The 115,343-nt window shown below is 47.2% G+C and carries 81 protein-coding genes (2 of these 81 cut by a window edge); 34 read left to right on the top strand and 47 right to left on the bottom strand.

The window, feature by feature from the left end:
* The 7 genes in view from OI18_RS13740 to OI18_RS13710 are tightly spaced (at most 32 nt apart) and all read right to left on the bottom strand, a layout consistent with a single transcriptional unit that may run on beyond the window.
* Positions 1-1,354, bottom strand: the 5' portion of a protein-coding gene (locus OI18_RS13740) for a DUF5009 domain-containing protein (RefSeq protein WP_039140623.1). Its footprint begins 44 nt before the window's first position; only the first 1,354 of its 1,398 coding nucleotides appear in the window; it begins with the start codon at positions 1,352-1,354; its stop codon lies off the left edge, out of view.
* Positions 1,355-1,360: 6 nt separating this feature from the next.
* On the bottom strand, positions 1,361-2,758 hold the full coding sequence (locus OI18_RS13735) for a family 10 glycosylhydrolase (RefSeq protein ID WP_160290237.1): 1,398 nt from the start codon (positions 2,756-2,758) through the stop codon (positions 1,361-1,363).
* Between the two features lie 21 nt (positions 2,759-2,779).
* Complete coding sequence (locus OI18_RS13730) at positions 2,780-4,453, bottom strand: DUF5018 domain-containing protein (protein WP_039140620.1); 1,674 nt, start codon at positions 4,451-4,453, stop codon at positions 2,780-2,782.
* Positions 4,454-4,485: 32 nt separating this feature from the next.
* Complete coding sequence (locus OI18_RS13725; protein ID WP_039140619.1) at positions 4,486-6,192, bottom strand: RagB/SusD family nutrient uptake outer membrane protein; 1,707 nt, start codon at positions 6,190-6,192, stop codon at positions 4,486-4,488.
* A gap of 11 nt (positions 6,193-6,203) precedes the next feature.
* Positions 6,204-9,401, bottom strand: coding sequence for a SusC/RagA family TonB-linked outer membrane protein (locus OI18_RS13720; protein ID WP_052273214.1), 3,198 nt, complete (start codon positions 9,399-9,401; stop codon positions 6,204-6,206).
* 16 nt (positions 9,402-9,417) lie between these two features.
* On the bottom strand, positions 9,418-11,286 hold the full coding sequence (locus tag OI18_RS13715) for an FAD-dependent oxidoreductase (protein WP_052273213.1): 1,869 nt from the start codon (positions 11,284-11,286) through the stop codon (positions 9,418-9,420).
* 9 nt (positions 11,287-11,295) lie between these two features.
* Positions 11,296-12,504, bottom strand: coding sequence for a n-acyl-d-glucosamine 2-epimerase (locus OI18_RS13710; protein ID WP_052273212.1), 1,209 nt, complete (start codon positions 12,502-12,504; stop codon positions 11,296-11,298).
* 251 nt (positions 12,505-12,755) lie between these two features.
* Between OI18_RS13710 and OI18_RS13705 the strand changes: the two genes are divergently transcribed.
* The gene (locus OI18_RS13705; RefSeq protein ID WP_052273211.1) at positions 12,756-13,988 is read left to right on the top strand and encodes an ROK family transcriptional regulator; all 1,233 of its coding nucleotides are present in this window, start codon (positions 12,756-12,758) and stop codon (positions 13,986-13,988) included.
* 3 nt (positions 13,989-13,991) lie between these two features.
* On the opposite strand, the gene OI18_RS13700 is transcribed toward OI18_RS13705, so the two are convergent.
* Entirely contained in the window at positions 13,992-14,177 is a 186-nt protein-coding gene (locus tag OI18_RS13700) for a hypothetical protein (RefSeq protein ID WP_039140615.1), read from the bottom strand.
* A 238-nt stretch (positions 14,178-14,415) separates the two neighbouring features.
* On the opposite strand from OI18_RS13700, the gene OI18_RS13695 reads away from it, so the two are divergent.
* The gene (locus tag OI18_RS13695; RefSeq protein ID WP_039140614.1) at positions 14,416-14,760 is read left to right on the top strand and encodes a hypothetical protein; all 345 of its coding nucleotides are present in this window, start codon (positions 14,416-14,418) and stop codon (positions 14,758-14,760) included.
* On the opposite strand, the gene OI18_RS13690 is transcribed toward OI18_RS13695, so the two are convergent.
* The 4 genes from OI18_RS13690 to OI18_RS13675 all read right to left on the bottom strand — a co-directional run bounded on the left by OI18_RS13690 (position 14,757) and on the right by OI18_RS13675 (position 17,333).
* Positions 14,757-15,167 carry a cupin domain-containing protein gene (locus OI18_RS13690; RefSeq protein WP_039140612.1) on the bottom strand — a complete coding sequence of 137 codons (411 nt, stop codon included), beginning with the start codon at positions 15,165-15,167 and terminating at the stop codon, positions 14,757-14,759. The two genes, OI18_RS13695 and OI18_RS13690, sit on opposite strands and share 4 nt — an antisense overlap.
* A gap of 76 nt (positions 15,168-15,243) precedes the next feature.
* Positions 15,244-16,482: an RNA polymerase sigma factor gene (locus OI18_RS13685; RefSeq protein WP_039140610.1), complete on the bottom strand. Its 1,239-nt coding sequence runs from the start codon at positions 16,480-16,482 to the stop codon at positions 15,244-15,246.
* Positions 16,483-16,490: 8 nt separating this feature from the next.
* Positions 16,491-16,829, bottom strand: coding sequence for a YciI family protein (locus tag OI18_RS13680; RefSeq protein ID WP_039140608.1), 339 nt, complete (start codon positions 16,827-16,829; stop codon positions 16,491-16,493).
* Between the two features lie 36 nt (positions 16,830-16,865).
* Positions 16,866-17,333 (bottom strand): carboxymuconolactone decarboxylase family protein, encoded by a 468-nt coding sequence (locus OI18_RS13675; RefSeq protein WP_039140607.1) that lies wholly within the window; start codon positions 17,331-17,333, stop codon positions 16,866-16,868.
* 186 nt (positions 17,334-17,519) lie between these two features.
* Between OI18_RS13675 and OI18_RS13670 the strand changes: the two genes are divergently transcribed.
* From OI18_RS13670 to OI18_RS13645, 6 genes are all read left to right on the top strand, one after another.
* Positions 17,520-18,056, top strand: a complete 537-nt coding sequence (locus OI18_RS13670; RefSeq protein ID WP_039140605.1) for an RNA polymerase sigma-70 factor — start codon at positions 17,520-17,522, stop codon at positions 18,054-18,056.
* Between the two features lie 99 nt (positions 18,057-18,155).
* Complete coding sequence (locus OI18_RS13665; protein ID WP_039140604.1) at positions 18,156-19,364, top strand: FecR family protein; 1,209 nt, start codon at positions 18,156-18,158, stop codon at positions 19,362-19,364.
* A 155-nt stretch (positions 19,365-19,519) separates the two neighbouring features.
* Complete coding sequence (locus tag OI18_RS13660) at positions 19,520-22,900, top strand: TonB-dependent receptor (protein ID WP_039140941.1); 3,381 nt, start codon at positions 19,520-19,522, stop codon at positions 22,898-22,900.
* A 20-nt stretch (positions 22,901-22,920) separates the two neighbouring features.
* On the top strand, positions 22,921-24,567 hold the full coding sequence (locus OI18_RS13655; protein WP_039140602.1) for a RagB/SusD family nutrient uptake outer membrane protein: 1,647 nt from the start codon (positions 22,921-22,923) through the stop codon (positions 24,565-24,567).
* Between the two features lie 32 nt (positions 24,568-24,599).
* Positions 24,600-26,405, top strand: a complete 1,806-nt coding sequence (locus OI18_RS13650; protein WP_082037972.1) for a DUF4091 domain-containing protein — start codon at positions 24,600-24,602, stop codon at positions 26,403-26,405.
* Between the two features lie 17 nt (positions 26,406-26,422).
* On the top strand, positions 26,423-28,228 hold the full coding sequence (locus tag OI18_RS13645) for a DUF5107 domain-containing protein (RefSeq protein WP_039140600.1): 1,806 nt from the start codon (positions 26,423-26,425) through the stop codon (positions 28,226-28,228).
* 75 nt (positions 28,229-28,303) lie between these two features.
* On the opposite strand, the gene prfH is transcribed toward OI18_RS13645, so the two are convergent.
* The 4 genes from prfH to OI18_RS13625 all read right to left on the bottom strand — a co-directional run bounded on the left by prfH (position 28,304) and on the right by OI18_RS13625 (position 32,180).
* On the bottom strand, positions 28,304-28,921 hold the full coding sequence (prfH, locus tag OI18_RS13640) for a peptide chain release factor H (protein WP_039140599.1): 618 nt from the start codon (positions 28,919-28,921) through the stop codon (positions 28,304-28,306).
* Between the two features lie 3 nt (positions 28,922-28,924).
* The gene (locus tag OI18_RS13635; RefSeq protein ID WP_039140597.1) at positions 28,925-30,331 is read right to left on the bottom strand and encodes an RtcB family protein; all 1,407 of its coding nucleotides are present in this window, start codon (positions 30,329-30,331) and stop codon (positions 28,925-28,927) included.
* Between the two features lie 314 nt (positions 30,332-30,645).
* Positions 30,646-31,668, bottom strand: coding sequence for a DUF481 domain-containing protein (locus OI18_RS13630; RefSeq protein WP_039140595.1), 1,023 nt, complete (start codon positions 31,666-31,668; stop codon positions 30,646-30,648).
* Positions 31,668-32,180: a RidA family protein gene (locus tag OI18_RS13625; RefSeq protein WP_039140593.1), complete on the bottom strand. Its 513-nt coding sequence runs from the start codon at positions 32,178-32,180 to the stop codon at positions 31,668-31,670. Before OI18_RS13625 ends, OI18_RS13630 begins: the two co-directional genes overlap by 1 nt.
* Positions 32,181-32,234: 54 nt before the next feature.
* Here OI18_RS13625 and OI18_RS13620 point away from each other — a divergent pair, with 54 nt between their 5' ends.
* Positions 32,235-32,708 (top strand): group II truncated hemoglobin, encoded by a 474-nt coding sequence (locus OI18_RS13620; protein WP_039140591.1) that lies wholly within the window; start codon positions 32,235-32,237, stop codon positions 32,706-32,708.
* Positions 32,709-32,759: 51 nt separating this feature from the next.
* Here OI18_RS13620 and OI18_RS13615 read toward each other — a convergent pair whose 3' ends face one another.
* On the bottom strand, positions 32,760-33,197 hold the full coding sequence (locus OI18_RS13615; protein WP_039140588.1) for an SWIB/MDM2 domain-containing protein: 438 nt from the start codon (positions 33,195-33,197) through the stop codon (positions 32,760-32,762).
* A gap of 204 nt (positions 33,198-33,401) precedes the next feature.
* Between OI18_RS13615 and OI18_RS13610 the strand changes: the two genes are divergently transcribed.
* Positions 33,402-34,535, top strand: a complete 1,134-nt coding sequence (locus OI18_RS13610; RefSeq protein ID WP_039140585.1) for an NAD(P)/FAD-dependent oxidoreductase — start codon at positions 33,402-33,404, stop codon at positions 34,533-34,535.
* 19 nt (positions 34,536-34,554) lie between these two features.
* On the opposite strand, the gene OI18_RS13605 is transcribed toward OI18_RS13610, so the two are convergent.
* From OI18_RS13605 to OI18_RS13595, 3 genes are all read right to left on the bottom strand, one after another.
* Entirely contained in the window at positions 34,555-35,751 is a 1,197-nt protein-coding gene (locus OI18_RS13605) for a cytochrome-c peroxidase (RefSeq protein WP_039140583.1), read from the bottom strand.
* Positions 35,752-35,760: 9 nt separating this feature from the next.
* The gene (locus tag OI18_RS13600) at positions 35,761-37,089 is read right to left on the bottom strand and encodes an alpha-L-fucosidase (protein ID WP_039140582.1); all 1,329 of its coding nucleotides are present in this window, start codon (positions 37,087-37,089) and stop codon (positions 35,761-35,763) included.
* Between the two features lie 103 nt (positions 37,090-37,192).
* Positions 37,193-38,065, bottom strand: a complete 873-nt coding sequence (locus OI18_RS13595; RefSeq protein ID WP_160290236.1) for a helix-turn-helix domain-containing protein — start codon at positions 38,063-38,065, stop codon at positions 37,193-37,195.
* Between the two features lie 167 nt (positions 38,066-38,232).
* On the opposite strand from OI18_RS13595, the gene OI18_RS13590 reads away from it, so the two are divergent.
* The 4 genes from OI18_RS13590 to OI18_RS13575 all read left to right on the top strand — a co-directional run bounded on the left by OI18_RS13590 (position 38,233) and on the right by OI18_RS13575 (position 45,012).
* The gene (locus OI18_RS13590; RefSeq protein ID WP_082037971.1) at positions 38,233-41,418 is read left to right on the top strand and encodes a sigma 54-interacting transcriptional regulator; all 3,186 of its coding nucleotides are present in this window, start codon (positions 38,233-38,235) and stop codon (positions 41,416-41,418) included.
* The gene (locus OI18_RS13585; protein ID WP_039140580.1) at positions 41,415-42,809 is read left to right on the top strand and encodes a sigma-54-dependent transcriptional regulator; all 1,395 of its coding nucleotides are present in this window, start codon (positions 41,415-41,417) and stop codon (positions 42,807-42,809) included. The genes OI18_RS13590 and OI18_RS13585 overlap by 4 nt, the downstream gene beginning before the upstream one ends.
* 278 nt (positions 42,810-43,087) lie before the next feature.
* Positions 43,088-44,548, top strand: a complete 1,461-nt coding sequence (locus OI18_RS23830) for a sensor histidine kinase (protein WP_160290235.1) — start codon at positions 43,088-43,090, stop codon at positions 44,546-44,548.
* On the top strand, positions 44,545-45,012 hold the full coding sequence (locus OI18_RS13575) for a hypothetical protein (RefSeq protein ID WP_039140578.1): 468 nt from the start codon (positions 44,545-44,547) through the stop codon (positions 45,010-45,012). The genes OI18_RS23830 and OI18_RS13575 overlap by 4 nt, the downstream gene beginning before the upstream one ends.
* A 20-nt stretch (positions 45,013-45,032) precedes the next feature.
* Here the strand turns inward: OI18_RS13575 and OI18_RS13570 are convergent, their stop codons facing one another.
* From OI18_RS13570 to OI18_RS13550, 5 genes are all read right to left on the bottom strand, one after another.
* Positions 45,033-45,650, bottom strand: coding sequence for a cysteine hydrolase family protein (locus OI18_RS13570; protein WP_039140577.1), 618 nt, complete (start codon positions 45,648-45,650; stop codon positions 45,033-45,035).
* Between the two features lie 83 nt (positions 45,651-45,733).
* Positions 45,734-47,062 (bottom strand): alpha-L-fucosidase, encoded by a 1,329-nt coding sequence (locus OI18_RS13565; protein WP_039140575.1) that lies wholly within the window; start codon positions 47,060-47,062, stop codon positions 45,734-45,736.
* 367 nt (positions 47,063-47,429) lie between these two features.
* Complete coding sequence (locus tag OI18_RS13560) at positions 47,430-48,338, bottom strand: CorA family divalent cation transporter (RefSeq protein ID WP_052273207.1); 909 nt, start codon at positions 48,336-48,338, stop codon at positions 47,430-47,432.
* 12 nt (positions 48,339-48,350) lie between these two features.
* Complete coding sequence (locus OI18_RS13555; RefSeq protein WP_039140573.1) at positions 48,351-49,514, bottom strand: AraC family transcriptional regulator; 1,164 nt, start codon at positions 49,512-49,514, stop codon at positions 48,351-48,353.
* Positions 49,489-50,343 carry an ROK family protein gene (locus OI18_RS13550; protein WP_039140570.1) on the bottom strand — a complete coding sequence of 285 codons (855 nt, stop codon included), beginning with the start codon at positions 50,341-50,343 and terminating at the stop codon, positions 49,489-49,491. Before OI18_RS13550 ends, OI18_RS13555 begins: the two co-directional genes overlap by 26 nt.
* Positions 50,344-50,567: 224 nt before the next feature.
* On the opposite strand from OI18_RS13550, the gene OI18_RS13545 reads away from it, so the two are divergent.
* From OI18_RS13545 to OI18_RS13535, 3 genes are all read left to right on the top strand, one after another.
* Positions 50,568-53,627, top strand: coding sequence for a SusC/RagA family TonB-linked outer membrane protein (locus OI18_RS13545; protein ID WP_082037970.1), 3,060 nt, complete (start codon positions 50,568-50,570; stop codon positions 53,625-53,627).
* A gap of 16 nt (positions 53,628-53,643) precedes the next feature.
* Positions 53,644-55,092, top strand: coding sequence for a RagB/SusD family nutrient uptake outer membrane protein (locus OI18_RS13540; protein ID WP_039140569.1), 1,449 nt, complete (start codon positions 53,644-53,646; stop codon positions 55,090-55,092).
* Positions 55,093-55,180: 88 nt separating this feature from the next.
* Complete coding sequence (locus OI18_RS13535; RefSeq protein WP_039140567.1) at positions 55,181-55,603, top strand: hypothetical protein; 423 nt, start codon at positions 55,181-55,183, stop codon at positions 55,601-55,603.
* Here OI18_RS13535 and OI18_RS13530 read toward each other — a convergent pair.
* Positions 55,592-59,095 (bottom strand): VCBS repeat-containing protein, encoded by a 3,504-nt coding sequence (locus OI18_RS13530; RefSeq protein ID WP_160290234.1) that lies wholly within the window; start codon positions 59,093-59,095, stop codon positions 55,592-55,594. The two genes, OI18_RS13535 and OI18_RS13530, sit on opposite strands and share 12 nt — an antisense overlap.
* A gap of 144 nt (positions 59,096-59,239) precedes the next feature.
* Between OI18_RS13530 and OI18_RS13525 the strand changes: the two genes are divergently transcribed.
* A complete protein-coding gene (locus OI18_RS13525; RefSeq protein WP_039140565.1) occupies positions 59,240-60,880 on the top strand; it encodes an MGH1-like glycoside hydrolase domain-containing protein in 1,641 nt (546 codons plus the stop codon).
* Between the two features lie 15 nt (positions 60,881-60,895).
* On the opposite strand, the gene OI18_RS13520 is transcribed toward OI18_RS13525, so the two are convergent.
* From OI18_RS13520 to OI18_RS13450, 15 genes are all read right to left on the bottom strand, one after another.
* Positions 60,896-61,546, bottom strand: coding sequence for a carbonic anhydrase (locus tag OI18_RS13520; protein ID WP_039140564.1), 651 nt, complete (start codon positions 61,544-61,546; stop codon positions 60,896-60,898).
* A 102-nt stretch (positions 61,547-61,648) separates the two neighbouring features.
* Positions 61,649-64,195 carry a TonB-dependent receptor gene (locus tag OI18_RS13515; RefSeq protein WP_039140925.1) on the bottom strand — a complete coding sequence of 849 codons (2,547 nt, stop codon included), beginning with the start codon at positions 64,193-64,195 and terminating at the stop codon, positions 61,649-61,651.
* A gap of 256 nt (positions 64,196-64,451) precedes the next feature.
* Positions 64,452-64,805, bottom strand: a complete 354-nt coding sequence (locus OI18_RS13510; RefSeq protein WP_039140561.1) for a carboxypeptidase-like regulatory domain-containing protein — start codon at positions 64,803-64,805, stop codon at positions 64,452-64,454.
* 73 nt (positions 64,806-64,878) lie between these two features.
* Positions 64,879-65,757, bottom strand: a complete 879-nt coding sequence (locus OI18_RS13505; RefSeq protein WP_052273205.1) for a lysylphosphatidylglycerol synthase transmembrane domain-containing protein — start codon at positions 65,755-65,757, stop codon at positions 64,879-64,881.
* Positions 65,754-66,698: a glycosyltransferase family 2 protein gene (locus OI18_RS13500; protein ID WP_039140921.1), complete on the bottom strand. Its 945-nt coding sequence runs from the start codon at positions 66,696-66,698 to the stop codon at positions 65,754-65,756. The genes OI18_RS13505 and OI18_RS13500 overlap by 4 nt, the downstream gene beginning before the upstream one ends.
* The gene (locus OI18_RS13495) at positions 66,664-68,280 is read right to left on the bottom strand and encodes an ArnT family glycosyltransferase (protein ID WP_039140559.1); all 1,617 of its coding nucleotides are present in this window, start codon (positions 68,278-68,280) and stop codon (positions 66,664-66,666) included. The genes OI18_RS13500 and OI18_RS13495 overlap by 35 nt, the downstream gene beginning before the upstream one ends.
* Before the next feature lie 21 nt (positions 68,281-68,301).
* Positions 68,302-69,285, bottom strand: a complete 984-nt coding sequence (locus OI18_RS13490; protein WP_205410045.1) for a GDP-mannose 4,6-dehydratase — start codon at positions 69,283-69,285, stop codon at positions 68,302-68,304.
* 42 nt (positions 69,286-69,327) lie between these two features.
* Positions 69,328-71,433, bottom strand: a complete 2,106-nt coding sequence (locus OI18_RS13485; RefSeq protein WP_039140556.1) for an LTA synthase family protein — start codon at positions 71,431-71,433, stop codon at positions 69,328-69,330.
* A 32-nt stretch (positions 71,434-71,465) separates the two neighbouring features.
* Positions 71,466-72,755, bottom strand: coding sequence for a sensor histidine kinase (locus tag OI18_RS13480; RefSeq protein ID WP_082037968.1), 1,290 nt, complete (start codon positions 72,753-72,755; stop codon positions 71,466-71,468).
* Entirely contained in the window at positions 72,755-73,429 is a 675-nt protein-coding gene (locus OI18_RS13475; protein WP_039140552.1) for a response regulator transcription factor, read from the bottom strand. Before OI18_RS13475 ends, OI18_RS13480 begins: the two co-directional genes overlap by 1 nt.
* A 65-nt stretch (positions 73,430-73,494) precedes the next feature.
* Entirely contained in the window at positions 73,495-75,480 is a 1,986-nt protein-coding gene (locus OI18_RS24705; RefSeq protein ID WP_072039012.1) for a 5'-nucleotidase, lipoprotein e(P4) family, read from the bottom strand.
* Positions 75,481-75,503: 23 nt separating this feature from the next.
* Positions 75,504-77,312 (bottom strand): RagB/SusD family nutrient uptake outer membrane protein, encoded by a 1,809-nt coding sequence (locus OI18_RS13465; protein ID WP_039140550.1) that lies wholly within the window; start codon positions 77,310-77,312, stop codon positions 75,504-75,506.
* A gap of 16 nt (positions 77,313-77,328) precedes the next feature.
* On the bottom strand, positions 77,329-80,592 hold the full coding sequence (locus OI18_RS13460) for a SusC/RagA family TonB-linked outer membrane protein (RefSeq protein WP_039140547.1): 3,264 nt from the start codon (positions 80,590-80,592) through the stop codon (positions 77,329-77,331).
* 81 nt (positions 80,593-80,673) lie between these two features.
* Positions 80,674-81,729, bottom strand: coding sequence for a FecR family protein (locus tag OI18_RS23825; RefSeq protein WP_052273204.1), 1,056 nt, complete (start codon positions 81,727-81,729; stop codon positions 80,674-80,676).
* Positions 81,730-81,797: 68 nt separating this feature from the next.
* Complete coding sequence (locus OI18_RS13450) at positions 81,798-82,316, bottom strand: sigma-70 family RNA polymerase sigma factor (RefSeq protein WP_039140545.1); 519 nt, start codon at positions 82,314-82,316, stop codon at positions 81,798-81,800.
* Positions 82,317-82,733: 417 nt separating this feature from the next.
* Between OI18_RS13450 and OI18_RS13445 the strand changes: the two genes are divergently transcribed.
* The 4 genes from OI18_RS13445 to OI18_RS13430 all read left to right on the top strand — a co-directional run bounded on the left by OI18_RS13445 (position 82,734) and on the right by OI18_RS13430 (position 89,127).
* Positions 82,734-84,092 carry a vanadium-dependent haloperoxidase gene (locus OI18_RS13445; protein ID WP_152616824.1) on the top strand — a complete coding sequence of 453 codons (1,359 nt, stop codon included), beginning with the start codon at positions 82,734-82,736 and terminating at the stop codon, positions 84,090-84,092.
* 207 nt (positions 84,093-84,299) lie between these two features.
* Positions 84,300-85,142, top strand: a complete 843-nt coding sequence (locus OI18_RS13440; protein WP_039140541.1) for a hypothetical protein — start codon at positions 84,300-84,302, stop codon at positions 85,140-85,142.
* 12 nt (positions 85,143-85,154) lie between these two features.
* Positions 85,155-87,596, top strand: a complete 2,442-nt coding sequence (locus OI18_RS13435) for a mechanosensitive ion channel family protein (protein ID WP_052273203.1) — start codon at positions 85,155-85,157, stop codon at positions 87,594-87,596.
* Between the two features lie 16 nt (positions 87,597-87,612).
* Positions 87,613-89,127 carry a sulfatase family protein gene (locus tag OI18_RS13430; RefSeq protein WP_039140539.1) on the top strand — a complete coding sequence of 505 codons (1,515 nt, stop codon included), beginning with the start codon at positions 87,613-87,615 and terminating at the stop codon, positions 89,125-89,127.
* On the opposite strand, the gene OI18_RS13425 is transcribed toward OI18_RS13430, so the two are convergent.
* The 3 genes from OI18_RS13425 to OI18_RS13415 all read right to left on the bottom strand — a co-directional run bounded on the left by OI18_RS13425 (position 89,124) and on the right by OI18_RS13415 (position 93,197).
* Entirely contained in the window at positions 89,124-91,322 is a 2,199-nt protein-coding gene (locus OI18_RS13425; RefSeq protein ID WP_052273202.1) for a glycoside hydrolase family 95 protein, read from the bottom strand. The two genes, OI18_RS13430 and OI18_RS13425, sit on opposite strands and share 4 nt — an antisense overlap.
* A 100-nt stretch (positions 91,323-91,422) precedes the next feature.
* A complete protein-coding gene (locus OI18_RS13420) occupies positions 91,423-92,193 on the bottom strand; it encodes a DUF2490 domain-containing protein (protein ID WP_039140536.1) in 771 nt (256 codons plus the stop codon).
* 5 nt (positions 92,194-92,198) lie between these two features.
* Positions 92,199-93,197, bottom strand: coding sequence for an NAD-dependent epimerase/dehydratase family protein (locus OI18_RS13415; RefSeq protein WP_039140534.1), 999 nt, complete (start codon positions 93,195-93,197; stop codon positions 92,199-92,201).
* A gap of 179 nt (positions 93,198-93,376) precedes the next feature.
* Between OI18_RS13415 and OI18_RS13410 the strand changes: the two genes are divergently transcribed.
* The 5 genes from OI18_RS13410 to OI18_RS13385 all read left to right on the top strand — a co-directional run bounded on the left by OI18_RS13410 (position 93,377) and on the right by OI18_RS13385 (position 101,166).
* The gene (locus OI18_RS13410) at positions 93,377-94,432 is read left to right on the top strand and encodes a hypothetical protein (protein WP_039140908.1); all 1,056 of its coding nucleotides are present in this window, start codon (positions 93,377-93,379) and stop codon (positions 94,430-94,432) included.
* A 10-nt stretch (positions 94,433-94,442) separates the two neighbouring features.
* Positions 94,443-95,909 (top strand): MBOAT family O-acyltransferase, encoded by a 1,467-nt coding sequence (locus OI18_RS13405; RefSeq protein ID WP_039140532.1) that lies wholly within the window; start codon positions 94,443-94,445, stop codon positions 95,907-95,909.
* Positions 95,910-96,953: 1,044 nt separating this feature from the next.
* On the top strand, positions 96,954-97,733 hold the full coding sequence (locus OI18_RS13400) for an MBL fold metallo-hydrolase (RefSeq protein ID WP_039140531.1): 780 nt from the start codon (positions 96,954-96,956) through the stop codon (positions 97,731-97,733).
* A gap of 248 nt (positions 97,734-97,981) precedes the next feature.
* Complete coding sequence (locus OI18_RS13390; protein WP_039140527.1) at positions 97,982-100,345, top strand: ABC transporter permease; 2,364 nt, start codon at positions 97,982-97,984, stop codon at positions 100,343-100,345.
* A gap of 32 nt (positions 100,346-100,377) precedes the next feature.
* A complete protein-coding gene (locus OI18_RS13385; protein ID WP_039140525.1) occupies positions 100,378-101,166 on the top strand; it encodes an endonuclease/exonuclease/phosphatase family protein in 789 nt (262 codons plus the stop codon).
* On the opposite strand, the gene OI18_RS13380 is transcribed toward OI18_RS13385, so the two are convergent.
* Both OI18_RS13380 and OI18_RS13375 read right to left on the bottom strand, forming a co-directional pair.
* A complete protein-coding gene (locus OI18_RS13380) occupies positions 101,163-102,179 on the bottom strand; it encodes a zinc-binding alcohol dehydrogenase family protein (RefSeq protein WP_039140523.1) in 1,017 nt (338 codons plus the stop codon). The two genes, OI18_RS13385 and OI18_RS13380, sit on opposite strands and share 4 nt — an antisense overlap.
* Positions 102,180-102,188: 9 nt before the next feature.
* On the bottom strand, positions 102,189-102,950 hold the full coding sequence (locus tag OI18_RS13375; RefSeq protein WP_039140522.1) for an SDR family NAD(P)-dependent oxidoreductase: 762 nt from the start codon (positions 102,948-102,950) through the stop codon (positions 102,189-102,191).
* Between the two features lie 84 nt (positions 102,951-103,034).
* Between OI18_RS13375 and OI18_RS13370 the strand changes: the two genes are divergently transcribed.
* The gene (locus tag OI18_RS13370; protein WP_039140520.1) at positions 103,035-104,372 is read left to right on the top strand and encodes a serine hydrolase domain-containing protein; all 1,338 of its coding nucleotides are present in this window, start codon (positions 103,035-103,037) and stop codon (positions 104,370-104,372) included.
* Between the two features lie 18 nt (positions 104,373-104,390).
* Here OI18_RS13370 and OI18_RS13365 read toward each other — a convergent pair whose 3' ends face one another.
* Entirely contained in the window at positions 104,391-105,143 is a 753-nt protein-coding gene (locus tag OI18_RS13365) for an MBL fold metallo-hydrolase (protein ID WP_039140518.1), read from the bottom strand.
* Positions 105,144-105,471: 328 nt separating this feature from the next.
* Here OI18_RS13365 and OI18_RS13360 point away from each other — a divergent pair, with 328 nt between their 5' ends.
* The 6 genes from OI18_RS13360 to OI18_RS13335 form a co-directional block, all read left to right on the top strand.
* Positions 105,472-108,510, top strand: coding sequence for a SusC/RagA family TonB-linked outer membrane protein (locus tag OI18_RS13360; protein ID WP_039140516.1), 3,039 nt, complete (start codon positions 105,472-105,474; stop codon positions 108,508-108,510).
* Positions 108,511-108,540: 30 nt separating this feature from the next.
* A complete protein-coding gene (locus OI18_RS13355; RefSeq protein WP_039140515.1) occupies positions 108,541-110,214 on the top strand; it encodes a RagB/SusD family nutrient uptake outer membrane protein in 1,674 nt (557 codons plus the stop codon).
* Positions 110,215-110,293: 79 nt separating this feature from the next.
* Positions 110,294-111,727 (top strand): hypothetical protein, encoded by a 1,434-nt coding sequence (locus tag OI18_RS13350; protein ID WP_152616822.1) that lies wholly within the window; start codon positions 110,294-110,296, stop codon positions 111,725-111,727.
* Positions 111,728-111,730: 3 nt separating this feature from the next.
* Positions 111,731-112,741, top strand: a complete 1,011-nt coding sequence (locus OI18_RS13345) for a GntR family transcriptional regulator (RefSeq protein WP_039140513.1) — start codon at positions 111,731-111,733, stop codon at positions 112,739-112,741.
* A 68-nt stretch (positions 112,742-112,809) separates the two neighbouring features.
* Positions 112,810-114,408 carry a solute:sodium symporter family transporter gene (locus tag OI18_RS13340; RefSeq protein ID WP_039140511.1) on the top strand — a complete coding sequence of 533 codons (1,599 nt, stop codon included), beginning with the start codon at positions 112,810-112,812 and terminating at the stop codon, positions 114,406-114,408.
* Between the two features lie 251 nt (positions 114,409-114,659).
* A protein-coding gene (locus OI18_RS13335; protein ID WP_052273198.1) for a TonB-dependent receptor crosses the window boundary here: on the top strand, positions 114,660-115,343 show its 5' portion. 1,704 nt of this gene lie beyond the right edge of the window; 684 of the gene's 2,388 nt are visible here — the first part of the coding sequence; the start codon lies at positions 114,660-114,662; the stop codon falls past the right edge of the window.

Below are 115,343 nucleotides of genomic sequence, written 5' to 3'. Positions count from 1 at the left end.
TCAGCGAAACAATTCCTGTAAACAACACTCCTCTCGCTATGCCGGTCCACATACCCGTTTCCATCTGCGTAAAGATGCTGATCAGCCCTGTGGCATGTAAGATTGGAAGCAGCAGGAGATTTCCTGCAACATACGCTACCATTGGATTCCGGCCGTTGAGGGCGAGATAATTTACCACACTGTCTCCCCTTTTCACCAGCTGGATGCCATAAAAAACGATGAGCATGAAAAATGCAAGTCCGGCGGTTACGAAATAATAACTGTACGTAGAAGGATCTTTTTTAATACCACCTTCCCAGGCATTAAAAAAAAGGCCAAGCAAAAGACTATAGGTTCCGGCGATAAAAAAAAGCCTGATAAGTTTCATCTGTTCTACTCCTGCTTTCACGATGCCCAGGTAAATACCAGCTGACAATACAAGCGTAACAACCAGGGCGGGAAAGTTGTGTTGCGCAAACAGCAATACTGTATTTGCAACCACCATCAGTAAAGCAAGTGCAGTTACCAGTACAAGCCAGCTTTGCTTTTCGGCAGCAACGGGCTCAACCTTATTATTCCCTGCAATCCATTCCCCGGCGATGGTACCGGGAATAATGATGAACAAATATTTCAGGTAATAGAACTTATACAACGCAGGCATCGGTGACCAGTTGAACAGTACTTCGTTCCAGGTGCCGGGTTGTGAAGCACCGAGGAAGACAGCCATAATAAAAGGCACGATGCCTATTCTAAGCCAGGTGTTGTGACGGGTGAGCCACCAGGTGATGGTACCAAACAATGCCATATTCGCCAGCACGAGGAGAATTATGTCGATCCTCGTCCAGGAGAATCCATTCCCGTCTTTGAACGGCAGGAAGAACAACATGAGCAATGCGATGGTGAAGGCTGCAAACCTGCCGGGAAGAAAATATTTCCTGTTCCGCTCGTCTGCCGGCTCGAAAAACTGGAAAAACAAAAGCACAAACGCGGCTATGGATAACAGGTAGTGCGTGAGTTGAGGTGCGCCGGACAACATAGCCGACCGCATGTGAACGGTGAACAGGGCAAAGAAAGCCAGTAAGACGAACCTTCTTCCTGCTATGTAGAACACCGGTAAAAACCCGCTGCCGGAGTTGACTTTTTTTTGGAGCGACAGCGGAATGGCTGCGCCCATGCTGAAAAGAAAGAATGGGAACACAAGGTCGACCCAACTGATACCGGGTAAAGCCGGGTCGAACTTGTGGTATGGTGGTGGCACCTGCGCATGGTACATCCAGCTAGGCAGGATGCCGAAGGCAATGCTGCTGCTGAGGACCATCGCCAGGATGGAAAATCCCCGGAGTGCATCCAGGCTGATATTGCGTTGTTGTGCCACTTTTGTTTATTGTTTGAGCCCTTCCCTTAATGCATTCCAAAGCGGTTGCTTGAGCCTGTTATATTGCGGCGCATAAACGTGTACCACATCAAACAGCATGATGCCACCGGAAGTATTGTTCAGAATATATTTCATGGCTTCTGAAATGCGTTGCTGGCTTGGCCAGTCCACATTTCCCAGATCGATACTACCGTACAATGGCATTTTGTTTTTCGTCACATACTTAATGCCGTTGAGCGAACCTTCGATGCTCCACCAATGATAAGTCAGGTTTGCTGTTGCGGGGTTTTCCGACAACCTGATCTGGGTAAAATAGTTCCCGGTCATCAGGAATTCCAGTTCTTCCGCATAGCCCGTTTCTTTATAACCCGGGTAGGCCCAGTCGAACCGGACCGCCTGGTCATTGAACGGATCATATTCATTGCTCGCCCAGTTCACGCCTACTGAGTAATAGGTTGTGTACCATGCGCCAACGTATACACCGAATTTCACGGATGGCTTCGTAGCCTTTACAGCAGCTCTTGCCTTCTCAACAAAATCATGGATCACGGATGCCCTGTAGAGCAGCCACTTTCCATAATACTTCCCGGTCGAATTAGGTATTACCCTGTCGCCGCTCATAGTCCAGGTATTAACTATGTCCTTAGGGAAGTTCATCGTTGCCGCCGCGTTATCATTGTACTTTGCTTTGAGGAAATCAATGAACTGGCTTTTGCTGTAATCAGAAAAGTCAGCATCGATATCGGTATAGCGGCAATAGTCGAGTACCAAACCATCGATTTCGTACTTCTGTACGATCTCTTTGATGATGTTCAAAGCCCGCTCCTGCACTGCAGGTTGGGCTGGGTTCACAAATGCATTCCTGCCGGTTTCCGAAACCTTCACCCGGTTACCGTTCACATCACAGACAACGGACTCGTACTGTGCGAAGTTTGGATCGTCGAATACAGTACCGAAGCGGCGACCGCCGTCGCCCTCAACCATTGTAACGATAGACGCATACACCTTGAAATTCCGTTTGCGGCTTTCCTGGATCATATAGGAAACATAGTCCACGCCTTCCGGCAGGCTTTTTCCGTCAAGAGACGTGAGCTGCTTCGCGATATTGCTCGGGTACATGGTAAAGCCGGAGCTTCCCTTCACATCGATCACCAAACCTGTTACGCCAACTTCTTTCAGCGAGTCGAGAACAGCTTTGATCTGCGTGGTATCGTTCAGCCTTCCGTAAGTACCGAAAACGTTTGACCGTGCATCTACCCAGGCAACAACGTTGCGGCCAGGCTTATTCGAAGTCGTGTCGATCGGTGGAGTCACCGGCGGGTCAACATCCGGACCGGAGGATTTGCTGCAAGCAGCAAATCCTATAAGTCCGGCAACCAAAAACCCACAAAATAACCTGTTCATCATCATGAATATTTTAATTGATTACTTGGCGTAGTTCGTAAACTCATGCGCTGCGACGCCTCCGTTGGTAAGGAGCGTGTACACCTGCATGCGTTCGCCGTTGTTTGAATAACCAACTGCGATGTCAGCCGTACCGTTTCCATTGGTGGTTCCTGTCTGCACACCTGAATTGAAGATGTTGAAATCAGGATAGGCAGGGTTACTGGGCGCCATACCAAGGTTTGAAGGAGACGTAACATCATAAAGGCTGGTCTGCACTTTGTTCAGGCTGTAGGTATCGATATATTTTACAATCGCGAGGTACTTCGCACCATTGAAGCTTGCATAGGCAGTAGGCATGTTGAAAACTACCGGCCAGCCGAGTGTAAGGGCGGCAGACCTTTCATTTGTTGCGCCGTTAACATAAGCAACTTCGAACTGGTAATTGATGAAATAATCGCCATTAGCTGCTGCCGATACAGGCTGAGCTTCAGCATAGTAGCCCATTTTCGTAGCCGCTCCGCCTGCAAGTGATTTATACACCACAACTTCAGGTGTATTACTAACGAGTGTACCACCCACAATGCGCCATCTCATGATTACATCTGATTGCCCGGCAGGTGCAGTGATCACCGCATCACCATTTATATCGCCATAAACGTTTACCCTTCTTCCCACACCACCGTCACCTGTGATACCGGCGGGGTTGTTGTTTACCCATTCAATGAGCTTAACCGGCGCAGCATCCAGTGCGTCATTATACCGATACACGATGAAGCTGGCATTCTTAGGCGCCCAGGAAGCAGCGAGGAGGTGGCCTTCATTATCATTTACGACCTGGAAGGAAAGTCCACTGAATGGATACTTCATGTCCTGCAGGTAGGTTCCCGTAAAGCGATTGAAGACGCTGTATTTGGAAGGGTTCGTCCTGCGCGTAAGAATAAGGTGATCACCGCTTACTGCGAGACATACTTCCATATTATCGGTGAAGCCGAGTTCGCTGGCAGATTTGTTCCACAGGCTGCGGTTGATACCAGCACCATAAGTCAGCTTAATCGGCTCCTTGGCTTTCAGCGTATAGGTTTTCGCAACTCCGTCAACACCGGTAACGATGAAGGGGACGTCTGACGAAAGATCAATCGAACTTCCGTAAGCAATATTAGCGGTAGAGTGACGGTTAATGGCATATGTGAATGTGGCGTTAGACACGTCTGTACCGGGAAGAATATAGAACAGGATCTCATTCTCCTGGATCACCGCTTCCACCATTTCATTCGTACCGTTGTTATTGAACTCGATAGCAGCAGCACTGACAGTAGTGTTACCCACTTTCCTTCCCACCACCACGTAATTGGCAACAGATCCGTCGCCGGCAGTTATGCTAAGCGGAACCGGGTTGCGAAGATCCATCGGCGAACCCAGTGCGGGTGAGATGATCGCATCGGATGGAATTGTTGCGCGCAGGATGATCTGGCTAAGATCAACCTCGTTGTCGGAGTCCTGTGGCGAGAACCAGGGAATATCGAAATAGATGGTGTCTTTTGCTGCGCTGTACCGGGCATCGAAAAGTCTTTCCCTTCCTTTATCCGGTGTGGTAGCATAGATATCGCTCATTTCGTTCTGCGATTTGCGGATCACAGGGTCTGCCTTGCGACAGGAGCTGATGGTTGTTGCAGCTGTTGCTGCTATGAAAATGAAAGAAAATATTTTTTTCATTACGTTAGTTTTTGCTGTGAGTTAAAGCAGGATCACCAGCCCTGGATTTGGGTGAGGGCCGTATTGTTCTGCAGTTCACTTACATAAATAGGCATGTAATACAATGCAGGCGTAAACTTCCGGTCGAGGTTATCGGCACTGATCACTTCGTAGTTGAACCCGGAACCTGCAGGAGTCACTTTATGCCCGGTGAAGCGAACGTCATTCAGGACAGTATGTGCTTTTCTCCAGCGGCGGAGGTCCCAGTAACGGTGACCTTCAAACGCAAGTTCAACGATCCGCTCATGTTCGATGGCATTCATCATCTGTGTTGCGTTGGCGGGATTAACATCAGGAAGGCCAACACGGTCGCGTACCATATTCAGGGAAGTGGCAGCAGCACCGAGGTCATTAAGTTTTGCCTTTGCTTCAGCGTGGATCAGCAGGATCTCTGCATAGCGCAGCTCGATCCAGCTTTGGGTGCTCTTATACACCATGAAATCATTAACCAGGGGATTCAGCATTTTGCGCGTATAATAACCCGTAACAGTTTTACGTGGCTCAGGCGTAGATCCGTATTCAACGAGTCCTTCCACGGAGTTTGTGGGCTGGGTGTTGATGGTACGTCCTTTCCAGCTTGCACCATTGTAAAGGATGGTAGCGTAGAAACGCGGTTCGCGATCTGTGTAAGGATTTGCTGCCATTGTTCCATTTGACCAGGAGAAAGCAGTTCCGTCTTTCATTTCGAATTCGTCTACGAGCTCTGCAGTTGGAACTCCATATACCATTGGCTGACCAGGTGCATCGCCGGGAGGCGTAAATCCGAAATCATACTGGTGTGTGATCTGCGGCGCAACGAAATCAAGCTTGAAGATGGCTTCGCGGGTTGACTTGTTGGTGAAGATATTGGCAAAGTTGGCTTCAAGTGCATAGTAGCCTTCGTTCGCCAGCGCGATCACCTGTTCCGCGGCAGTGGCTGCATTCTGGTAGTAGGTAGTAGCGCTGCCTGCTGACACACCGGTTAACGGATCCTGGTTGAATTGTTTCTTATCATACTCCGCAATTGATGCCGCGTACAACCAGGTACGTGAGAGCATACCGAGGGCAGCACCTTTTGTTGCCCTGCCAGTGTGGGCTGCATCCCATTCTTTTGGAAGATTGTCAGCCGCAAATTGGAAGTCAGCCGCTACAAATTTCCAGCAATCCTCTTCGCTTGCACGGGGATTGTTCTTATTGGAATACTGGTCGAGGTTTTCCATCAGCACCACGCTGCCGTGAAGCTTAACGAGCCAGAAATACACATAACCACGGATGAAGCGCGCTTCTGCTTCGTACTGGGTCTTTGCAACGGCGTCAACCTTGCCGTATTTCGCGAGACCGTCAAGGAATTCATTGATCCTGCGGATCCGCGCATACCCGGCCTGCCAGTAGTTGAGCATTGGTCCTGCTGCATTCACACGTGAAGCATCAGTAGCCAGGATGTTCACTGTTCCGTTACCGGCAACAGTTGAAGTATATTTCATGATATCGGTCAGCGCGTCCGTTGCGTTATCGTAACCGATCGGGAACTGGCCGAACTGGAAAGTTCTGAATTCATTGTACATGCCATTGATGTACAGTTCCATATTCGCGGGATTGCTCCAAACTGCTTCTTCAGTATAGCGGTCGGTTGGTTCGATATCGATCTTGCAACCCTGGGCCGCCATCACAATCCCTGCGAGAATTACTGTTTTCTGTATAGTTGATAATAACTTGGTCATTGCTCTGTTTTTTAGAAGGTAACATTAACACCACCTGACATCATGCGCTGTTGCGGATAAAAGCCGTTGTTTACGTTCGGCATTTCCGGGTCGAGATATTTCAGCTTATCCCATGTGAACAGGTTGTATCCTGAAACATATACGCGGAGGTTCTGGATCTTGACTGTATTTAACAGTTTTGATGGAACGTTATATCCCAGCTGCACTGCTTTCAGACGCACATAAGAGCCATCACGGATCCAACCGGAGTTGATGTGCGCGTTGTGAGCAGACAACTGTGATTTATATGCGGTGAGCCTTGGAAATTCTGCATTCGGGTTGTCAGGAGTCCATGCATTCTCCACGAGGAAATAGGGAGAGTTACCATAACCATAGAAAGTTTTGGTGAACGGCGTGTTATCATCAACACCTGAAGTTCCGCTTGAACCTTCGTATGTACCTGCGAGGCTAACGCTGCTCAGGGCAGCGCCCTGGAAGAATACAGAGAAATCGAAATTTCCATAGTTGAGATCAATGTTGAGACCATACATCAGTTCGGGGATATTGCTGCGACCGATGGAAACAAAATCATCGGTACGGGTGATACGTCCGTCGCCATTGATGTCTTTATAACGGAAGAAACCGGGTGCTACTACCCCACCACTTGGTGAAGGTGCGTTAGCAGCTTCCTCCCAGGTCTGGTACATGCCTTCTGCAACAAAACCATATTTCTCGCCATAGCTTTGCCCCACCCTGCGCATCCATGCTGGTAGTCCCTCGCTTTCATCTACACGAATGTACTTGTTCTTTGCCCAGTTCAGGTTACCGGTTACACCATATTGTAATTTGCCGATCTTATTGCGGTGACGGATCTGCAGGTCGAAACCGCGGTTATCCATGATGCCAGTATTGACAGTGGCAGGAAAATATCCGCCAATGGTCATTGGATAGAGTCCACTTACACCGCCCAAAATATCGGTAGTAACCTTATAGAACCATTCGAAATCAACAGCTATCAATCCTTTGAGGAAAACAGACTCAAAGCCGATATTGGTAATTGTCGCCGTTTCCCAGTCCAGGTTAGTATTCGGTGGTGCCGAGGTATACAGCGCCGAAACCGGTTTGCCCCCGATGACCATTACCGGGTCAGCTGTAAGTGCATATGTCTGCAAGTATTGGAAACTTCCTATTTGGTCGTTTCCAGTTTGTCCATATGAACCTTTGATCTTCAGGAAATCAACCGTATTGCTGAGACCATCGAAGAAGTCTTCCTTACTTACTATCCAACCTGCACCTACGGCAGGGAAAAGCTGCCAACGGTTATACTTCGGGAAGTTAACGGAAGCGTCTACCCGGCCGGCTAGTTCCAAAAGATATTTCTCTTTGAATCCATAGTTGATCCTTCCAACATATCCGGCACGTGAATCCACACCACTTGATCCGGTAGGCGAAATGAGATCTTCGGTAGCGGTACTACCGAAATTAATTTCGTGAATGTCCGTCAGCGGGAAATTACTTGCCCCAGTTGAAAATACGTTGCTTTTATACTGTGACCACTCATATAAGGCAAGGGCTGTAACACTATGATCACCAAAATTTCCATTGTATGAAATGCTGGGCTGAAAAACCTTACGGTTATTCTGGCCGTATGATTGACGTAGTGTGGTACGGGTAATACCAGGAAGTGTATTGATTTCAATAAAATCTCCCGTTACTTGGTCGCGGTTTCTACCCATCAGGGTATACGGAGTCAGCCAGCCTTTTGCTTCATTTCCTGTTTTGTCATAAGCTGTTAACAACTTAAGTTCAAGACCTTTTACCCAAGGTACTTTTACTTTGAAGGTCAGGTTACCCTGGAATACATTCGACTGGTTATTCTGGTAACCCGACTGGTTAACCGAAGCGAGGGGATTCACCCAGCCAGCGTTGCTGAAGTGTGCTGTAGGCAATCCATTTGGAGCATACATCGGCAGGTTAGGCAACATGCGTACCGCCTGGTAGAATGGGTTGAGATATGCCGTGTTATCCGGAGAGATACCAGGAGTTTTGGTATTTGTCTGGCGGATGCCGAGATCAAGCGCTACACTGAAAACTTTCGTCAGTTCAGCATCTACGTTTGTGCGGACGTTATAACGTTTGAAACCGGTATTGTTCACAACACCATCCTGGTCAAGCATGCCGACCTGTGAGAAGAATTTGATCTTGTCGGTTCCACCACGCAGGCTGATGCTATGACTCTGGGAAAAGGCATTTTTACCAACAAGTTCACCAACCCAGTCTGTATTACCAAGCAACGGGTTCGTATTGGTTCCGTTCCTGAGCGCATCTATCTGCTCCTGCGTATAGATATAGGGTGCGGGGTTGGCACCGACCTGCATATTATAGTCGTTATCCATATCGGTACCCTTATTATACCATTGCATATAATCAGGACCATTCAGGAATTTCGGGAAGCGTGTGTTCTGGTTCATTGTTACCGCACCATCATAACTGATGACAGTCTTCTGGGCTTTACCTCTTTTCGTTGTTACGAGGATGATGCCGTTCGCAGCCTGTAAACCGTAAACGGCTGTAGACACCGCATCTTTCAACAGGGTGATGCTTTCAATTTCACTGGGATCCAGGTTACTGAAAGATGGACGCTGTACACCGTCCACGATGATCAGCGGCGCCTGGTTTGTGCCATAACTGCTGATACCACGAATACGCAGCGCTGCATCATCCGCTCCCGGGCGACCGGATTGTTGCAGGGAGATGAGTCCCGGCAAACGACCCGCCAGCATGTTGGTAACGTTCATGGTCGGCGCCTGCTTAAGCTGCTCACCGCTGATCTGGGAGACAGATCCTACCACGTTGGTTTTCTTCTGCTGACCGTAGGCAACCACAACTACTTCATCAAGATCTTTAAGTTGCTTTTTCAGTATAATATCAACGGACTGGCCTGTACGCGCAGAGAAATTTGCAGTTATATAACCTGCGGAAGAAATTACAAGCGTCACACGTTCTGCATCCGCCCCGATCGTAAAGCTTCCCTTTTCATCGGTCAGCACCATACGCTGGCTGTTCGCAACCTGTACGGTAGCGCTGGGTATCGGACTACCCTTATCATCTTTTACAGTTCCGCTAACAGTCCCCGTTTGCGCAAACGTTATGCCCTGCTGTACCACTATTGCCAGCAGCAACAACAACAACCTGCGCCAGGATTTCATCGAAATTTTGTAATGGCTCATAAACAATTGTGTTGGGTTAAAACTTGGGTTTTGTATTATTCAGTCGTCCGTTGAGATCGACTTCCTTATCGAAAGGTTTGAGGTACTCATCGATCACCACCGCGATCTCGCTGCGTTTCATGGCACCGCTAAATGGCTTCAGTGAAGTCTTGAGTTTAAAGCTGTTTATAGAAGGGTCCGCCATCAGGATCAGTTTGTAAAGCGTTTCTGCATTTACATCATTTCCTTCTTTTACTGTGGCAGCCTTAACGTTGGGATAGTAAGTGGCAAGTCCATCCACGAGTGTTGTTTCGCTAACAGTGGAGTCGGGGTAGAACCAGGTCTGGTTCGCCCATTTATAGGGAATGCCTTTACCTTTCAGGATCCCGGTTGCGCCTATACGTTGAATGGCTGCAAACTGCGGGCGATCAGCAGGCACATCCAGGTATGGCATCAGCCATGCACCGGATTGCATCAATGCTTTCTGTACTGAGCGCACTGTCACCTGTGCAGGTGTTGTGTGTTGCTTCGCACTTAATGAAGCAAGCACACCTGCTGCCTGGCCGGTAAGCATTACACAGGGCTGAAGGCGGGTTGTACCGTTAACTACGTTACTTACACTGATCCCTTTTTCGGCAACGATCAATCCTTCCGCCTCTTTCGGAATCAGTGTACCCAGCGGCACATTGAATGAAGGGACAGGATAAAATTCGAGGTGTTGCGGAGCTGAAAGATTTTTCTTGTGGTGGTGATCTATTGGGTAGTCGCCAACCGAGATACCGGTACGGTAAACCGGGTCGCCGTAGGTAAATGGTTCGGCCAGGTTACGCATGGTAAAGCGAACCATTCCTTTCAACCTTCTTCCTTCACGATGGTAAGGTATCAGTGCAAGTTTATCTGCAGTTGGAAATTCATCGTTTGCCAGTCCAAGGTTTTTATAGCCCAACTGGTGCTGGATGAAATAGATGAAGCGCATAGTAGTCGCCTTAGCTTTTTCAAGTTCAGCGTTGCGTTGTTCTTCAGTGAGCTCAACAACATTGAGGTAAGTATCATTCCCGGCCTTTGGCCAGTTGAGCAGGTATTTTCCATTGGGAATCTTCGTGTAGTCGAGCATTGCCTGCGCATTGACCGTTGGTTCAGGCAACTGCTTATTGAGGTAATATTCTTTGCAGGCGCCGTCGAATTCGTTGGGATCATAACCCTGCGGGCGAACGATCGTGCAATCGGCAGCGGAACCGTAATCTTTTAATACTGCCACCCAGGTAAGGTCCTGTACAACATTATTGGTTTCGGTTATGCCTACACGTTCGCCAGTGAGGCTGCCGGCTTCCATGCCGAGGTCGTAGGGAACAGCGGCCGAAGCCATCACATCACCCATTTCAGTTGCATCGATCGTGATGTCGGCATTGATGGTGAGCGTTTCATTTTTATCATTGATGAAAACTGCACCAGTTATTTTGTTGCCTTCTTTAATGGCTTTGTCAAATCGCCAGCCATAATAAATAGAAAGGTCCTTCGACTCTGCCGCCATTGCTTTAAAGATGCTGTCTGCCACGCGTGGTTCGAAGAGGGTATTGCTCACCCAGCCGGTTTCCACTTTTGCCGGTCCGCCATAAACGGCATAAATGCGGTCACGGAACTCCTTCCAGATCCCGGAAGGAAGGCGATGGTTCCCATCAGTAGCAGATACACCTGCAGCGGAAATCATTCCACCCAGCCATGAGGTAGGTTCAACGATTATGGTTTTGCTGCCGAGTCGGGCTGACTGGATTCCTGCTGCGGTTCCGCCGGTTCCGCCACCTACTACCAGTACTTCGGTGCGGATCACTGAATCGGTCGCAGGAGCTGTTCCACAGGCCATAGAGGCCGAGGCAAGAATGGTAAATATGGTTAGCAATCGTTTCATATGGCGGGGTTAAATGGACAGGGTTTCAAGTGTTCTCCAAACCTGGAAGAGTGCCCTTGGAACGTGGAAGCAACCTTTCCATTTACCGCCCTTGAGGTTCAGCAGTACCTCCCCTTTCCTGTTGAGGTAACCGTACCATTCGCCGAACTGGTCGTCGCGGAAGTGTTCCCACGTGTATGCATGAACGAGATGAAACCAGTTTGCACATCTTTCATCGCCGGTATAGGCGTATCCCTTGGCAAGCGCTACAAGTGTTTCCACATGCACCCACCAAAGTTTCTGGTCCCACTCCAATTGTTGCGGCGGATGATTTTTTATATCGCGGAAGTAAAATATGCCGCCATGCTCGGGATCCCATCCGTATTCAAGCATTCGGATCATGCGGTCAGTGGATGTCCTGATCAGCGTATCGTCATTAATTCTTTTCCCGAGATCCATCATGAACCACATGGCTTCGATGGCGTGACCCGGGTTGACCAGTCTTCCTTCAAAGCTATCGGAGAAGGTTCCGTCGGGGGCAACATTTTCCATGATGAGCCCGGTGTCCTGCTGGTAAAACACTTCCATCACTTCCCTGATCACTGTGGGAATGAATTCATCCACTCGTGCTGGCCCGAGGAGGTGCTCCAGTTCGAGGGAAAGATTACAAAGGATCATAGGCAGGCTGAAGTTGCGGAGCGGCCTGGTGCCGGGGAATGCTTTATTATATTTCCCTTTCCAGTCGTGCTGCCTGCGAAGGATGTTTTCAAATGTGTCGAGCGCGATCTTCCGGTAACGCTCGTTCGGACTGACCTTGTCCAGGGCAGCAAAAGCCATGGTAGCAAAGCAGTCACTGAAGATATTATAAGGCTGAACCAGGGGTTTACCGTCGGCCGTGTGTGAAAAATACCAGTTGCCGTCCTTATCCCGTCCATACTTTTCCATGAAGGCTGCCCCGTGAAGCGCCATAGCCAGCCATTGGGGATCGGGACTTACCTTATCGTACATGGTACTGAAGCACCAGACGCCCCGGCCCTGCAGCCACATAAATTTATCGGTATCGAAAACCCGGCCTTCGCGGTCGAGGCAGGTGAAGTAACCGCCGTTGACTTCATCCCTGCTGTTATTCAGCCAGAAAGGAAGGATGTTATCCAGCAATTCATCTTTATATAGGGAGGCATAGGCCGACAGGCTTTTCTGCGAGGTACGGGAGGGCAAGGATTCATTCGTGATGATCATTCTCTCAATAACAATTAGTTAATGCATATTTTTTGGTAACTGCGGAGTAAATTAATATTTATTTTTTTATCTGTAACCACTTTCTAAAAATATTTATTTTCTATATAGGCGGGAAAATGCTTGCTTCAACCGTAAAAATTATATTTATTACAGCTTGTGCGGTCTTTCCGGCAGAAAACGACCGTAATCTTTTTAATAAGGATTGTTTTTTACCTTTGACATCTGTAATTTTTTAAGTAACTGACCAATTGATGACGCCCAAACATTCCATAGTTGAGGTTTTTACGGAAGAAAACGCCACCGGCGTAGCATATAAGAACAAAGCATTGAAGCGGGCATTAATCAACCACCTGGACCAAAGTGGAAATGCTACAATATCTGATCTGTCCAATGAACTGAACATCAGTGCGCCCAAGACTACCAGCCTGGTCAATGAACTGATCCAGGATGGACTGATCAGGGACTATGGAAAAATCGACAGTACGGGCGGAAGACGGGCGAGTATGTATGGCCTTGTGGCAGAGTCCTGCTTTTTTATCGGGGTGGATGTAAAGAGGTATTATATTAATATCGGCCTGCTGGACTTCAAGAAGAACCTGGTGACGGTAAATATTAAAGTACCCTTCCTGCTGGAGAATACGCAGGCTTCGCTGAACCAGCTGATCGAGCTGATCCGCAATTTCATCAATGACCTTCCAGACACGCAAAAGCCTGTACTGGCGATCTGCGTGAACCTCTCTGGCCGGATCAATACGACGAGCGGTTACAGTTACAGCTTTTTCCATTTTAATGAGGAGCCGCTCACGACAACCCTGGAGAACGCATTGGGGATCCGCACTTTCCTTGAAAACGATTCAAGGGCAATGGCTTATGGTGAATTCCATAGCGGTGTGGTATCGAACGAAAAGAACGTACTCTTTGTAAACCTGGATTATGGAATTGGCCTTGGGATCCTGATAGACGGGAAAGTGTATTATGGAAAATCCGGCTTCGGCGGGGAATTTGGTCATATCCCTCTCTTCCATAATGAGCTCATTTGCCAGTGTGGTAAAAAGGGCTGCCTGGAAACAGAAGCTTCCGGCCAGGCGCTGATCCGTTTGTTCCGCGAGAAAATAGAACAGGGCTCCACCTCCTCGATCATGTCTGCCGGCATGAAAGCAGAAGATCTCAGGTTATCTGATATTATCCAGTCCACCCGCAACGAAGATGTACTTTCCATTGAACTGGTAGCTAACCTGGGCGAAAAGATCGGTCGCGGGCTCGCCGTACTCATCAATATTTTCAATCCCGAGCTGGTTGTCCTTGGCGGAACGCTTGCAGAAACGGGAGATTATATCCGGCTCCCGATCAGGAGTGCATTAAACAAATATTCCCTCAGCCTGGTAAACAATGACACTCAGCTTCATCTTTCCAGGCTGGGAGAAAAAAGTGGTGTTATCGGTGGCTGCCTGATCGCGCGAAGCAAATTGCTTTCCAGCCAATAACTGTCAACGTTGTTGCATGGTATCCTGGCCGATACGCAGGGAATCCGTACGGGTAGTATCCATTTGGTATGTACTGCTGGTATCAGTCATAGTGGTGGTGGTAGTGTCAGTGTGTGTTTCCCGGTCTGAAGCATTGTTACACGCAGCAATTGTGATAACAGCTGCCAGGATAATCAGTAGCTTTTTCATAAAATTCATTTTGGTGTTTGTTACGTTTCTTCCCCATCTTTCCTTCCTGATTCTACACTCTTCCCTTCGCACTTTTCCTACAGGCTTATAACCTGTTAATCTTCAACACATATACCCTCTTGAAAGGAAAATAACATGCCACATGCGCATAACGATAAGCAAATGAATAAACTACAGGCATCTGAATTGCAGCATCGTTGGTCAACAAACGATTATTTGCCAACACAAATACCCGAACATGAAAAAGAGAAACAGGGGATCCCGCGGACAGTCCAGGAACCAGCAGGGTCAGCAAAGCCAACAACGGTCGGGCACGGAAATGAGGGGATATGGTTACCGCGAACAGGAAGGTTCCGGTGGACAAAATGAAAATCGCAGTTGGAGGACCGACGAAGCAAACAAAGGCCAGACCAGCGAAGAGCGCCAGCAACAGGAAAATCATTGGCAGGGACAGAGTCAACAGGAAGGCATGCATAACCGCGAGGACGAAAACCGCCAATATCAATCATTTTCAGCGGGTGGGCATTCGGGCCAGGATGTTCAGCAGGATAAAAAGGATAAAGAAAACAAGAGCGATGATTAAAGTATATGATCGCTTTCAATAGTGAAATGTGACAGCAATATTGCTGCATCAGTAATGGCCTCAAGTGACTTTGCAACGCCAGGATGAAAGGCCACGACATCATTTTCGCGGGCTTCAAAGTTCCCATCGGCGGTGGTTAAACGAACATTTCCCTGTAGCACTTTGAGTGTCAGAAATCCATCCACTCCAAGGTCGTTAACCAGGGCTCCCTGGTGAAAGGCTGTAACAACCATTGTTAGCCCTTCCGATTTAAAGACCGTGATCCCATTGCGGTCATTTTTTTGCCAGGCTGGCTCCTGTTTTAGCTGGTCAATATAACCTGGTATGTTCAGCACCAGGTAAGGGGCATCAATAGCCCGGTCGCCCTTGGGACGATTCCCGGTAGATTCGTTTCGTTTCACTGGCATAATCTCAGCTTTTTATACAGTAATTAATTGTTGTTCAATTGCATAACTACTAAAGAATCAGGCCAGGATCCAGCTGTCAAACGATCAGGGCAATTTTTTTTTCGATAACCAGCTTTTCATCCTGGTTTTGCGCAAGATCATAGGCTTTCCGCAGATTAGCAAGTGCCTTACGATTATCCATGCCGTCGTACAATTCACCGAGCAGTAAATGAAAAAAATGATTGCCTTCCAGTCCAAGCTTTTCTGCTTCAGCCAAAGCTACCTTCTTTCCATCAGCTTTATACAAAGCAAATGTGCGGTTAAGTGCTGCGCCGGGTGAATAATTGATACAAAGAAGCTGGTTGTATAATTGAAGAATTTCCTGCCATTTATCCGGGGTATCTTCCTTTATGCAATGCCAGTAAGCGATCCGGGCTTCCAGGTGATAGGAACTGATTTCTTCGCCGGAAGCGGAAAGCTCCAGGAAGTGAAGTCCCCGGTTAATAAGTTCCTGGTCCCACAACAACTCATCCTGATCTTCATATAAAACGGGCGATTCCTCATTCGTCAATCTCGCGTCGAAACGCGATGCGTGGAAACACATCAGTGCCAACAGGGCGTTGGTTTTTGGCAGGTTCGTTCTTACGTCTTCACACAACATGAATCCCAGTCGCATGGCTTCGACGCAAAGTTCTTTACGAAGGATGCGATCCTGCGTCCGCGAATAATATCCCTCATTAAACAAAAGATAGATAATATGTAACACGTTATCGAGGCGGCCGGTCAGTTCATTTTCCGGCGGCATTTCCATACTAATCTTTTCCGATCGCAGTTTTTCCTTAGCACGGAACAATCGTTTATTGATTGTTTCCTTACCCGTCAAAAACGCAGCTGCGATTTCTTCGATCCCGAAGCCGCAAAGTATGCGCAATGCCAGGCCCATTTGTGCTTCGCTGGCTATTGCAGGGTTACACACGGCGAACATCATCTGCAGTTGGCTGTCACGGATATTGCCCAGGGAAAAATCCGGTTCACCGGGTTGCGCTACATTATCTTGCCTTAATGATAGTTCGGGGATCACTTTTTTTTCATAGATCTTGTTCCGCCGGAAGTGATACAGGGTCTTTTGTTTGGCAACAACATATAACCATGCAGCGGGATTTTCCGGAATTCCTTTTTTTGCCCAGCTTTCTGTTGCCGCCAGGAAGGTTTCACTTACGATATCTTCTGCGATCTCAATATGCTGAAGCCCGAAAAGGTTGCTGATGACAGCAACCATTTTCGAAAACTCCTGCTGGAACAGTTGCTTCAGCGTAGAAATATGTGATTGCACCATTGTTTGGATTAACTGAAGACCTGGCGGATTTCAACACTTCCGTTGGCGTCTAACGCCGGGCAACCGTGAGCCAGCGTAGTAGCTTCATCCAGATCCGCCGCTTTGACAATGATCAGGCTTCCGAGACGTTCCCGGATCTCTACAAATGGACCGTCGGTGACTACTCCCCCGGCCTTGAGCACTTTTCCTTCCTGTACCAATCGTACAGGATTCCCTTTAAGTTTCCCCTGGGCTGCGATGCTGCCAATCCAGTCCTGCCATTTTTTGGTCAGATCCTGCATTTCCTGCGGCGATGCATTGCTATAGTCATATGAGGGTTGCCGGAATATCAGTGCAAAATCTTTCATAGCTTCTTTGTTATGGATTAATGAATGTATGCATATTTATTTCACCGCGTGTTCCCCTACTTTGTAAGAACCTGCAGGCGTGCGGAAAGCTACATTGAGGCGATTGTAATTGTTGATTGTAAGAACTGCCATGGTGAGATCAATAAGTTCTTCCTCTGAAAATTGCTTCCGCGCTTGCTGATAAACACTGTCGGGTACGTTACCTGCAGTAAGAACAGTAACCGATTCCGCCCAGGCAAGTGCGGCCCTTTCCCTGTCAGTGTAAAACGGCGCTTCACGCCAGGCATCCATTACAAATAAACGTTGCGCTGATTCGCCTTCCGCCAGCAGATCCTTTGAATGCATATCGAGGCAGTATGCACAACCGTTGATCTGGGATACACGGTATTCAACAAGGTGAAGAAGATTTTTCTCGAGGGATGATTTTGAAAGATAGATTGAAAGTCCATACAGCGCTTTCATTGCAGCCTGTCCTTTTGCAAAAAAATTGATACGTTGTTCCATAATTCTGATGTTTAATGTTTTTTATACACTAATAATGATCGGGTGACAGGAAATTGGACACCAGGACCAAAAAAAAAATTTGACAGTTAATGTCCAGCCCAATACATAATATTATTTTATCAATATATTTTCCTGGCGCTTCATTTAACATTTTATCTACATTTGAAAACAGGGAGCCCGATTAGTATGCAGGATTTTGAAGGATTTTTTAAGGCACAGTACCCCCGACTCTGTTATTTCGCCAGCCAGCTAACGGCTGGAAGCCTGGTCGCAGAAGACCTGGTGCAGGATGCCTTTCTCAAATACTATGACCGTCATTCGGAATTTGAACAAGAAACGGCGGCAGTCGCATACCTGTATACTACGGTTCGAAATTCCTGCCTGAACCATCTCCGTCATCAGAAAGTAGTTACCGGTTACCTGCATTCGAAAGAAGCGGACCCCATTGAAGAGCCAGCCGTGCTGCAAGCCATTATTAAAGCGGAAGCGCTGGGAGAAATTTATAAAGCTGTTGATGAGCTACCCTCCGGTTGCGCCAGTGTATTCCGCCTGTGTTATTTTGAAGGATTGAAGAACCAGGAAGTGGCTGACCAGCTTGGTGTAAGCATTAATACCATAAAGACCCAGAAGGCCAGGGCATTACAGTTCCTGAGGCTGCGGTTGAGCCCGGAAGTTATGGCTATCCTAATTACCCTACCCACCATCGTTTCACGATTCCGCTAAGCGTTTTCACTTACACCCGAAATTTTCTTTAAAGAAAATCGCAGTTGCTGTCACCCGTTCGGTTATGCTGAAGTGTTTTAATCAATCTAACGATTCAACATGGATAAGATTGATTCAGCCATCCGGTATGGCCGGATGATTGCCAGGCACCTGCAAGGAGAGCTAACTCCTGCGGAACAGGAAGAACTACAGCAATGGCTCGGCGAAGATGAAAATAACCACAAGCTGCTGGAGACTTTCCATGATGAAGAATTTGTCCAGTCAGGCCTCTCCACCCTTCATTCAATCGACAAAAACGAAGCATGGGATAAGATTTCGCGAAAACTCGATTTACCCATCAGCATCAGGAGGCGACCGGGATACCGGGCCTACTGGTGGGCTGCTGCCATCTTACTGGTAACGCTATCCGCTGGCGGCTGGTTCCTTCTGCAACAGTCCGTCACAACACCTGGAACGCAGGTTTCAGTAACCAGGACCCATTCTCCTGCAGAAATACTTCCGGGTACTGATAAAGCAACACTTACCCTTTCCGACGGTACTACGATCAATCTCGACAGTGCGCAAAACGGGCAACTCGCAAGCCAGGGTGCCGCCCGCATCCTGAAGCATGAAGACGGTTCGCTGGTTTATAAAGTGTCGGGCAAGACCGGTGAGGAAATCATCTACAATACTGTCAGTACACCACGGGGCGGTCAGTACCGGCTTACACTTCCGGACGGAAGCCGTGTATGGCTAAATGCCGCATCGGAGATCCGTTTTCCTGCCGTATTCGCATCCGATGAAAGACAGGTTGAAATTAAAGGAGAAGTTTATTTCGAAGTTGAAAAGGCATTTGACAAGCAAAAACGGAAGCTGCCTTTTATAGTGCAGGTAAATGAAATGAAAGTCGAAGTGCTCGGAACACATTTCAACATCAATGCTTATGCGGATGAAGTTGCTGCTAAAACTACATTGCTGGAGGGTTCAGTAAAGGTATTGAGTGGCACATCACAACATGAACTGGTACCGGGTGAACAGGCAAATGTTCGCCCGAACGAATCAGTTAAGGTATTGGCAGATGTAGATGTGGAAGAAGTGATGGCGTGGAAGGATGGACTATTCAATTTCAGCAATGCGGATATTCACGGAATCATGCGCCAGGTTTCCCGGTGGTATGATGTGGATGTGAGGTATACTGCAGAAGTTCCCGCCAGGACTTTTTCCGGAAAAATCCGCCGGAGCGCCAATCTCACCAATGTGTTGATGATCCTGGAAAAAAGTGGTATTCATTTTAAAGTAGAAGGAAAAAATATCGTGGTGTCACCATAAAAAACGGACAGTCAGATCCAAATAAAAACCGCCTCGGGGTAGGATCCGAAGCGGCGGAAATTCGGGTCTCTCTTTATACAATCCCTGATAGACTGCTTATTGTTTAACCCAAACACATCAAAGTTATGTATTTAAAGGCCAAAACGCTTTTAGGAATGAAACTGACAGTTGCTTTGCTTGTTCTTGCCTGTGTACAGGTAAATGCCAAAGGATTCGGGCAGCAGGTTTCGTTATCGGAACACAATGCACCCTTATCGAAAGTGCTAAAGAAAATTGAAAAACAGACCGGTTACTATTTCTGGTATGAAAACAAACTGATCGACCAGAAGACGAAAGTAAACCTCGAGCTAAAGAATGTACCCTTGGAGAGGGCGTTGGAAATTTGTCTTGCCAATCAGCCACTTCAGTACAGTATTATTGACAAGACAATTGTGATCCGCGAAAAGCCTGTAAAAACGAATCCGGTGCCAGCTGCTACGGCGCCGGTGAGGATCCAGGTAACCGGCTCGGTGAAAGACAACCAGGGCAGGCCACTGGAAGGAGTATCAGTTGTTGTCCAGGGCACTACACGCGGCGCTTCGACCAACAAGGATGGCTTTTTCAGCATTGAAGCAAATGATGGAGAAGTGCTCGAATTCTCAATTGTTGGCTATAAAAAAATGCAGGTAACCGTTGGAACAAATTCAAGTTATAACCTGACAATGGACGTTGAAGCCCTTGAAGGAAGTGAGGTAGTGGTAGTGGGTTACGGCACCAAAAAGAGAACCAGCCTTACTGGTGCTGTATCTACAGTTGGTGGGGAAGTATTTCAAAGCCGTCCCATTGCAAATGCGATGACAGCATTACAGGGTGAGATCCCAGGTGTTACCATTCAACGCTATGCTGGTCAGCCTGGAAAACAAGGATTTGAAATGAATGTACGTGGTGCATCTTCAACCAATGGCGGAAATGCACCGCTCGTGCTCATCGACGGCGTTGCCGGAAACCTCGATCTGATTAACCCGAATGATATTGAATCCATTTCAGTACTGAAAGATGCTGCAGCTTCGATTTACGGAGCAAGGGCAGCGGGAGGTGTCATGCTTGTCACAACCAAAAAAGGCAGGAAAGGAACACCCCGTATTATGTACAGTGGTAATGCAGCTGTTTCCAAAATGACGGGTATGATGAAAAGTCCTTCACACTATGAAATGGCAGTGATGGATAATGAAGCAAATATTCATAACGGTGCAGTTCCGTTGTATTCAGATGACTACCTGCAACGCATCAAGAACAATGATCCAAATCCTGTCCCCCACCCCAACGGCTATGGCGGCTGGCTGCTTTTTTTCAGTTCGACTGACTGGATGGATGCATTGCTTGAAAATGGATTCCAGCAATCGCATAACCTGAGTCTCTCAGGAGGTGGCACCAATTCAAATTATTTCCTTTCTGCAGGTTATGTTGACCAGCGCGGTGTGGTGAAATATGCCGATGACAACAATAAGCGCTATAACCTTCGCCTCAACTACGACTACGAAATCTCCAAACGGATTCGCCTGGAATCAAAAGTTGCCCTGGAGAACCAGAAACGTACAGATATAGGTGGCGTGGGCGACTGGGTGATCGGTGAAGCGATCTTCGGCATGCCTAACCATCCGGTATATACGCCGGACGGCCTTTTCTTTGCCCAGGGCGGGTGGGGTAATGCAGTTTCTTATGCAAAAGAAGGAGCTACATCAACCTACAATACAAGAGGTGTTAATACCAATTTCAAACTCATTGCGGATCTCGCTAAAGGACTGAAATTAAATGTGCAGACCGGGATCAACTACCGCACGCTCAACAGTGATGATTATGCCAAGCCCATTCCTCAATATAAATGGGATGGAACGATTCAGTATTATGCTGTTGCCAATCCCGGGCAAAGCAAACTGACAAAGCAGAATGAAGAAGTGATTGGCAAGAACTACACCGGTTACCTGCAGTATCACAACAACTTTGGTGGTAAGCATGATTTTGATGTAATGGCAGGCGTTTCGCACGAAGAGGAAGACCGTGAATGGTTCCTGGCCAGCGTATCGAACGTGGTTTCTGATGAAGTTCCTTCTATGGGCCTGGGTACAGAAAACTGGTTTAGTGATGGCGGCGGTGGCCATTGGGCACTTCGCTCTGCGTTCGGTCGTTTGAGTTATGCTTTCGACAACAAATACCTGCTTGAAGCAAACCTGCGATATGACGGAAGTTCAAGATTCCGCAAAGAAATCAGGTGGGGATTCTTTCCTGGAATTTCTGTCGGCTGGCGAATATCTGAAGAGAATTTCATGAAGTCGCAGCGAATCTTTGACGACCTGAAATTACGCGCCTCTTATGGCAAGGTTGGAAACCAGATGTTTCCTGACAGTGACCCGCATTTATATGATTACCTGCAGCTGATCAATATTGGCGGTTCCTATCCATTCGGTCCCGGCCGGCAGGTTCCCTCAGCAACAATCAGCGGTATAGCTTCGCCCAACAGGACCTGGGAAACACTCAAAAACAAGAACATCGGAATCGACATGACGGTGCTGCGCTCAAGGCTGGGCTTTTCGTTCGACTATTTCGTAAAGAACAACGACAACATGCTCATCCCGATCGCCTACCCATCGATGCTCGGTGCAACTGCTCCGTATACCAATGTCGGCAGGCTCGAAACAAAAGGATTCGAGACTTCCATTTCCTGGAGCGACAGGATTGGCAAACTGGGTTACAATGCAAGATTTATTCTCAGCGATGCCCAGAATAAAGTGTTGTACTATGGCGGAGAAGATACTTATGTCCTCGGACTGAACAGCCTCACTTCATGGGATCCGCATGTCCGGGAAGGTGATGCCCTCAATTCATACTATGCGTATGTGTTTGACGGTGTAATCCGCAACCAGAAGGAACTGGACGATTATAAGCAGCTCGGCGGTGTTCCTTCAGATATCGGGATTGGTGATGCCCGGTTCAAAGACCTTAATGGTGATGGCAAGATCAGCCTGTATGGCGACCAGCCCGGACAGGAAGGTGATGTGAAGAAAGTAGGTAACACAACGCCCCGTTTCAATTATGGATTTAACCTGGGAGCAAACTTTAAGGGATTTGATTTTGCTTTATTCCTGCAGGGTGTGGGTAAACGTACATTATTCCGTTCCGGCGACTACTCTATGCCGTGGAGCGAATGGTGGAGACAACCACCGCAGTTCTACTATGGCAAGACCTGGAACGAAGATCGTCCCGATGCTGAGTTCCCGCGCCTGACACATGGAAACATCCGCTGGTGGAACTACCAGGCGTCAACAATGCAGCAGATCGATGCATCATATATCAGGCTGAAGAATATCCAACTGGGTTATACTTTACCTGAAAACCTGACAAGGAAGATCTATGTGAACCGTGCACGAATTTATTTCAGCGGCCAGGACATCTGGGAACACCACAATGTGAAAGGAGGATGGGATCCCGAATCGGCAGACTGGGGCGGAAACTATCCTTTCCAGAGATCTTATTCATTTGGACTTGACCTGACCTTCTAATCCCCTTAAAAACGACAATCATGAGACGTACACAATATATATTTACCGCTCTCCTGTTTATACTCCTGGCGCCAGGTTGTAAAAAACTTGACCTCACCCCGAAGGACCAGGTATCTGATCCTTCCTTCTGGAAAAAACCTTCAGATTTCCAGCTTGCAGCAAATGACTTCTACTATGGATTGATGCAAGTACCCCAATACATAGACAATACTTCCGACATAGCTTTTGGTGGTGGTGCAAACAATGTAAGCAATGGATCTTTTCTGCCCACAGCGAATTCCGAAGTTTGGGATAATGCCTTTAAGTGGATCCGGTCTACCAATTACCTGCTGGAGAAAGCTTCTGCTTCAGAACTGGGTGCTGAAATTGACCGATGGGTTGGAGAAGCCCAATTCTTCAGGGCATATAACTACTGGAACCTGGTTAAGACTTTCGGTGGTGTTCCAAAAATTGACAAGGTGCTCGATGTATCATCACCCGAATTATATAGTCAGCGTTCATCCCAGTCAGAGATCATTGATTTTATACTTGCTGATCTCGAATCTGCGGCTGCAAAACTTCCGAAACAAAACGAGTTGTCAGAAGATGACCTCGGACGGGTAACCCAGGGAGCCGCACAGGCGTTGAGAGCCAGGGCTGCACTTTACATGGGTACATGGGCAAAATACCATGGAAGCGGTGATGCAGATAAATATCTCAACATTGCGATCGAATCTGCCGAAGCCGTTTACAACTCCGGTGTATATGGTTTATATACAGATAAGGCGGAAAACAGCTATAAATACTTTTTTATCCTCCAGGGCGACGACAGTCGTGAAGTGATCCTGGCAAGACGTTACTACCAGAACAGGGTAGTGCATAACTGGACACGCGAGCTTTGGTTCAATTACATGGTACCTACCAAGAATATGGCTGACCTATATCTTGCAAAAGATGGTTTACCGATCGGCCAGTCGCCGGAGTTCCAGGGTTATGCAACGCTGACAAGTGAATTCCAGAACCGCGATCCCCGCATGGCAATGACCTTTATCGTTCCCGGATCTTCCATCTTTTTCGAAGGAGATATCTGGCAGCCAACCTTCCCTGGCTTTTCAGGAACCAACGCTACACAAACGGGATACATGATCCGCAAATTCCTCGACGAAACAACCGATGCCGCACAGTTCAGGGGGCAGTATGACTTTAAGGAAATCAGGTATGCCGAAGTATTACTTATACTTGCAGAAGCCCTGTACGAGAAAAACGGTTCTATTTCAGACGGCGACCTGGATCGCACTATTAACGTGATCAGGTCACGTGCGGGAATGCCGGCACTCACCAATGCATTTGTATCTTCAAACAATCTTGATATGCAAACTGAAATCCGTCGTGAAAGAACTGTTGAACTCGCATTTGAAGGGTTCAGAAGGGACGATCTCCGTCGATGGAAAACTGCTGAACAGGAACTCGTAAAATCAATCCGCGGTGTGAAATTTGTGGGCACAGAATACCAGCAGAAATATCCTGACCTGCAGGTAGGAACGGATATCCAGGTAGATAACAACGGATTTATCATTACAGAAGCAGCATCATCACGCCAGTTTATGCCCAAACACTACCTGTTCCCGATCCCCTTGCAACAGATCCAGCTATCCAAAGGAACACTCGAACAGAACCAGGGGTGGTAATTATTAAAACACTAATCAATTATAGCAGCACAATGAAGTATTTACTGATCATGACTTCTTTCCTCGCACTCCAGCAAGCTGCATTTTCGCAGCCGTTGCTGGGACGAGTGGATTCAGTCCTCCTGCCCTCACTGAAAATGCATTACCAGGATGAGTATGCATTTGACAAACCTTCCGATCCGCAGGACTGGCGCGACGAAAAGCGCGGACTTAATGTGTCATTCGGATCAACAGAACGCGCATATTTCCGGACTGAAGTACCGGTAAAACAGGCCAGCCTTTCCTGGGATGCCACCGGCTGGAAAGGGGAACGCCTGAATGCACAGGTACTTGTCTGGTCGCCTGACACCCTGGAGCAGGTACGGTTCCAGTTAAGCGAACTGACAGGACCAGGCGGGAAAAAGATTGGCGCAGGTCAATTCGGCCTGAATATGGTCCGCTACGTGTTGGGCAATTATCCTTATGGAGATAAAAATGCCGTATGTGGGAATACACCTTTCCAGGATGGTTTCCTGATGCCTGACCGGTTTGAAGATTTTGATCGTTTTGACGTTCCGGGCAACAGCATCAGGCCTGTATGGCTGACGCTGGATATCCCGGCTACTGCTACACCAGGTGTATATAAAGGAAAGATTACAATAAACAGCACGAAAGAGTCGAAGACACTGGATGTTTCGATCAGGGTACAGAACCAGTTACTTCCTGAAGCGACTAAATGGAGTTACCGGCTCGACCTTTGGCAGAACCCATGGACAGTCGCCTGGCTGAACAAACTCAAGCCATGGTCGGAAGAACATAAGATGTTGCTGAAGAAACACCTGAAGCTGTATGCAGATGCAGGAGGTAAATACATAACAACTTATGGCGTGCATTCGCCATGGAATGATAATTCCTACATGATTGAAGGTGGAATGATCGAATGGACCAAAACCCGGGCGGGTGCATGGCAATTTGACTATACAATCTTCGACACCTATGTTGAACTGGCGATGGAAGCCGGCGTCGACAAGGCAATAACATTGTATACAGCTGTACCCTGGGGTGATCGTTTCCGTTATAAAGACCAGGCAACCGGTAACTATGTATATGAGAACTGGGCACCAAACTCTGATGTGTACAGCAAAAACTGGAATGTATTCCTGACGGATTTTAAAAAACACCTCCAGCAGAAAGGCTGGCTGCAGAAAATGTTCATTGGCATTAATGAAAGCGAGATGAAGCACACGCTTGCCGCTATAAATGTGATCAAGAAACATTCTGCAGACTGGAAGATCACCTACGCAGGCAACTGGCACAAGGAACTCGACAACCTGCTTGACGATTATTCATTCCTCTATGGCAATGAACCCACGGCTGCGGAACTGAAACAGCGTGCGGCACGCGGCGTTTACTCTACCTTCTATGTTTGTTGTAACCCCGCCAAGCCAAACAATTTTGTATTCAGTCCACCTGTCGAAGGCCGTTGGATCAGCTGGTATTCCGCGGCATTCGGTTATGATGGATTTCTTCGTTGGGCTTACGACGCGTGGCCGGAAGACCCGTCAAGGGATGCCCGCTTCGGATCATGGCCGTCCGGTGATTGTTACATGATCTATCCCGGCGCCGTAAGTTGCGTTCGTTATGAGAAAATGCGGGAAGGAATTGCCGACTTTGAAAAGATCCGGATTGTCAGGGAAAAAGCTTCCCGCTCACAGGATCCGCAGGTTAAGCAATTGCTGAAATCGTTTGATGAGCACCTGGTTGTATTCACCAAAGAAAAAGAGTTTGATGAAGCAAAGATCACCGGTGATGTTGACAAAGGCCGCGAGTTACTGGAAAAATTAAGTGACAAATTATAATTGATTAAAACTATAGGATGGCAAGAAAATATTTTCTGCTGACGATATTAATCTTCGGTCTGATGCCTGTGGGATTCCCGCAGGCATCGTCCGGTCAGCTCGTTTGCACAGAAAAAGATGAATACGTACTGACAAGCGTATTGACACCTGCAGGGCCGGTACCAACCGCACTTGACCCGAATGGCGTTTACCCATACATGAGCTATTCGGAAACATCGAACAGGCCAGTATTGAAGAAATACCGTTTTGTAACTCTTGAGAACAGCAAAATGAAAGTGGTGATCTGTCCCGACCTCGGCGGCAAAGTGATTTCCATTGTTCACAAAGGATCAGGAAAGGAAGTATTGTATGTACCCGACATGATCAGGTACACCAGGATCCTTCCACGTTTCTATTTTATCGCCGGCGGTATTGAAGTCAGCTTTCCGATTGCCCACTCTCCCTCTCAGAATGAACACGTCATACATCAGGTGGACCGTACTAAGGATCGCATCTACGTGAGCTGCGGCGAAAGGGAGCTGAGGTTCGGTATGCATTGGACGGTTGAATATTCGCTGGGACCTGACGATGAATTCCTGGCGCAGCGTGTCAAATTCCTGAACCCGGGTACCCGCTCCTACCCCTGGATGTCGTGGTCAAATGCAGCAATACCTTCAGCGCCAGATACGAAATACAATTTTCCTAAGGGCCAGGTTCTATCACATGCATCAACGATTGATACGATCGACTGGGTGAGTGAGGGCCCGAAAACGGAAAAAGACATCCGCGAGATGACAGGATATTTCTGGAAAACAAAGGATGCCAATGCCTTCGGCGCTTATACTCCATCGTTAGGCACCGGGTTGTATCATATTGCTGACGAAAAAATTGCAGACGGGATCAAGCTGTGGAGCTATGGGAACGGTGCAGACAGTGCGTGGGCAACGCTCAGCACTGCAAAGCACCAGCCATATGCGGAGATCCAGGGTGGCCCGATTGGTGACCAGTCAATAAAGCTTGAACTAAAGCCAAAAGAAACAAGATGGCATGTAGAATACTGGATTCCCTCCGATCGGGAACTGGATATACATGCATTAAAAGTCCCGGCTGCGAATTTGAGGCCGCTTGATCTCGTACCGCTTTTTGGCTGGGCAAGAAAAAATGAGGTGAGCAACTGGCTCGGGTTGCAGCAGGCATTTAAGTCAGGTAATGCGCTTCCCCAGCCACCGGAGGTGAGCCAGAATTTCTGGGCGCCATCAGGAATCGAGGACCTGGATGGTCCGTTCAAAGCTGCCATCGCAGCTGCGAGGGGTGATAATAAAGATCTGTGGCGTTTTTATTACGGTACCTGGCTCGCAGGTCGTGACAGGAATAAAGAAGCGAAGGCAGAACTGGCAGCATCAAATAATGGACTGGCAAAAGCAATGCTTGCCAGGTTATTGAAACAGGAAGGAGATATGGAAGGCGCCCGAGGCGCAATGGACGCGATCAGGGAAAAATGGCTGCTTTTGCATCCCCAAATTGTTGTAGAGAGAGATAAGATCCTGCGCAACCTCGGGGCAAAGACATTACCGGAAAGGGAGAAATGGTTGTCACAGGTTGATGCCATGACAGACGAATGGGTAATTGAACGAAGGGTACAATTGATGATCGATAAAGGAATGACAAAAGAAGCAAAACAAGTTTTACTCGCCACGCCTTTCCAGAAAGTGCACCAGACGTACACGCGAACAGGGCTATGGATGCAGATCTGCGAAAAACTCGGCGAGCCGGTTGAGCCGATCCCACAGCAACTGGGCGAAGACAGGCTTGCCAGGTTTGGGGCATACAGGGAATTTGAGTAAGCAGGATGGGGCGGTAAGTGAAAAAGTGAATATGGCGACTATTAAATAAGAAGCCTGGCGAGTGCCAGGCTTCTTTTATTGGAGTGGGGCTACGATTTTTTTTATCGCGTTGCCACGTTCAAGTTGCTTCTGGTCGAGCCAGAGTTCCTGTTGGCGTGCCACCAATTGTTCGGCGTGCCAGGCCATCACTTTTGCTTTTAACCTTTCGATGGAACGTTGTTTGTTCTCAAGCTGCGAACGACTGTCAGACGCGAATACACGAATACCTGAAGGCAAATGGATTGCCCTTACAGCAGTTTCAACTTTATTTACATGCTGTCCACCAGGTCCGGATGCGCGACAGGTTTCAAAACGAAGGTCACCTTCATTCCAGTGCATTTGCTTCATCACGTCATATACGGAAACGCCTACAAACCAGTTCTTCCTTTTGCACAGTTTGCGATATGGGCTAACTGATACCCATTGTATAGTTCCTTCCCACTCACTTATAAACGACAACAGCGTTTTGCCTTCCGCAAGCAAGGTGGCAGACGAAAGGGCCCCTTTAAGATCGCCCTTAATGCCACCGACCACTTCGATTGAAATACCGGCATTACGAGCTTGTCCCAGGATTATTTCCTGCACCTTCCCCACAACCCTGCAGCATTCAACCGGTCCCTGCCCGGCTGAGATCTGTATGATTACTTTTCTCATTTGTTATTCTTTATTCATCCTTACAATTTTTGGCATGAAGCGACCCTGGATAGAAACAAGATCCTGTTGGGCAGTCATGACATTTTCGATATCCTTATACGCCTGCGGGTTTTCTTCGATACTACCGCCGATCAATGTGACTCCCGCATTGGCCAGGATCTTTTTTAATGCCGACGATGTCATTGATTCCCTTGCACGTTGACGACTCATTGCACGCCCTGCGCCATGTGATGCGGAATAGAGGGATTCTTCAACCCCTTTACCTGATACCAGGTAAGCTGCCGTGGTCATACTGCCCGGCACAATTCCTAACTCGCCTGCATGGGCCGGGGTCGCACCTTTCCGGTGGACAATCACCTCGCTTCCATCCGCCAGGTGCTCTTTCCAGGCGAAATTGTGGTGATTTTCGATCCTCCGTAAAACCTGCAGCCCTGTGGCATTTACAAGGCTGTGATGAATGCGGTCATGACAAGCCTTCGCATATTCACCCGCGAGGTTCATACTAAGCCAATACTCTTGTCCGGCTTCGCTGTCCATGTCGAGCCAGGCCAACTGCCGGGCTTCACGGGGTAACCTGCATGTGTCCATAGCTATTTCGGTGTAATGCGTAGCGATTGCTGCGCCCAGCCCGCGGCTTCCGCTATGGGATAAAATAGCGAGATATTTCTTTGCAGGCAGTTCAAGTGTATTGTTCCCGAACAGCTCGATAACCCCAAATTCAACAAAGTGGTTTCCGCTTCCTGACGATCCCAACTGCCGGGCGGCCTTTACCTGTAATCGCTTCAGCAATTCTGTTGACCCGAATGCTGCATGATCCAAAACGGGATGTTCCTGCCTGCTGTCAAGGCCGCCTTCTGTTCCAAAATGAGTATGTTCTTTCAATGCTGTTTTAAGCTGATATGAATTACTTTTTAAGAATTCTTCGCCTTCGCAAAGAATCGAAAGTGACATCCTGCAGCCAATATCAACTCCAACGGCATAGGGAACCACTGCCTTGCTGGTAGCGAGTACTCCGCCAATTGGCAATCCATAGCCCAGATGTGCGTCGGGCATCAGGGCGCCCTGAACAGTTACCGGTAGCGACATAGCTGTTTCCATTTGCTTTTTCGCAGCGTGTTCAACAGCTTTTCCGCCATAGATCTTAAGCTGCCCGGTTTGTTCCAGGAGATCGAATGCCTGGAAATTGCAGGGCATTTCAGTGGAAACAAATGTGCCCGCAATCTTACCCAGCACCGGATCATTTACATAGTCCGCCGGTGAATTCCTGATGTTTTGTAAAAGTGTTTCCAGTTCTGCCCTCGAAGCGTGTTTATAGTACTTAGAAAAAATATTCACCACAAGGCTCCTGGCAACATCATTAGTATAGCCGAGCTTACTCAGCTCTTTCGGTTTAAATTGATTAAAACTCAAAATCTGAAATTTGAAATATGAAAAAAAGAAGCCTGCTCCTTCAAAAGTGAAGCAGAAAATACTGGTTTAAGCAAAAAGAGAGAGACGGTAAATTGATTAACATGTATGCGCAACCGAAGAAACCGATTAGCTAAGAATCATGTGACTACCGAAGACTATCAATTTGCAATAAAACCTTCACCAGCCTGGTCAGGCGGCAATAAACGGGGATGATATGTAGGTATTCCGAATCATATGATTGTGCATTTAAGGTTACACAATATTGTTAGAGAACGCAAAGCTATAATAAATTTCCAGTAATCAAAATACTGCAATCAAAATTTGTAGTTGATGGAGAAGACAATACCGAAGTCAAACTTCCGGTTTTCAGCTACTGGTGGCTTGTTGTCAAAGTTGCTATAGAATTCGAATCCTAAATCGAAGTCGCTGATGATTTCCCAGGTCACATTAAATGAACCATCATTACGGAATCGATTTCCCTGTGACAGGCTATAGAACATCGACTCGGCAACCTGGAAACTTATTTTGGGCTTTTCAAACTGGTAGAAGTTTATTTGCAGCTGACCAAATAATTCAGAAAGTGCTCCTGAACTTTCGCCTTCCGTGTTTTTTTCCATATTTAAAACAAATCCTGTCCGTGCCCAGCTGTAAACCTTTTTGCTGCGGATAAATTTATTTCCGATACCCACACCCTGCATAAAACGACGTTGCAGACCGAGTTCAAGATTTCGCTGGTACGCGAGAAAAACGGTACCAAACCAGTTTCTTATGAAGTAGTGGTTATACTTGACACTTGCATCTTCACGATCGCGGCTGAACAACGAATCATAAATGGAATAAATACCTGAAGCTGAAATAATAACCTCACCTTTTCTCGAGGCATAATTAATATCGGTATTGAAATTCAGTCGTCCAAAGCCGCTCGACCTGGTATAGGTGTAACCCAGTCCAACCGATCCGGTGAAACGCTGAGCGAAAGATTTTTCAAAAGCATACAAAACCGAAATGTCCTGGATACTGATTACCGTAGTATCACCACTACTTAATATGTACACGAGGTTCTTCTGTTCATGTACAGCTATCGTACCAAAGAAAAAGCGGTTATCGATCGTCTCGATCCTGAATACTTTACTTCTTGCGGAGATCGCAGAAATTTTCCTTTGCTGTATGGTAATGTCACTGACATCATCCGGATCGAAGGTCAGTATACCAAGCTTGACTTTCTTCAATTCGCCAATGATCATGCTGCCATTACTGAAGAAAATGGTATCCTTTATTTCCTGTGCAAGACAGGAAACTGACAGAAGAAAAGCTATACAAAAAAACGTGGGTTTCATTATTCCACTTCCACTACCATTTCTACTTCAACGGCCATGTTGAAAGGCAGAGCATTAACCGAAAGTGCTGTCCTGGCATGTTTACCCTTATCGCCAAAAACCTGGATCAACAAATCGGAATATCCATTAATAACCTTTGGCTGATCATAAAACTCAGCCGTACTGTTTACAAATCCATTCACTTTCACGATCCTCCTTACCTTGCCGAGATCGCCAAGCAGGTCTTTCAAAACGGCAACCTGGTTAACAGCTGTAAGCCGTGCTGCTTCATATCCCTGTTCTATGGTAAGGTTCTCTCCCAACCTGCCTGTAATGTATTCTCCATTTTCTTTCTTTGGTCCTTTCCCTGCAAGGAATACAAGGTTTCCAGTCCTAACTGCATTAACATAACTGGCTACAGGAGCGCTTGCAGGTGGTAACTTTATTTTCAATTTATCCAGGTTCTGTTCGGGCGTCTGGGCAACCGATATGTGGGTAAGCGCCAGTGCGAGGACGAGCATAAGCAGTTTCATACGCAACCGATTTATGGGGAAGAGTTTTTGTAAATTACCAAATCAATTATTAGTATGAGCAAAGTACCAACACTTTTTGAATGGGCGGGAAACATGGAAACATTTGAAACGCTGTTTTCACGTTTTTACGATAAGGTCCTGAAAGATGACCTGCTCGGAGATGTATTCAGGAATATGTCACCAGACCACGTGCAACATGTAGCGCATTTCGTTGCAGAAGTGTTTGGTGGTGAGAAACAATATACGAACCAGGACAAAGGGAGCCATTCTTCAATGATCGGAAAACATATCGGGAAGATGCTGGACGAAGAAAAGAGACAGCGTTGGATGCAGCTCTTACTGGTAACTGCTGATGAAGTCGGACTTAAAAGTGATCCCGAATTCCGGTCAGCGTTTGTTGGTTACCTTGAATGGGGTACGCGCATCGCAGTAATAAATTCACGGCTCATCAATAACCCGGTTGACCAGCAAGAGCCGATGCCCAGCTGGGGATGGGGTGAAACAGGTGGTCCTTACATACCGGAATAAAAAATGTCCGCAGGGTTTACCACGGACATTCTTAATTTCTTCCCTTCCCATTTATTTCACGTGGGAGCTAACGATCTTGGCCAGGTCGAACATAGAAACCTGAGACTTACCGCCAAACAAAACTTTCAGTTTTGCATCGGCATTGATCATGCGCTTGTTCTTTGAATCCTGGAGTCCTTGCTTCTTGATATAGTCCCAGATCTTCTTAATGATGTCTGTCCGTGGCAGAGGCTTTGAACCTATAACGTCAGCGAGTGCAGTACTGGGTTCCAGTGGAGCCATAAACGCCGCATTCGGCTTACGGGCAGACTTTTTTGCAGCTTTTTTAGGAGCAGCTTTTGCAGCTTTTTTAGGAGCCGCTTTTTTGGGTGCCGCTTTCTTAGCAGCTTTTTTCGGGGCTTCCTTTTTTGCCGCCTTTTTAGGTGCAGCTTTTTTAGGAGCCGCTTTCTTTGCAGCTTTCTTTGGAGCCGCTTTCTTAGATGTTGCCATGGTAGATGTTTGGGTTAGTATGACTGGATACTTCTACTAAAATAAGAAAATGTATTTATGAAAAAGAAGTAATTCAGGAGGAATTTCCCTCGGAAACAGGCAAAAAATCCACTACCGGCGCCATTAAGCTCGGATACCGGGTAAAACAGTACAGGTGATTAAGTAAATTGTAGCATCATTTTTCCTCCCCAAATCTCTTTTACCATGAAGTTAAAAGTGGTGGTTGCAGGTGCCGGCTTTGGCGGGCTTGAGCTCAGTTCCATCCTTTCTGAGCAACTCGGAAATGACCTTGATCTGACGCTGATCGACAAAAGCGATTCGTTTTATTTCGGCTTCTCAAAGTTTGAGGTCATGTTCGGGCACAGAACGACGGAAGAAGTGCTTGTCCCCTACGAGGCCATTAACAAACCGGGCGTTAAGTTCATCCAGGAGAATATAACGGCGATCGACCCGGTGGAAAGAAGAATTACAACTGATGGCGGAACATACCAGGCAGACATCCTGGTTTTGGCACTTGGAGCCGACTATGATATAGCAGGAACTCCAGGGCTGAAAGAGAGTGGCAATGAATTCTATTCACTCCCTGGCGCTGAAACTCTCCGGACGATTTTACCTGCTTTTTCCAAAGGCAGGATAGTTGTGGGTGTCTGTTCAACTCCTTTTAAATGTCCGCCCGCACCAAGTGAGGCAGCACTTCTGATGCACGATTATCTCACCCGGCGGAATATACGACAACACTGTTCGATAACCCTGGTAATGCCTTTTGGGCTGCCGGTTCCGCCGTCACCGGAAACCTCCAAAGCATTACTAAAGGCTTTTGAAGAAAGGAACATCGAATATATTCCCAAACAAATCGTGCGTGAAATTGATCCTTTACAAAAGGCGGCAGTATTAGACGATGGACGGGTTCTTCCCTTTGATCTCTTCCTGGGTATTCCCAAACACCGCGTGCCAGCAGTCGTTGAAAAAAGCGGGATGACCGTCAACGGCTGGATCCCGGTTGACCCGCAGAACCTGAAGACAAATTACGCAGGGGTTTATGCCATTGGCGATGTAACCAGCGTTGGAACACCCAAGGCAGGAGTATTTGCAGAAGGTGCAGGCCGGGTGGCAGCAGAATCCATTATTGCGTGGTGGCATAACAAACAGGGGCCTTTGGCATATTCCGGTGAAGGCACCTGTTATGTTGAGTTTGGAGGTGGCCGGGTGGGAAAGGTAAATGTCAATTTCTTTTCGGGACCAAAACCTACCGGCGCCTATACGGAGCCGTCCGAAACGCTCCTCGAGGAAAAAAAAATATTCGGATCAAGCAGGATCCAACGCTGGTTTGGAAGGTGAGCTGAATGCAGCTTACTCATTAATGGATGTTTCCGCCAACAGGTAAACCGCTTGGTACTGATTCAGGGATCTTGCGGTCGTACTTTTCATCGTTAAGCGTGTTCAAAAACTCGACGATCGTATTGATATCACCAAACTTCACCTTGACCATGCCGGCAAGGGTATCCAATTGTTCCTTTTTTACATGGGGATTTGGCAGATCTTTTCCCGGAAGATCTTCATAAAAAGTGAGTACATCATTCAATGTCTGGATTTTACCGTTATGCATATACGGCCGGGTAAACCTGAGGTTTCTCAGGGTCGGGGTGCGAAAGGCAAAGCTTTTCATAAACCCGGAATCAGGTAACGAAAGCAGTTCACTTTCAGCTACGCCTAATACGTGTGTTTTATAGTCAGAAAGCATCGGGCCACTGTGACACCTGGCGCAGCCGCTGCTAATGAACAGCTGCATGCCTTCGATTTCGCGGGCAGACATAGCCGTTTTATCGCCCCGCATATACCTATCGAACCTGGAATTATTTGCCACAAGGGAGCGCTGGAAGCTGGCCAGGGCCTTACTGATATTTTCAACAGAAACTGCTTCATCAGTGCCAAATGCCGATTTAAAAAGCTTCCTGTATGTAGCAATTTTCCCAACTCGCTTTGCAACCTCATTTGTAATATCTTCTTCCCCATAACCATGGCCGCGCATTTCTTCCAACGTGCGAACCGGCATCATCGCCTGCTCTTCGAGTCCCCCGGCCCGGAGATCCCAGAACATTGGGGCTTCTGCAGGAATATAATTCCCTTCCTGGTCAATACCGCTGAACGCCACATTTAACAGCGATTGTGCATTCCGCTTTGTAAACGGGATCTTATTGCGTGAGTTAAAATGGCGCTGTTCGCCAAGGCCACGACCATTAACGCCAATGGATAGCTGCAGGCTTTCTGCGTAACCGAATTCGGGATGGTGACAGGTTGCACAGGCTACGTCATTGCCGCCTGACAGCACCGGGTCATAAAACAACAACCTGCCGAGTTCGATTTTTTGTGCAGTTGTCGGATTGCCTGCAGGTGATTCAAAAGTTTCAGGCAAGGCGGAAATTTTACCAGGATCAACCTGTTCCTTCCTGCGGTGAGCGGGTTTGCGCTCATCCGCAGGAGACTTACAGCTTTCGACCATGACCAGGCAGGAAACGATCAAAGCTACCAGGATCACTATTACTTTTAACCGCATTCTTCTTCCCTATTTTACATTCAACTCAACAACGGTATCAGGCCCCGTTAATTCCACTCCATCCAGGTTTATAATAAGGCCCTCGTTGTACTGGCGAAACTTAACTGCCTTTTCAGTTCCGAGAAGAACAGCCGATTTCACCTTTCCTGTTACACCTGGCAGGTAAACACTGTTGCCTGCAGGGGACCTAAAGAAATGAACAAAGATCCTTTTGTCTTTTGTTGTTGTAACGCCCCAGGGCTGTGGCGCAAGGGGACCGCTACGAGTACCATAGATACTTTCCCCGTTTTGCTGAAGCCACTTACCGGCTTCAGCCAGCGAATCACAGAATTCGGGCTGGATGAGTCCATTGGGCATTGGTCCCACGTTGAGCAGGAGATTTGTGCTTCTCCCAGCTGCACCTGCCAGGAGGCGAATGATCTCATCCACAGTTTTAAATCTTCTGTCGGTAATGTTATAGCCCCATGAACCATTGATTGTTTCACAGGTTTCAACCGGCACTTCCACAGATGCCTCCTGGAAGCTGAGACCCGATTTATTTTCTCCCGGCAGGTCGCGTTCGAACATCTGGAAATCCTCGCCGGAAATGGGTGACAAATGATGGTTATTGCCGATCATACATTGTGGCTGAAGGCGATGGATCAGGCCGTAGATTTCATCATACTTCCAATCGATACGGGACGTGCGGTCCGTATGACCTTCGGGGTTAGTCTGGTCCCAGTGGCCATCAAACCAGATTGACATGATCTCACCGTAATTGGTCAGCAGCTCGGTCAGCTGGTTCTTCATAAACTGCAGGTAGGATGCATAGTCGCTCTTTGCTGTACGACCTGTACCCTGCCCGGTTCTGCCCGTTTCGTAGGGATAGTCATCGCGCGACCAGTCCAGTGTGGAATAATACAATCCCAACTTGATTCCCTGGCGCTTGCACTCATCAGCAAGCTGGCGAAGTACATCTTTACGATACGGGGTATTGGTAATTTTCCAGTCTGAATATTTGGTATCCCAGTTCGAGAATCCGTCATGGTGCCGTGTGATGAACACGATATAATGCATCCCGGCATTTTTTGCCGTAGTCACCCATTGCTTTGCATCAAATTCCGAGGGGTTGAAAGCAGTCAGCAGGCGCTTGTAATCTGTCACTTTTATGTTCCGGTTATTCATTACCCATTCACCATCGCCAAGCATGCTCGACAATCCCCAGTGAATGAACATCCCGTATTTATTATCCTGGAACTGGGTGCGGGCTGCGATGTTTTCTTTGGCGGGTATATATTCCTGCGCGTTTACAGCTGAACTTAGGGCAAGAATTGAGAGAGCAACGATGGTCTTTTTCATGGCGCAAAAAAATGTATTTAATCAACCTTTGAAGGTAATAGATTTGGCAACCTGCAGATCGTGATTGCTTACTCAATTTTATCAAAGTCTGACAGTACATTAACTATTGCGCCAGCCGGCTCGCCAGGGAGGCCTTCTTAAAGCAGGTGAAACTCATCCCGCTTTTGTTCTTAAAAAACTTGCTGAAATGAGCCAGGTCGTCGAATCCTAACCGGTAGGCAATCTGCTTCATGCTTTCATTGGAGTAAATGGCCATCCGCTTGGCTTCAAGGATGATCTGTTGCTGTATATGGTGGCTGGCTGTTATCCCGGTAATCTTTTTGACCGTACGGTTGAGATAATTTGCGGTCACACACAGTTCGTCAGCATAATCAGAAACCTGCTTCTTCTCAATAAATCTTTGCTTAAGCAGGGATTTAAAGCTGCTCACGAGTAACCGGTCGCCGGAACCTGCTGCTCCCCCCTCAAGTTCGGTCACGTTCCTCGAAAAATAGATCATAAGCATATTCAACAATCCTGAGAGTAACGCATCGTGTAACAGGAATCGTTGCTCCACTTCTTCCTGCATCTTCCTGCAAATACCATCTATTTCATTTTCCAGTTTTTCCCCTGCGATGATTACCGGGACAGCAGGGTTCAGGTGCTCATCCAGCCAATTATCAATTGACGAAATATTGCTGCCAAGGAAAAGAAATTCCCTTGAGAACGATAACCTGAACCCACATACCCGGCCGGTAAAATGGAAATGCCTTACCTGGCCGGGGAGAAAGCAATAGACGGCCTGTTGCCTGACGGCACTGATCGTATGGTCGACGATGATTGTCCCCTCTGCACTTTTCAACCAGATAAACTCGTAAAGCGTAAGACGATCCTGGCTGGCCAGGATCTGGCTATCCGGGGTTATCGCTTGAAGGTCGTCGATCCCGAAATGATGACCCGCCTGGTAATAGTCTTTACGAACTGAAGTTGATTGCATGATACAGGGTTTGGTCCAGGCTATATATGTCAATTCGGATGCCAATGTGTAATACATTCATTTACAATCATATACAGCTCAACTGGAAGATATGTTCCTGTCGGTATTTCGCTAATTGGTGAAATTGTTGGTGCTATTTGAACAGGGCTTTGGCTTAACTTTATTAAATGCCAAAACAACCGCAGACAGTCCATGAAAATGAGATGTTGCTTTCGGTGATCAATGACATAGCAACTTCAAGCAACAAGCTGAACATTCTGCAGCTCATTCAGCCAAAACTCAAAGAGCTGTTCCAGACTGAAGACATTTTCATCTGCCGGCTCGATAATGAAACCGAAACAATACAACCATTTCTGCGAGTGGCTTCAGAATCGAGACAGCGGTTCCCGGAATACGCACGGGTACTGACTGGCATGTTCAGCATCCATGAACGGTTCATTTCACATATACTCCAATCAAAACAGCCGGTTCAATATGATCTCGAAGCTGTATGTAACTGGCCGGGAGCGCCTTACTATGCAAAGATTTCCTACGCTGCAGGAATCAGGGAAAGCATTTCAACAGCGCTGCATTATGGCGACCAGGTTCTTGGCGTACTAACCTTGTGGTCAGATAAAAAGGGAGCTTTCAAACAGCATCACAAAAAACTGATCCTGAAGGTGGCTGACCAGGTAGCGATCATCTTAAGCAATATTTCAGATAATGAAAAGATCAGGCAAAAGGAAAAGGAAAACCAGGTGCTGATGGCGGTTAGCCATGCAATAGCAGCGATCCGGAATAAAAATGACATGATCACTGCTATCCAGAAAACACTTCAGTCAGCATTACAGTTCTCCGATATTGCCATTACAAAATTCAACCTGGAAAAGCAAACGTTCCGGGTGTTCCTGGAATCATGCGAGAAGACAAGCCAGCATCCGGATTTCCAGGACATCGCCTTCAGGGAATACCCGATTGCAGACGGCATACATGACGTAATCATGAATTCTGAAAAGGCAGTTGTGTTGTCGGTCAGGGACCTGCTGGATAAAGGTATGGTGCATATAGAATTCCTGCAGCAGGCAGGCATTAAGGAGCTGGCCGGGATCCGGCTTAAACACAATAACAATATTATTGGTACAATGGTGCTGCTGTCTGCAGAAGACAATTCATTCTCCCGTTCAGACAGGCGATTGCTGGAAGAAGTATCCCATCATTTCGCAACGGCGATGGTGAATATCATTTATCATGAGGAAATCAGGGAAAGAAGCAGGAAGAACGAGATCCTGTTATCAACTGCGAGCGCCTTTTCTTCCATCCGCGATAAACAGGACCTGTTGCAGATCCTCAGGCAACAGCTGGAAAGCCTGTCTTTTTACAGTGATATCTCCATTTCCAAAATCGATAGCAACAATAAAACATTCAGTGCATTCCTGGTTAATGAACATTCGTCGAGGCAAACAGACAGCCGGTATCCACAAATGCGTGCTGCACATCATCCCTACCCTGACGGTGTATTTGAGGTTGCGCTCCGGTCCAGAAGGCCGGTAATATTTGACATTGATGAGATCCTGGGCCAGGGAAACGCGCCATCATATATCCGCTTTCTGCATGAAAATGGAACTGTGGAGATGGTTGGTATTTCGTTGCGGGACAGGAACCGGGAAATAGGTGTGTTGTTCGTATTTGCCAATAAAAAACGGACATTCTCAGAACTCCAGTTCAATATTGTGCAGGGCATCGGAAACCAGTTGGGAACAACCGTTGCCAACATACTGGCGAACGAAGAGATCAGGATGCGTGACCAGGAAAAATCAGTGCTGCTGAACTTCATTAAAGATATTGCAGGTGTAAGGAACAAGGATGACCTGTTCAGCGTGGTAAAGGACAGGATGGGAGAATTGTTCGGCGCAAAGGGTTTCGCGATCGGCCTGATCAATGATGACGGTGATACGCATAGCGTTTACCTGTTCGACCTTGAAGACAGGATAAGGAACCATGAAGATTTTAATAGTGTTATCCAAAACAGGCATCCCATCAGGGATGGCTATTTCGATGAGGTACTCGGCTCAATACAGGCGGTTACTTTTATCGTAAGTAATATTACGGGCAGCGACCAGATACCGATGTATGTTCAGTTCTGGCAGCAAGTGGGAATTGAGGTAGCGGTCGGTTCACCTTTACGCGTAGGCAACAACAAACTGGGCGTGCTGTTCTTTCATACCGAAGCGGCAAACACCGAAACAATTACCAGCAAACTGAACCTGCTGCAGGGCATCAGTGCCCAGATCTCAATTGCACTTTCAAACATCCTGGCAAATGAAAGGATCGTCCGGCAGATGGCTGAAATCAGCCGTTATAAAGAACAGCTGGAAGAAGAGAAACAGTACCTGCAGGAAGAAGTGAGCAGTGCCTATGCCTACAATGAGATCATTGGTGCCAGTGTAAGCATGCAACAGGTATTTCAATTACTGTCACAGGTTTCATATGCCAGCAGCACGGTGCTGATACTAGGGGAAACAGGCACTGGTAAAGAACTGATTGCCCGTGCCATCCACAATACTTCACCGAGGAAGGACAACCTGATGGTAAAAGTGAATTGTGCGGTGTTGCCCCTTAACCTCATCGAGAGCGAGTTATTCGGACATGAAAAGGGTAGCTTCACCGGTGCAACGGAACGGCGTATCGGGAAATTTGAACTGGCCAATAACGGGACCTTGTTTCTTGATGAGATCGGCGAACTCCCGAATGACCTGCAGGTAAAATTGTTGCGTGCGATCCAGGAAAAAGAGATCGAACGCATTGGGGGAAAGTCCACGATCAAAGTGAATGTCCGCATTATTACCGCAACCAATCGCGACCTTCAAAAAGAGGTGGACGAGGGAAGGTTCCGACGGGACCTGTACTACCGGCTTAACGTTTTCCCCGTAAGCCTTCCTGCGCTGCGGGACCGGAAGGAGGATATTCCTTCGCTCGTAGCCCACTTTATAGACAAATATTCAAGAACCACCGGCAAAAAGATCAACAATATTTCGGCCAGGGCAATGAAACAGTTGTTCGCATACAACTGGCCAGGCAATGTACGTGAACTGGAGCACCTGATTGAAAGAAGCGTATTACTTGCCGATACTTCAATGATAAAAGAAGTGCACCTGCCGGTCAACAACAAACAGGAACTGAAAAACAGCCTGAAGGAACAATACCTGAAGTCACACGAAGAAAATGAACGTGACCATATCATCAGTGTTCTCAATGAGTGCAATGGAAAAATCTTTGGGACCGGCGGAGCAGCAGAGATCCTCAAACTACCTGTATCCACACTGAATTCCAAGATCAAAAAACTCGGGATCAGGAAAAACAAAATGTTTACATGAAAAAGAAAATGCTGATCGTTGAAGACCAGTTTATCGAGGCCAACAACCTGCAGATGATCCTTGAGAAATCGGGGTATCACGTTTGCACCATTGCCAGGTCTGTTCCCGTAGCGCTGGAAATAGTTGAAAGAGAGAGGCCGGATATGGTCTTACTGGATATATTTCTCCAGGGCTACCAGACAGGAATTGATCTTGCGAAAGTTCTGAAAGAAAAGAATATCGGTTTCGTTTACCTGTCTGCCAATTCCAATAAAAAAACACTGGAAGAAGCAAAAGTTACCCGTCCTTATGGCTTCCTGGTAAAACCATTCCGGGAAAAAGAGCTGCTTGTAATGCTGGATATTGCCTGGTACCTGCATGAAGAACTCATGGAGATCCATGGAAGAAAAAAGGAGAACAACACAGGCATCCGCGGAGATGAAAAGGAGAATGCATTCAACAACATCATTGGAGAAAGCCCTGAATTCCGGGACATCCTGAAAATGGTTTCCCGTGTGGCACCTTCAGATACGTCTGTATTATTGCTTGGAGAAAGCGGTACAGGTAAGGAAGTTATCGCAGCTGCGATCCATGAACATTCAAAACGCAGGAACAAAGCATTTGTAGTGGTGAACTGTGCAGCATTGGCATCCACACTTATAGAGTCGGAATTATTCGGCCACGAACGTGGAGCATTCACGGGCGCAGTAGAAAAACGGACCGGTAAATTCGAACAGGCGAATGGTGGAACAATCTTCCTTGACGAGATTGGCGAGATGCCCCTGGAAACGCAGGTGAAACTGCTTCGTGTGCTGCAGGAAAAGGAAATTGAAAGGCTGGGTGGACGTAACACAATTAAAACAGATGTCAGGGTCATTGCTTCAACAAATCGAAATCTCGAACAGGAAATAGCTTCCGGGAGATTCCGGCTCGACCTATTCTACCGGCTTAATGTTTTCCCGATAACCTTGCCGCCGCTGCGGAACAGGAGGTCTGACATTCCCCTGCTCGCACGTCATTTCTTACGGAACTATTCAAGGGTGACAGGCAAGAGCGTCGATGACATTTCACCGGTTACCCTGGACAGGTTGCTGGAGTACGATTGGCCCGGCAACATCCGGGAACTTGAAAACCTGATTGAGAGAGCTGTATTGCTGGCGAAAGGGAACAGGATAGAAGAAATAGCCCTACCCTTTCAAACAGGAAAAAAAGCCGCTCTGCCAGGCAGTGATGCCGGCACTTTAAAATCCATTGAAGAAAATGAAAAAGAACATATTATTACGGCCCTGGTCCAGTGCCACGGTAAAATTTCCGGCGAAGGGGGTGCGGCGCAACTCTTAAATATTCATGTGTCTACCCTTAATGCCAAAATAAAAAAACACGCAATCAACAAGGAGCATTATTATCATTGATAAAAACCCGTCATAACACCTTCTTAACTGCCATTCTGTGCACACTGTTCCAGCTGGCAGCAACAACCATTTTTTGCCAGAACAACAAATCAGAATGGTTATACGCACTCAGAAATGAAATAGGCAAATCTTACCATTACGATAAGGGGAAAATAAAGTCCATCGCAGAATTGCACTCGGACGCACCAGAAAGTGGAGGCGGCAATCAATTCAGGCATTTATTGAAGATCCAGGAGGCATATTCCGTTTTCAAATTTGATTCTGCGTATTTCTATGCGATGAAATTGAAAGAAGCAGCAGGCGCGGATTCACTGCTTGCGAAGCAGGCTGAATTGAAAATCTGTGCAGTATTGCTTTCAGCGGGAATGTTCAAGGAAATGTTCGACACGCTGAAACTCTTCAGTCCCCAGGGCCTTCCGGATTCCGTACAAACATCCTACTATATTCTCAAAGCACGCAGTTATACGGATCTATCGGAATACAACCAGGCGGGAATTTTTGGAGACCTATACAATGTCCAGGCGGATAATTATATAGATTCCTGCATCAGTTCGTCACCCGAAAATTCATTCACCAGGTTATACTACGAAGGCTTAAAAAGCATCCGGCAGGAAGATATCCGGGAAGCAGGCCAATACTTCAACCGGCTGACAAAAGATCCGGCGCTGACATTACATGAACAAGCTATTGCCTATTCGACTTTCAGTGACATTTACATCAGAAGAGGCATGACAGATTCTGCGATCATATTGCTGGCTGAGGCAGCGATTGCAGACATCCGTTCCTCAACAAAAGAAACTACTGCCATTTTGCACCTGGCCACCTTACTCTTTAAGCTGGGCGACATTGAGAATGCTTCGTTATTCATTCAAAAAGCGGCGAGTGATGCTAAAACTTTCGGGGCCAGGCAGCGTATGGTGCAGCTAGGCAATATATTACCGGTCATCGAAGCTGAAAGGGTTGCTTCAGTTGAAAAGGACAAGCTGAATATAACTTTGTATGCGTTTATTATTACGCTGCTATTCATCATGCTGATTGCCCTGAGTTTTATTATTGCGAAGCAGGTCAGGAAGCTCAATACACAGCAAAAACTCATCAATGAAAACAATACCGTACTTCAGCGCCTGGTAGAAGAAAAAGAATGGTTACTGAAAGAAGTGCATCACCGGGTAAAAAACAACCTTCATACAATTAACAGCCTTCTTGAATCACAGTCGGCCTATCTTAAGAATGATGCATTGAATGCAATTCGTGATACGCAGCACAGGGTCTTTGCCATGTCACTTATTCACCAGAAACTTTACCAGCCCGAAAGTAAATCGACCGGGATCGAGATTTCAGTATACCTGCTTGAGCTGATCAAAAACCTGCAGGAGAGTTATGAGACCGGTCAGCGGGTGATCATCCAAACAAACCTTGACTCCCTTACACTAGACATTTCACAGGCTGTACCCATTGGACTGATCCTTAATGAGGCTGTCACAAACGCGTTAAAGTATGCATTCCCGATGCAACGCCAGGGGGAAATCAACATCAGGCTGACAAAATCATCGAATAATCATTTCATACTGGAGATTTCAGACGATGGGATAGGCCTGCCTGAACAATTTGATGCAGGCAACAATAAATCACTCGGCCTGAAACTGATGAGAGGCCTGAGTGAAGACCTGTCGGCGCGATTCAGTATTGAAAATAGAAAAGGAACACGTATTATTATAGACCAAACGAAATCACGATGACGCGATTGCGGCCAAAAAACTTCCTGTGGCTATTTACCATTATCCTGATCAGCGGCTGCAGCTATGACGTAGTGAAAACGGAACCGGAATCCTTTGACGACAAGAGCCCGGTAACGATCTTTGCAAACGCAAATGGCGGGAACAAAGGTCTATTAAATTTCAACGGCCCTGTGTATGTGCATCTTGGCCTTATCACCGACAGCTCCATAAATCCCAATCATTGGCGGTACGTGAAATTTTCCTGGGGTTCGGAGGATGAGCAGGCAAGGGCTAAACCCGCAGGTAATAACAAATGGTCATACACCATTCCCAATATCAGGAGCTTTTTTGGTGTACCTGAAAAAGAGAAGATCCTGCAACTGGCAGTATTGTTCCGCCAGGGCGGCTGCATCGACACTTTCTGTCTCGCACTGAGAAATGTTGACCGGACAGATATTTTTCTTCCAGTCAAAGGCGAAAAGTAACCACCCGAAAATTAAGTGAGTCAAAGGTTAATCGTCCGGATAAACTCCGAAGTGGTTAACAATGTATGTCCGTAATGGGGAAAATTAGTTTCTACGGTAGCCCGGATCTCTTCCCAGCTGAAAGCCGCAATGCCGTCCCGGATCAGGGTAACATGGTAGCCCAGTTCAATTGCATATCTGGCTGTGGAATCGACACAGGTGTTTGCCCTCATACCGGCAAGCACCAGGTATTCAATTCCATGCAACCTTAGGATAAAATCGAGGTCGGTGTTGGCGAATCCGCTGCTGGTCCAGTGGTGTTGGGCAACCAGGTCGCCTTCCCGGGCTGCAAGTTCCGGGTGAAATTCCGCACCCCAGCTGTGCTTTTCAAACAACATGGTTTTCTTACTACCGGCATGGGAAGGGGCCATAAACTTCCAGTTCAGGTAATCACCTTTCTCCGTATGATGATGCGGAGCATAAACTATCCTCATGTTCAACTTCCTGGCAGCCGTTACCAGTGATTTCAGATTTTTTACCAGCCCCACTCCTTCTACCGTTTCCTTAGTGAGTGACCACAATTTGCCTCCCTCAGAAAGGAAGTCATTGAATGGATCAATCAATACCAATGCTGTTTTATCCGGCGGATACATATTCATCGAATGAAGATTTACCCGCCGAAACTACAATCCGGGATTGTCTTAGTCAATGGACTAATGAAGGAAAAACTTAGATAAAACTGTTATTGCAGTCCACCCCTGCCACTGTATAAACGAATCGGACCATCCAGTTTCACTTTCAGAACAGTAACGTATTTGTCCAGCACATTTTCCGGTACATTTATGTAAACCAGTCCGGGTACCGGGCTCCAGGAGATCTTTCCGACAATCTTATGCTCGATCTTTGTCCCGTTACCCAGGACTGTAATATTGTCGATCTTGTTTTTCAGGCCTTTAAGCGTTATCTCGCCTGAGATCTTTCCCTGGAGGAACAGGTAAAGTACACTTGAGTCTTTCGACAAAGTTGTTGCTCCATAAAAGTGCCCCTGCGGAATTCCGGCTACGGTTTCGAATATTGCCTCGCCGTGTTTTTTATTCCAGGCACCCAATTCTTTCAAAACGTTCACCTGTTCAGCCGGAATAGTTCCATCTTCCATAGGTCCCATATCGAGCAGCAGGTTACCTCCATTAGCAACTGCGTCCACAAATATTGTGATCACTTCATGAGGCGTCTTCCAGTTATTGTCATGATGAAAGCCCCAGTTGTCGTTAGTGGTCATGCACAGCTCCCACCAGTTGTAATTCGGGCGGCTAACCGGGAAGTTCTGTTCCGGGGTTTCATAATCACCGTAACCTTGCAGCCTACCATTTATGATTGCATTGGGATTTCCGGCAAGGATGATATTCCGTACTTTCTGTGATTCCCATTCCTCGGCAGAATGCTCCCAATCACCATCAAACCACCACAGATCCGGCTTAAATTGGGTACTGATCTCGCTGATCTGCCCCTGGAAGAAATTCCGGAACCGGTTCCACCTTGGGTAATCGGAAGCCACTTTATATCTCGAGCTGTCTTTCAGGAAACCGGGGTAGTCGGGGTGCGACCAGTCGATCAAAGAATAATATGCGCCGCATTTGATATTGCGCTTCCTGAGCTCTTCAAAAAAGGGCTTTACCATGTCCTTTTTAGCAGGTGTTGCTTTTACACTGCTCAGGTTATTCATTTTCGTATCGTACATAGCAACCCCGTCATGATGCTTTGTTGTAATAACCGCATACCGCGCACCGCTTTCCTGGATCAGGTCTGCCCAGAAAGCAGGATCGTATTTTTTAAGGGTAAAACCTTTCAGCTGCTTCATGTAATCAGCATAGCTGATTTTCTTATTATGAAAACTCCAGGATTCATCAATACCATTTACGGCATAAATACCTTCATGAATGAATATTCCGAGTTTCGCATCAGCGAACCATTGCATTTTATCTTTAATACCGGTTGCTTCAACCTTTGACTGTGCATTTACATTAAGTGCTGACAGGAAACACAACCCTGCGACAGTGCTTTTTATTTTCATTTCTAATTGAGTTAAGCGGGGATAAACCAATGGGTAAAAGTAAAATTTCCCCGGGATGGTCCGAATCCTGAAATCTTCCCTTTTCTGCCTGAAATTTCACCTACCTGCTGTTACGCTGCCAGAAAGTCACCAAACATTCAGGCGACCCGGCTTGTTGTAAGTGTAAACCTGGCATGTGGGGATAGAAGTAATTTTCCTTTTTGTTACACTATTTTTTGTAACACTGGGATTCTGGATGAGGTCTAACAAAAATGAAAAAGACAGGCAGGAACAATAGTAAGCTTCACATTTTTGCGGAAATCTCCGGGATCAGAAGGGTGCAGCATGAAAGCAGGATCCTTCAAGGCAAATTACAGTCCGAAACGCACTACAACCACTTCTTCTTTTTAAACCAGAAATATATTCCACCGGCTACTACCAGCATAAGGAGAAGTACTGCCGGGTAACCCCATTTCTGCCGAAGTTCAGGCATAAACAGGAAGTTCATACCGTACACGCCCACGATGAAAGTGAGCGGCATAAAGAACACGGAAAAAACAGTTAGAATGCGCATTACTTCATTCGTGCGTTGCGCAGCAAATGACATAGAGAGGTTCAGCAGGTTATTAACTTCTTCCACGATCTGGCCATAAACAGTCTGCATTTTCAGGTGCTGGTCTTTTAAATCCTGGAGCAGGGGTGCCTCTTCTCTTGACTTAATAAAAATATGATTGATCGGCTCGAGCATTAGCGTCAGTACCTTATGAGAAACTATAGCCTGGCGTTTTATGTAATAGAGCGCTTCGGTGATGTCGCTGTCCATCTGTTTCAACATCACCTGCTTTTCATAAAAATCAACCTGCTCAGTTATCCGGTTTGCGGGATCGTCATAGGTTTCCAAAGCCTGCCAGATGATGCGCGACAACAAGCCCGGGGCACTGATCTTTCGTTGTACTGATTCATATCTTTTCGCCAACGGTTCAAGAAATGGGGTTTCCTTTTTGTGAATAGTGATCAGCAGGTCGTGGGTGGAGAAGATGGCAATTTTATCAGTCAGTTCCTGGATAGTTGAGATGTGCGACTGATGTGTAAAGGAATAAAACCGAAGTATCAGGAAATCCACATTGTTGATTTCGTCCCGTTCGTACTTAGGAAGATGTTCTGGCTGGAGGCAGTCCCGCACCGTATGTTCGTTCAGGTTGTATTCGCTGGCAAGTGCGGACATTTCATCAGCCGACGGATCAGTGACATCTATCCATTTCAACTTTTCTGTAACAATTTTCCTGACTATAGCCATAAGTCGAAAAAATTAAAGCCTTGGAAGATGTTTTTTCCGGTATTCGCCGGGTGTGCATCCATAGATCTGCCTGAACTGGCGGGAAATATTATTTGTAAGCGTAAAGCCGGCATCAAGTGCGATCTCGGATATTCTCCTGTCTGACTCCAGCAACTGCTGTGAAAACCGCTGCATCCTGAGCTTGAAAATATACTGGTAAACGCTGGTACCCGTAACGTGCAGAAATCGCTTTTCCAGCGAACGTCGGGAGATAGGAACCTGGATCAGCACATTACTTACATTGATGTTGTTCTCAAAATTCTTGTGGATATAGTTCAATGCAGCAGCTATATCATTGTCATGTGCGGCTGTGATATCTGTAGACTGGCGAGTAACGATATACGTTGGCATCACCATGATATTCTGCGGCTTTTTTACTTTCCCCTGGATCATGAGGTCCATCAGGCGCGCTGCTTCATAACCACCTTTTTCAGTATCAAGGTTAATGCTTGATAATGGCGGATCCGAAAGGTTGCAGGTAAGCTCATCATTGTCAACCCCCAAAACTATTACGTCTTCAGGAACCCGGATGCTGGCATGTTTACAAGCTTCGGTAATGTGTTGTGCGCGCATATCATCACAGGCCATAATAGCGATTGGCTTGGGTAACGATTTGAGCCATTTGCTCAATGAAGAGGGCTTGTAAAACCAGAGGTCCGTTTCATGAAGGTCTTCGTGTTCAAAATTATACACATCGAACCCCCGCTCATGAAGGTAATGTTCGAAACCATCAGATCGTTCCCGTGACCATACGATATTGCGGAAGCCATAAAATGCAAAATGCCTGAACCCTTTATTTACAAAGTACTCCGCCCCCATCTGACCAGTCTCAAAATACCCGCCGGTAATATTGGGGAAATCTTCAAACCTTTCGTGAAAGTCTTCGAGGATGAGCTGAATCCCCGACTCTGCTATTTTTTTTACCTGTCTTGAGTTATTAAGCTGTCCCACAATGCCCTGGGCTCCCCAGTCCCGGGCAAACTTCAGGATCCCCTTGATTCCGAGGGACTCCCGGTAATACAATGGCATCCGGCAAAATAAAGCAGACCCGTTTTCTTTATAATACCTCACTATACCCTGCATCAGACTCTGGCCATATCTTTCCGAAATATCAAAAAGTAAAATGATCTTGTTCATAACGGCTGTGTACTAAGGCGGCGGCTCCCAGTATTGCAATATTATCCAAAGAAGAACGCATTATCTTCACCTGTTTCAAGGTTCTTGAAAAAATAAAATCATTCATTCCGGCATACATGGATTCCTCGAAAAAAGGAAACGCATTTGAGACACCGCCACCGAGAATGATCGCCTCGGGCGCATAAGTGTATAACACGATCTTCATTACCTGTGACAGGTGGTGTCCGTAAGACTTCCATAAGTCAAGGGCTTCATCGTTTCCCCTGAGGGCTGACTCGTATGCGGCATGAGATGTCGTTGAGAACATTTCAAAATACATGCCGCTGGCATAATGCTCCAGGTTTTTGTCCAGGTACGGGATATAACCAATTTCCCCGCACCCGCAATACACGCCCTCGTACAGCTTATGATCAACAACTACCGCGGCACCCAGGCCGGTACCAATGCCAAGGACAACAAATGAAGAAAAAGGAGCAGCCTGGCCGTAAATTTTCTCCCCCAGCGCCATACATTTCACATCATTGTTAATATAAACAGGCTTTCCGAAGCGCGACTGCAAAAGCTGCTTCAGTTCTACTTCCTTCCATGAAGGGATATTGACAACATCATACACAATTCCCCTTTCAGGATCAACAACAGAGGGAACACCAATCCCAATGCCTTCAATATCGTATTTAATAAGCGGCGAAATTATCGAGTACAGCTGTTCCAATGTACTGTCGAGCGAATTTTTGTCCGAAAGAACTGTCTGGCGCGCCTCTATCACCTTGCCATTATCGACAACTGCAGCTCTTGCATTTGTGCCTCCCAGATCTATTCCAATAATCATTACTTACACGGGTTGAATGAAACAAATCTAACCCGGCAGAAACGAAAGCGCTCCTGAATTCGCGCAGTAAATCCATCAAAATGCGCAATAATAATTTGATAACACCAAGATACGCATTTTGAGGATTATTATACGCATTTGCGTACCGGCCTAATGATCCGTAACTCTACCTTTAGGCAGGTAGTTTGCCATACTATGTGCCCCCACCAGATTAACTGACTAATATGAGAATTATGAAATTTACTCACCTGATAAGGTCTGCATTAGCCCTTATCATAACCATTGCCACTGCTACAGTTTCGTATGCACAATCTGCCGTCACCGGCAAAATCACAGACAGCGCGGGACGCGCGATTCCCCATGTGAATGTGACCATTAAAGGCACGACACGAGGCACGGTTTCCAATACCGACGGGGTCTATAATGTCCCTGTATCGCCTGGCGATTCTGTGCTGGTATTTTCCAGTACGGGCTATGCCGCATCGGAAGTCCTGATTAATGGAAGATCAACAATTGATGTAACCCTTGCCACGGGCTCAACGCGACTCACAGAAGTTGTGGTTGTCGGGTATGGTACCCAGGCAAAACGCGATGTCACAGGAGCTGTCGCATCCATTAAAGGAGACGAGTTTCAAAACCTGCCCGTATCCGGTGCCACACAGGCATTGCAGGGAAGAACTGCAGGTGTGAATGTGGTCAGGAATGGAGGAAGCCCCGGAAACTCCGGATCTATCAGGATCCGTGGTACGGGCACCATTAACAATGCTGATCCGCTGATTGTAATTGACGGTGTACCGGCGGGGAACCTGAACTCTGTAAACCCAAACGACATTGCTTCCGTGGAAGTGCTGAAGGATGCCTCGGCTTCGGCCATATATGGAACACGGGCAGCAAACGGCGTTGTGATCGTTACGACAAAACGGGGCGGATTCGAGCAGCCAAATAAGATTTCCATCAATGCATATGGCGGCTTTTCAGACGCCCGCAAAACGATAGACATGCTGGATGCCCCTACACTGGTAGAGTTAAAAAGAGAGCGGTATACCAATGATGGAATCGACATGAACCCGGTATGGGATGATCCATCCAATTCAACTCAACGCACGAACTGGCAGGATGAACTGTTCGAAACCGGGAAAGTTTACAACGTGGATGTTTCACTCAGCGGTGGTTCAGCCAAATCGTCATTTATGCTATCCGGGGGATATTACGATGAGAAAGGAATAATCACCAATTCCTATTTCAAACGGTATAGTCTTCGCCTTAACTCCGACCACCGGGTGGGAAAAAGACTGAAGATTGGCCAGAGCCTTCAATTGACACGTTCTGATGACAATGCCCTGAACACCACCTCAGCACAGGACGGCCTGATCTGGAGCGCTATTCGCTTCATGCCCTTCATACCAGTAAAATATGAAGACGGTTCATGGGGAACATCAAAAGCTTCCAACGAATATGGAGACATCAACAACCCCATCTTTACTGCGCATGCAAACGATGCATCAAACGTTAACACTCGCCTTCTGGGTAACCTCAATGCAGAGTACCAGATAGCAAAAGGCCTGAAGTTCAAAGTGAACCTGGGGCTCGACGGGAACCATTATACAGGACGCAATTTCAGCATAATTGTTACCGATCAGACCCGTACAACAAACAACAACTCACTTAGCAAAAGCTTCAGCGAATCATACTCACTGCTTGGCGAATATTTCCTGACATACAGCAACATATTCGCCGGCAAACATAAGCTGGATGTTGTCGGAGGTTATACCGCCCAGACCTTCGACGGCGACTTGTTCTCTGCCAGCAAGCGCGACTTCCTGAATGAAGATCCGAAACAACGCTATTTTGATGCTGGCCAGTCACTCAACAGCATTGCCGGCAACCGCTATTATGACGCACTGCAATCTGCATTCGGAAGGATCAACTACGACTTTGACAGGCGTTACCTGTTTACTGCGACCTTCAGGGCAGATGGTTCGTCCAAATTTGCAGAGGGCAACAAATGGGGTTACTTCCCGGCGTTCTCAGCCGGCTGGAGGATCTCCGAAGAGAAATTCTTCAATGTCGGATTCATCAATGACCTGAAACTTACAGGAGGCTGGGGCCAGCTGGGTAACCAGAATGTGACAGGACTGCAATACCTGGCACTCATAGGCAGCGGTGGAAGGTATTCTTTCAACAACAATACGGTAGTAGCAGCTGCCCAAACCCGCCTTCCTAACCCGAACATCTCATGGGAAACTGCAGAGATGACTAATATCGGTTTGAATGCAGAACTCTTCAATAACAGCTTTAGTGTTTCATTAAACTATTTCGATAAGAGGACAGAGGACATGCTGCTGTCACCACCAACTATCGGAACAGTCGGAACCTTAGCCATTCCCGACCAGAATGTCGGAATACTGAAGAACAGCGGTCTTGAGATAGACCTGGCATACCGCAACAACAAAGGAGAATTCACTTATAATATCAGTGGAAATGCTTCTTTCATCAAGAACAAAGTGATCAAGTTGTATGAAGGTAATTTCATTGGTTCACAAACATACGGTCGCCCCAATGAAGAAATCTCCCGCACATACGAGGGTGAGCCCATGAGCATTTTCTGGGGCTGGAGAACCAACGGGTTGTACCAGACAGCAGAAGACATCGCCAAAGATCCCAATATTGCCAACGATTCAAGGAGACTGGACGGGCTGATTGAACCAGGTGACGTCCGTTTTATTGATACCAACGGAGATGGACTGATCGATGATAAAGACCGGGTGAAACTGGGAAGCCCACACCCTTCAGTAGTGTACGGCCTCAATGCGGACTTCGGTTACAAAGGATTTGATCTCTCCCTGTTCTTCCTTGGAAATGCCGGGTTGGAAATTTACAATGCCGACAGGATGCAGGGCCTTGATCCAACCTATTCATTCAACATGTATGAGGAGACAGTGAATCGCTGGTCAGGTCCAAACACCAGCAACTCCATTCCGCGGATGACAACCAAGAGGAATAACCGCAACTACCGCACTTCTGACATGTTCGTGGAAAAAGGTGATTTCTTCAGGCTTAAAAACCTGGTAATTGGTTATACGTTGAGTGAGAGGCTGACAAAGAACATCGGAATAAGCCGCCTGAGGTTTTATGTGACCGGCCAGAACGTATTTACGATTACCGATTACTCAGGCCTCGATCCTGAACTGGGTTACATTGACGGCAACAAGCAGATCAACGTGGACTATGCACAGTACCCACAATCACGTACCTGGATCTTTGGCGCCAATATCACATTTTAACGATTAAAGAAGCAACATGAAAAATATCATTATAAAAAGTGGACTTGTTCTCCTCACAATAGCCTCCATGTCCGGTTGCAAAAAGAACATCCTGGACTCTCCGCCATATGGACAATCCACTTCCGAAGATTTCTGGCGCAATGCCGATGATGCGATAGCCGCATCCAATGCGCTGTATTCTTTTCTCGGCGACGAATATATGTTCGCCCATACCGAACAGACCTGGGACATTTGTTCCGACGACCAGTGGCGCGCCGGTGACCACCCCGAAGACCAGGCAATAGAAGAATTTACGTACGAACCAAGCAACCCACAGTTAAATGACAGCTGGGCGAGAAAATATGAAGTGGTTTCCCGTGCCAACGCCATCCTCATTAATGTACCGAAGATCCAGATGGATGAGGGCTTGAAAAGAAGAATACTTGGCGAAGCGCACTTCATGCGTGGTTTCATCTACTGGCATTTCTACCGCATTTACGGCCAGGTTCCCCTGATCACCGAGGAAAACGTGCTGGCCAATAATTACAATGTCCCTAAAGCTACGGCTGACGAAATTAAAGCACTAATCGAAGCCGACCTGACCGCGGCGGCAGAATCACTGGAACTGCAATACGATGAGGCCGATCTCGGCAGGGCAACGAAAGGTTCAGCCTGGGGCTACCTTACCAAGTTTTATGTTTACCAGGAGAACTGGCCAAAAGCAATCGAAACAGGGAACAAAGTCATCACAGGTCCATATCCTTTGGCCGCAAGTTTCGGAGACAATTTTGCGCCTGAAACAAAGAACAACCCGGAAGTCCTGTTCTCCATCCAGTGTACAGACGGCTGGACGGAAAACGTAACCTCGATTTACTCGGCACCACGTCCCTGGGGTGGCTGGGGTTTTAACGAACCAATCAAGGACCTCGCTGACGAATTTGAAGCAGATGACGAACGACTGACTTACACCCTGGCGAAAGTGGGTGACATGATCGATGCAGGAGAGTCTAACGGTGGACTACAGCCCGTTCCACCAGGATTAACCAACACAGGATACTTCTTCAGGAAATATGTTAACTGGAGACCAGATGGAGGATTGGACAACAACATGAACATTATTATGCTGCGTGCATCAGATGTATACCTGCTTGTTGCGGAAGCTAAGATCAGGTCCGGCGCAAACGGGGATGCAGAGATAAATGCAGTCAGAAGCCGTAATGGCCTGGCAGATATTTCAAATGCTACCATGACCCAGTTGATCCATGAGAGAAGGGTTGAACTGGCGGGAGAAAATGAACGCCACCAGGACCTGATGCGTTGGGACCGCGCCGGAATCATTGACCTGAAAGCGCATTACGCGAAGGCACGTGGCCAATGGAAACCAGCAAGGAATTTCCAGCGTCCTAAAAACTATTTGTTCCCGATCCCACAGCGCCAGATCGACCTGAGCAATGGGGTACTGGAGCAAAACCCCGATTTCAGATAATCATCTAAATAAATGTGATCCCGGTAACTTTACTACTTTAACCATGTAAGGTTGCCGGGATCATTTTTTATACAAATTCTGAATTTTGATGAAGGGATTAATATTATCATCCGCTCTCTTTGCATTGCTTGCACTGGGAGCCTGTGACCAGCCGGCAGAAGTCAAAATAGTTGGCAGCTGGCAAATGGATTCCATCTACGACAACTACAACGGCTTCGGCTTCACTAATAAAAATCCGTATCCCAAAGAAGTTTACGAATACAGGAAGAACAAGACTGTATTGAGAAAGGGAATGGGTGAACAATTGGAATACAGGTACGCATGCAACGACTCCATTTTATCCATCTCTGAAACAACCGGGGGACCATCAGGAGAATTCATTATACTCCATATCGATCAGCAAAGAATGGCCCTTAAGAAAAACAAACAACCGCTATTCAGTGGAAAAAACCAGGTGCGTTATGAAATCCGTTACTTTACGCGGATCGATTCAACTGCATCACAACACTAAGCTTCTTTTTACACCCTTTGAGTTGTACACTTCAACTGCCTTTACATTTGCCGGAATATGAAGATACCTGCCAGATGAGGAGAGGTAACCAGACCCATAATAGAACTCTTTCCTGGCGGTCTTTCCATTTTGGAAATGTAAAATTGCCCAGGCATCATCATTATGCAGTTTTTCTGTTCTTTTGGACTGCACCGGCTTTTGCTCGAAAACACTAAGTGTGTCATTATTTGTGGCAGCCAGTACCAGTGACCTGTTCTTCACCAGGATTTCTGCAAGACCTTTACCATCACCTTCCATCCGGAAATCATTCGCAGCGACTGTAAAACCACCGCCAGGTTTTCCTTTCAGAAAAAGGCCCTTGAATGCATCGTATTGCCCGTTTATTACTTCAGCCCCATAAAAATTACCGGTAAGCAGCACATCATCAAAACCATCAGTATCAAAATCGTTCACCAGGATTCCGAAGATGGGCGCAAACTGCGCTTCAACGCATAAAGGGTGAATGGTCCATGGCTTGTCGCCATTATTAACCAGTTGAACAGTCTGGAAAGTATTCGCCCGTATTGATTTTGCCTTTTGCAATTGATCAGCAGTAAAAAGGTCAGTGATCCTGGCTTTTGCATAATCCGCATAAAGAGGAAACTTCTTCCTTAAGCCTGGCAGTTGCATCATCAGGTCATCCCTTGGATGTATGGGATAACCAACGCCGCTGTCGTTAACGGTAATAATCGGGTTGCGGTTACCAATATTTCCAAAGTCATTAATGTAGATACTTAAGGGGTGTTTATCATTGGTAGTATAGCGGCTGTTGCTGCCAAGGTTTCCGGCAATAAAATCAGTTTTGCCGTCCTGGTTAAAATCACCTGCCTGGATGCTGTTCCACCATCCTACCGTATGATCAAGACCAAACGAAGTTGTAGCATTTGTAAAGCGAGTATGTTCATTGATGAAAACAGTAATGGGCATCCACTCCCCTGCCAAAACAAGATCGGGCCGCTGGTCATTATTGACATCGGACCAGATCGCGGCATTAACCATACCGATGTTTTTTAGCCCCGGTGCTTTTGCATCCGTAACATCTGTAAACCGGCCGCCGTTGTTTTCCAGCAGCCTGCTCACGCCACCATCCGGGTAATGCTGCGGGATGATCTTTCCGCCGACAAAAAGATCAAGATCGCCATCAAGGTCAAAATCCGTAGCCACAACGCATGACCCGCTGGATGTTTCCTTTGGCAAAGCAAGTGAGTCGCGGGTGAATGTGCCCTTGCCGTTGTTTTTATACAACCTGTCCTGGTAATACCTGGAACCAGCTTCAAACTCGTTTCCTCCGCTAACGATATACAGATCCAGGTCCCGGTCTTTGTCCGCATCAAATAACAAAACGCCGAGATCTTCCTCCTGTTTCCGATCGCTATCGAGTTTACGCGGAAGAAACTTTCCATTAGCCTGCTGGAAAAACAATTGCCCCGACTGGTGATAGGCGCCGCCAACAAAAAAATCATCCAACCCATCACCGTTCATATCGCCCACAGTGATTCCGGGACCGCTTTGGGAAAATTTGTGCGGCAGGAGAGGCTGTATATTGAAATCGGTATAGGGTGACTCTGCATGCCGGAATTGGATCCCATACTTTTGGTTTGCGTTTTCAAATAACGGAGTTGCAATCATTACAGGCTTCGGTTCAGGTAAAACAGCATCTGAATATTTAACGCTGATTACCTGGTTCGCCAGCACATTAAGCAGTCTTGACATTTTTCCATCCGGCCACAAAACTATAACTGAGTCTGCGGTTTTATTTTTGCCCAGGCCCAGGTGAATTGTTGATTCAACGGTGGATTGATATCCCCTCACGGGATACTGCTCCTGGTAAATGGAAAGACTATCAGCAAATACTTTGATCCTGGCTCCGTAACCTTCGATATTCCCGGCAGGTCCAGCCAGGTTAATACCGAGAAAATGATTCTTAATTAAAGTCTCTGCATTATTCCTGTAAATGCCGGCCGGTTTGCCGGTATTAACTATAATAAGGTCCAGGTCGCCATCACGGTCAAGGTCTGCATATGCTGCACCGCTGGAATAGGCACTTGTATTAAACCCCCATTCTGCTGACACGTCTTTATAAGTCAGGTCTTTCTTATTCTGAAAAAGGAAGCTGTGCAATAAGGCTCCGTCAAGTTGCTGAAGAGCTGCGAACCATTTTTCCTGCTGGCTCTCCGCGCTATTTTCCTGCATGAAATTCTGTGCCCTGTAACTGATAAAATCCCGGTTGGTAATGTCGCGGGGATAACCGTTAGTGATCATCAGATCCTTCCAACCGTCATTGTCAAAATCAGCGAACAGCGGACTCCAGCTCCAGTCAGTGGCCGCTACGCCCGACAACATGGAAATCTCACTGAATGCTGGCAACTGGCCCGGTCCGGCACCCTGGTTAAGTTGCAGTGTATTTCGCATAAACTGCGGAGCGTAGCCGTATTGGATCTCGGAACGATAGCGGTCGTGGTTGGTCGCACCCAGCATCAGCTTTGACCTGAAATTGTCAGGTGGAAGCATATCCACTTCAATTATATCCGGTTTCCCGTCGTTGTTCATATCAGCAACATCATTACCCATTGCCGAATAACTCGTATGCCTGAACGCAGCTGAAGATCTTTCGGAAAATGTGCCATCGCAATTATTGATGTACAGGAGGTCATTGGAAACATAGTCATTGGAAACAAAAAGATCCGGCCATCCGTCAGTATTGAAATCACACACTGCAACACCGAGACCATAACCTTCATGCGTAATGCCTGCATCTCTCGAAACATTGGTAAAAGTTTCATTACCATTATTCCTGTAAAGCCTGTCGGTATTGGCCATTTCGCCATTGTTCCGTTTCGGGCGGATGATATTGGGACCTGTTTCGTCGGTGATGTTGGTAAGCAGGTACATGTCAAGATCGGAATCGCGGTCATAGTCGAAGAACACAGCCTGCACACTATGCCCGGTATCGGCAAGGCCGTAAGCTGCAGCCCTATCGGTGAATGAGTTATCCCGGTTATTTATATAAAAAGCATTCGCACGCTTTCCAGCTTCGTGAGGACCGGCAAAAGAAAGGTAAATATCACTGAAGCCATCCTGGTTGATATCAACAACAGAAACACCGGTTGCCCATTTCCCCTCCGTATTAATTCCGCTTGCTTCCGTAATATCCCTGAACCTGAAATCGCCTTCATTCAGGTAAAGCCTGCTTTTACCCATATTTGAACTGAAAAAAACATCAGGCAGGCTATCGTTGTTAAAATCACCGATACCAACACCGGCGCCGTTATAAAAGTATTCGAATGTGAGGATGTTAAGTTTTTCGTCTTCTCTTATTTCATTGGAGAAATCTATTCCCGTTCTGCCCGAAGGAAGCTGTTCAAAAAGCGGTTTATTTTTTCCATTGTCGCTGCAACCTGGAATGGCTGCCACGCAGGCAAACAAGAAAGCGGTCAAAACGAAGCTGCGCATTGTATTCTGGTTATAACGCATCAATTTAACGCAATAATCAACGTGCAGGTTTTGCCGGACGTAATTTGAGGATTAATTTACGTTTTTCCACCACATTGCAGAATACGCCCATAATATCTTAGTTTACTTTAAATATTCAGACTCATGGATTCGCGTCGAAAGTTTTTGAGAAATACTGCACTCATCGCAGCATCTGCCGCTGTACCAAATGCTGCACTTAAAGCTGGCACAAAGTCGCCCGCAGAAAAATTACCCGATGCAGACATTCAGTCCGAATACAAGAATACCTACATAAAAAACATCTTCGTAACTGAGAATGAATTTCGTGGCGCAGATACGAGCGTTATAGCGGCACCACCGTTTTCCCAGGCGAAGGAACTGTTGCCATTGCCCACCTGGAAAGGAAACGACCTTGCTATCGAAATGTACTGGAAAGCCTGGGAGATCGCATTCAAAAATATCAAGGCACCCGCAAAAGATTCAGGTTTTATTTGCTCCTATATCGACACTGCATACAATGGGAATATTTTTATGTGGGATTCCACATTTATTACCATGTTCGCCAGGTATGGTTCAAGGGCATATCCTTTCCAGCAGACATTAAACAACTTTTATGCAAAGCAACATCCTGATGGATTTATTTGCCGTGAGATCTGGGGAGAAACAGGAGGCGATTGCTTCCACCGGTATGATCCTACGAGTACGGGCCCAAACCTGATCCCGTGGAGTGAACTGGAATATTACAGGCAATTCGGTGACCTGAACCGTATTCATAAAATCTTCCCCGTACTCTGCGCCTACTACCAATGGCTGGGCCTGAACAGGACCTGGCAGGATGGTTCCTATTGGTCGAGCGGATGGGGCACCGGTATGGATAACCAACCGAGGGTGCAGAAGAAATATAACCCGATCTATTCGAACGGGCATATGACCTGGCTCGACACCTGCCTTCAGCAATTGTATATCGGGAAGATCCTGATAGATTTCGGCTTTTATACGGAACGCTGGCAGGAAATAGAAGATATCGAAGAGGAAACCAAATTCCTGAAAAAATACATCCGGGAAAAGTTATGGGACCCGAAAACCGCGTTCCTGTATGACCGTTATGCCGATGGCAGTCTTGGTACCTTAAAAAGCATTGGGGCCTACTGGGCACTATGGACAGATGTTCTGGAGCCGGAGGAACTCAAACGATTTGTGGCTCACCTAAATGACCCTAAAACCTTTGCACGAAAACACCCGATTCCATCAATACCTGCCGATCATGAGAAATACCAGGCAGACGGCCGCTACTGGCAGGGAGGCGTCTGGGCACCCACCAACTATATGGTGATATCGGGATTGAGGAATAAAAACTTTCATGCGCAGGCATTTGATCTTGCCATAAAACATCACCAGCAGGTAGGCCAGGTGTTTAAGGACACCGGTACCTTCTTTGAATATTACGCACCGGAAACTACCAGCCCCGGCTTCCTGGCAAGGCCTGAATTTATCGGGTGGACCGGCCTTGTACCGATTTCCATAATGTTTGAATGCATATTCGGAATTACGTCCAACCTTCAGCAACAGCAGATCAATTGGGATGTGCGGCTTACTGACGAGCATGGGATAGAAAGGTACCCCCTTGGGAAAGACGGGTTACTCACTTTCCACTGTGCCGCGCGAACCAATCCGAAGCAGAGACCACAAATCCGGATCGAATCAACTATTCCCCTGAAGTTGAAACTGACCTGGCCGGGGGGCGCTGAAACAATTGACATCAAACCTGGGACTAACAAGGTCTGATCAGGAATGAATTTTCTACATAAAAAGATCCTTGCCGGTAAGGTTGTAAATGCCCTGGATATCTTTCAGGATTTTTTCAAAGTCGAGCTGAAGGTCTTTCAACATCCCACTATGGATGTCGAACACCCAGCCATGAACAACCGGAAATTTATTTTCGCTGTAGGATAACTGGACCGCTGCGGTTTTGATCACGTTAATTGCCTGCTCCTGTACATTCAGTTCTACAAGGCGGTCATATCTTTCCTTACCTTCCGGAAGGGCGTCGAGTTCGTCCTTATGCATACGATATACATCGCGTATATTCCTGAGCCATGGATTTAGGATTCCCAGGTCTTTGGGTTCCATGGCAGCTTTCACGCCACCACAGTTATAGTGACCGCAGACAATGATGTGTTTTACGTTCAGGTGCCGGACAGCATAATTAATCACAGACATCACGTTCAGGTCAATGCTGTTGACAAGGTTTGCAATGTTACGATGTACGAAAACTTCGCCAGGGCTTGCTCCCATCATCTCTTCGGCAGTTACGCGGCTGTCGCTGCAACCAATGTATAAATAGCCGGGCTGCTGATCAGAAGCGAGTTTTTCGAAAAAATCCTTGTCTTTTTCTTTGTGGCGTTCAACCCAGTCCAGGTTATTCCGGAAGATCTGTTCGTATGTAACCATTTCCGAAAGTAAAAAGTAAAATCTAAACGTAAAAAAATAGCCCCGGTAAGACTACCAGGGCGTTCTATACTGTAATAAGCAACGAGAGATTTTCGGCAGGAGTTATTGAAGAGAATAGCGTACGGTGATGCCATATGTCCGCTGGTCGCCCAATACTGCGGCATAGTGGCCGGCATTACCCGCTGCCGGTAATAGTTGTTCGTAGTAGTCTTTATTAAAGATATTGCGACCCCAGACAAAGAGCGATAACCCGTCAGTGGCCCGGAAGCCCAATCGTGAGTTAAATGTTGCATACCCAGGGATATTAAGATATTTGGAAGGTGACGGACTTGAAGAAAAAGAAGACCTGGCATATGAGTCCAATCCAAAGAAGAGTTTTCCATTCTGGCCTATCAGCCTGAGTTGGTTTGATGATAATTCACCGCCCAATGAACCCGCCCATTTGGAAATACCGGGAAGCTGATCACCGGAAAGATCCTTAAAGGATTTTTGTGAACCGGTTTCTTCGAGAGGCACAGGGGCATTTTTGAAGGAGACATAAATACCTTCAGTAAATGCAACCGCGCCATATAGGGATAAATGCTTGCCAAGAGTTATGTTGGCATCTGTTTCAACACCAAGTACCCGTACTTTTTCCGCATTTGCCAGGAAGCCCCTGTTCACTCCGACCTCAGCTGTCTGTACCTGGGTCTGGTAATCCTTAACATCGGTATGATGGAAAACAACATTCAAAATGGAACGATTAGTCGGCTTCGTCTTTATACCAAGTTCGAAGTGTGTGACATATTCGGGCTTGATCTGCGCAAGTTCAAGCATCGGCTGCCCATTTGAAGTTGGCAATCCACCCAGGTTCACACCGGCAGGCTTGTAACTTGTTGAAAAGGTAGCAAAGCTGTTTATGTTGTCAGCCCATTTGTACGCAACTGTAAACTGACCGGAGAGTTTATTTTCATCAACATCAGCAGTAAACGCCTGGTTGGAATAAACAGAGTTCTTGATGGCAATCAGGTCCGGATCATCGGTTTGCAAGCCGCCATATGTCCGCCTGTCGTAGTCAACTTTTTTCTGGTCGAAGTTGAAACGGAGTCCCGGTAATACATGGAGTTTTTCGGTGATTGCCCAGTCGATCTGTCCAAAAACAGCCGCACCAAATGTCTTTAACCGCGAGGTAGTTTTAATTCCGTAGCCGTCAAGAAGTCCGGGCGTTTTCCATTTTTCGCTGGTAGTACTTTGCGAGAAGCGCCATTGTGCTGATCCGGATTCTTCGATATGAACCGGATCTGTTTTAAGGTCCTGCCCTATGATGAATACGCCGATCACACCGCTTAGTTTGTTAGAAAAGTTACCTGCATAGCGGACTTCCTGTGTCCACTGCTTGTGTTTGGAAGTTGCCTGCGACAAGCTAAGCACAGGCAGCGCGGTGAAGTCACGGTCGTTGGAGGGATCCCAGTTCCAATAACGCCATGCAGTGGTGGAAGTAAGGGTACCGGATCCTATTTTAATATCTGCATTCAGGGCGACACCACCAAGGTCATTTCCCGAACGCCAGGGTGTATTGTGATCAATTATCCGATCAAAAGCATTCCTGCTGGGCACCTGGTAGTTAAGGTCTGCAATGATCTGGTCAAACTGCCGGTAAGGAGCCCGCTGTGTCTGAACCACCCCTGCCAGCACCTGCGCATAACCGTCAGGACGCTGCCTCGACGCATCACCGGAAAGTGTCAGCTGAACCTTATCACTTGGGGAATAAAGCAGTTGCCCGCGCAAACCCAGGTTGTTGATATCATTGATGTATTTCCCGGTTGAAATATTTTTAATAACGCCGTCGCGCTGCGTACCCGAAAATGAAAGCCTGCCCGCAAATTTCTTACTTATAGGACCTGTCACAGATGCCTTTGCCTGGATATAACCGAAGTTTCCGTAGCTGACTTCAAAATTTGCACCCGGCGTAAAGCTTGCTTTGCGGGTGGTAATGTTAAATGCCCCGGCAGTGGTGTTCTTTCCGAAAAGCGTACCCTGCGGTCCACGCAAAACTTCAATCTGGTCAACATCGATAAAATCTAATGTAGTAGCGGCGGGACGGGCATAATACACACCATCCACATAGAAACCAACACCAGGGTCAATGCCGTCGTTGGTAAGACCGAATGTGGATCCGAGTCCGCGAATATTCAGCGTTGTGTTCCTTGGATTTGAGGAATATAGCTGCACAGTGGGAACAAGTTCTTTCAGCCGGTTAACGTTAAACGAACCTGTCGCCTCAACCTGTCCACCGCCAACAACTGAAATCGGGATAGGTACATTCTGGGCACTTTCCATCCGGCGGCGCGAAGTGATCACCACTTCTGTCAGATCGCTACCCGGTAACAGCACTACAGCCAGCTTATCAGCCAGTGAATTCACCGCCAGTTCATAGGCTTTAAAGCCTACCGAGCTTACGAGCAGGGTAAATGGCGGAGTTCTCTTTGAAACGATGCTGAAATGTCCATTGGCATCAGAGATAGCATAGCTTGTTGTTCCTTTAACTGAAATGGTCGCACTTGCTACTGCAGCACCGGTGCTATCTTTCACCCATCCTTCCACTGCCTGCTGGGCATAAGAAAAATGCGCGATCACTAAAAGGAAAAGCAGGGTTAATAATCTTTTCATAATCAATGCATTCAGTTTGGTTTGTGGTTGGTGTATGTCCATGATTTTTGTAGACTTATTATACATAGTCTATTCTATTAATAGACTTCTTGGGGTCAAATATATACAACAATTGTTAAGTCTACAAAACCTATAGACATTTATTTTTTAGTTGGGTGACGGTATTATTAATAAAAAAGCCGGTATAGACATACCGGCCCTCAACGATTGCTTTGCTGCAGAGCGAGGCAATGTGGAACGCACATTACCAGCGCACTTATTTTGCTTCCAGGAAGACGTTTATGGTTTCAGAAGTGCTGTTTACTATCACACGAACTGGTTTAAAGCCCTCATTCTCAACATTTAATTCAAAAGGTGTTCGATTCCAGGTATTAAGGATAAATTCCCCTTTTCCATTTGTTAATGTCTCCTCTTCCCCTTTGACAATATAGACCAAAGCGCTTTTGACGGGAAGTTTCCCCTCTCTGGTTACGACGACTCCCTTAACTTTTTCACTTTTTATTCCTTCCTTTAAATCCTTTCCCTTAACCCCTGAGGTATACAGGAACAGCAGCAACAGAGAAGCAGTGATTGCTCGCCAGGTTCCCCTTTGAATTGCAGGATTTCCCATATTAGTCTACTGTTTATGTAGACAAACATACAGCATTATCCGTATCACTTCAAAATATTTCAGTCATTTCTGCCTATGCCTGCATGGCCGGATCAACATTCATATTCTTATTTTCAACAGGTAACCACGCCCCTACAAGCGAACTCAAAGCAACAACCAGGAAAAATAAAAATGCTGCTGACACGGCAACAGGCTGTTGCAAGCCGAACCAGGCGGATCCAGTCATGAATACCAGTTCCCGCGCACCTAGTCCACCCATAGTAAATGGAATGGCAGACACAAGTGAGCTTACATAAAACATTAATGCATAAGTAAGGTATTGCCCTGGTTCAACTCCGAGCGCGTGAAGGATACACCCAAGTGAAGCAAGCTGAAGAAACTGGACTGCCAGCGACAACAGGCAGGCAGGAAATAGTGGTACCCGAAACCTGTTAAGATACCTGCTTACCACGAACCATAACAATATGGGGAGGAAAAGGCAGGCAACTGAGATGTAATTCAAATAAACCGGGACATGCTTCCCGGCAGTAGTAAACAAAAAAAGCAACCCTATAATTACGAAGATCAACATAAGGCCGGTAAGACGGTCAAGCAGAATGGCTGTGATGTATAAATTATAGGAGCCCCCTGATCTCCGTTTCAGCACAACGACCTTATAAGCATCGCCAGTAACACTTCCGGGAAGAAACAGGTTATAGAACATTCCCCGGTAATACAACCTGAGGTTCCATAATTCACTTATGGTGGGATCAACAACTTTCAGGAAGCCTGACAGTCTTTGTGAACTGATAACCTGTGAGCAATTGTACACAAGAATTGAAACGAAAAGCATCGGCAGTGAAACATTCCCGGCGAGATCAGCAACTACCCGCAGATCGATCTTCCGCGAAACGATGTAAACTGCGATCGCTGATACGACCAACCGGAAAATATATTTAAGCCAGTAGTTCATGTGAGTACGGCATTATACGTCACAACCTCGCGAACATGGTAAGATCTCTTGTGTTGCGACTCGTAGTAGGTACGCATCAGGATTTCGGTGATTATACCAAAAAAAACAAATTGCAACCCTGCCAGGATAAGCATCACACTTATGACCAGCAAAGGCCGTTGCCCTATCCGTTCCCCGCCGATTTTCAGCATCAGCAGGTAAAGGCTCATTACAGATCCGGTTAAAAACATCATCAGGCCAATGGGACCAAAAATATGCATCGGCCGTTGGAAATATTTCTGCAGGAACAGGATGAAAATAAGATCACTTATAACCAGCACCGACCTGCCCATTCCATATTTAGACTGACCACTTACGCGGGGATGGTGCCGAACTTCCACTTCTGTCATTCTTGCTCCCTGTACGGCTGCCAGCACAGGTATGAACCGGTGCAAGTGTCCATATAATCCAAGATTCCTTGCAAATTCACGCCGGAAGATTTTTAGCGTGCACCCATAATCGTGAAGTAATATACCAGTAGAATTCCTGATGAGGCGATTGGCGATGTTGCTGGGGATTTTCCGGAGAAGCAGTCCGTCTTTCCTGTGTTTCCGGATCCCTGCCACCACATCCCACTTGCCGCGCAATAATACTTCAAGCATCATCGGAATATCTGCCGGATCATTTTGCAGATCTGCATCCATGGTAACAATGAATTCTCCGGCAGCTGCCTCTATACCGGCAGCCATGGCAGCTGACTGACCATAATTCTTCCGGAGCCTGACAAGTTTTATACAGGGCAGCAGGTGTCGTTGTATGATGTCGGCGGAGCCATCCGTTGACCCATCATCCACAAGTATGAGCTCATATGAAACGGAGTCAAGAGCTTCAACAATATTATGTAGCAATGGCAGGATATTACCTGCCTCATTGTACAACGCTATTACCAGGGAAAGCTTCATGGTCATTGTTTTTATTGACTACTTCGTGTTTATAAAAAATAGTCGACTGGCTACTGAACAGGTCTTTTACTGTGGCGATGGCGGTTAAACTGGAAAGGCTGTCAGGAAGCCCGGAGACGCGGGCCCGTTCTATAACCAAAGCATCCGGGTTACTCTTCATATAAACTGAAATCTCCCGGGCAGAAGAGAAAACCGGTATAGTGCCGCCATGATAAAACACGAACGCGTCATTCAGTGAACGATAGGCTGCTAATTTCGGGGTTGATCTTGCCAGTTCACGAAGGCGGCTCACCGATCCGCAGGAATCAATAGCAGGATACAAAACAACCAGGAAAAGCAACGTGGTCATTACTGAACCGACTGCAACAAAAGAAAGCGCTTCTTTACCACGTGCCTTCATGTTCAAAATGAACCCTCCGGCCCCGGCAACCGGCAACACGCCCAGCATCCATGGGTATGAAGAAATGGACTGCAATTCGGGCTGGCCCTTCATCCATAGAAGTACCCCGACAGGAATCGCAACTGCCACAATTAAAAGGATGATCCATTCCGCGAATAACTTTCGCTGTTGTGTTTCATGCTGGCTGACAAGGAAATTGGCGATCAATACGGCAGTAAACGGGTATGCCGGAGCAATATAATTGACAAGTCTCGTCGAAGCAATCGAATAACAGGTAATGACAACAGCAGCTGCAAGCAGGTTAAAAAAGAGCCAGTCATTGTGCCTAATGGCTTTCCATCCGGTAACCAATGTCCTGGGCAATAACAGTGCAAAAGGAAAAAGACCAGCCAGGAGGAAGACAATTGGCAAATAAAAACCACCGCCATGACCATCAATCGGCCTGTTAAAACGACCTATATTGTGCGTAACAAAAAAACCGGAGGTCCATTCGCCACCAGTTTCGCGGTGAACCATCAGGTACCAGGGTAATGCGATAAGTAAAACAATCAGCGATCCCCAAACGGGCAACATTGATCTTATAACCTGGATGCGTAAGCGCCCGGTAAACAGGAGGAACAAAAAAACAGTTGTTGCCGGCAATACCAACCCAACTGGTCCTTTCGCAACGATAGCTGCTCCCCAAAGCACATACGTTAGTAAAACAAACCCTTTTCGTCCAGACATCAATCCCTCATAAAAACAATACAGCGAAACCACATGGCAGAAAATCAGGTATGGATCAGGTGTCGCGAGCCTGAACTGGAAGATTACATGCAATGATGAAAGCAAAACCAGCCAGGTGACCACTGCAGCATTGACTCCAAGGTTCTTTTTCACTGCCAGCCAGACAGCAAAAAATACCAGCATTCCGCAAACCGCAGAAAAGAACCGAGAGGTCCCTTCACTGACTCCCGCCACCTTGTATGCTGCAATCATAAAATAATAATGCAGCGGTGGTTTATCAACCCGTACCTGGCCATTGAAATGAGGAACGACATAATCACCTGATTCAAACATTTCAACAGCACACCGGCTGTTGCGGGCTTCAGCGACCTGGAAAACACTAACGGTACCGAGCCTCACAAACAGCAAAACGGCAGTGAGCAGAACTAATACCGGCAATATTTTTACCTGCTGCATCTTGCTGAGATTTCTTTTTCATTACACTAAAGCAGCCTGCAGTTCTTTCCATCGAACAAATTTCCTTACCCCTTCATCAATGGTTGTTGTCGGACGATAATCAAGCAATTGCTGTGCTTTTGAAATGTCGGCAAAAGTCTGGTTCACGTCCCCGGCCTGGTCATTTTGCCAGTTTATAATTGCACGGGTAGACATATTTTCCTCCAGCAGGCGGACCAGGTCTCCTAGTTTAACCTGACGGTTATTACCCAGGTTGAAAATGTCAAATTGTTCCCGGGTATATGAAAGCGCAGCAAGAATTCCGTTGACAATATCAGCCACATAAGTATAATCACGCTTCGAATTACCATCACCAAATAACGTGATCGGCTTTCCGTCTTTCATTTGTTCAAAAAAACGATGAATGGCAAGGTCGGGGCGTTGTCTCGGCCCGTAAACAGTAAAAAGTCTTAATGCTATAAATGTTAATCCATACAATCCCGAATATACCTGGCCGAGTTCCTCGGCAGCCAGTTTAGTGGCGCCATATGGACTGATAGGCTGATGCAAAAGGTCGCTCTCCCGCCATGGCAGGTTTGGATTGTTACCATAAACGCTGCTCGACGAGCAAAAGATGAAATGCTGTATGAATTTCTGTCGTGCGAACTCAAGCAGGGAGAGCGTTCCCTTAACATTAACCTCATAGTAGGCCTGCGCATCTTCAATACTGGCTCGTACACCTGCTTTGGCAGCGAGGTGAATGACAGCGTCAAAATTTATTAATCGAAATAACTTTAACAGGTTAGCTGCAGAGGTATTTGCGAGATCCATTCTCACCAGGTGAAAATCCGGATTGGACAATGCCGATCGCAGGTTCTCCATTTTTACCAAAGGATCATAATAGCCGTCAAAGTTATCAATGCAATACACTTCGTTTTCACGCCAGAGTAAGGCATCGACCACATGACTTCCGATGAAACCAGCTCCACCTGTTACTAATATCCTTTTCCCGTTCATCGTCTCCATTTACAGAAAATTATCATCTGAATCTGAAGAAATACTGAACACCTACTGTACCGAAGGGCTATTATATTTTTTATTCCGGATCAGCCAGCTTGCACACTGGTACCAGGCAATCGCCTGTTTTACGAGTGTATCATTTACCGCAACAGGTGTCGACTTACCCGTTACAAAATCAGGAACATAAGCCTGGATCTTTTTCATAGGAGACTGAATGACAACCCTGTCAGATCTAATAAATCCCAGCCCCTGGTATGTGCTTATAAATGCCCTCTCGCTGCCCGGACTGATGTCGAAAATATCGCGACCAAAAAACTTGCTTTTATAGCGAAAGTTCAACATTCCCAGTATAGTAGGCGCTATATCAATCTGTGCACTAACTGTGCTGATTTCGCGGGGTTGAATATTACCAGGTGAATAAATCAGCATGGGAATGTGATATCCTGTTACCGGCAGCTCCACACTACCTGCACTTCCGGCGCAATGATCAGCGACAATGACAAAAATGGTATTCCTGAACCAGGGTTTTCTTTCCGCATCTGACAGGAATTTCCCGATACAGTAGTCGGTATATTTTACCCCACCTTCGCGGGACTGACTTGCAGACGGGATGTCGATCCGTCCATCCGGGTAGGTAAATGGCCGGTGGTTGGATACCGTCATAATATGTGAAAAGAATGGTTTGCCAGCCTGGTAATTGCTGTCCAGTACACTTAATGTATGAGTAAACAGGTCTTCATCCGCTACTCCCCATATATTGGCATAATGGATCTTGTTAGCGGGAATTTTATCCCTGTCTATAACATCATAGGAGTTATTGCTGAAGAAGTAGTCCATATTATCGAAGTAACTGTCACCCCCATAGATATACTGGGTAATATATCCTTTGCTTTTAAAAACGGATCCAAGGGAGAAAAGATGCTCGTTACCAGGCCGTTTCACAATACTCTGGCCCGGAGTTGGTGGAATAGAAAGTGAAAGCGCTTCAAGACCCCGCACGGTGCGCGTTCCGGATGCATAAAGGTTGGTGAAGAACATGCTTTGCCTGGCAAGTGAATCCAGTTTGGGTGTAATATTATACTTGCCGCCAAACGCATTCAGATAACCGGCGCTCAAGCTTTCCACGCTGATCAGCACAACATTCATTTTCTTTTCCGGCCTTCCGTAATTCACCTCCCTTTCGATATCAAAAACATCGTTACTAATAAATTTTGAACTTGACGTTCCCAGTTCCTTTCTTAATAAGGAAAAGGCTTCCTTATCCGGCATGGTACGATAGAACCTGAAATAATCCAGCTCATTATTCCAGAAGGCATTCCCAAATTCATAGATACCATTTCCTGCAAGCTCATTTGCATATTCGTTTTTGCTGAACTTTCTCCACTCGGGATCTGCCATGCCATAACCAGCACCAATTACCACTATGAACGTCAATGCAACTGCTGAGCGGTACCGGAACGAAAGCGTTTCCCGGACTGCGTTGAACAATTGATTCCGAAGCAAAAAAGTAACCAGGAGAGACAGCGCTAAAAGGGCCGCAATCAGCCAGCCGACGGGATAAGACTGGCGGATGTTGCCAATCACCTCATTCGTATATACGAGATAATCAACAGCTATGAAATTGTAACGGGTAGAGAATTCGTCCCAGAAAAACCACTCACCCAACGCATTAAAGGTGATAATAAAACACAGCAGGAAGACATCGATCACCAGTACATATTTCCGCCACGCCTGGCGAAAACTGTCACCTGCCGCGGAAAGCAACAGGAAAATCAACAGCCTGCAACAGAAATACCCGATTACAACCAGCCTGAGATCCTTGTTGAACTCCTTTGGAACCAGGCTGGTGAATACCAGGATGAAAATAACAACCAGGTAGGCAACGGGCATCACCCATTTCCATCGGTCACTATATGATTTTTCATTCAGCCACCATAAGTGCAACACCACAGGTAATGTAAAAAAACCTGCCACCAGCAGGTCGTAAAAAAAACCGATCAGGAACGCACCCGTAACCTGTCCAAAACTTAAATCCACCACCGCGGCTGACCGAAAAAACAGAAGCAGCCGCGTGATGGTGGACATAGAGGTAACCAGCAGGAGGGTGATCAGGGCCGGGGAAAAATATCTTATCAGGGCCTTGGTTGTTTTCATAGTTGACACCAAGGTGACATGTGATCCTGAATTTATTCTGAATTTTTGCCGTTTCCTCCCTGCAGGTCTATTATAAAACAATGTTTGTTGTCATGGAACCGATAGCGGAGGCCGAATTCATTTATGCGGCAGATCTTGCTGATAATCTCAAGCCCTAATCCAAGGCTGTTTGCATCGGAGCTCTGCTTTTTGAACCGCTGGAAGATCTGGTCGGGATCAAGTGGTTTGGCACTACCGGTATTCTCAATGGCAACTTCGTGGTCATTAAAACTCACTTCTACAATTCCTCCTGCCATGTTATGCCGTATCGCATTAAACACCAGGTTGTTCGCCAGGATTTCCAGCAGGGTGCGGTTGGCTTCGACCTTTGGTCTGGAATGGTTTCCGACCTGGACTTTCAGATTTTTTTGTTCAATTGCATCCTCAAACTGCGTGACTGTTTCATTGAACAATTGCTTCAGGTCAATTTCTTCTTTTCCTGAATAAAGCTGGTTGTCAATCTTCGACAATAACAGCAGCGCTTTATTCATCCTGTTCATACGTTGACTGGTATCAGCCATGCTACTGATCAGTCCCGCCTGCTCACTGTTCAGCGGACTGGTTTGCATCAGCAGCTCAAGCTTTGTCTGGAAAATCGTCAGCGGAGTCTGCAATTCGTGGGAAGCATTTTCAACAAACTCCTTCTGGCTTACATACGCCTTATGGTTTCTTTCTGTCAGTTGCGTTATAGCCTTGTTCAGGTCATCAAATTCCAGATACCCGGTTTTATCAAATAAAAGTGCCTGCTGTTCTTCTACCCGGTATCGCCTTAACTGGTGGAGCGTCCGGTAAAAGGGATCCCAAATCCGCTTCGATAACTTGCGGTTTATTACCTGTAATCCGATGAAAAGCAGCACCATAACAAAAGCCTGGACTGCCACAATAACCTCGATCAGGTTATCGTAGTCAAGCATGGAAACACGAATGAGGATTTCGTACGGTTTATTATTGAGCAACTGGTGAGTTACCAGCACGCGGTGCGGGATCCGTTCCCGAAGCGTCGTATCATAAATGGTTTCATTGTAGAAGCTGTCGTGCGCAATAAATTTTGCCGCTTTAATAATAATCAGGTCGTTGTCGAGCAGATCCGGAATAACACCCGGATTTTTAGTCATTTTCTCCTGTAGTTTTTTAACTACCGCAACCTTTTCAACGATGAGTTCTTCATCAACTTCCTCCTGTACCAGGGCGCGAATGAGGACGTAGAAGGTGGGAATGGCCAGGAGCATTGCTACGAGGGACAATAGAAAATACTGACGTATGGTTCCCTGGAGAAGTCTCATTATACATCAAACTTATAACCCATTCCGTAAATGGACTTAATATAATCCGTACAACCGGCCGTAATAAGCTTCTTTTTAAGGTTCTTGATGTGCGCGTAAATGAAATCAAAATTATCATAGGCTTCCGCCTTATCGCCGGAAAGGTGTTCTGCGAGTGCATTTTTGGAAATCACTTTGTTCTTGTTGGCGATCAGGTACAGCAGGATCTCATACTCCTTCCGGGTCAGGTCCACAATTTCACTGTCTACGGAAACTGTCTTGCCGCTGATATCCAGCACCAGTTCATTTAAAACGAGCTGTTTGCTGCCGTTAAACTGCCGGCGACGGATAACAGCGGCGATCCGCGCGCTGAGTTCTGACAGGTGAAACGGTTTGGGCATATAGTCATCGGCCCCGAGGTTGAGCCCTGTAATCCGGTCATCAATAGAATTTCGGGCAGAAATAATGATCACGCCATCCGCTTTATCATTGGCTTTAAGCGCATCCAGGACCTTGAGACCATTACCATCGGGAAGGGTTATATCGAGCAGGATGCAATCATAATCATAGACCTCCGTCTTTTCCATGGCTTCGCTGAATGTGGCTGCAACCTCACACAGGTAGTCCTCCCCCGACAGATAGGTAACTATGCTTTTCCGGAGGTCAGCTTCATCTTCAACAATCAGGATCTTCATTTTTTAGGTCTGAACCCTCAAAAGAAAGAATTAATTCTGAATATTTTCTGAAACCACCCTTACTGTCACTTTACAATTTCCTTTAATCTTTTCACGAGCAATGCATCTTTGGCGGCAACAGTTTCTGTTCCGGGTTTCTGGTAGAAAAGCGCGTCTTCCCAACCACCATACATGCAATTGGGGAGTGCGATAAACCTGTTCCCGAAAAGTGCGGCGGCCTTGTTAACTGCCTGGCTCCTCTCGCCTTCCACCTTGGTATCGAACAAGCGGTTGAAATCACCAAGGTGATCACCTATCAACAATAACACCTCGAATTTGGCTTCAATAGCATTCCGGCGCACTTCTTTGGAAGAGTTTTCTGTGTTCAGCAGAAAAAGGTGATCATCGGTAGTGTTGGGAAACCCGAATTTCTGCAGGTTTGCCAAAGTCGCTGCCCTCTCCACTTCGAAACGATTGGTGATGTAAAAAACTTCGACACCCTTTGTAGCGGCATACCTGAAAAAATTCAGGGCACCCGGTACCGTGTCGCATTTCTGCTGGCTTGTCCACCTGATCCAGCTGCTGTCGTCATACATTTTCTTGTTCAGCGCCTGCTGAATGAAATACGGGCTGTTATCAAGTACTGTCTCGTCAATATCCGTGATCACAGCAAGCGGTTTTCCGCTTGGCCTGGCAGCCAACAGCTGGTCGAGGCGGGCCTTCGCTGTCTGGTACGACTGGTATGCAAGTGCTTTGTACTCGGCGGCGGATTGCTGCCAGAGGGCACCCCAGGCAGGACCGCCTGGTAATAACTGAGCGGAAGCAGGAGCAGGTACAGGCGCTTTGTTGATCGCCCAACGGTTGAGTGTGGTTCCCGGTGCCTCCAACACCACTTTGTATAATTCCGATGGATATTTCGACACGTCGACAATCGCCGCACCCTTTGAAATATCAGCTTTACCTACTTCAAAGTATTCATCCTTTCCGCCAGTCTTAACATTATTTGACGTGCTGACTAAAATGCGTACCTGCTGGTTTTTAACCAACGGTGTCCAGCTCACATCAATCTTTCCCTGGAAATAATTCACCTGCATATTGGTGATGGAGCCCTGGCTGAAAATGCTCTGTCCATCCAGTTCCCGGGCAATTTCCACCGGCATCCTGATTTTCATAAAACTGGCTATACTGGGATAGATATCTGTTATCGCAGGTTTGAAAAAGCTTGCATAATTGCCAACAGCAGGCTGGTTTGTTACCATCCAGATATTCCGTTCACGGTATGATTGTCCGCCATGTCCTTTGCCCGTCGCTGCATCCCGTCCATGGTCAGTTGTGACGAAGATGAGCCATTCTTCGCCGAACTTTTTCTCCCTTTCCTGGATCGCTTTCCAAACAAGTCCGACTTTCTCATCCATCAGCCGGATGGCCCTCGCATACTGGGGCTGGTCGCCAAACATATGTCCCATATCATCAGTATACTGCATGTAAACCCAGTTCATGTCGGGTGCATGTTTCGAAATAATTTCAGCAGCCTGTTCAGCGACCTTGCGGTCGATCTTTTCCATATAGTCGTCCTGGCTGTCGTGAGGAAACTGTACCGTATCCAGTTCGTAGCCATCTGCCACGAAATCGACTTTAATATTTCCTGTGGCTGCCAACCCGTCGCCAACCAGTTTGGTCCTGTTGTCGAGCCAGCTGGAATACACACCAGTCTTTTTTTGCGGGTACTGGTCCTTCATCAGGCGGAAAATGGTTGGGTAGTTATAGTTCGGTGCCGCAATGTCATTGTCCCAGACATTATGCTTGTTCGCCCATGTACCCGTAAGCAGGCTGTTGTATCCTACGGCCGATATGGTAGGCGTTTGTGAATACCCGCCCTTTTCGCCGCCAAGCCATGCCCTGAAATAATGCCCTTTCGCCGCAATGGATTTAAGGTTGGGCACAGGTTGACTTTCAATTACATCAGCCGCTATGCCGTCAACAATAATAAACACTGTTTTACAAACCTTTTGTTGTGCCGAAACACCCAAGGTCAGCAGCAGAACTGCAAAAAGAAAACTGATCCGATTCATCTCTTCAATATAAAAGTTAACAATTATTGCCAGCCGAAGATCTGCGACAGGTTGGGATTCAGTACCACCTGTCCATACGGCACGGGGCGATAGTAATACTTCGGTTCAATGAAACTTCGTGGAGTCATTTCCGTTACCAGCGTGCCACCGCCTGCTCCATTCCGAAGGAATACCGTAACATTGTCACCAAAGCTCCCGGCCTTGTAATATATAAGTTTTTCGCCCAGTGCATTGCTCTCTTTCTGGTTTTCTGCAGGAATAGTCTCATTCTCCCCGATCAGGATGATATCTTCGTTTCCATCGCCTGTCAGGTCATATTTTCCGAGGCCCGGAAAATACATGCCTTCGGGAATACGCTCTAACAACAGACCTGCATGCCAGCGCATAAGGTCATCGAACCTGTATCCTTCCAATGCAAGTTCCACCCTCCTTTCCCGCCTGATTTCCAACAGCACGCCCTGCATTGCTCCAGTCACGTTTGGATATTTCGATGCGAGCACCGGATCAGGATCGCCATTTGCTGCCGCCAGGTCCAGAGCAGGCATCCCGGCCCGGCTACGTAACAGGTTTACCGAATTTTCCAGGTCGGCCTGTGTAAGCGTACCCAATTCTGCTTTCGCCTCTGCAAAATTCAACAGCACCTCTGCAAACCGGTAAACCGGGAAATCAACACTGTTCATCACCACATTGTCTGTAGTTCCATTGATGTAGCCTTTTAACTGGTGATAGCCCGTAAAATTCTTATTAAGCCGCTGCACGTAAGGTTTTGTTTCAGGCGTACGCACGAAACCGGGGTACACCAGCGTCTGCTTCATCCTGGGATCGCGATCGCTGAATTCCTGAACATACTGCATTGATTGGTAAGCAGGATTGGACGTAAACCGCGAGCCGTCTTTCATCAGGTAGGTCTGCACCAGGTCACGTGACGGCGATTGTTCATAGTCGCCGAATACGATACCATTCACGCTGCTGCCAGGAGCTCCCGGCTTCGTAGCGTCAAATGGGTTGGCCAGGATGACCTCTTTATTGCCAAGAAGATCGGCACTCCGGAACAGGTCAGCATAATCCTGGTTCACCTTCCCGGTTGAATGCAACTGGAATTTTCCTGACTGCATGATTTCGTTCGACACGTCAACAGCCTTCTGGAGGAAAGCATCAGATGTAGTTTGAAGATTCAACTCTTCGTGATACCGCCGATAAGTCCCTTCGTATAAGGCCGCACGGGCCTGGAATGCTTTTACTGCCCATACATCTGGAGTACCTGTCGGCACTTCATCCCGCACATGCGCAGCCGCAAATTCCAGGTCTGCCATAATACTGTCTACAACTACGGCGCGGGGATTCCGGGCTTTATAGAGCTCGGCACTGTCGCCCGGGTTAATAGTCTTACCATACCAGGGCAGGTCAGAATAGCGCCTAACCATTCCCATATAGAATTGCGCGCGGTAGTACCGGGCAAGTCCTGCATAATGGTTCTTAACCTCATCACTTACTGCTGCCTGTTGATAATTATCGAGGAAGTAATTGATATTGCGCAGCCTGCCCCAACTCCAACCGGACGTAATTGTCTGTGAACTTGGTGTTCCCGTCATGATATTCTTTATTTCGACAGCACCAGTGGTTGCAGTGTTGTCACTGTTCTGGTCATTCAGGAATTCACCGGTTCCCGGCATGCTGAGCAGTCCATTGACATACAGCGAAAGATCCTGCTCTGACTTAAAAAACAGGTCGGCTGAAATCGAAGTTTGCGGGTAGCGATCCAGGAAATCCTTTTTGCATGATGCAGTTCCCAGGACCACGACCAGTATTGCGGGTATGAATGTCTTTTTCATTGTTCAGTTTTGAGAATTAGAAATCCAGGTTAATGCCAACAGCATATTTGCGTTGATAAGGGTAGGCCCATCCGTATCCATCGGTGATCGACTCAGGATCCAGGTATTTCTTGATGGAAGAAAATTCATAAAGGTTCTCACCGCTAAAGAAGATCCGCAGGCGTTTGATGTGATACCTGTTTGTCAAAGCCGGAGGAATGGTATAACCAAGCGTCAGGTTTTTAATCCGGAGATAAGCAGCATTCAGGAGATATTTGGTCTGGGCAATGTCCAGTCCGGTTCCATAGTTGTTGTCAGCAAGCCATGACTGCAGCACGGGGAAATATCCATTCGGGTTTGCATCTGCAAGTCCCGCAGCAAGATAAGATGCGGAATGCCTGTCACGGTCGGCTCCTGTCTCTGAACTTCCGCGATAGAAATCGAGGTTCCAGGGATAGATGTTCGCATATGGCTGCTGGTATGGTCCCCAGAACAGGTAATGGCGCGGATAGTAGTCCATCTTCGCGACTCCCTGCAGGAACAGCGAAAGATCAATGCCTTTCCATGCGAGGTCGAGGTTGAACCCGTAGCGGTACCGGGGACTGCTGTTCCCGATCACCTTGAGGTCTTTAGAATCGAGGGCAGAGGGACCTTCTTCAATTTTACCATTTTTGTCGAGGTCGAGGTAACGCGGCCATCCCGGCACTACTTCCAATGCTCCCCATGGCACTATTGCTGACTGATCCAGCTTTGCAATTTCTTCCTCGCTGTTGAAATAACCGTTGTTGGTAAGTCCCCAGATCTCGCCAATCTGTTGTCCCGGCCTGAAAGCACCGGAGAATGTCTGTAAAGCGTTGTTATAGCTGGTTATTTCACTGCGTGAATCAGATAAGATAAACTTGGCGCTGAAAGACAACGGGTTTCTGCCGCCAAAGAAACTGTTCCGGTAACTGATGGAAAATTCCCACCCTTTCGTACTGAGATCAGCTGCATTCTGCTGGGGTGCCGATGTTCCAAGAACTGCTGGCAGTTCCTGGCTGGGCGCCAGCATGCCGGTGGTGTTACGGACATAGTAATCAAAGCTGGTAAAGAGACGATCATTAAAAAATGCAAGATCAGTTCCTACGTTGGCTGTTGAGACTTTCTCCCAGGTGTAGGCTTCCGGATCAACACGAAGTGAGGGCGCAACTCCAAGCACAGTCTGACGGTTGCCATTGATCAGGTATGATGAAAGTGAAGTCGGCAGCGTTTGCTGGTAGCCGTAATAGCTTACGCTCTGGTTACCGAGGCTTCCATAACTGGCCCGTAGTTTAAACGTGGAAATTGCCGGGAACAGGTTCTCCATGAAGGACTCCTTTGTTACGATCCAGGCTGCAGAAACGGAGGGAAAAAATCCCCAGCGGTTACTGGATGGAAAACGGGAGGACCCGTCGTAACGGCCATTGGCTTCCAGGATATAACGATCGCGATAACTGTAGTTGACCCTGCCAAACAAGCTCCGGATCGCATAACTATAGTAGCCACCCTGCGAGGTTGTATTTACAGTCGCGTCACCTGTGGTGAGCCCTATATATGGAACAGATGAAGAGATGACCTGCGAACGTGAAGCTGATAGTGGCGACCACTCATAGCTTTCCTGGTTAAAGCCGGCCATCACTTTAAATCCATGCATCCCAAATGTTTTCCCATAATTGGCGTAAAGATCAAACACGTCCTGCTTGATGGTTCCATGTGTTTCTGTAATGGAGCCGATCGGGTTCTCAATCCGGATGTCGTTCGGGCCATAACCAACAGTGTAAGGAAGGTTTTCTGTATGATACTTCCATAATTCGCGTTTGAAGCTCGCATCGCCGGCGATACTCAGGTCACCATCTAAGAAGGTCGCAGTTCCGCGGAAAATATTCTGGAAACCGAAACGGTCCTGTGTATTTCGTCCACCGCTGGTTAATTGGGAAGCAAGCCTGCCAGCGGCATTGTTACCCCAGCTCCCGTCAGGATTCTTTGCAACGTTAGTCGGTTGAAGGTAATAGAGGTCGGTAATAGCGTAAGTAGGTGCATCCCTTTCAAGCTGGTATACCAACAGGTTGTTATCGACTTTCAACCACTCGAGTGGCGTAAAATTGACACGTGCCCGAAGTCCGTACCGGTTCCAGTCATCGCGAGACAATTTATTAAGACCATTCTCATTGGTATAGTCGGCGGAAAGCAGGTAACCTATAGGCATTTTCTTATTGCCTGAAGATCCGCTGAAAGAGAGGGTATGATATTGTGAAAAATTGGACTTGCTGAAAAAATAGTCATTCCAGTTATTACTGCCCATATATGCCCAAAGGGCGGAGTTCGAAGGATCGATACGTACATCCTCAATAGATGGATTAGCGGACCTTTCTTTAGCCCATTGATAATGTTCGTCTGAGTAGTTGACGTAATCCCACGGCGTGTTATCGGTCGATGTCTCAAGAACCCTGGAATAAATGTAGGGATCTGTCACAGCCTCAGGCAAAATTGTGGGCCGGGAACTGGCGAAATAGTTATTGTATGAAATAACCTGCCTGCCGCCTGAAGCACCTTCTTTTGTTGTAACCAGTAAAACGCCATAAGCCGCCCTTGCACCATAAACTGCAGCAGAAGCGGCGTCACGCAGGACCGTTATGGATGCGATGTCTGAGGGATTTATCCGCAGCAGGTCATCAGTAGCAGAAGCAATACCATCGATAATGATCAATGGAGAACCACCATTGATAGAAGTATAACCACGCACATTAATATTTGGTGTTTGTCCTGGTGCACCACCGGCATATGTAATGTTCAATCCCGGGCTCACCCCCTGCAATCCCTGGAACACATTCGCAATGGGTCGTTCTGCAAGCTGCCTGCCGGAAAGCTGATCGACAGCTCCGGTTACATTAATTTTTTTCGAAGTTCCATAACCTACAACCACTACGTCGGAAAGGTCGTTTTGCATCAGCTTCATGTTTATCAGCAATGACCCCTTCTCCCCTGCCTTTAACAGGTAGTTTTTACGTGTTGCAATCTCGTATCCCACGTACGAGAATTTAATGGTGTACCTGACACCGGCGGCCAGGCTGGCAAATGAATAAGTCCCCTTGTTGTCGGTAATGGCGCTGTTTTTGATCTTTGCGGAATCGTTTGCGATTTCGACTGAAACACCTTCGAGTGGTTCGCCTTTTTCATTTTCTACTATACCTTTCAGTGAAGCTGTTGCAGGCTGTTGGGCATGCATCAGCAAAGGCATAGCACACCCGAGCAAAACTGCCAGAATTGCTTTCATTCGGTTCATAATGGTTGGTTATTGAGTATATAAGTGCCTCCACGCAGCCGTGATCACGGCATGCAGGAATCATATGGAGACTATGTCATGTTATTTTTTTGCTTTGACCGAAAAGTTCCACCCTGCCTGTTTCAGCTGCAGGTTGTGCATAGACGCAATCCGCGTCATGATCTTTTCGATTGGATCGTTGAGTTTAATCGTTCCTGAAAAATGAGACCGGTCTGGGGTCAGGGGTTCATAGGAAATGATTACGTCGAAATATTGTTGCATTAATTGAAATACATCGTTCAGCGGAACCCTGTCAAAGTCTATGGTTTTTCCTGTAATGCTAACATTTGACTGCTGCATCTTCTTCCGGGCGTCCGGCAATTCACGCCGACTGATTGAATAAATGCGACTCTGTGTATTCAGCTTCCATTGCTCACCGGGCTCGAGGTAAACATCCTTCATTTTTATCTTCCCGCCATGCACGGATCTGATCACGACCTTTCCGGTATGAAGGGCAACTTTGGTATTCGGTCGATCCGGGTAAGCGCTAACGGTAAATGAGGTTCCTAATGCGGTAGTGGAAAAACCATTTGCATACACTGTAAATGGCCGGTCCCTGTCTTTCTTCACCTTGAAATATGCCTTTCCTTCCAGCACAACCTCCCGCTTTGACTCATTATAGTCTGCCTCATACCGGATAACCGAATGCGGTTCCAACGATATTTCAGAGCCATCGGGCAGAACTCCCGAGATCGCACGTTCCAGATTATTGTAAAAGATTACAGGCGCTACACTATTTGTGCTCACAACCCGGCTGTCAGCAACTACCGGCGTTGATCCAACAGGCCTGTCATGCACAACGATCCACAAAGCACCTATTCCTGCCAATAAAATCACTATGGCAGCAACGCGGATCATCAACCGGAAAGCCGCAACTTTTTTATTATACTTTTCAACAGTGTGTTTCTTCACATTAAGCCAGCGACGCTCCGTTTCTTCATTGGCAAGTACCGACGAATGAACGGATGCCCATTCCTCTTCAGGAAAATGCTGCTCTGCAAGAACAGGGTTTTGCAAGAGTTCCCTGACCTGAGACATCTCCTCTTCGGTACATTCACCGGCAAGAAATCGTTGCAATATGTTTTTGTCAGGATTCAAGAAGCAATGGCTTTAAGAAGAATACGATGCAGGAAGGAAGAACCCGTAATGCATCCGGAAATATTTTTTCAGAAAACGAGATTCAGGATCTTTTTAAGTTGTTTCAGCGCCAGCGAAATATGTTTTTCAACCGTACGATCGGAAATGGAAAGTTCTTCGCCGATCTGTTTGTAGGTAAGTCCATGAACCCGGTTCAGCATAAAAACTTTTTTCCTTGTGGGTGGAAGGCTGTCTAACGCGAATGCAATACGCCTGGAGCAATCAGGTTCATATTGTGGTTGCTCCTGCGACTGACCGGATAGATTACGGATCACCTGCAACCTCCTGTTGTCGCGAAGCCGTGCCCGAAGCTGGTCGATGAGAGTAGTCTTTGCAATCCGGAATAGCTGTACTTCAAGCGGAAGATCCGCATTCAACAAGTGCCTGGATTCCCAGAGCTTGATGAATGTGAGCTGCGTACATTCCTCGGCAAAAGACTCATCCCTGGTTTTGGCAAAATGATATGCGTACACTTTCTCATGCCATTGCCGGAATGCCTGTTCAAAGGCATGCTCATTCGATTCCTTTATGTGAAGGAGTATATCCACAAGCAGTCAGTTGTTGTAAATTTTGTAAATATCCCGGTGATTTTTCTCACTCAATCGTTTGCGTAAAATTTCATCCATCTTGTTGTTTCAACATCATGCACAAACGAAGAATGAGCCGGCAAAATGCAAAATTTCCCGCTTCCCCGTTATTAAGTGATTGTAAACTGTATGGGATGAAATTTCTGTGAATTCCAAACTAATAGTCTACTTTTACTGGTGGAACAGAACAGCCGCCCACTGCCTTGTTCTCATCCCGATCTCTCCCACTATGGATCTCCGCGGATAACCGATTTCACGCACCGCTCCTTATTTAAATTTTTGATTCCGCACTCGCATGTCCGTATGCGAAATATCTGCTCTTTGAGTTCAGGTTGCTTCATCGTCATTCATATTTCTTAACCATTTAAATCCTTTGTTATGCAATGTTGTTTACTAAAGCGAAGCCATTGCTTGAAACTGGTTGCGCTACTTGTGGTAATAAGTTGGTTACAGGGTTGTAAGAAAGATGACTGGCCGCCAAAAGGCTGGCCACCGAAAGATGCTTCGGAAGAAAGTGCAACCGTACTTTATGACTGGTACAGGCTGGGAATGCAGATGCAACTATACAATACTACTCCTCCGCCCCCGCCACTAAACAGCAGGAGTTATGGATACATCGGAGTCGGACTATATGAGGCCGTAAGGCCGGGAATAAAGGGATCAGTAAGCCTGTCAACCCGGCTTCTCGAGATGCCTGCAATGCCTGAACCGGAATGGTACCAGGTTTATTCATGGAGTGCCAGCGCCAATGCAGCAATGGCGAGTTTGTTCCGCCAGTTCCTGCCAGCGCTTACCGATGCCAACAAAGCCAGTATAGATTCTCTTGAAAATGCGTACAACGAACGCTTCAAACTCAGTCTCTCTGACCAGATAATCAGCAATTCACAGGCATTCGGCCGTGCTGTTGCCTCACGGATTTTCGACTGGTCTACAACAGATAATTTCACCCTTTCAGCTGAAGGATACGTAATACCTGTTTTTCCCGGTTCATGGGAACCTACACCTCCCGCGTATGCAAATCCTGTTGGTCCGTTCCTGGCAGATTCCAGGCCGTTCCTCCAGTCAACTCTCACCGCTACTTATCCCGCCATACCTTTCCCCTATTCTGAGGAAAAGCACTCTAAATTTTACAAAGCCGCCAAAGACGTATATGATGTAGGCCTGGCATTGACCGACGAACAAAGGGGAATTGCCAACTTCTGGGCTGATGTTGGTGGGCCGGGAGTCGGATATCCGGGACCTGGCCATATTATTTCCGAAATTACCCTGGTACTCGAGGATCATAAAGCAAATCTCAACCAGGCTGCACAGATCTATGCTAAAACCGGGATCGCTTTCAAGGATGCCTTCCATCTCATCTGGAGGATAAAATTTACTGAAAACCTCCTGCGCCCGATTACGTACATTAACAACCTTATCGACCCCGCATGGACATCTCATTTACCTACGCCACCGTATCCCGATTATCCTTCAGGACTCGCAGGCGTTTACACGCCAGTTATGCAGATCCTGAAAAGGGAATATGGCAATATCCCTATCTCTGATCGAACCTATGTATGGAATGGCTCGGCACCGCGGAATTATGCATCCATCGACAAGATGGTCGAAGAAGCCGCAATATCGCGTGTTTATGCTGGCATACACTACAGGTTCACTCAATATGCTACAATTGATATTGGGACAGACCTGGGTAACCGGATCGCAGATATCAAACTGACACATAGTGGAAAACATTAAAGACAAATAAGTCCGCCTGCGATTTTTGCATTGCAGTCAATAGGTGAATAGGTCAATAAGTGAATGAGGAATATCAACCTTGTTTACTTACTGACCTATTCTCTTTTTCGCCCCTAAGAAAGAAGATTTTACAGTATATCCTTCTTTATATATATATTATTTATAATTAGTAAGTAAATTGTAATACCCGCATTAAAACTTGTACATATGAGACAAATATTTTTATTCCTCGTATTGTCCCTGGCTACTCTTGCCGGTTTCACCCAACAGCAAAAGAATGATGTAATCCTGAAAATCAATGGTGATGAACTTGTCGGAAAAGTGCTCAAGGTTAATGACAATTCAGTAGAGTTCGCCTATGTTGGGGAGACACTTAGTTACACGATCAGGAATGAAGACATTATGAAGATCACATTTGCAAGCGGAAGGGTCCAGGTGTTCAATAAGCCCGCATTGCCGTCAGACAAAACACAACCTGCAGTTCCCTTGCAAAAAGCGACAGCATCACCTGAGGAACGCCGCAACAAAGTGGCGATACTTCCATTCACTTTCGTCAGCGATGGACAGGCAACCGACGATGCAATCAGCGAGCAGGTACAGGACGAGTGCTATTCCTTTATGAGCAAACATTCCGGCAACTACAAAATTGTTGATCCGGGCACAACAAATACAGTCTTGGTCAAAGCAGGCATTACAAAAGAAAATATCAAGGGCTATTCGATGGATGACCTCTGCAGCCTGCTTGGCGTTGAATATGTAGTCAGGGGAACAGTAGCCATGAACAAGACCACCCAGACTAATTATCAATCAACCTCAGGTTCTTCGACCACCAAAGACAACAGTAAGAATAACGACAAGAAAAAAGAGACCAGCAGTTCCACCTATGGAACTACTACCCAGAACTACCAGACAAACCTCAGTCTGTCGATCTATAACGATAAAGGATCCAGCCTGTACAACCAGAACCGCACTTCTTTCTGGAATACACAGGATGCTTACAAGAGCACTCTTGAATATTTATTGAAGCGATCACCGCTATATACAAAATAATTCGTCTTACTGATGCCAGCCGTCTGCCGGATACTTACAGGATTGTTGCTGTCACTGTCAGCTTATGCCCTGTCATTTGCCCAACAACCTGTGATAACGCGGGACACCCCGATAAAGCGAAGTGTTATAATGGAAAAAATCCTCGAGGCAGGGCGGCAGGAAACCATCAACAGTATCGAGAAATACAGTCGGGGACGGATAGCGATCAGGCAGGACATCCTGTTGCAGGAAATCAGGCAGACCAGCGGTCGGGCGAGAATCTTCCTTCACAAGGGAATGGATACTTCCGGTTACGCAAGGGAACTAAAAGAAACCCATGACCAGTTGACGATTGTCCAGGATGGCATTACAGCAAATAACGGAAGCGGCCATACGACAAGAAACCTGGCCGTTAGCTGGGCTATCCTGAATGAACTGCTTTTGAAAGTCTCCCAACAAAGGGATGTCGTGTCAAGACATATCCATACCATGGTGGAATTTATCGATCGCATCGACTCTCTTTCTGCCGATTCGGCATTATACACATTCCCCTTAGACTCGGCCCAGGTGATTCAATATTTCAACAGGTTGAAAGTTATTGCCAGGGAATTAGGCCCGGTTGACACCCTGTTACGTAAATCCATTGCTTCCCTTCAACATCTGCAGACCTCATACGACATGACCATTGTTGACATCCGTACTAATCTTGAAGATGTTGAGCGTTTCCGCAGGCAACAGGATTCGAGGATCTTCCGGCGGGATTTCAGCAATCTCTGGCACCCGCCTTCGCCACATCGGCCATTGAGCGAGATCATACCCATGTCGATCGCGAAAGAGAAACTTGCACTTAAATATTACCTGCGCGATTTCCGTGGCAGGCTGATTTTACTGGTCGTGCTCATTATTGCAGCCTGGCGTTTCCTGCTGGCTTGCAAAAAGAAATGGGCAGATGAAAAAGGCCTGGATCCCGGTTTTAAAGGACAACTGGTGTTTCGCTATCCATCACTTTCTGCAGTGCTGGTTGTGATCAGTATCTTCCAATTCCTGTTTCTACAGCCACCATTTATTTTCAGTTTCATTTTATGGCTGATCTCCGCCGTCAGTCTTTGTATCATATTCTATCGGTTTATCAGTCCATACTGGATGCTGTTCTGGACCATTATGGTAGCGCTTTTTGTATTGGCAGGACTCACAAACATGGTCCTGGAGGCATCCCGCATGGAGCGTTGGTGGATGTTTGCACTGGCTTCAGGCGGTGCTGTCTATTGCACATCTGTTCTCCGGTCTTCGAAGCACCAGGAACTGAGAGAAAAAAACATCCGTTATTTTATTGTTTTCGTAGTGTTGCTGGAAGCCGCTTCGGTTATCTTCAATGCAACCGGCCGTTACAACCTGGCAAAAACATTAATGGTGGCAGGATACTCGGGATTGGTAATCGCCATATTGTTTATCTGGACAGCCAGGCTTATAAATGAAGCACTTGTTCTGATTGCGTCCATTTATAAGCACCCCGAAAGAAAATTATTCTATATCAACTTCGAACGGGTAGGAGAAAAAGTTCCAACATACTTATATGTGTTCCTGGTGATAGGCTGGTTTGTGCTGGTGGGCAAAAACTTTTATGCATTCCAGCAGGCTACAACTCCGCTGATGGAATTCCTTGGCACTGAAAGAACGATCGGTAATTATGATTTCACCATCAACAGTCTTGTGCTGTTTGTTGTCATCATAGGTGTATCTACCCTTATTTCACAGGTCATCTCTTTTTTCGCGGCCGAGCCAGGTGACCAGCGGGACCGCGATAAGACAGCCCGGCAGCCCGGCGTAGGAAGTTGGCTACTGCTTATCCGGATTTTCGTGTTGTCGCTTGGACTTTTCCTCGCATTTGCCGCCGCCGGCATCCCCATGGATAAATTGGCGATAGTCCTCGGGGCACTCGGTGTAGGAATCGGACTTGGGTTGCAGGGCCTGGTAAGCAATCTTGTCAGCGGGTTGATCATCGCGTTCGAAAAACCGGTCAATGTAGGCGACATAGTGGAAGTTAACGGGAAAATGGGCACGATGAAATCCATTGGCTTCAGGAGCAGCATCATCAATCTTACTGAGGGTGCATCTTTCATCATTCCCAACAGCGACCTCCTGACCAATCATCTCATCAACTGGACAATGGGAAACAACCGCCGAAGGATAAACGTTGCAATATCTGTTAACTATGGAACGGACCTAAAGAAAGTAAATACAATTCTTGAAACCGTACTGAAGGGGAATGACTATGTGATGCATTATCCAGCTCCATCTATAACGGTTGTGGAATTTGCCGCAGGTTCAATTAACATAGCAATTGATTTCTGGGTGGCAGACATCCGCGATTCCTGGCACCAACGCAGTGACATGATGAGCAGGATCCTCGAGTCATTCGACAGGGAAGGAATTGAAATTCCACTTCCGCAACAGGAGATAACAATAAAAAAGTAAAGAGTATTTTAGTGTAATGAAGTATCTCCTTACGGCAATCTGTGCACTAACAGTTGCCATCACTTACTGCCAGGCTCAATCGAAACCAAATGTAATTTTTATTTATGCGGATGACCTGGGATATGGTGACCTGGGTTGTTATGGTGCCACAAAACTAAAAACACCAAACCTCGATCAACTGGCGAGGCAGGGTATAAGGTTTACCAATGCGCATTCCACTTCAGCTACGTGTACGCCATCACGTTATGCGATAATGACAGGGCAATACCCATGGCGTAAACAGGGAACCGGCATCCTGCCGGGTGATGCGGCCCTGATCATCCCGTCTGATAAAACGACATTGCCTGGAGTTTTTAAGAAAGCCGGTTACAGTACCGGGATAGTTGGCAAATGGCACCTCGGACTTGGTGAGAAGACTGAAAAGAACTGGAATGGCGAGATAAGACCTGGTCCAAACGAAACCGGGTTTGACTATTCATTTATTTTCCCCGCTACAGCAGACAGGGTGCCAACTGTATTCCTTGAAAACCACAGGGTGGTTGCTGCCGACCCCGCTGATCCGATAGCAGTTGATTATGCAGCTAAAATTGGCGACGAACCTACGGGCAAGGAGAATCCTGATTTACTCAAGATGCAGGCGTCACCGGATCATGGACACAACAATACAATCGTAAACGGCGTGGGGCGTATTGGTTATATGACAGGTGGGAAGCTGGCAAGGTGGACCGATGAAGAAATGCCACTGACCTTCCTGGAAAAATCAAAACAGTTCATCACCGAAAACAAAGGCAGGGCCTTCTTCCTGTATTATTCACTTACAGAGCCTCACGTACCACGTGTACCATCCACCATATTCAAAGGGAAAAGCGGGCTGGGACTGAGAGGTGATGCCATCCTGCAGCTGGACTGGTCTGTGGGCGAGATCATGAAACATGTTCAGGCGCTTGGGATTGAAAAGAATACCATCATTATTTTCAGCAGCGACAATGGCCCTGTTTTGGACGATGGCTACCAGGATGGCGCGGTGACGCAACTGAATGGACATACTCCTGCCGGGCCCTTGCGTGGCGGTAAATACAGCGCCTTCGAAGCTGGCACGCGCGTACCCTTCATTATCAGCTGGCCGGGTACCGTACAACCGAAAACTTCAACTGCTCTTGTGTGCCAGATAGATTTTATCGCGTCATTTTCGGCACTGTTAAACCAACCGGTTACTCCGGGAGACGCAGGGGATAGCCAAAATCAACTTAACGCATTCTTTGGCAGGTCCGGCTCTGGAAGAAACGAACTGGTAACCCAGGGCGGGGCACTTGGCTTTATCAGGGGCGACTGGAAATACATCAGTCCAAATAGCGGTCCTGCAAACACCGGAATTAATCTAACGAATATCGAGACTGGCAATTTACCGACTCCTCAATTGTATAACCTGAGAGAGGATATCGGGGAAAAGAATAACCTGGCTGACAAATACCCGGAGAAAGTAAAAGAAATGGAAACCCTGTTGAAGAAAACCCAACAGAATTCACGTTAATTACCTGTTGAGTAAACTTCCTTTTTTTCTCCATTGATCCTAACCGTTACCCGGGCAGGTTTAGCTGACCTGATGCGATAAGTTGTCACTTTCCCATCCTTCCAGGAACAATCTACGGTAAAGCCTCCGCGGGCTTTCAAACCTTTGAAGGACCCATTGACAGCCCAGGTTGAAGGAATGGCTGGTAACAGGCTGATTTCTCCGGCATGACTTTGCAACAACATTTCCGTCATGGCACCACTTACCCCGAAATTGCCGTCGAGCTGAAAAGGAGGATGATTCGTAAACAGGTTAGGTAAAGTGTTATAAGTCAGCAATCCGCGAATCATTATTCCAGCCTTCTCACCTTCACCCAGTCGCGCCCATAGGGCACAACGCCAGGGCCAGGTCCATGACCGGCGACTGTCGCCAACTGTTGAAGCCAGCGTAAATGGTGTATTGATATTCTTTCCATAATTACCGCTGCGGCTTCTAAGCGAAATAATCGCAGCTTTAGCCAGTTCGGGAGTCTGGATGGTACTGATCTGCCTGCCCGGGTACACGGCAAAAAGATGCGAAGTGTGCCGGTGCTGGTCATCGGGATCATCACGATCGGTCTGCCACTCCTGCAGCTGTCCCCATTTCCCGATTTTATTTGGCGCAAGATTCTGCTGTATGCCTGCAATGGTTTGCTGGTACTCACGGTCAACGTTAAGTGCTTTTGCAGCATCAAGGTAATTCTGGAAGAGATCCCATACGAGTTGCTGGTCATGCATTACTCCATCTTCACGCGGACCATGTTCCGGTGACCAGCCGTTAGGCACTACCAGTGTACCATCGGGCAATTTTTTCAGGTTGTCTTCCCAATACTGGCAGATCTCTTTCAAAATGGGATACGCAGTCTTGCGCAGGTAAGATGTGTCGCCAGTGAATGCCCAGTGCTCGAAAGCATGCTGCGCATACCAGGCGCTGGCGGGGATATTCCACTCCCACCCATTTCCACCGAAGATATTCTGGCTGGTCCTGGCTGTCCACCCCCGCGTGTTCGCCCCAAAAGCCTTCCTGGTTGCTATGCGGCAGGGCTCTGCCTGTGCCGAAATAAAATCAATAAGGGGCAGGTGGCAGTCAGACAGGTTCGTACTCTCCGCCAGCCAGTAATTCATCTGGATATTGATGTTGTTGTGATAGTCGCTCGCCCATGCCGGGGTATTGCTGTGGTTCCAGAGGCCTTGCAGGTTGGCCGGAAGTCCACCCGGACGGGAGCTGCCTACCAACAGGTAACGGCCATATTGGAACAGTGTTTCTTCGAGATCCGGATCGACGCTACCTGCTGAATATTTTTTCAATCGCTCGTCAACAGGTAATGACCGTAATGATTCTGCGGTATTTCCGATATCAATTACTGCCCCATTCATCAACTTCGAGAAATCACGGCGATGACTAACCGCCAATTGCTTATATCCTTTATCGACGGCCTGTGAAAGTTCCTTTTCCAGGACAGGCATAGGATCAACTCCTCTCCAGCCTGAATTATAGTCTGGCTTGTAGTTGGTGCGGGCATTCAAAAAGATTGTCAGTGATCGGCAATTATGAAAAATGAGGCTGTCGCCCGTGCCACGGATGGTTCCCCCGTCATGCACAACCAGCAGTTTAGCTGCATACTTCAGCCTGTTGGGCATTTCACCGGAAAAAGAAATGGTGTTCTGGTCAGCCCTGCTATTTGCGCCCTGTCCAGACACTATCGAAACAGATCCCGACATCGACTTACGATTGCCCGCGCTGTACTGGAAGACCATCACCTGGTCAGGATGACTGGCAAATGCTTCCCTTTTATATTTCACCCCGGCTTCCTCAAATGTTGTAGTATGAATACCGTTGAACAGGTCGAGAGTGCGTCGATAAGTCAATGCTTTCGCACTGTCGGAAAAGTTCACATAAACATCACCGAAATTCCTGTATGACCCGAAGCCATGATCGCCGGTTTCATACTCACCATCCCAGTTATTGTCACCGCTCCATAGGCTTTGTTCATTGAACTGGATGCGATCCTGTTTTAGTCCCCCGAATAACATCGCTCCTATCCGGCCGTTACCGATGGGCAGGGCTTCAGACTCCCAGTCTTTAGCTGGACGGTCATACCAGAGTAAGGAGGAAGATTGCGCAAATGAATGCAAGACAATGAGCACGCAAATCGCGGTTGCACTTAACTTTTTCATATCGATTGAATCTGCAGGGATGGTTTATTTCCAAATCTAACGAGGTGTATCCCAATCAGCCGCCTCAATTTTGGCGTAAATGCCGGCAATTTTAACCACACTATTTTCGAAACTGGCTGAAGAGATTGTCAAACGTAAGCACTAACCATAACGCGTTCGCTATATCGAAGTCTTTGCCGTTTGGGCGTTGCTGGATGATGTTCATATAGCTGCACGTAGTTTTTACATTTCGGAAAATGTCATAACTGAATCCAGCCGATACCCTATTCTGGTCGAAGGCGTTTGCATTGTTCCTGACAGCTTCTCCAAACTGGAACATTACTTCATCACTCAAAATAAAAGTAACCGGCTTTTCCTTTGAGAAGATTCCGGGAACCGGTTTCTCCAGCCTGGCCATATACCTTGCGCGCCAGTTTGGCACATAAACATCATTGAACCGGATATCACGTCGCCGGTAATCAAGACCAATACGATTAATAAAAGAGAACCATTTTAACTTCCGTTCGTGTTCGAGACGAGCTGCCCAACGATACTCTTTAACGCCCGGTAGTTCAGCATCAGCCGGCAACGTGAGGAAGGTATTAGTTTGAAAATAACCGAAAGGTGAAACAGAAAGCTTCAGATCCCTTCCCAGCATAAAATTCAGCCAGAACCAGGCGCTGGTAACATAATGCGCTTCGATCGGACTTTTTTCTCCCGGGATATTCTGAGTCCGTTTCTGGAGGAAAAATTCCCATCTTGACTTTGCAGTAATTTTATCTGACAGCACCAGTCTTCCCCACAGCATCCCATGGTGATAGGTATGCTGTGCTGAAACCGGTTGGAGAAATGAAAAGAAAATTGTCAGAACGACACCGATCCTTAACTGCATAAGTATTAAATATAGTCAATCCCGCCAGTTTTGCGTAACCACATGATGGTCTGTTTCAATCCCTCCCTGAGGGACCGTGGATGGTAGTCCAGGTCCCGGGTGGCCTTCGAGATATCTTTGGACCAATCAAATGGAAGCTTCTTTATCCATTCAGATGTAATAAACGGCGGGGATCCCAAAGCAGCTTTCAGGTCACCGAACCAGGCAATACTGCGGATGAGGGCATATGGCAGGTGAAATAACCTCCGGTCCAGTCCCGACAATTCCTTAACAAGATCGAAGAACTGGTCGTAACTCGCATTCTCACCGCCAAGTATATATTGTGAACCTGGCTGCGCTTTGTCCAGTGCTGAAATAATCCCTTCAACCACATCGTCGATGTACACATAATTCATCTTACCACTTCCATTGCCCGGGATAAATCTCCACCGGCCAGCGAGGTACCCGCGAACCATCATCGTGGCAGTATTGCTGTCATTGACCGGTCCGGGCCCATAGACTTTCGCAGGGTTGACAACAAGTACCGGCAGTCCGTTCTTAAAATATTGAATGGCAAGTTCTTCAGCCTGGTTCTTGCTCTTTTCATATTCTGTGAAAAGTTGCGGGTGTTTTAAGGATTCTTCATTTGATGGATGAGCAACTGCTGGTGGAAATACCCCTGCAGTGGAGGTTACAATGATCTTTTCCACATTTAAATCTGACGCGGCATCCAGGACATTTTTTGTTCCAGATACATTCACCCGGAAATAATCATGCGGATCTTTCGTCCACATTTTTGCAAGGCCGGCAAGGTGAACAACGTGGCTGCAACCGGTCATCGCCGTCCTGATGCGATCTACATCCAGGAGGTCGCCGTCAAAGATCCTGATCCGGGAATGAAGAAGGTGGCCGTTACGGCTGGTCTTCCTAAGCAACACATGAATATTCGTTCCCAACACAGCTAATCGTTGTGCCAGGTGTCCGCCGATAAATCCGGAAGCACCGGTGATAAATACCTGTTTCATGGTTAAAAACGCCGTTTTCCCGCTATAAGTTAGAACAGTTCATCCGCCGTCCGGCCTGATTGATCAGATCAATCATTCAATTAAATCACGATGGGCTGGACTTTCATCCATCTGTGTTGCAACTTTATCGCCGCGAAAGCAGTTCAGAGCTGCGTTTCATCAAATTAAACCTTATTTCTATGCAGGAAAGTAAACTGCTGAAATCGGGGCTTCTTGCCCTGGTTTTAGTGCTCTCATTTATCGTTGGATGGGAATTATTCTGGCGCAACAGGGGATTTCAGGCCACCTTCAACGACGACAAGGCTCTTTGGGCAAACTCAAGGAAAGAGGCCTACCGCCCGCAGGCAAATGCGACTGTGTTTATCGGGTCATCCCGCATCAAGTTCGACCTGGATATTCCGACATGGGAAGCAACTACAGGCGAAAAAGCAGTTCAGCTTTCCGTTGTGGGAACTTCTCCCCTCACTTTACTCGAAGAACTCGCCAACGATGAAAATTTCAATGGCAAAGTTGTTACTGACATCACAGAGGTCCTGTTTTTCCCGAACAACCCGGTTTTCCATCAATCGGCCAAAGAAGCGATTGACTTTTACAAGAACCAGACACCTTCCGAAAAGCTGAGTTCACAGGTCAACTATGCCCTCGAGTCAAAGCTGGCTTTCCTGGAAGAACGCCGGTTCTCCCTAAATGCGCTGCTGAATGAAGTGCCCCTCCAGAATCGTCCAGGTGTTTTTGCCATGCCTGTTTTCCCCAAAGGATTTGAATGGACAACTTACGACCGGCAAACATTCATGTCAGACATGTTCCTCTCAGACACGAACGATATCAACAAACAGACTGGCATCTGGTCAATGCTGTTGATGGGCGATCCGACGCCGCCACCAACAGGGGCCGACCTTACACAGATCTTTGAAAGAGTAAAGACCAGTGTAGATAAAATCAATAATCGCGGCGGCAAGGTCATCTTTATACGCACCCCATCGAGCGGCCCTTTGGCCGAAGCGGAAGAAAAGAAATATCCCCGGAATGCATACTGGGACAAATTGCTGGCCCACGTAAAAACAGAAGGCATCCATTACCGCGATTATGCTTCCACTAAAAACCTGGAATGTCCAGAGTGGTCACACCTCGCCATCAAAGATGCTGTTATCTATACGCATGAACTGATCTCAATCCTCAGGGAAAAGAATTGGTTCGCAGCTAAAGAACTGGCGTTGACAACTACCACCAATTAAATCCTGAGTTATGTTATTCAATTCATATTCCTTCGTCGTATTCTTTATCATCATGCTGGCATTGCACAGTATGAACTTTCCCTGGAAAGTAAAAAAGGTCAACCTCCTGATCGGCAGCTATATCTTTTATGCTGCCTGGAATCCGCCCTTTATCCTTTTGCTGTGGCTCTCCACCGTTGTTGATTTTTTTGTCGGAAAGGCGCTGTATAACGAGAACAACAAACAGAAAAAAAGGCTGCTCCTGGTCGTTAGTCTCATTGGCAACCTCGGGATGCTATGCTTTTTCAAATACGGAAATTTCCTGCTGGACAATTTCGTAACGCTGGTAAATACCATTGGCATTGATTACCATCCAGCCAAGCCAAGCATTATCCTGCCGGCTGGTATCTCTTTCTATACTTTTACTACGTTGTGTTATACCATCGACATGTATAAGAAAGAAGGTACACCGGTAAAAACATTGCTCGATTTCTCGCTCTTTGTTACCTTCTTCCCTCACCTGGTAGCAGGACCAATCGTACGACCCCACCAGTTGGTTCCTCAATTCGAGACGCCAAAGCAGGCCACACGGCATCAGCTGGTGAACGGACTTTTCCTGCTCTCATTGGGATTATTCATGAAAGTAGTAATGGCCGATACGTTGCTGGCTTCACCTGCCGACAGTGTATTCCAGGCACAAAACAGCCTGCTGCCTGTTGACGCATGGGCCGGGGTGCTTGCATTCAGCGGGCAGATCTTCTTCGATTTTGCAGGATACAGTACCTGTGCGATCGGCGCAGCCATGTGCCTTGGGTTCAGCCTTCCTGAGAACTTCAAATTTCCTTATGCTGCATCAGGCTTCTCCGATTTCTGGCGCCGCTGGCATATTACGCTTTCCGCATGGTTGCGCGACTACCTGTATATCCCGTTGGGTGGCAACCGGAAAGGCCCAGCAAGGACGTACGTAAACCTGATGCTCACTATGTTGCTGGGCGGTCTCTGGCATGGTGCTTCCTGGACTTTCGTGGTGTGGGGTGCGTTACACGGCGTTTACCTGTGCGTTGAAAGACTGCTGCAACAAAGAACGATCACTACCGGTCAACCTGCTGTGGCAGTTTCAAGGGCCTCCTTTGTGCCATCTTTCCTTGCAGGCAAGTCGATTAACCGCTTTGCAACGGCACTGTTTGTCTTCCTGCTGGTTACCATTGCCTGGGTATTCTTCCGCTCGACTGATTTCAGCACTGCATGGAGACTACTTTCTTCCATGTTCGGAATGGACCATAACGGTGCGGCGCTTTTGTCCACACTCGACTTAGTAAAGGTTTTCCTGGTTACTGGTGCGTTGCTCGCAACTCATTGGCTGCTGCGCGACCTTTCGATCGAGAACATAATTCATCGCACAAACTGGAAAGTACTTGGTGTTGCCTGGGCTGTGATGCTGATCCTGCTGGTAGTCAGCCAGAAGAGCAGCAACTCGTTTATATATTTCCAGTTTTGATTAACAGTCAACTAAAAAATAAAGCTCAAAATTCAAAAGTGTGGCCTGTGAGCGTGGGGCATTCCGGACCCATCGCAGGCCCTCTCTTTGGGTGGCACGAATTGGAAATTCTCTCGAATTCATCACAATGGGTCCACAATGGGTTCACAATTCGTATACTGTTTGCTCATTGTTTCATTGGAGAAGCATGAACAATTCATGAAGGAATAGTGAAGGCATTGTGAAGGCATTGTGAAGGATCGGGGCATCAAAGCTCCCGGGCCTCGTTGTTGACACCTGGATGGAACAAGGCCTCTTTGCCCTCGTATAACCGAAATTTCGGCATTTCTTTGCTGCGTCGAATCCTTGACTTATTTTTATATCAAGGTCGCTCACGGGCTTTAAATTGCGTTTTAGCCACATTTAAATCTTTCGGCTGTTGGTGGGGGAGATTTATAGAGTATCCCGCAACCAGTTTTTTCAGGAAGCCTGGCTGACCGTTCAGGACGATATCACCCTGATTCCGATACCGTTCATGCACAATTCACTGCAAACTACCATTCGTAGTACAATCGACATAGTAACATGTCACTCATACCATCTTTCTTACCTCCAAAACTCGTCACTCATACCTCCTGTACACGTCACTCATACAATTTTCTCTCTTCGCGCTGTACTCATTCTCCCTTGTTCGTCCCTGTAATTCGGCCTCGGCGTAGGCTCGGCGTGGCCTTGTTGTTACCTTTTTCTAAAGTCTGGACGGCTTTCACCCGGCTTTGGGACGGCTTCACGAAAAGTTGCTTATCAAAGAACGCCTGGAATTCAATTAATGATGTTTGCGTTTCCCGCAAGAATCAGAATGTTATTTACTCACCAAAAAGAGAATTTCCAAACATTGGGAACAATCTGTACAAAATGGTAATTAACCGGTCCAAAATCCGGAATAACCGGCAGGTTCTAAAATTAAATGAGGGCCATAGTCACTTCCTATCGGGGACACCTATCTTGAATGCTTAAATAAAAAACCTGAACTGAAGTGAACCGGGGTAGAATATCTTTGTGTGAATGGTAACCATTACACATATCGACACTGCATGTATGCTGATCGACATCAATGGTTTCCGGATCCTGACAGATCCCACTTTAGACAATGCCGGTCACCTATATCACCATGGCGCAGGAGTGTTTTCAAGAAAAACCGACAATCCGTCCCTGCCGCCATCTGGGCTACAACCTGTAGACCTTGTTCTCCTGAGCCATCACCAGCACATGGATAATTTCGATCATAAAGGGCGCGAATTTGCGTTGTCTGTGCCGCTGATCCTTTCCACCAAGCCTGCTGCAAAAGCGATCAGGGGAATAACCGGGCTGGATGACTGGGAATCCTTCAGCATCAATACTGCCAGAGTTCCGGGACTAAAGATCACTGCTACGCCGGCACAACATCATCCCTGGTGGGTACCTGGTTTCATTGCCGGTAAAGTAATTGGATTTATAATTGAGTTTGACAGCCAGGAAGACGGTGTGATCTATATTTCAGGAGATACCGTGTATTTCAAAGGGATTGAAGAAGTTGGAAAACGATTTAAAATCGACACAGCCATCTTTCATCTGGGTGCGGTACAGGTGAGGTATCTGACCGGTGCTGGTGAATACACCATGAATGGGAAAGACCTGTTGAAGTCGATCCAGCGCCTGAACCCAAACAAAGTGATACCTGTACATTACAGGGGCTGGACCCATTTCAAGGAAAGCGAGGCTACGCTGAAGCAAATTCTCGCCGGTGATCCACCGATAAACAGGAAGGTCAGTTTCTTACCACCCGGTGTGCCAACAACCATTTAAATGGTCACCCAGGACCGCATCGTTGTAACATGTATAACTCCGCAGGAAAACGGAACAATAATCGCCAGGCTTTACAATCCTGAACCTGCAAGGGAACAAACAGGCCAGGAAGGATGTAGCGAAACGCGACAACTGCTGTATCAAAAGCGGACAGCATCACCCATTTACCAGCGCATAACTTGCAATAAATCAACCAGTTAACAACTGGCACATTTTTGAAAGCCAGTGAGGGAGCAATATTTTAGCGCATGATCAGAAATTACTTCGTCATAGCCTGGCGAAACCTGCAACGGAATAAAACCTATTCATTTATTAATATAGCCGGTCTCGCTATGGGCATGGCGGTCGCCATGCTGGTCGGCTTGTGGATCTGGGATGAAATTTCATACAACAGTTCAATTGAGAATCACGCACAATTGGCCCAGGTATTGGTCAACCAGTCAGAGGCAGAAAATGCCGAAGTCTATACCGACAATACAGTAGCAATGCCAGTCGGCGATGCGTTGCGTACCGGATTCGGCAAACAGATCAGCAGGGTTTCGCTCACATCACATAACGGGGACCATATCCTGGCCTCCGGTGATAAGAAACTTTACCGTGCGGGCAAGTGGGTGCAGCAGGACTTCCCCGGGATGTTTTCACTAAAAATGTTGCAAGGGGATCGCAACGCACTGAAGGATCCCTCATCCATTCTCCTTGCCCAATCAACAGCCAAAGCACTTTTTGGAAATGAAGACGCAATCAATAAAATTATCCGGGTCGACAACAAGCAGGAAATGAAGGTGGCGGGAGTATACGAAGATTTTTCCCATAATACCAGCTTTCATGAAACGAAACTTTTGTTGCCCTGGGAGAACAAGGAAAATTATTTATGGACCAAGGCTATGACTGCGTGGCAGAACCATTGTGGAGAAGCTTTCGTGGAATTACAGCCCGGTGTAAATGTGAATAGTGTTTCGGAAAAAATCAAAAATCTACCTACGAAGCATATTGAAAGATGGAAGGAAGAGATCATGCTGCATCCTTTTGACCGACTGAATCTCTATACTGACTTTAAAAACGGGAAGGAATCCGGCGGCCGGATTGATTTTATACGGCTGATGGCTATTATCGGCGTTTTTGTCCTGGTACTTGCCTGCATCAATTTCATGAACCTCAGCACGGCGAGAAGTGAAAAACGCGCAAAGGAAGTCGGTATCCGCAAAGCGGTTGGTTCACTGCGGAAGCAACTGATCGGCCAGTTCCTGGGTGAATCGGTTGTAACATCGTCACTTGCAGCATTCCTGGCAATTGTAATCGTGCAGATTTCGCTTCCAGCCTTTAACGGGCTTGCCGACAAACAGATCACCATTGAATGGACCAATCCATGGCTGTGGTTGCTGATTGTTGCATTTACATTACTTACCGGCATGCTCGCTGGTAGTTACCCCGCTTTTTACCTGTCGTCCTTTGAACCGGTGAAAGTATTGAAAGGAGTGTTTCGTTCCGGCAGGCTGGCTTCACTTCCACGCAAAATGTTGGTGGTAGTTCAATTCACAGTATCCATTGCCCTGATTATCGGGACCATCGTTGTATTCCGCCAGGTCCAATATTCAAAAAGCCGGCCGGTCGGATATGACCGTGAGCGACTGATTTCCGTACCCCTTACCCCGGACCTGTTTGGCCGTTTAGAACTACTGACAGATGCGTTAATGAAAACCGGGGCCGTAGAGAATGTATCGGAATCTTCACAGTCAACCGCTTACTTCAACAACAATAACAGCATTGAGTGGCGGGGAAAAGATCCGAACCAGGTAAATTTTTTCAGGGATGTTAATGTTACACATGACTATGGAAAGACCGTGAGCTGGAATATTAAGAATGGTCGCGATTTTTCCAAAGAGTTTGCTACGGATTCTGCTTCCGCAATTGTGAATGAAACTGCAGCCAAAATAATGGGCTTTCGAGATGCCGTTGGCGAAAGAGTCAAATATCACGGCAAGGAATACACGATAGTTGGAGTGGCACAGGACATGCTGACACAATCGCCATATGACGAGATGCAACCCACCATATTCTTCTGCGATGGCTGGATGGGTGTTATTCTTGTCAAACTAAGTTCCGCGGCGCCGGTGCGGGAAGCGCTGGCCAAAATAGCACCGGTTTTCAGTGTCCTGAGCCCGAACAGCCCCTTCGAGTATAAGTTCATAGATGACGAATATGCGCGGAAATTTACCAGCGAAGAACGCATCGGAAGTTTGGCAGGTCTCTTTGCAGTGCTGGCGATCTTCATCAGCAGCCTTGGCTTATTCGGCCTTTCTTCTTTCGTTGCGGAACAACGCAATAAAGAAATCGGCGTACGTAAAGTATTAGGCGCATCGGTATTCAGCCTGTGGCGGTTGATGAGCAAAGAGTTTGTGGTGCTTGTACTTGTCTCTCTCCTGGTGGCGATACCCATAGCTTACTACTTTATGCACGGCTGGCTGCAGAACTACAACTTCCGCACCGATCTTTCCTGGTGGATCTTTGCCCTGGCAGGCTCTGGTGCTTTGGTCATTACGTTGCTGACGGTAAGCTTCCAGTCAATTAAAACTGCCATCGCTAACCCGCTGAAGAGTCTAAGAACCGAATAGCATGGTTATCTTGCAAAACAAAAATTGCAACTATGCGGGGAAAATCTGCTTCGATAGCTTTGGCCTTACTGTTCCTTGTTTCTCTTTCGTGGACACCCGGGAAGCCGGTCATTACCGTCATGTCTTACAACGTGCACCATTGCAACCCGCCCGGCAAAACAGGAGTAATTGACATTGATGCAATAGCTGCAGTTATCATGAGAGCCAATCCGGACCTGGTTGCATTGCAGGAAATAGATGTATTTACCGGCCGCTCAGGAAATATCAATGAAGCTGAACAGATTGCACTTAAAGCAGGTTACCCATACTACTTTTTTGGACGCGCAATAGATTTTGATGGCGGGAAATATGGCATTGCGATCCTGTCAAAGCACCCCTTATCCGATACTGTTGTCCATGCACTGCCAACTGACAGTTCAACAAAAGGTGAACGCCGCGCAGTTGCCCTGGCCAAAATAAAATTGCCTGGTGGAAAATTCCTCCACTTTGCCAGCACGCATCTTGACGCGCTCGACACCAATCTTAACAGGCTGCTGCAGGTAAAGGCGATCAATAATATCGCAGGTAAATTAAATCCTGTAGTTATAGCCGGGGATTTCAACGCCATTGAAAATAGCGAGGTGATCAGGAGCCTGGATAAAAAATTTACCCGTTCCTGCAATAACTGTGAACCGACATTTCCCGGCACCGACGGAAAAGCAATTGACTTTATAGGATTCCGGCCAGCAAAAAAATTCTCTGTAGTATCACATCGCGTGATCCCTGAAGAATACGCGTCAGATCACTATCCCATTGTGTCGACTATCCAACTGAATTATTAAAAGGAGACCACTGCTTTTATTACCTGCTCTTCTTTCACAAACAGCTTTTCAAAATCACGCACGAGGTCATCAGCCTGCAGCCTGTGTGTGATGAAACCTTCGGTATCAAGGAGCCCGCTTTTCATTAAGTTAATCACTTTCCTGAAATCGGCTGCCCGTGCATTCCGGCTGGCCTTGAGCGTAATTTCTTTCCGGTGGAAATTCGGGTCATCGAACACTATTTCACCTGTAAATAATCCCACAAAAACGATGGTACCACCCGCAGCAATTAAGTTGAAGGACTCTTGCATCGATGACTTGTTACCGGTAGCATCAAAAATAACGGTAGGCAGGTCACCATTGAAAACCTGCTCCAGCTGTTCGATTACCTCGTTGCCGGCGAGAATGGTTGCAACGCCGGGAAACTTCTTCCCTGCAAAAGCCAGGCGGGAAGCAACCATATCGAGTACAACGATCTTAACCCCATGCAGTCTTGCGAGTGCAATAATTCCCAGCCCGATAGGCCCGGCCCCGATTACCAGTACTGTGTCGTTAGGTTTCAGTTCAGCCCGCTCCACCGCGTGTGAACCAATGGCGAAAGGCTCTACAAGCGACACCTGCTCCGCAGGCAGATCGTTAGTGAGGTGAACGTGTGACGCAGGGAAAATAATGTACTCCTGCATGGCACCATCTTCGTGCACGCCGAACACGGTCAGTTTACTGCCACAATTCGTTTTGCCACGCAGCACTGCCTGGTCGATCACCAGGTTCCGGTAAGGCTCAATTGTGCAGCTGTCGCCAGGTTGAATACCTGATACTTCTTCACCAACTGCCACCACTTGCGCTGCCACCTCATGACCCAGGATCCGGGGATAGGTGAAAAACGGCTGCTTTCCCTCAAAGGCGTGAAGGTCTGTACCGCAGATGGAAATGTTCCTGATCTTCAGCAATACTTCTCCCGGTCCTGGTGATGCCGGTGCCGGTTTCGTGACAATTTCGAACTTGCCGGGTTCCTGCAGGATGATCGCTTTCATGTAATGAGTTTAAAAATTTACTACTGCGCCGCCATCGACAGGAAGCACTACACCTGTGATATAGCGAGCTGCTTCAGACGAAAGGAACACCGCGGCATTACCCACATCTTCCGGTTTTCCAAAACCCGTCATGGCAATCCTGTTGACGATCTTTTCCTTCCGCTGCGGATCAGCATTGATGGCATTCAGCATCATGGGCGATTCTATCCAGCCAGGGGCGATGGTATTTACGCGTACATTATGTTTCGAGAATTCGGTAACAAGATTGTTCATGAGTCCTGCCAGTGCGGACTTTGAAGTACCATAGGCCACTACCCTGTCCATCCCGAAAATGCCGGTCATGGAGCCAAGGAAAATGATACTGCCACTTTTTCTTTCGACCATACGCCGTGCGCAGGCCCTGCTGAGGCTGAACACGCTCAGCAGGTTGGTCTGGATGATCCTTTCAAATTCTTCATCTTCGGTATCCAATGCCCATTTCTTTAAATGGATCCCCGCATTGTTGACAAGGATGTCTATGGGTCCGATAGTGGCTTCAATCGTCTCTACAAAGGCTGGGATACCCGGCCTGTCCAGTACGTCAAATACAAGATATGCAGCGTTCTCACCCAATTGCGCTTTCGCTTCCTGCAATGGCCCTTCGCGCCTACCGGTAATGACCACTTTTGCTCCTGCTTCCACCATGGCTTTAGCGATGCCGAACCCGATTCCTGTACCGCCGCCGGTGATGAGGGCTGTCTTATCCTTTAATGAAAATGCGTTCAATGACATACCTAAAATTAATCATCCTGCCGGTGCCCTGCTGGCGTGCAAATTGACTATTTCTTTTACTAAATTAACAGGAAAGTGAATCGTATGCTGTTCCTCATGCTTTTCTTCCTGCGAATTGCCGCACAACCGGAATACAATGATGAAATACTGGCTGCAAAGATTGACGGGTATTTGCAATCCGCCGTTAATGCATATAAGTTCAATGGTTCAGTATTGGTGGCCAGGCAGGGAAAGCAAATCTTTCACAAGGCATATGGCTGGAAGAACATCGCGGAGCGGACGCATAATGACACAACAACAGTCTTCCCGATCCTTTCAATTACCAAGTCGTTTACGGCAATGGTCATGCTGAAACTTCAGGAACAAAACAAATTGTCACTTAAAGACCCACTGGTTAAATACCTGCCTGATTTTCCCGGTGCTGACAAGGTAACCCTTCTGCAATTACTGACGCACCAGTCGGGTATTCACAACTATACTGACGATATAGGTGAAGAAGATTCTGCATTGGTGAATCACCCGGTCGAAAAGAATTATGTGGTGGACCATATCGCTTCAAAGCCTTATAATTTCACTCCCGGGAAAGGATTTGCATATAACAATTCGGGTTATTACCTGGCGGGACTTGTCATTGAAAAAGTAACCGGGAAAACATATGAACAAAACGTCAGGGAGCTGTTGTTCGAACCACTTCAGATGAACAGTTCTGGTTTTGATTTTAATGGCCTGCCGACCGACAGGAAGGCATGTGGCTACCAGTTCCTTAATGATAAACAGCAAAAGCCGTATACTTATGTTGATTCAACGGTCGGCTATTCAGCGGGAGCGATATACAGCACCACAACCGACATGTACAAATGGATGAAAGCAGTAGCCCGCCAACAGTTGCTGTCCCCTGCCTCATGGAAAACAGCCCTCTCCCAAATAGCAGGCGATTATGGAATCGGGTTTCGGTTAGGACAGCTTTTCGGAAAAAGTTATATCCGGCATTCCGGTGGGTACCCGGGATTTGCCTCCGAGTTCATTTATTATCATAAGCAGGAAGTGACGATCATCCTGCTGCGAAATACGGGAACATACGGGGAGGACCTTTGGCCTGTAACAATGGGAATCTCCTGTATTACACTGGGGCTACCCTACGACAACTGGAAACAGCGGACAGAGATCACACTGCCTGCTGCACAATACACCGGAACATTTGAGCAGGGAAGGTTGAAAATAAGTTTCCAGATCCGGGATAATCAACTTCATGCAATATTACCCGGAGGCCTGGAACTGCCGATGCTTGCAGAAAATTCTGAATCATTTTACTTCGTGAACTATAATTCCGAATTCCTGTTTGTGAAAAATAAAAACGGCACATACGACAAAGTTGTCATCCATGAACATGGAAAAGACACGGAGTCAAAAAAAGTGAAGTAAAAGAATGAACCATCCTTTTTACCCCGGGTACCAGTTACGAAGACGTACGTCAATCGCTTTATCCTTTTCGTTTACCATTCTTGCGAATTCTTTTACATCAGTGAATCCATCCGGCTTCCGGTAGTGATAGGGATAAACGATCTTAGGTTTGAATTCCAGTACTGCACTTGCAGCCTGTTTTTCATCCATGGTGTAAGGAAGGTTCATACAAACAAAAGCCACATCAACATTTTTCAGTGCGCGCATTTCAGGGATATCTTCCGTATCACCGGAAAAATAAACCTGTTTCCCAGCTATATTCAGCAGGTAGCCGTTGCCACGACCCTTCGGATGCCTTGAGTCGGCAGTTTCGGGAAGGTTATACATTGGCAGCGCAGTGATGGTTATGTCCTTGAAAGACGTTTGGGCACCATTTGCCAACACTTCGATATTTTTAAAAGAAGGCAATACAACTTTCAATCGCTCCGCCACTGCTGCGGGCACGATCAGTTTGGCCTTTCCCAGGTTCATAGCCGCGAGTGTACTGCTGTCGAGGTGATCCCCATGAATATCAGTAATGATCACCAGGTCAGCCTCGCCCATTTCCGTAAACCGGGTGGCCCCACCATAAGGATCAACTGCAATCTTTATGTTGTTCCATTTCAACCACAATGAGCCGTGTAAAACCGGGTGAATTTCCAATGGGCCTTTATTTGTTTCAATGATATCGGTTTGTGCAAGTGCAGTGAAACCATTAAACAGTAACAAGACAAGGAGTGTACAAAGTTTCATAATCTGGTATTTACAGGGTTAAGTTAAACTAAAGCAATCAGTCCAGCGGTTTTTCAACCGGCACTTCCCTGGTTACCTGTTCGGCCTCCCAATTCACTAAAATCTGGTGCCAGCCCGGCCTGGTTTCCCGCTTTCCCCAAAAAATATTTTTCCGATAAAGAATAAAGCTTATATCTTTATACAGTAGAACAGACTAGAATAGACTATTAGTCTTTTACCTAACCAAAACGATTGCCCATGCGTAAGACCCGCCACTCCTGACGGCACCTGCCGGCGTGCGAACGATCGCACCATTCTTTCGAAGACCACCAACCAAATAAACTCAATTATGCTAAAAAAGTCTGCCTTAATGGCCTGGCTGATCCAGGCCACTCTCCTCCTATTGCCCTTAATCACCCTTGCCCAGCAACAGGTGTCGGGCATCATCCGCACCGAAAAGGGCGAACCTGTTGTGGGTGCCAGCATCCGCATCAAAGACAATACAACGGGAACAGTGTCCGGAAACGACGGCCACTTCTCGCTAACTGTTGAAGGAAAAAATCTCATCCTCGTCATTACCCATACCGGTTTTGCAAACATGGAAACCCGGGCTGTTGCCGGTAAGCTGCTCGACATTGTCCTGTCCCCCGAAAGCAAGTCCATGAATGAAGTAGTGGTCATCGGTTACGGTTCACAGAAAAAAACCAGTTTAACCGGTTCTGTAGCTTCTGTGAAAGGATCTGAACTTACTCAGAGTTCCTCTGCAAACGTTACCAATGCCATTGCAGGACGGGTGCCCGGCGTTATCGCCAATAACCGTTCGGGGCGACCAGGGGATGACGGCTCCAGTATCCTGATCAGGGGCTTTAATTCCTTTGGCGGTGGAACCAGTCCGCTTTTCGTTGTGGATGGAATTCCTGACCGCGACTTCTCCCGGATCAATCCGGCCGATATTGAAAATATTACTGTGCTGAAAGATGCATCGGCAGCGATCTATGGTGTGCGTTCAGCAAACGGTGTTATTCTCGTCACAACCAAGAGAGGAAAAAGCGGCAAGCCCTCAATCCAATACGATGGATCTGTTAGCGTGCAACAACTCACCCGCCTGCCGGAAATTGTACCCGCGTGGCAATATATGACCTACTACAACGAGATAAATCCCAACAGTTATACCACTGAAGACATTGAAAAATATAAGGCAGGTAACGACCCCGCTTATCCGAGCACGGATTGGATCAATGAAGTGTTCAGGAAAAATGCGCCGCAGACTGCTCACTCCCTTTCTGTAAGAGGTGGTTCAGAAAATGTGCGCTATTATTTCTCCGGGCAGTTCCTCGATCAGTCGAGCAATTTCAGGAACAGTATCGAACACTACCGCCAGTTCAACCTGCGGTCCAATATCGATGCCCGCATCACGAAGAACCTGAAGGTCAATCTTGATCTTGCCGGGCGAACGGAAAACCGCAACTATCCCACTTATGGTGTCAGCAGCATCATGCATGAGACACGTTCACTATATCCTTTCATTCCTGTACGCTGGCCCAACGGTTCACTCAGTGCAGGCGTTTCCAATGGAAGGAACCCGGTAATCCTGGTTTCCGATGCGCCAGGTTACGATAAATCCAAATCCTATGTGTTTACTCCGCTGGCAGGTTTCGACTGGCAGCTGCCCTTTATCACGCAAGGGCTTTCCATTAATGGTTATGCCTCTTATGACATTACATTCCGCGACCAGAAGATCTTCACCAGGCCGTGGGACGCCTGGTCATACAACAGTTCTACCGACACGTACTCCAACCAACGTACTTCCACTGCCACTACCAGCATTACGCAGGATGACAGGCAGACCACTGCCAGTACTGCGTTCATCAGGTTGAATTATGAGCGGCAGTTCGGAGGGAATAACATCGCAGCATTTGCGGGCGTTGAACAAACTTCTTCAAATTTCTCACAGACCTATGCATACAGGAAGAACCTGCTGAGCGAGCAGGTGGACCAGATCTTCACCGGCAGTGCCGAAGGGCAGCAGGGAACCGGTTCTGCAGCGCAGGACGGAAGGCTGAGTTACCTGGGAAGGATCGCATACAATTACGACAGCAGGTATTTTGCTGAAGTATCCATGCGATATAACGGTTCATTCAATTTCCCGGAAGATAACCGCTGGGGATTGTTTCCAGCCGTTTCTGCAGGATGGCGGATTTCAGAAGAAAGATTCTTCCGCGACAATGTCCGCTTCATCAACAACCTGAAACTGCGGGCATCGTGGGGATTGATGGGAAGCGATGCCGTGGCGCAATACCTCTTCCTGACCAGGTATCAGCTGGTGAATAACATGAACTACTACACTTACTTTGGCAGCAACTATGCGCTGGCCAGCGCCATCCAGCTTTCGAGCACACCCAATACCAATATCACCTGGGAGAAGCAGGACACCAAAAATATCGGGCTTGACGCAGGATTCCTTGAAGGTAAACTCAATCTTACCATAGACTATTTCCGTTACCTCCGTAAAGACATCCTTGCGCAGCGGAGCGCCTCTATTCCGCTTTATACAGGGATGGCACTGCCGGCAGAAAACATTGGCAAGTCATTGAACCGCGGTATCGACTTCTCCGCCAGCTTCGATAACCGGTCAGGTAATTTCTTCTATTCAATTGGCACCAACCTCACGTATGCAAAAAGCAAGGTGTTGTTCCGCGATGAAGCCGCCAATGTTCCAGAGTGGCAGAAATCAGAAGGTCATCCGATTGATTCATGGCTGGTATATCTTACCAATGGTGTTTACAGCAGCCAGAAAGAGGTTGATGAATCCGTGCATCTTCCCGGCGCGGAGCCAGGTGATCTCTGGATAAAGGATGTTGATGGAAACGGCATCATCACCAGCACGGACAGGGTAAGGAAATATGAATCGGCCACACCGAAACTGGTATACGGCCTCTCACTCAACGGGGGTTACAAAGGCTTTACGTTAAGCATGCTTTTTTCAGGACAGGCCATGGCGAAGCAGATGATCCTGTCTCAAATGCAGGGGTCGCTGATTGCACCACCCCAATGGTTATACGATGGAAGGTGGACGGCAGAAAATACGGAATCCAAATATCCTAAGGCTTTTAATTCGACGGATTCCTACAACAGCATCTATGCCGATTTCTGGCTGAAGAATGCCGCTTTTCTCCGCCTGAAATCGCTGGAGTTTGGCTATAACCTGCCAGAGCGGTCACTTTCAAAAACAGGAATAAGCAATCTCCGCATTTACCTGTCTGCATACAACCTGTTGTCATTCGACGGTTTGAAGCAATACGGCATTGATGCCGAAACCAACAACATCACCGGGGTAAACTACCCGCAATCGAGGATCTACCGTTTCGGTGTAAACATCGGCCTGTAATACATTCCATCAGCATTAAACTCTGACGATATGAGGATAACTAAAATCATCCTGGCATCCATAATAACAAGTAACATTTTATTTTCCTGCAGCAAGGTGCTGGACAAGGCGCCACTCGATTCGTACACTGACCAGTCAGTATGGTCAGACCTGAAGCTTGCAGAAGCATTCGCCAACAACATTTACAATGTGCTTCCTACCTGCACCTACAACTGGGGCAACTCCATCAACCGGAGTTTCCTGCTTTCCAGCGCAGTTGATGAAGCCTATAACAAATTTGACTATGCGGGTGTGAGAAGCGTAATAACAAAGGGAATCCTGTCGCCCGATAATGCAGGCGATTTTGATATCTGGGCGAAGAACTACTATCATATCCAGAATTCGAATCTTTTCCTGTCAAAAATCGACGGGATACCCGGTGATGAAGCATACCGTAACCGGATCAAAGGGGAAGTTATTTTCCTGCGTGCCTTTGCCTATTTCCAGCTGGCAAGTGATTATGGCGGGGTGCCGCTGATCCGCGAGCCCTTCGACTTAAATTCCAATTTCGAAGTCCCCCGAGGCACATACGAAGAATGCATTTCATTCATCGTACAGGAACTCGACCAGGCAGTAACGTTATTACCGGCGGGCGCATCATCTTCAACCCTTGGCCGTGTAACGGCATCAATGGCAATGGCACTCAAATCGCGGGTGTTGTTGTATGCCGCCAGTGCGCAATGGAACACGACGAACGACGCAGCAAAATGGGAAGCCGCTTCAGCCGCTGCAAAAGCCGTGATCGACCTGAACCAGTTCCAGTTGTTTACAGGCAACTATGCGGATCTCTTTACCAGTTTCAATAATGAACTGATTGGTGTAAGATTATCGAACAAGCAATACAACTGGAGCGCCTTCGATGGCATTGAAATGATGTCATACCCCAGCGGATTCCATGGTTGGGCGGCCTTTGCGCCGACACAAAACCTGGTCGATGCATTTGGCATGGCAAACGGGAAGTCCATTTCCGATCCTGCATCCGGTTACAGCGACCAGCAACCATATCTCAACCGTGATCCCCGGTTTTATGCAAACATTGTGTATGATGGTCGTCCGCTCGGCAACCCCGCATATGTCACTTACCGGGTAACAAGTACCAATCCAACGGGTACAGAAACAGAATTCTATGAAGGCGGAATGGATTCACCACAGGGCATTGACACCTGGAACAACAGTGAGACCCGGTACACTTTCCGGAAGTACATGGACACTACCTATGATTTCAACGTAACCACGCAAACGAACAAGTTCTGGATCCTTTCCAGGCTGGCAGAGATCTACCTCAATTATGCAGAGGCTGAATTTCACCTCGGGCGCGAGGCAAATGCCCGACAGTACCTCGATATGATCCGGGGCAGGGCCGGAATTACTGCACCGGTCACGGAAAGCGGCACTGCACTGGAGGCGCGGATCCGCAATGAGCGGCAGGTGGAGCTTTGTTTTGAAGGACATCGCTATTATGATGTCCGTCGCTGGAAGATCGCGGAGGAAACGCAGAACGTGAACATTGGCCAGGTAATCATCAATCGTACTGACGGGGGATCAAAGACCTACCAGTACAAAACGCTGGAACAACGTTTTTTTAAACCAGGCAATTACCTGTTGCCCATTCCCGCAACGGAAATTGAAAGAACCGGACTGCCACAGAACCCCGGTTATAATTAAATTTACCGGCCATCAATGCCTGTCCGGGCCCGCAGCAATCACCCGGACAGGCGATGGCCATACAAGCGATATCAACAACATGAGAATAATATTCGGCCTATTATTACTGGCGATAAGTTCCGTATCACCCGGCCAGGTACAGGAGTTAAATTTTTATTCGTCGGATACAGCCCTCACCACCGCCTTTATGCATGCAAAGGAAATGGCATTATCGTACAGGGGCGATCCGAAAGACCCGGTTGGCCCATGGTACGAAGCCGCATTGCCTTCGCGCAATGCCTTTTGTATGCGTGATGTATCACACCAGAGCCTGCCCGCGGCGATGCTCGGGCTGGGCATTGAAAACAAAAACATCTTCCGGCATTTTGTAACTAATATTTCCGCGTCCAAAGACTGGTGCTCGTACTGGGAAATGAACAGGGAGGGACTACCGGCACCAGAAGACTACCGGAATGACACTGCATTCTGGTATAACCTGAATGCCAATTCCGACCTCATCTATGCGAGTTGGAAATTGTACCTGTGGACAGGTGACAGCAGTTTTATAACCGATCCTGTTTTTACAGACTTCCGCCGCCGTTCGCTGCATGATTTCATCGATCGGTGGATCCTTCAGCCCGATTCACTTCTCAGCCGGCCGGCCTATCCCAATGCGCCCATTCCTTTCAATATCAGGGATCATTTCCATCGTTGCAGGGGATTACCTTCCTATTCAGAAGGAGTGCCCGATCTCAAGATGGGTGCCGACCTGGTGGCAGCGTTATTCCGTGGTATGCAGACCGCGGCTGAAATGGAAGCGTTGATGGGCAACAGTGACCTGGCCAAACAATATTCTGCGAAAGCGTCAGCATACAGGGACAACCTGCAACAGCAATGGTGGGATGACCAGGCTTCATTGTTTCACACGCATATAACCAATAAGCATATATTCGGAAAGGGGGAAGGCGAAACCTTCCTGTTGTGGTTTGATGCACTGACGGATACTTTAAAGACCCGGCGGACGCTGGAGCATCTTGCTGCAGGAAAATGGAATGTTGAAAACCTGAGTTACCTTCCGGCGATCTTTTACCGGTACGGGTACAACAGCGAGGCATATGCGTTGATGTTGCAGCTGGCCAACCCGGCTACGCCAAGAAGGGAATATCCCGAAGTGTCTTATGGAGTGATAGATGGCCTGGTGCAGGGCATGATGGGTGCGGAAGCCGATGCCCGGCACAACCGACTCAGCACAGTTTATCGTGGAAGCAATGATCACAATGCCGTACTCGAACACCTGCCAGTGCTGTCAACCCGGATAACCATCCGCCATGGCAAAAATCAAAGCACCCTGGAAAATAAGGGTGATCGTGACATTACGTGGCGCGTGGCATTCAACGGACGTCACCGTTATATCATGGTAAGCGGAAAAAAAATAAAAGCGCAGACGCAACTGGGAAAATTGGGTAATATTATTTCATTTACGGATCTGCAGGTGCCGGCGGGTAAAGAGCTGGCAGCATCTATTAAACAATAGCGGATGGCCAATATTTTCGAGAAAATCAAGGAGCTGGAAAAACTTTCTTCTTTTTCAAAACACGACAGCCTGGTACAGGGAGTCATCAATGCGATCGATGACAAGATCCTGGTGCAGAATGATACGCTGCCATCGGTAAACACCATGATCAGGGAAACGCATTTTTCCAGGGAAACGATCATGAAAGCATACCGCGAACTGGTGAGCAGGGGGATTATCCAGTCGAAGAACAGGCTGGGCTATTTCGTTTCGGGTGGAAGTACATCGCAGACACTGAATGTTGCGTTGCTCATGTACAACCTCGATAGTTTCGAAGAACAGTTTTACCGGAACTTCCGCAATACGTTGGGAAAGTCGGTGGAACTGCAGGTGTTTTTTCATCATGGCAATATCGAAATCTTCGAAACCATCCTGCAACGGATCAAGGGGCATTTCGGGATGTATGTGGTGGCACCTATCCCCCACCCGCGATCGAAAGCGATGCTTGAATCAATTCCGCGTAATAAATTCCTGATGTTCGACCGCTACGAGCCAATCGACGGCGAATTCAATCATATTACGCAGGAGTTTGAACAATCTTCATTCAACGTATTTGCTGAACTAGCAGAAGAGATCAGGCAGTTCGATGAATTCGTTTTTTTCCATTCCCCGGATTCATTAGATCCGAAAGAGATCACGTCAGCCTTCAAGAAGTTCCTGAAGAAGTACAGGATCAGGGGCCGTATCGTGCGGGAGTTTGTGCCCGGCAGCATCCAGAAAGGGAAAGTCTATTTCACGCTGGACAATTTCCTGATGTGGGAGATCCTGAAAGAATGCAATGCGAAAAAACTAAAGCCGGGAAAAGATATCGGCCTGCTGTCGCACAATGATGAGCCGTCGAAGGAATTTGCAGGAATTACTACTTACTCGGCCGATTTCAGCCAGATGGGTAAGCTGGCAGCGCAGGCTATTCTTAAAAAGGAAAAGATCCGGCTGACCCTGCCGACAGAACTGGCTCGAAGAAAATCGCTTTGATCAATATTGTAGAATAATTCGGTAGAATCCAGCATTGACAGCGCGGGCTTATGTCCTATTTTAGTTTCATGGACCCGATTGCGTTGCTTGCCTTTATCTCCATAACCGGGGGTATTGCCGTTATTTCATGGCTTCAGACCAGGAAGGAAAAACTCAACACCCTTTCAGGATTGTTCTTCGCGAACCGGAACCTCGGTTTTATTACGGTAGGCAGTGGCGTTCTGTTTGCAAATATCAATACGGCGCTATTCATTGGCGAAAATGAACTCACTTTTACCAATAACATGAGTGTAATGGCATGGGGGGTGACCTCAGTGTTTGCCATGCTGGTGGTTTCGGAATTTATTATGCCCATCTACCTCAGGCACGAAATCGCAACTACGCCTGATTACCTCGAGAACCGGTATGACCGTAAGACCAAGGTGATCGTTTCGTTGATTTTCCTGGTGAACTATATCGTTAACCTGCTACCTTCTGTATTGTACAGTGGCGCTGTAGCTTTCAATGGCATCTTCCGCTTTTCAGAGATTTACAAGGTGGATTACTGGCTGGTGATCTGGGTCCTGGTCTGGTGCCTGGGGATCGCCGGGGCGTTGTATTCGTTGCTGGGCGGATTGAAAGCAATCTCCGTATCGGATACCCTGCTGGGATTCGCGATGTTTACCGGTGGACTCCTGTTGCCTCTTTATGCACTTTGCGAACTGGGTGAAGGCAACCTGGTCAGCGGTTGGAATATGGTAACGACATACAAGACCAGTCACTGGAACAGCATCGGCGGACCTGCAGATGCCATCCCTTTCGCCACAATATTTACCGGCATGTTGCTGGTGAATCTTTACTATTGGGGCACTGAACAATATATTGTACAGCAACTGCTGGGTTCCCGGGATCTTGCGAGCTGCCAGAAAGGAATTGCACTTGCCTGTGTTGGCAAGCTGCTGTGCCCGTTGCTTATTAATATTCCTGGTGTTATTGCGGTGCACCTGTATTCCGGGATGTCAAACACTGCAGAGGTATTCCCCAAATTATTAGGTGATGCTTCGCCGCCTTTTTATACCGGCTTTATGGCCGCATTGCTGTTTGGTGCAGCGTTCACTACTTTCAACGCTGGACTGAACAGCTCAAGCACATTGTTCATGCTGAATCTTTATAAGCCCTGGGCATTAAAAAAGGGAAGGAAACTCTCAGAAACGCAGCTTGTGCGAACCGCTAAGCGATTTGAGATCATACTGTGCCTTGCCGCGATGTTCATAGCACCTTTCATCCTGTTTGCAAGCCGTGGTTTCTACACCTATGTGCAGACGGTAGGCGGGCTATTCAGTGTACCAATATTTACAATTCTGGTCGTGGGGCTGCTCACCCGCAGGGTACCACCAATAGCCGCGAGGATCGGACTTGTATTTTTCATCTGCAGCTATGCGATTGCTGAGTTTGTGCTGGAAATCAAACTTCACTTCCTGCATGTGCTGGCAATTCTGTTTGTGCTTACCGCTGCGCTGATGTTGCTGATCGGACGGCTGCACCCACTGTCCATACCCTACCAGCCGAACAAAGCCGTCAAACAGGAACTGACACCATGGAAGAATCGGCATTGGGTTGCGTTGGTATTGTTGCTGGCGCTGGTGGGCATGTACGTTATTTTCTCGCCGGTTGGATTGGCAAGGTGAACTTAATCTGGCAAGATGTCCATGCGGGAAGTTTGAAGTGAAAAAAACCATCCACGGCCTTCGGTAAAGCGGTTACTGAACAACGTTACGATTTTACTTTTTGAAGACATCCCGGTACCCTCAACCCGTCACCTTAATCGCCAGGCTCTTTCGCTTTCCGCTAACATCCGGCTGGTATACGTATTGCAATCCGGATATTACAGCGGTCTTTTTTTTTACCCACCAACCGCCGGTAAAAGACTAAATTGCATATGAAGACGGGTGAGAAAATGTGCTGCATTTTCCGAATTCTCCTGATTGCCATCGTGGTGTTGGCTGTCCGTACAGCTTACCCGCAAAGCCATACCCTTACCTTCAAGGTGGTCGACGCCGAAAAAATCCCCATTGGCAATGCCACCGTAAAAATTAACCGGTTAGAGCAGTCGGCCGACAGCAGCGGAGCCATTATTGCCATATTACCCAGCGGGCGTCACCACATTGCTGTCAGCTCAGTCGGGTATTTTCCCTTTTCCCGCAGTATCCTCCTGAATAATGACACTAGTTTGTTGGTTGTACTGCAGCCGCGGGAAAGCCTATTGCAAAACGTAACCATTTCTGCCAGCCGCAATATCATGCGCAACCAGATGAGCACCCATATCCTCGATATGGCACAGATCCAGAAACTGCCGGTTGTACTGGGTGAAGTTGACCCGCTGAAAATTGTCACCCTCCTGCCTGGCATTAAAGGTAGTGGAGAATCAAGCGCCGGGATGTATGTGCGGGGAGGTGGTCCTGACCAGAATCTCGTTCTGCTCGACGGTATTACGGTCTACAACCCGAACCACCTGCTGGGCTTCTTCAGCGTTTTCAACGGCGACGCAGTAAAAAACGTAGAGGTCATAAAAGGCGGAATGCCCGCCGAATATGGCGGGCGGCTGAGCAGTGTAATTTCAGTA

The organism is Flavihumibacter solisilvae (genome assembly GCF_000814475.1).
Taxonomy (GTDB): Bacteria; Bacteroidota; Bacteroidia; order Chitinophagales; family Chitinophagaceae; genus Flavihumibacter; species Flavihumibacter solisilvae.
This window is presented reverse-complemented; position numbering and strand designations above follow the sequence as displayed.

What these genes read in the sequence shown, in the direction of transcription:
- OI18_RS13475 (WP_039140552.1), bottom strand. Translation starts at nt 73,429, where the DNA reads ATGAAGATCCTGATTGTTGAAGATGAAGCTGACCTCCGGAAAAGCATA.
- OI18_RS13500 (WP_039140921.1), bottom strand. Translation starts at nt 66,698, where the DNA reads ATGAAGCTTTCCCTGGTAATAGCGTTGTACAATGAGGCAGGTAATATC.
- OI18_RS13735 (WP_160290237.1), bottom strand. Translation starts at nt 2,758, where the DNA reads ATGAACAGGTTATTTTGTGGGTTTTTGGTTGCCGGACTTATAGGATTT.
- OI18_RS13625 (WP_039140593.1), bottom strand. Translation starts at nt 32,180, where the DNA reads ATGAAACTGCTTATGCTCGTCCTCGCACTGGCGCTTACCCACATATCG.
- OI18_RS13415 (WP_039140534.1), bottom strand. Translation starts at nt 93,197, where the DNA reads ATGAAACAGGTATTTATCACCGGTGCTTCCGGATTTATCGGCGGACAC.
- OI18_RS13515 (WP_039140925.1), bottom strand. Translation starts at nt 64,195, where the DNA reads ATGAAAAGATTATTAACCCTGCTTTTCCTTTTAGTGATCGCGCATTTT.
- OI18_RS13685 (WP_039140610.1), bottom strand. Translation starts at nt 16,482, where the DNA reads ATGGTGCAATCACATATTTCTACGCTGAAGCAACTGTTCCAGCAGGAG.
- OI18_RS13570 (WP_039140577.1), bottom strand. Translation starts at nt 45,650, where the DNA reads ATGAATATGTATCCGCCGGATAAAACAGCATTGGTATTGATTGATCCA.
- OI18_RS13405 (WP_039140532.1), top strand. Translation starts at nt 94,443, where the DNA reads ATGTTATTCAATTCATATTCCTTCGTCGTATTCTTTATCATCATGCTG.
- OI18_RS13605 (WP_039140583.1), bottom strand. Translation starts at nt 35,751, where the DNA reads ATGCGGTTAAAAGTAATAGTGATCCTGGTAGCTTTGATCGTTTCCTGC.
- OI18_RS13510 (WP_039140561.1), bottom strand. Translation starts at nt 64,805, where the DNA reads ATGGGAAATCCTGCAATTCAAAGGGGAACCTGGCGAGCAATCACTGCT.
- OI18_RS13705 (WP_052273211.1), top strand. Translation starts at nt 12,756, where the DNA reads ATGACGCCCAAACATTCCATAGTTGAGGTTTTTACGGAAGAAAACGCC.
- OI18_RS13350 (WP_152616822.1), top strand. Translation starts at nt 110,294, where the DNA reads ATGAGAATAATATTCGGCCTATTATTACTGGCGATAAGTTCCGTATCA.
- OI18_RS23830 (WP_160290235.1), top strand. Translation starts at nt 43,088, where the DNA reads ATGAAATTGAAAGAAGCAGCAGGCGCGGATTCACTGCTTGCGAAGCAG.
- OI18_RS13620 (WP_039140591.1), top strand. Translation starts at nt 32,235, where the DNA reads ATGAGCAAAGTACCAACACTTTTTGAATGGGCGGGAAACATGGAAACA.
- OI18_RS13615 (WP_039140588.1), bottom strand. Translation starts at nt 33,197, where the DNA reads ATGGCAACATCTAAGAAAGCGGCTCCAAAGAAAGCTGCAAAGAAAGCG.
- OI18_RS24705 (WP_072039012.1), bottom strand. Translation starts at nt 75,480, where the DNA reads ATGAATCGGATCAGTTTTCTTTTTGCAGTTCTGCTGCTGACCTTGGGT.
- OI18_RS13680 (WP_039140608.1), bottom strand. Translation starts at nt 16,829, where the DNA reads ATGAAAGATTTTGCACTGATATTCCGGCAACCCTCATATGACTATAGC.
- OI18_RS13710 (WP_052273212.1), bottom strand. Translation starts at nt 12,504, where the DNA reads ATGATCATCACGAATGAATCCTTGCCCTCCCGTACCTCGCAGAAAAGC.
- OI18_RS13400 (WP_039140531.1), top strand. Translation starts at nt 96,954, where the DNA reads ATGGTAACCATTACACATATCGACACTGCATGTATGCTGATCGACATC.
- OI18_RS13720 (WP_052273214.1), bottom strand. Translation starts at nt 9,401, where the DNA reads ATGAGCCATTACAAAATTTCGATGAAATCCTGGCGCAGGTTGTTGTTG.
- OI18_RS13590 (WP_082037971.1), top strand. Translation starts at nt 38,233, where the DNA reads ATGCCAAAACAACCGCAGACAGTCCATGAAAATGAGATGTTGCTTTCG.
- OI18_RS13375 (WP_039140522.1), bottom strand. Translation starts at nt 102,950, where the DNA reads ATGTCATTGAACGCATTTTCATTAAAGGATAAGACAGCCCTCATCACC.
- OI18_RS13650 (WP_082037972.1), top strand. Translation starts at nt 24,600, where the DNA reads ATGAAGTATTTACTGATCATGACTTCTTTCCTCGCACTCCAGCAAGCT.
- OI18_RS13555 (WP_039140573.1), bottom strand. Translation starts at nt 49,514, where the DNA reads ATGAACAAGATCATTTTACTTTTTGATATTTCGGAAAGATATGGCCAG.
- OI18_RS13695 (WP_039140614.1), top strand. Translation starts at nt 14,416, where the DNA reads ATGAAAAAGAGAAACAGGGGATCCCGCGGACAGTCCAGGAACCAGCAG.
- OI18_RS13495 (WP_039140559.1), bottom strand. Translation starts at nt 68,280, where the DNA reads ATGCAGCAGGTAAAAATATTGCCGGTATTAGTTCTGCTCACTGCCGTT.
- OI18_RS13670 (WP_039140605.1), top strand. Translation starts at nt 17,520, where the DNA reads ATGCAGGATTTTGAAGGATTTTTTAAGGCACAGTACCCCCGACTCTGT.
- OI18_RS13420 (WP_039140536.1), bottom strand. Translation starts at nt 92,193, where the DNA reads ATGCAGTTAAGGATCGGTGTCGTTCTGACAATTTTCTTTTCATTTCTC.
- OI18_RS13600 (WP_039140582.1), bottom strand. Translation starts at nt 37,089, where the DNA reads ATGAAAAAGACCATCGTTGCTCTCTCAATTCTTGCCCTAAGTTCAGCT.
- OI18_RS13730 (WP_039140620.1), bottom strand. Translation starts at nt 4,453, where the DNA reads ATGAAAAAAATATTTTCTTTCATTTTCATAGCAGCAACAGCTGCAACA.
- OI18_RS13490 (WP_205410045.1), bottom strand. Translation starts at nt 69,285, where the DNA reads ATGGAGACGATGAACGGGAAAAGGATATTAGTAACAGGTGGAGCTGGT.
- OI18_RS13460 (WP_039140547.1), bottom strand. Translation starts at nt 80,592, where the DNA reads ATGAACCGAATGAAAGCAATTCTGGCAGTTTTGCTCGGGTGTGCTATG.
- OI18_RS13545 (WP_082037970.1), top strand. Translation starts at nt 50,568, where the DNA reads ATGAGAATTATGAAATTTACTCACCTGATAAGGTCTGCATTAGCCCTT.
- OI18_RS13535 (WP_039140567.1), top strand. Translation starts at nt 55,181, where the DNA reads ATGAAGGGATTAATATTATCATCCGCTCTCTTTGCATTGCTTGCACTG.
- OI18_RS13560 (WP_052273207.1), bottom strand. Translation starts at nt 48,338, where the DNA reads ATGGCTATAGTCAGGAAAATTGTTACAGAAAAGTTGAAATGGATAGAT.
- OI18_RS13340 (WP_039140511.1), top strand. Translation starts at nt 112,810, where the DNA reads ATGGACCCGATTGCGTTGCTTGCCTTTATCTCCATAACCGGGGGTATT.
- OI18_RS13525 (WP_039140565.1), top strand. Translation starts at nt 59,240, where the DNA reads ATGGATTCGCGTCGAAAGTTTTTGAGAAATACTGCACTCATCGCAGCA.
- OI18_RS13595 (WP_160290236.1), bottom strand. Translation starts at nt 38,065, where the DNA reads ATGCAATCAACTTCAGTTCGTAAAGACTATTACCAGGCGGGTCATCAT.
- OI18_RS13385 (WP_039140525.1), top strand. Translation starts at nt 100,378, where the DNA reads ATGCGGGGAAAATCTGCTTCGATAGCTTTGGCCTTACTGTTCCTTGTT.
- OI18_RS13725 (WP_039140619.1), bottom strand. Translation starts at nt 6,192, where the DNA reads ATGACCAAGTTATTATCAACTATACAGAAAACAGTAATTCTCGCAGGG.
- OI18_RS13445 (WP_152616824.1), top strand. Translation starts at nt 82,734, where the DNA reads ATGCAATGTTGTTTACTAAAGCGAAGCCATTGCTTGAAACTGGTTGCG.
- OI18_RS13665 (WP_039140604.1), top strand. Translation starts at nt 18,156, where the DNA reads ATGGATAAGATTGATTCAGCCATCCGGTATGGCCGGATGATTGCCAGG.
- OI18_RS13440 (WP_039140541.1), top strand. Translation starts at nt 84,300, where the DNA reads ATGAGACAAATATTTTTATTCCTCGTATTGTCCCTGGCTACTCTTGCC.
- OI18_RS13390 (WP_039140527.1), top strand. Translation starts at nt 97,982, where the DNA reads ATGATCAGAAATTACTTCGTCATAGCCTGGCGAAACCTGCAACGGAAT.
- OI18_RS13485 (WP_039140556.1), bottom strand. Translation starts at nt 71,433, where the DNA reads ATGAAAACAACCAAGGCCCTGATAAGATATTTTTCCCCGGCCCTGATC.
- OI18_RS13345 (WP_039140513.1), top strand. Translation starts at nt 111,731, where the DNA reads ATGGCCAATATTTTCGAGAAAATCAAGGAGCTGGAAAAACTTTCTTCT.
- OI18_RS13565 (WP_039140575.1), bottom strand. Translation starts at nt 47,062, where the DNA reads ATGAAAATAAAAAGCACTGTCGCAGGGTTGTGTTTCCTGTCAGCACTT.
- OI18_RS13465 (WP_039140550.1), bottom strand. Translation starts at nt 77,312, where the DNA reads ATGAAAAAGACATTCATACCCGCAATACTGGTCGTGGTCCTGGGAACT.
- OI18_RS13360 (WP_039140516.1), top strand. Translation starts at nt 105,472, where the DNA reads ATGCTAAAAAAGTCTGCCTTAATGGCCTGGCTGATCCAGGCCACTCTC.
- OI18_RS13630 (WP_039140595.1), bottom strand. Translation starts at nt 31,668, where the DNA reads ATGAAACCCACGTTTTTTTGTATAGCTTTTCTTCTGTCAGTTTCCTGT.
- OI18_RS13660 (WP_039140941.1), top strand. Translation starts at nt 19,520, where the DNA reads ATGAAACTGACAGTTGCTTTGCTTGTTCTTGCCTGTGTACAGGTAAAT.
- prfH (WP_039140599.1), bottom strand. Translation starts at nt 28,921, where the DNA reads ATGAGAAAAGTAATCATACAGATCTCAGCCGGGCAGGGACCGGTTGAA.
- OI18_RS13550 (WP_039140570.1), bottom strand. Translation starts at nt 50,343, where the DNA reads ATGATTATTGGAATAGATCTGGGAGGCACAAATGCAAGAGCTGCAGTT.
- OI18_RS13365 (WP_039140518.1), bottom strand. Translation starts at nt 105,143, where the DNA reads ATGAAACTTTGTACACTCCTTGTCTTGTTACTGTTTAATGGTTTCACT.
- OI18_RS13655 (WP_039140602.1), top strand. Translation starts at nt 22,921, where the DNA reads ATGAGACGTACACAATATATATTTACCGCTCTCCTGTTTATACTCCTG.
- OI18_RS13430 (WP_039140539.1), top strand. Translation starts at nt 87,613, where the DNA reads ATGAAGTATCTCCTTACGGCAATCTGTGCACTAACAGTTGCCATCACT.
- OI18_RS13435 (WP_052273203.1), top strand. Translation starts at nt 85,155, where the DNA reads ATGCCAGCCGTCTGCCGGATACTTACAGGATTGTTGCTGTCACTGTCA.
- OI18_RS13410 (WP_039140908.1), top strand. Translation starts at nt 93,377, where the DNA reads ATGCAGGAAAGTAAACTGCTGAAATCGGGGCTTCTTGCCCTGGTTTTA.
- OI18_RS13690 (WP_039140612.1), bottom strand. Translation starts at nt 15,167, where the DNA reads ATGCCAGTGAAACGAAACGAATCTACCGGGAATCGTCCCAAGGGCGAC.
- OI18_RS13380 (WP_039140523.1), bottom strand. Translation starts at nt 102,179, where the DNA reads ATGAAAGCGATCATCCTGCAGGAACCCGGCAAGTTCGAAATTGTCACG.
- OI18_RS13480 (WP_082037968.1), bottom strand. Translation starts at nt 72,755, where the DNA reads ATGAGACTTCTCCAGGGAACCATACGTCAGTATTTTCTATTGTCCCTC.
- OI18_RS13715 (WP_052273213.1), bottom strand. Translation starts at nt 11,286, where the DNA reads ATGAAACGATTGCTAACCATATTTACCATTCTTGCCTCGGCCTCTATG.
- OI18_RS13530 (WP_160290234.1), bottom strand. Translation starts at nt 59,095, where the DNA reads ATGCGCAGCTTCGTTTTGACCGCTTTCTTGTTTGCCTGCGTGGCAGCC.
- OI18_RS13700 (WP_039140615.1), bottom strand. Translation starts at nt 14,177, where the DNA reads ATGAAAAAGCTACTGATTATCCTGGCAGCTGTTATCACAATTGCTGCG.
- OI18_RS13540 (WP_039140569.1), top strand. Translation starts at nt 53,644, where the DNA reads ATGAAAAATATCATTATAAAAAGTGGACTTGTTCTCCTCACAATAGCC.
- OI18_RS13425 (WP_052273202.1), bottom strand. Translation starts at nt 91,322, where the DNA reads ATGAAAAAGTTAAGTGCAACCGCGATTTGCGTGCTCATTGTCTTGCAT.
- OI18_RS13575 (WP_039140578.1), top strand. Translation starts at nt 44,545, where the DNA reads ATGACGCGATTGCGGCCAAAAAACTTCCTGTGGCTATTTACCATTATC.
- OI18_RS13370 (WP_039140520.1), top strand. Translation starts at nt 103,035, where the DNA reads ATGCTGTTCCTCATGCTTTTCTTCCTGCGAATTGCCGCACAACCGGAA.
- OI18_RS13585 (WP_039140580.1), top strand. Translation starts at nt 41,415, where the DNA reads ATGAAAAAGAAAATGCTGATCGTTGAAGACCAGTTTATCGAGGCCAAC.
- OI18_RS13610 (WP_039140585.1), top strand. Translation starts at nt 33,402, where the DNA reads ATGAAGTTAAAAGTGGTGGTTGCAGGTGCCGGCTTTGGCGGGCTTGAG.
- OI18_RS13520 (WP_039140564.1), bottom strand. Translation starts at nt 61,546, where the DNA reads ATGGTTACATACGAACAGATCTTCCGGAATAACCTGGACTGGGTTGAA.
- OI18_RS13505 (WP_052273205.1), bottom strand. Translation starts at nt 65,757, where the DNA reads ATGAACTACTGGCTTAAATATATTTTCCGGTTGGTCGTATCAGCGATC.
- OI18_RS13645 (WP_039140600.1), top strand. Translation starts at nt 26,423, where the DNA reads ATGGCAAGAAAATATTTTCTGCTGACGATATTAATCTTCGGTCTGATG.
- OI18_RS13675 (WP_039140607.1), bottom strand. Translation starts at nt 17,333, where the DNA reads ATGGAACAACGTATCAATTTTTTTGCAAAAGGACAGGCTGCAATGAAA.
- OI18_RS13355 (WP_039140515.1), top strand. Translation starts at nt 108,541, where the DNA reads ATGAGGATAACTAAAATCATCCTGGCATCCATAATAACAAGTAACATT.